General features: G+C 65.9%; 94 protein-coding genes, 3 tRNA genes and 3 pseudogenes (1 of these 100 running past the window's edge). 67 read left to right on the top strand and 33 right to left on the bottom strand.

The features are described 5' to 3' along the window. The 4 genes in view from OEX18_02790 to OEX18_02775 are tightly spaced (at most 12 nt apart) and all read right to left on the bottom strand, a layout consistent with a single transcriptional unit that may run on beyond the window. Positions 1 to 1,462 carry the 5' portion of a methylmalonyl-CoA mutase family protein gene (locus OEX18_02790; protein MDH4336184.1) on the bottom strand. It extends 197 nt beyond the left edge of the window, so only the first 1,462 of its 1,659 coding nucleotides appear in the window; the start codon lies at positions 1,460 to 1,462; the stop codon falls past the left edge of the window. Further along, positions 1,462 to 1,989 (bottom strand): biotin/lipoyl-binding protein, encoded by a 528-nt coding sequence (locus OEX18_02785; protein MDH4336183.1) that lies wholly within the window; start codon positions 1,987 to 1,989, stop codon positions 1,462 to 1,464. The genes OEX18_02790 and OEX18_02785 overlap by 1 nt, the downstream gene beginning before the upstream one ends. Further along, positions 1,977 to 3,482, bottom strand: a complete 1,506-nt coding sequence (gene accC, locus OEX18_02780; protein ID MDH4336182.1) for an acetyl-CoA carboxylase biotin carboxylase subunit — start codon at positions 3,480 to 3,482, stop codon at positions 1,977 to 1,979. Before accC ends, OEX18_02785 begins: the two co-directional genes overlap by 13 nt. Before the next feature lie 12 nt (positions 3,483 to 3,494). Then, on the bottom strand, positions 3,495 to 5,048 hold the full coding sequence (locus OEX18_02775) for an acyl-CoA carboxylase subunit beta (GenBank protein ID MDH4336181.1): 1,554 nt from the start codon (positions 5,046 to 5,048) through the stop codon (positions 3,495 to 3,497). A 340-nt stretch (positions 5,049 to 5,388) separates the two neighbouring features. Here OEX18_02775 and OEX18_02770 point away from each other — a divergent pair, with 340 nt between their 5' ends. Beyond that, on the top strand, positions 5,389 to 5,898 hold the full coding sequence (locus tag OEX18_02770; protein ID MDH4336180.1) for a hypothetical protein: 510 nt from the start codon (positions 5,389 to 5,391) through the stop codon (positions 5,896 to 5,898). Positions 5,899 to 5,941: 43 nt separating this feature from the next. Further along, on the top strand, positions 5,942 to 8,872 hold the full coding sequence (locus OEX18_02765) for a M6 family metalloprotease domain-containing protein (protein ID MDH4336179.1): 2,931 nt from the start codon (positions 5,942 to 5,944) through the stop codon (positions 8,870 to 8,872). Positions 8,873 to 8,911: 39 nt separating this feature from the next. Here the strand turns inward: OEX18_02765 and OEX18_02760 are convergent, their stop codons facing one another. Next, the gene (locus tag OEX18_02760; protein ID MDH4336178.1) at positions 8,912 to 11,569 is read right to left on the bottom strand and encodes an isoamylase early set domain-containing protein; all 2,658 of its coding nucleotides are present in this window, start codon (positions 11,567 to 11,569) and stop codon (positions 8,912 to 8,914) included. Between the two features lie 259 nt (positions 11,570 to 11,828). Between OEX18_02760 and OEX18_02755 the strand changes: the two genes are divergently transcribed. The 11 genes from OEX18_02755 (at position 11,829) to lon (ending at position 24,270) form a co-directional block, all read left to right on the top strand. Continuing rightward, positions 11,829 to 13,010 carry a thiolase family protein gene (locus OEX18_02755; GenBank protein ID MDH4336177.1) on the top strand — a complete coding sequence of 394 codons (1,182 nt, stop codon included), beginning with the start codon at positions 11,829 to 11,831 and terminating at the stop codon, positions 13,008 to 13,010. 132 nt (positions 13,011 to 13,142) lie between these two features. Next, a complete protein-coding gene (locus OEX18_02750; GenBank protein MDH4336176.1) occupies positions 13,143 to 13,994 on the top strand; it encodes a 3-hydroxyacyl-CoA dehydrogenase family protein in 852 nt (283 codons plus the stop codon). Positions 13,995 to 14,003: 9 nt separating this feature from the next. Continuing rightward, entirely contained in the window at positions 14,004 to 14,786 is a 783-nt protein-coding gene (locus tag OEX18_02745) for an enoyl-CoA hydratase-related protein (protein ID MDH4336175.1), read from the top strand. A gap of 24 nt (positions 14,787 to 14,810) precedes the next feature. After that, on the top strand, positions 14,811 to 15,980 hold the full coding sequence (locus tag OEX18_02740) for an acyl-CoA dehydrogenase family protein (protein MDH4336174.1): 1,170 nt from the start codon (positions 14,811 to 14,813) through the stop codon (positions 15,978 to 15,980). A 23-nt stretch (positions 15,981 to 16,003) separates the two neighbouring features. Beyond that, positions 16,004 to 17,212 carry an acetyl-CoA C-acyltransferase gene (locus tag OEX18_02735; protein ID MDH4336173.1) on the top strand — a complete coding sequence of 403 codons (1,209 nt, stop codon included), beginning with the start codon at positions 16,004 to 16,006 and terminating at the stop codon, positions 17,210 to 17,212. A 25-nt stretch (positions 17,213 to 17,237) separates the two neighbouring features. Then, positions 17,238 to 18,287 carry a 3-isopropylmalate dehydrogenase gene (locus OEX18_02730; GenBank protein MDH4336172.1) on the top strand — a complete coding sequence of 350 codons (1,050 nt, stop codon included), beginning with the start codon at positions 17,238 to 17,240 and terminating at the stop codon, positions 18,285 to 18,287. Positions 18,288 to 18,332: 45 nt separating this feature from the next. Further along, positions 18,333 to 18,417 (top strand) — tRNA-Leu (locus OEX18_02725). A 20-nt stretch (positions 18,418 to 18,437) separates the two neighbouring features. Beyond that, complete coding sequence (tig, locus tag OEX18_02720) at positions 18,438 to 19,793, top strand: trigger factor (GenBank protein ID MDH4336171.1); 1,356 nt, start codon at positions 18,438 to 18,440, stop codon at positions 19,791 to 19,793. A gap of 84 nt (positions 19,794 to 19,877) precedes the next feature. Then, complete coding sequence (gene clpP / locus OEX18_02715; protein MDH4336170.1) at positions 19,878 to 20,498, top strand: ATP-dependent Clp endopeptidase proteolytic subunit ClpP; 621 nt, start codon at positions 19,878 to 19,880, stop codon at positions 20,496 to 20,498. Beyond that, positions 20,495 to 21,748 (top strand): ATP-dependent Clp protease ATP-binding subunit ClpX, encoded by a 1,254-nt coding sequence (gene clpX / locus OEX18_02710; protein ID MDH4336169.1) that lies wholly within the window; start codon positions 20,495 to 20,497, stop codon positions 21,746 to 21,748. Before clpP ends, clpX begins: the two co-directional genes overlap by 4 nt. Before the next feature lie 86 nt (positions 21,749 to 21,834). Then, entirely contained in the window at positions 21,835 to 24,270 is a 2,436-nt protein-coding gene (gene lon / locus OEX18_02705) for an endopeptidase La (protein MDH4336168.1), read from the top strand. Between the two features lie 22 nt (positions 24,271 to 24,292). On the opposite strand, the gene OEX18_02700 is transcribed toward lon, so the two are convergent. Beyond that, positions 24,293 to 26,320: an AMP-binding protein gene (locus OEX18_02700; protein MDH4336167.1), complete on the bottom strand. Its 2,028-nt coding sequence runs from the start codon at positions 26,318 to 26,320 to the stop codon at positions 24,293 to 24,295. Between the two features lie 93 nt (positions 26,321 to 26,413). Between OEX18_02700 and yihA the strand changes: the two genes are divergently transcribed. The 5 genes from yihA (at position 26,414) to OEX18_02675 (ending at position 30,750) form a co-directional block, all read left to right on the top strand. Further along, positions 26,414 to 26,998, top strand: coding sequence for a ribosome biogenesis GTP-binding protein YihA/YsxC (gene yihA / locus OEX18_02695; GenBank protein MDH4336166.1), 585 nt, complete (start codon positions 26,414 to 26,416; stop codon positions 26,996 to 26,998). A 63-nt stretch (positions 26,999 to 27,061) separates the two neighbouring features. Then, the gene (locus OEX18_02690) at positions 27,062 to 28,207 is read left to right on the top strand and encodes an alanine--glyoxylate aminotransferase family protein (GenBank protein MDH4336165.1); all 1,146 of its coding nucleotides are present in this window, start codon (positions 27,062 to 27,064) and stop codon (positions 28,205 to 28,207) included. Next, positions 28,204 to 29,148, top strand: a complete 945-nt coding sequence (locus OEX18_02685; protein MDH4336164.1) for a hypothetical protein — start codon at positions 28,204 to 28,206, stop codon at positions 29,146 to 29,148. The genes OEX18_02690 and OEX18_02685 overlap by 4 nt, the downstream gene beginning before the upstream one ends. A 206-nt stretch (positions 29,149 to 29,354) precedes the next feature. Beyond that, the gene (locus OEX18_02680) at positions 29,355 to 30,656 is read left to right on the top strand and encodes an adenylosuccinate synthase (GenBank protein MDH4336163.1); all 1,302 of its coding nucleotides are present in this window, start codon (positions 29,355 to 29,357) and stop codon (positions 30,654 to 30,656) included. An 18-nt stretch (positions 30,657 to 30,674) separates the two neighbouring features. After that, a tRNA-Lys gene (locus OEX18_02675) sits at positions 30,675 to 30,750 on the top strand. A gap of 66 nt (positions 30,751 to 30,816) precedes the next feature. Here OEX18_02675 and OEX18_02670 read toward each other — a convergent pair. Together OEX18_02670 and OEX18_02665 are read right to left on the bottom strand one after the other, a co-directional pair. Continuing rightward, positions 30,817 to 30,939 carry a hypothetical protein gene (locus OEX18_02670; protein MDH4336162.1) on the bottom strand — a complete coding sequence of 41 codons (123 nt, stop codon included), beginning with the start codon at positions 30,937 to 30,939 and terminating at the stop codon, positions 30,817 to 30,819. Continuing rightward, the gene (locus tag OEX18_02665) at positions 30,926 to 31,540 is read right to left on the bottom strand and encodes a TetR/AcrR family transcriptional regulator (protein MDH4336161.1); all 615 of its coding nucleotides are present in this window, start codon (positions 31,538 to 31,540) and stop codon (positions 30,926 to 30,928) included. Before OEX18_02665 ends, OEX18_02670 begins: the two co-directional genes overlap by 14 nt. Positions 31,541 to 31,733: 193 nt before the next feature. On the opposite strand from OEX18_02665, the gene OEX18_02660 reads away from it, so the two are divergent. The 8 genes from OEX18_02660 to OEX18_02625 all read left to right on the top strand — a co-directional run bounded on the left by OEX18_02660 (position 31,734) and on the right by OEX18_02625 (position 42,878). Beyond that, positions 31,734 to 34,832, top strand: coding sequence for a PHP domain-containing protein (locus OEX18_02660; GenBank protein MDH4336160.1), 3,099 nt, complete (start codon positions 31,734 to 31,736; stop codon positions 34,830 to 34,832). After that, positions 34,789 to 35,421, top strand: a complete 633-nt coding sequence (gene lexA, locus OEX18_02655; GenBank protein MDH4336159.1) for a transcriptional repressor LexA — start codon at positions 34,789 to 34,791, stop codon at positions 35,419 to 35,421. The genes OEX18_02660 and lexA (OEX18_02655) overlap by 44 nt, the downstream gene beginning before the upstream one ends. A 209-nt stretch (positions 35,422 to 35,630) precedes the next feature. After that, on the top strand, positions 35,631 to 36,998 hold the full coding sequence (locus OEX18_02650; protein ID MDH4336158.1) for a multiheme c-type cytochrome: 1,368 nt from the start codon (positions 35,631 to 35,633) through the stop codon (positions 36,996 to 36,998). A gap of 36 nt (positions 36,999 to 37,034) precedes the next feature. Beyond that, positions 37,035 to 38,222, top strand: a complete 1,188-nt coding sequence (locus tag OEX18_02645) for a hypothetical protein (protein ID MDH4336157.1) — start codon at positions 37,035 to 37,037, stop codon at positions 38,220 to 38,222. A 151-nt stretch (positions 38,223 to 38,373) separates the two neighbouring features. Continuing rightward, on the top strand, positions 38,374 to 39,648 hold the full coding sequence (locus OEX18_02640) for an efflux RND transporter periplasmic adaptor subunit (protein MDH4336156.1): 1,275 nt from the start codon (positions 38,374 to 38,376) through the stop codon (positions 39,646 to 39,648). 25 nt (positions 39,649 to 39,673) lie between these two features. Then, positions 39,674 to 40,369, top strand: coding sequence for an ABC transporter ATP-binding protein (locus tag OEX18_02635; GenBank protein MDH4336155.1), 696 nt, complete (start codon positions 39,674 to 39,676; stop codon positions 40,367 to 40,369). A gap of 15 nt (positions 40,370 to 40,384) precedes the next feature. Then, entirely contained in the window at positions 40,385 to 41,620 is a 1,236-nt protein-coding gene (locus tag OEX18_02630) for an ABC transporter permease (protein ID MDH4336154.1), read from the top strand. 10 nt (positions 41,621 to 41,630) lie between these two features. Further along, positions 41,631 to 42,878, top strand: a complete 1,248-nt coding sequence (locus OEX18_02625) for an ABC transporter permease (GenBank protein MDH4336153.1) — start codon at positions 41,631 to 41,633, stop codon at positions 42,876 to 42,878. 1 nt (position 42,879) lies between these two features. Here the strand turns inward: OEX18_02625 and OEX18_02620 are convergent, their stop codons facing one another. Beyond that, positions 42,880 to 43,971, bottom strand: coding sequence for a ketoacyl-ACP synthase III (locus OEX18_02620; GenBank protein ID MDH4336152.1), 1,092 nt, complete (start codon positions 43,969 to 43,971; stop codon positions 42,880 to 42,882). A 238-nt stretch (positions 43,972 to 44,209) separates the two neighbouring features. Between OEX18_02620 and OEX18_02615 the strand changes: the two genes are divergently transcribed. The 7 genes from OEX18_02615 (at position 44,210) to OEX18_02585 (ending at position 50,101) form a co-directional block, all read left to right on the top strand. Then, a complete protein-coding gene (locus OEX18_02615; protein MDH4336151.1) occupies positions 44,210 to 44,392 on the top strand; it encodes a hypothetical protein in 183 nt (60 codons plus the stop codon). A gap of 131 nt (positions 44,393 to 44,523) precedes the next feature. Further along, positions 44,524 to 44,599, top strand: a tRNA-Glu gene (locus OEX18_02610). 204 nt (positions 44,600 to 44,803) lie between these two features. Continuing rightward, a complete protein-coding gene (locus OEX18_02605; protein MDH4336150.1) occupies positions 44,804 to 45,445 on the top strand; it encodes a corrinoid protein in 642 nt (213 codons plus the stop codon). Further along, positions 45,446 to 46,375 (top strand): homocysteine S-methyltransferase family protein, encoded by a 930-nt coding sequence (locus tag OEX18_02600; GenBank protein ID MDH4336149.1) that lies wholly within the window; start codon positions 45,446 to 45,448, stop codon positions 46,373 to 46,375. Further along, entirely contained in the window at positions 46,368 to 47,087 is a 720-nt protein-coding gene (locus OEX18_02595) for a hypothetical protein (GenBank protein ID MDH4336148.1), read from the top strand. The genes OEX18_02600 and OEX18_02595 overlap by 8 nt, the downstream gene beginning before the upstream one ends. Beyond that, complete coding sequence (locus OEX18_02590) at positions 47,030 to 48,505, top strand: trimethylamine methyltransferase family protein (protein MDH4336147.1); 1,476 nt, start codon at positions 47,030 to 47,032, stop codon at positions 48,503 to 48,505. Before OEX18_02595 ends, OEX18_02590 begins: the two co-directional genes overlap by 58 nt. Positions 48,506 to 48,754: 249 nt before the next feature. Next, a complete protein-coding gene (locus OEX18_02585; GenBank protein ID MDH4336146.1) occupies positions 48,755 to 50,101 on the top strand; it encodes a multiheme c-type cytochrome in 1,347 nt (448 codons plus the stop codon). 27 nt (positions 50,102 to 50,128) lie between these two features. Here OEX18_02585 and OEX18_02580 read toward each other — a convergent pair whose 3' ends face one another. Next, entirely contained in the window at positions 50,129 to 50,275 is a 147-nt protein-coding gene (locus tag OEX18_02580; GenBank protein ID MDH4336145.1) for a hypothetical protein, read from the bottom strand. A gap of 279 nt (positions 50,276 to 50,554) precedes the next feature. Between OEX18_02580 and OEX18_02575 the strand changes: the two genes are divergently transcribed. Further along, positions 50,555 to 51,283, top strand: a complete 729-nt coding sequence (locus OEX18_02575) for a phosphatase PAP2 family protein (GenBank protein MDH4336144.1) — start codon at positions 50,555 to 50,557, stop codon at positions 51,281 to 51,283. On the opposite strand, the gene OEX18_02570 is transcribed toward OEX18_02575, so the two are convergent. The 4 genes from OEX18_02570 to OEX18_02555 are packed head-to-tail and all read right to left on the bottom strand — an operon-like array spanning position 51,241 to position 54,290. Further along, complete coding sequence (locus OEX18_02570) at positions 51,241 to 51,771, bottom strand: hypothetical protein (GenBank protein ID MDH4336143.1); 531 nt, start codon at positions 51,769 to 51,771, stop codon at positions 51,241 to 51,243. The two genes, OEX18_02575 and OEX18_02570, sit on opposite strands and share 43 nt — an antisense overlap. Before the next feature lie 22 nt (positions 51,772 to 51,793). After that, positions 51,794 to 52,369 (bottom strand): FMN-binding protein, encoded by a 576-nt coding sequence (locus OEX18_02565; protein ID MDH4336142.1) that lies wholly within the window; start codon positions 52,367 to 52,369, stop codon positions 51,794 to 51,796. 7 nt (positions 52,370 to 52,376) lie between these two features. Further along, positions 52,377 to 53,741 carry a hypothetical protein gene (locus OEX18_02560; GenBank protein ID MDH4336141.1) on the bottom strand — a complete coding sequence of 455 codons (1,365 nt, stop codon included), beginning with the start codon at positions 53,739 to 53,741 and terminating at the stop codon, positions 52,377 to 52,379. A 42-nt stretch (positions 53,742 to 53,783) separates the two neighbouring features. Continuing rightward, the gene (locus OEX18_02555; protein ID MDH4336140.1) at positions 53,784 to 54,290 is read right to left on the bottom strand and encodes a metal-dependent transcriptional regulator; all 507 of its coding nucleotides are present in this window, start codon (positions 54,288 to 54,290) and stop codon (positions 53,784 to 53,786) included. 175 nt (positions 54,291 to 54,465) lie between these two features. On the opposite strand from OEX18_02555, the gene OEX18_02550 reads away from it, so the two are divergent. Then, positions 54,466 to 55,230, top strand: a complete 765-nt coding sequence (locus OEX18_02550; protein MDH4336139.1) for an RNA methyltransferase — start codon at positions 54,466 to 54,468, stop codon at positions 55,228 to 55,230. On the opposite strand, the gene asnB is transcribed toward OEX18_02550, so the two are convergent. Then, positions 55,227 to 57,092, bottom strand: a complete 1,866-nt coding sequence (gene asnB, locus OEX18_02545) for an asparagine synthase (glutamine-hydrolyzing) (GenBank protein ID MDH4336138.1) — start codon at positions 57,090 to 57,092, stop codon at positions 55,227 to 55,229. The two genes, OEX18_02550 and asnB, sit on opposite strands and share 4 nt — an antisense overlap. An 80-nt stretch (positions 57,093 to 57,172) precedes the next feature. Here asnB and OEX18_02540 point away from each other — a divergent pair, with 80 nt between their 5' ends. Continuing rightward, entirely contained in the window at positions 57,173 to 58,201 is a 1,029-nt protein-coding gene (locus OEX18_02540; GenBank protein ID MDH4336137.1) for a glycosyltransferase family 4 protein, read from the top strand. Positions 58,202 to 58,205: 4 nt separating this feature from the next. Here the strand turns inward: OEX18_02540 and OEX18_02535 are convergent, their stop codons facing one another. The 3 genes from OEX18_02535 to OEX18_02525 form a co-directional block, all read right to left on the bottom strand. Beyond that, positions 58,206 to 59,006 (bottom strand): glycosyltransferase, encoded by an 801-nt coding sequence (locus OEX18_02535; GenBank protein ID MDH4336136.1) that lies wholly within the window; start codon positions 59,004 to 59,006, stop codon positions 58,206 to 58,208. After that, complete coding sequence (locus OEX18_02530) at positions 59,003 to 59,785, bottom strand: glycosyltransferase family 2 protein (protein ID MDH4336135.1); 783 nt, start codon at positions 59,783 to 59,785, stop codon at positions 59,003 to 59,005. The genes OEX18_02535 and OEX18_02530 overlap by 4 nt, the downstream gene beginning before the upstream one ends. Before the next feature lie 115 nt (positions 59,786 to 59,900). Next, entirely contained in the window at positions 59,901 to 60,728 is an 828-nt protein-coding gene (locus tag OEX18_02525) for a hypothetical protein (protein ID MDH4336134.1), read from the bottom strand. Between the two features lie 347 nt (positions 60,729 to 61,075). Here OEX18_02525 and OEX18_02520 point away from each other — a divergent pair, with 347 nt between their 5' ends. After that, on the top strand, positions 61,076 to 63,466 hold the full coding sequence (locus OEX18_02520; GenBank protein MDH4336133.1) for a DUF87 domain-containing protein: 2,391 nt from the start codon (positions 61,076 to 61,078) through the stop codon (positions 63,464 to 63,466). Positions 63,467 to 63,527: 61 nt separating this feature from the next. Here OEX18_02520 and OEX18_02515 read toward each other — a convergent pair whose 3' ends face one another. The 6 genes from OEX18_02515 to OEX18_02490 form a co-directional block, all read right to left on the bottom strand. Further along, positions 63,528 to 64,472 (bottom strand): OmpA family protein, encoded by a 945-nt coding sequence (locus tag OEX18_02515; protein ID MDH4336132.1) that lies wholly within the window; start codon positions 64,470 to 64,472, stop codon positions 63,528 to 63,530. 64 nt (positions 64,473 to 64,536) lie between these two features. Next, positions 64,537 to 64,716: a hypothetical protein gene (locus tag OEX18_02510; protein MDH4336131.1), complete on the bottom strand. Its 180-nt coding sequence runs from the start codon at positions 64,714 to 64,716 to the stop codon at positions 64,537 to 64,539. 127 nt (positions 64,717 to 64,843) lie between these two features. Then, positions 64,844 to 66,067 carry an alcohol dehydrogenase catalytic domain-containing protein gene (locus OEX18_02505; GenBank protein ID MDH4336130.1) on the bottom strand — a complete coding sequence of 408 codons (1,224 nt, stop codon included), beginning with the start codon at positions 66,065 to 66,067 and terminating at the stop codon, positions 64,844 to 64,846. Next, a complete protein-coding gene (locus tag OEX18_02500) occupies positions 66,064 to 66,984 on the bottom strand; it encodes a diacylglycerol kinase family lipid kinase (GenBank protein MDH4336129.1) in 921 nt (306 codons plus the stop codon). The genes OEX18_02505 and OEX18_02500 overlap by 4 nt, the downstream gene beginning before the upstream one ends. A gap of 23 nt (positions 66,985 to 67,007) precedes the next feature. Then, a complete protein-coding gene (locus OEX18_02495) occupies positions 67,008 to 67,670 on the bottom strand; it encodes an acetoacetate decarboxylase family protein (GenBank protein MDH4336128.1) in 663 nt (220 codons plus the stop codon). After that, positions 67,661 to 69,031, bottom strand: a complete 1,371-nt coding sequence (locus OEX18_02490) for a pyridoxal phosphate-dependent aminotransferase family protein (protein ID MDH4336127.1) — start codon at positions 69,029 to 69,031, stop codon at positions 67,661 to 67,663. Before OEX18_02490 ends, OEX18_02495 begins: the two co-directional genes overlap by 10 nt. A 173-nt stretch (positions 69,032 to 69,204) precedes the next feature. On the opposite strand from OEX18_02490, the gene OEX18_02485 reads away from it, so the two are divergent. From OEX18_02485 to OEX18_02455, 7 genes and pseudogenes are all read left to right on the top strand, one after another. Beyond that, a complete protein-coding gene (locus OEX18_02485) occupies positions 69,205 to 69,969 on the top strand; it encodes a 1-acyl-sn-glycerol-3-phosphate acyltransferase (GenBank protein ID MDH4336126.1) in 765 nt (254 codons plus the stop codon). Then, the gene (locus OEX18_02480; protein MDH4336125.1) at positions 69,966 to 71,015 is read left to right on the top strand and encodes a hypothetical protein; all 1,050 of its coding nucleotides are present in this window, start codon (positions 69,966 to 69,968) and stop codon (positions 71,013 to 71,015) included. Before OEX18_02485 ends, OEX18_02480 begins: the two co-directional genes overlap by 4 nt. Continuing rightward, on the top strand, positions 71,012 to 71,746 hold the full coding sequence (locus OEX18_02475) for a CDP-alcohol phosphatidyltransferase family protein (GenBank protein MDH4336124.1): 735 nt from the start codon (positions 71,012 to 71,014) through the stop codon (positions 71,744 to 71,746). Before OEX18_02480 ends, OEX18_02475 begins: the two co-directional genes overlap by 4 nt. A 91-nt stretch (positions 71,747 to 71,837) precedes the next feature. Further along, positions 71,838 to 74,453, top strand: a complete 2,616-nt coding sequence (locus OEX18_02470; protein ID MDH4336123.1) for a M1 family aminopeptidase — start codon at positions 71,838 to 71,840, stop codon at positions 74,451 to 74,453. A gap of 15 nt (positions 74,454 to 74,468) precedes the next feature. Continuing rightward, positions 74,469 to 74,750: pseudogene (locus OEX18_02465) on the top strand (DUF1330 domain-containing protein). Positions 74,751 to 74,836: 86 nt separating this feature from the next. Continuing rightward, positions 74,837 to 76,207 carry an FAD-dependent oxidoreductase gene (locus OEX18_02460; protein ID MDH4336122.1) on the top strand — a complete coding sequence of 457 codons (1,371 nt, stop codon included), beginning with the start codon at positions 74,837 to 74,839 and terminating at the stop codon, positions 76,205 to 76,207. Continuing rightward, the gene (locus tag OEX18_02455) at positions 76,207 to 77,853 is read left to right on the top strand and encodes an amidase (protein ID MDH4336121.1); all 1,647 of its coding nucleotides are present in this window, start codon (positions 76,207 to 76,209) and stop codon (positions 77,851 to 77,853) included. Before OEX18_02460 ends, OEX18_02455 begins: the two co-directional genes overlap by 1 nt. Positions 77,854 to 77,859: 6 nt before the next feature. On the opposite strand, the gene OEX18_02450 is transcribed toward OEX18_02455, so the two are convergent. Next, positions 77,860 to 78,195: a DinB family protein gene (locus tag OEX18_02450; GenBank protein MDH4336120.1), complete on the bottom strand. Its 336-nt coding sequence runs from the start codon at positions 78,193 to 78,195 to the stop codon at positions 77,860 to 77,862. Between the two features lie 83 nt (positions 78,196 to 78,278). Between OEX18_02450 and OEX18_02445 the strand changes: the two genes are divergently transcribed. After that, positions 78,279 to 79,712: an SDR family oxidoreductase gene (locus OEX18_02445; GenBank protein MDH4336119.1), complete on the top strand. Its 1,434-nt coding sequence runs from the start codon at positions 78,279 to 78,281 to the stop codon at positions 79,710 to 79,712. Between the two features lie 67 nt (positions 79,713 to 79,779). Here the strand turns inward: OEX18_02445 and OEX18_02440 are convergent, their stop codons facing one another. Continuing rightward, complete coding sequence (locus OEX18_02440) at positions 79,780 to 83,661, bottom strand: T9SS type A sorting domain-containing protein (protein ID MDH4336118.1); 3,882 nt, start codon at positions 83,659 to 83,661, stop codon at positions 79,780 to 79,782. A 236-nt stretch (positions 83,662 to 83,897) separates the two neighbouring features. Here OEX18_02440 and OEX18_02435 point away from each other — a divergent pair, with 236 nt between their 5' ends. Further along, positions 83,898 to 84,518 carry a hypothetical protein gene (locus OEX18_02435; GenBank protein ID MDH4336117.1) on the top strand — a complete coding sequence of 207 codons (621 nt, stop codon included), beginning with the start codon at positions 83,898 to 83,900 and terminating at the stop codon, positions 84,516 to 84,518. Positions 84,519 to 84,520: 2 nt separating this feature from the next. On the opposite strand, the gene OEX18_02430 is transcribed toward OEX18_02435, so the two are convergent. Next, entirely contained in the window at positions 84,521 to 87,682 is a 3,162-nt protein-coding gene (locus OEX18_02430; GenBank protein MDH4336116.1) for an error-prone DNA polymerase, read from the bottom strand. A gap of 48 nt (positions 87,683 to 87,730) precedes the next feature. Here OEX18_02430 and OEX18_02425 point away from each other — a divergent pair, with 48 nt between their 5' ends. The 6 genes and pseudogenes from OEX18_02425 (at position 87,731) to OEX18_02400 (ending at position 91,051) form a co-directional block, all read left to right on the top strand. Then, the gene (locus OEX18_02425) at positions 87,731 to 88,489 is read left to right on the top strand and encodes an SDR family oxidoreductase (GenBank protein MDH4336115.1); all 759 of its coding nucleotides are present in this window, start codon (positions 87,731 to 87,733) and stop codon (positions 88,487 to 88,489) included. 15 nt (positions 88,490 to 88,504) lie between these two features. Continuing rightward, entirely contained in the window at positions 88,505 to 88,723 is a 219-nt protein-coding gene (locus OEX18_02420) for a carboxymuconolactone decarboxylase family protein (GenBank protein MDH4336114.1), read from the top strand. 114 nt (positions 88,724 to 88,837) lie between these two features. Further along, entirely contained in the window at positions 88,838 to 89,071 is a 234-nt protein-coding gene (locus tag OEX18_02415; protein MDH4336113.1) for a hypothetical protein, read from the top strand. Positions 89,072 to 89,120: 49 nt separating this feature from the next. Continuing rightward, positions 89,121 to 89,639 (top strand): MarR family transcriptional regulator, encoded by a 519-nt coding sequence (locus OEX18_02410; GenBank protein MDH4336112.1) that lies wholly within the window; start codon positions 89,121 to 89,123, stop codon positions 89,637 to 89,639. Between the two features lie 50 nt (positions 89,640 to 89,689). Continuing rightward, positions 89,690 to 90,145 (top strand): annotated as a pseudogene (arsN2, locus tag OEX18_02405) (arsenic resistance N-acetyltransferase ArsN2). A 108-nt stretch (positions 90,146 to 90,253) separates the two neighbouring features. After that, positions 90,254 to 91,051 (top strand): arsenite methyltransferase, encoded by a 798-nt coding sequence (locus OEX18_02400; GenBank protein ID MDH4336111.1) that lies wholly within the window; start codon positions 90,254 to 90,256, stop codon positions 91,049 to 91,051. 187 nt (positions 91,052 to 91,238) lie between these two features. On the opposite strand, the gene OEX18_02395 is transcribed toward OEX18_02400, so the two are convergent. Further along, entirely contained in the window at positions 91,239 to 92,744 is a 1,506-nt protein-coding gene (locus OEX18_02395) for a DNA polymerase Y family protein (protein ID MDH4336110.1), read from the bottom strand. A gap of 45 nt (positions 92,745 to 92,789) precedes the next feature. Here OEX18_02395 and OEX18_02390 point away from each other — a divergent pair, with 45 nt between their 5' ends. After that, positions 92,790 to 94,967, top strand: coding sequence for a T9SS type A sorting domain-containing protein (locus OEX18_02390; protein MDH4336109.1), 2,178 nt, complete (start codon positions 92,790 to 92,792; stop codon positions 94,965 to 94,967). A 4-nt stretch (positions 94,968 to 94,971) separates the two neighbouring features. Here OEX18_02390 and OEX18_02385 read toward each other — a convergent pair whose 3' ends face one another. After that, positions 94,972 to 95,301 carry a TfoX/Sxy family protein gene (locus tag OEX18_02385; GenBank protein MDH4336108.1) on the bottom strand — a complete coding sequence of 110 codons (330 nt, stop codon included), beginning with the start codon at positions 95,299 to 95,301 and terminating at the stop codon, positions 94,972 to 94,974. Positions 95,302 to 95,359: 58 nt separating this feature from the next. Then, positions 95,360 to 95,998 (bottom strand): DNA recombination/repair protein RecA, encoded by a 639-nt coding sequence (locus tag OEX18_02380; protein ID MDH4336107.1) that lies wholly within the window; start codon positions 95,996 to 95,998, stop codon positions 95,360 to 95,362. 334 nt (positions 95,999 to 96,332) lie between these two features. Here OEX18_02380 and OEX18_02375 point away from each other — a divergent pair, with 334 nt between their 5' ends. The 3 genes from OEX18_02375 (at position 96,333) to OEX18_02365 (ending at position 100,175) form a co-directional block, all read left to right on the top strand. Then, a complete protein-coding gene (locus tag OEX18_02375; protein MDH4336106.1) occupies positions 96,333 to 98,681 on the top strand; it encodes a glycosyltransferase family 4 protein in 2,349 nt (782 codons plus the stop codon). Further along, positions 98,653 to 99,603: a glycosidase gene (locus OEX18_02370; GenBank protein MDH4336105.1), complete on the top strand. Its 951-nt coding sequence runs from the start codon at positions 98,653 to 98,655 to the stop codon at positions 99,601 to 99,603. The genes OEX18_02375 and OEX18_02370 overlap by 29 nt, the downstream gene beginning before the upstream one ends. A gap of 227 nt (positions 99,604 to 99,830) precedes the next feature. Then, positions 99,831 to 100,175 (top strand): hypothetical protein, encoded by a 345-nt coding sequence (locus OEX18_02365; GenBank protein MDH4336104.1) that lies wholly within the window; start codon positions 99,831 to 99,833, stop codon positions 100,173 to 100,175. 189 nt (positions 100,176 to 100,364) lie between these two features. On the opposite strand, the gene lexA (OEX18_02360) is transcribed toward OEX18_02365, so the two are convergent. Continuing rightward, a complete protein-coding gene (gene lexA, locus OEX18_02360) occupies positions 100,365 to 101,003 on the bottom strand; it encodes a transcriptional repressor LexA (GenBank protein MDH4336103.1) in 639 nt (212 codons plus the stop codon). A gap of 191 nt (positions 101,004 to 101,194) precedes the next feature. On the opposite strand from lexA (OEX18_02360), the gene OEX18_02355 reads away from it, so the two are divergent. Then, the gene (locus tag OEX18_02355) at positions 101,195 to 101,713 is read left to right on the top strand and encodes a hypothetical protein (GenBank protein ID MDH4336102.1); all 519 of its coding nucleotides are present in this window, start codon (positions 101,195 to 101,197) and stop codon (positions 101,711 to 101,713) included. A gap of 37 nt (positions 101,714 to 101,750) precedes the next feature. On the opposite strand, the gene OEX18_02350 is transcribed toward OEX18_02355, so the two are convergent. Next, positions 101,751 to 102,368: a DUF3575 domain-containing protein gene (locus OEX18_02350; protein ID MDH4336101.1), complete on the bottom strand. Its 618-nt coding sequence runs from the start codon at positions 102,366 to 102,368 to the stop codon at positions 101,751 to 101,753. Positions 102,369 to 102,670: 302 nt separating this feature from the next. Here OEX18_02350 and OEX18_02345 point away from each other — a divergent pair, with 302 nt between their 5' ends. The 9 genes and pseudogenes from OEX18_02345 to OEX18_02305 all read left to right on the top strand — a co-directional run bounded on the left by OEX18_02345 (position 102,671) and on the right by OEX18_02305 (position 111,324). Next, a complete protein-coding gene (locus tag OEX18_02345; protein ID MDH4336100.1) occupies positions 102,671 to 105,097 on the top strand; it encodes a T9SS type A sorting domain-containing protein in 2,427 nt (808 codons plus the stop codon). A 20-nt stretch (positions 105,098 to 105,117) separates the two neighbouring features. Then, positions 105,118 to 105,306, top strand: a complete 189-nt coding sequence (locus OEX18_02340) for a CPXCG motif-containing cysteine-rich protein (protein MDH4336099.1) — start codon at positions 105,118 to 105,120, stop codon at positions 105,304 to 105,306. Further along, positions 105,303 to 105,845: a histidine phosphatase family protein gene (locus OEX18_02335; GenBank protein ID MDH4336098.1), complete on the top strand. Its 543-nt coding sequence runs from the start codon at positions 105,303 to 105,305 to the stop codon at positions 105,843 to 105,845. The genes OEX18_02340 and OEX18_02335 overlap by 4 nt, the downstream gene beginning before the upstream one ends. Positions 105,846 to 105,953: 108 nt before the next feature. After that, a pseudogene (locus tag OEX18_02330) lies at positions 105,954 to 106,088 on the top strand (aquaporin). 173 nt (positions 106,089 to 106,261) lie between these two features. Then, positions 106,262 to 108,382: a M3 family metallopeptidase gene (locus OEX18_02325; GenBank protein ID MDH4336097.1), complete on the top strand. Its 2,121-nt coding sequence runs from the start codon at positions 106,262 to 106,264 to the stop codon at positions 108,380 to 108,382. Between the two features lie 53 nt (positions 108,383 to 108,435). After that, on the top strand, positions 108,436 to 108,984 hold the full coding sequence (locus tag OEX18_02320) for a DUF1697 domain-containing protein (GenBank protein ID MDH4336096.1): 549 nt from the start codon (positions 108,436 to 108,438) through the stop codon (positions 108,982 to 108,984). A 30-nt stretch (positions 108,985 to 109,014) separates the two neighbouring features. Continuing rightward, positions 109,015 to 110,163 (top strand): hypothetical protein, encoded by a 1,149-nt coding sequence (locus OEX18_02315; GenBank protein MDH4336095.1) that lies wholly within the window; start codon positions 109,015 to 109,017, stop codon positions 110,161 to 110,163. A 21-nt stretch (positions 110,164 to 110,184) separates the two neighbouring features. Beyond that, positions 110,185 to 110,913 (top strand): hypothetical protein, encoded by a 729-nt coding sequence (locus tag OEX18_02310; protein ID MDH4336094.1) that lies wholly within the window; start codon positions 110,185 to 110,187, stop codon positions 110,911 to 110,913. Positions 110,914 to 110,976: 63 nt separating this feature from the next. Beyond that, positions 110,977 to 111,324 (top strand): cupin domain-containing protein, encoded by a 348-nt coding sequence (locus OEX18_02305; protein ID MDH4336093.1) that lies wholly within the window; start codon positions 110,977 to 110,979, stop codon positions 111,322 to 111,324. An 8-nt stretch (positions 111,325 to 111,332) separates the two neighbouring features. On the opposite strand, the gene OEX18_02300 is transcribed toward OEX18_02305, so the two are convergent. Continuing rightward, the gene (locus OEX18_02300) at positions 111,333 to 113,066 is read right to left on the bottom strand and encodes a S8 family peptidase (GenBank protein MDH4336092.1); all 1,734 of its coding nucleotides are present in this window, start codon (positions 113,064 to 113,066) and stop codon (positions 111,333 to 111,335) included. Between the two features lie 167 nt (positions 113,067 to 113,233). Here OEX18_02300 and OEX18_02295 point away from each other — a divergent pair. Further along, positions 113,234 to 115,343: amidohydrolase (locus tag OEX18_02295; protein MDH4336091.1), on the top strand; the 2,110-nt coding region annotated here is incomplete at its 3' end.

The following is a 115,343-nucleotide window of genomic DNA, read 5'->3' as shown; positions in this document are numbered from 1 at the left end:
GCCGCGCCACCTGTTCGCGCTCCAGCGCGGGGTCGACGCGAAACACGGGCGTGTCTTCCACCCCGCCCTCGTTCGCGGTGTTCACCCCCACCACGCGTTCGTCGCCCCGCTCCAGCGCCTTCTGGTACTCGTAGCTGGCGCGTTCGATTTCGCGCTGCGGGAAGCCCTGTTCGATGGCGGTGATCATGCCGCCGAGCTTCCCGATTTCGGCCATGAGGGCCAGCGCGCGCTCTTCGAGCGCGTCGGTGAGTGCCTCCAGGTAGTGGCTGCCGCCGACGGGGTCGATGGAATCCGCCACGCCGGACTCCTCCAGGATCACCTGCTGGGTGCGCAGCGCGATGCGCGCGGCGCGATCCGAGGGAAGTCCCAGTGCTTCGTCCAGGCTGTTGGTGTGCAGCGACTGGGTGCCGCCCAGCACCGCCGCCAGCGCCTGCAGGGCGGTGCGCACGATGTTGTTCTCGGGCTGCTGGGCGGTGAGCGTGCTGCCTGCGGTCTGCGAGTGGAAACGCAAGAGCAGGCTGTCCGCCATCTTCGCGCCGAAACGGTCGCGCATGAGTGTGGCCCACATGCGCCGCGCGGCGCGGAACTTGGCCACTTCCTCGAAGAAGTTATTGTGCACGTTGAAGAAGAACGACAGGCGCGGCGCAAAGTCGTCCACTTCGAGCCCCGCGTCCACACCCGCCTGGACGTAGGCGACGCCGTTGGCGAGGGTGAATGCGATCTCCTGCGCCGCGGTCGCGCCCGCCTCACGGATGTGGTAACCGCTGATGCTGATGGGGTTCCAGTTCGGCATCTCCCGGGCGCACCACGCAAACATGTCGGTGATGATGCGCATGGATGGCGCGGGCGGGAAGACATAGGTGCCGCGTGCGATATACTCCTTGAGAATGTCGTTCTGCACGGTGCCGGCCAGCTGCGATCGTTCCGCGCCGCGCTCCTCGGAGACGACGCAGTACATTGCGAGCAGGATGGAAGCGGTGGCGTTGATGGTCATGGAAGTGCTGACCGCGTCGAGCGCAATGCCATCGAAGAGTGTTGCCATGTCGTCGACGGTGTCGATGGCGACGCCCACGCGGCCCACCTCCCCCGCGGCCAGCGGGTGGTCCGAGTCCAGCCCCATCTGGGTGGGGAGGTCGAACGCGACCGAGAGTCCCGTTTGCCCGCGCTGCAACAGAGAGAGGAAGCGCTCGTTGGTATCCCTGGCGGTGCCGAAGCCGGCGTACTGGCGGATGGTCCAGGGGCGCCCGCGGTACATGGTGGGGTATACGCCGCGCGTGTAGGGAAACTCGCCCGGAAATCCCACGCGCTTCCCGGTGGCGTCGTCCGGCGGGGCGTCGGGGGCGTAGACCGGTTCGATCTCGATGCCGGACGAGGTGCGGAAGTGCGGCTTGCGCTCGGGGCGCCTGGCCACGAACGGATCGTAGGTGTTCTTTCGCCAGTCCTTGCGGGTGCGCGACGCCATCAGTCCCTCTCGATGGTTACCAGCGCGGCCTGCGAATCGACCTTGTCGCCCGCCGCCACGCTGACGCTCTTGACCGTTCCTGCGACGACACTGGAAAGTTCGTTGCGCATTTTCATCGCCTCCATCACCACCACGGAATCGCCCGCGGCCACGTGGTCGCCCACGGCGATCCGCACCTCCACCACCAGTCCCGGCATGGGTGCCTTGACGGTAAAGTCGCCGGTATGCTCGTGCTCCTTCTCGGCGTCGCGCACCGCCACCAGCAGCTCGTCGAGCACCTCGACGTCGTAGTGGCGGCCCATCACGCGGGCGAAGTACTCGCCGGTATCGGGGCGCACCGGCGCACTCTCCACCAGGAAGGAGCGGCGGTCGATGAGCAGGGAGAAGGTGTTCGGGTCGCCGAAGGTCTGACAGTCCACGGAGAGGGCGCGCCCGTCGATCTGGATCTGGTAGCGGCCGTCTTCCCGCGTGACGTGGAGAATGCGCTCCTGCCCGTCAACCCGTACCACGAATTTCATCGCGACCACCGCCGGACCGCGTCGGCGCGCGCCGCGCGGCGCCAGCCATCGCCACCGTCGTCGCTCATTGCATAGCGGACGGTGGAGCGGTAAGCGTGTGCGGCGATACAGGCGGCGATGCAGGCCATTTCTATCTCTTCGTCATGCCGGTGCAACAGGGTGGCATCGAAGTGCATCTCGATGTGTTTGGTGTCGTAGCTCCCGTCGAGGAACGCCGGCTCCGCCAGCGCCCACAACAGGAAGTCGACGTTGGTACGAACCGGTTCGCAGCGGTACTCGCGCAAGGCCCGGTGGGCGCGGCGAATGGCCTCCTCGCGCGTCTGTGCCCACACCACCAGCTTGCCGATCATGGGGTCGTAGTAGATGGGTATCTCGTAGCCTTCGTACACGCCGTTCTCGTTGCGCACCCCGGGACCCTGCGGGAGCACCAGGCGCTTGATGGTGCCCACCGACGGCATGAAATTGTGCGACGGATCCTCGGCATACAGGCGCATCTCGATGGCGTGGCCGTTGATGGCAACGGCATCCTGTTGAACGGGTATCTCGAGGCCGGCCGCAACCTCGATCTGCTGCTTGACCAGGTCCACCCCGTAGATCATCTCGGTAACCGGGTGTTCCACCTGGAGACGCGTGTTCATCTCCAGGAAGTAGAAGTTTCGCTGCGCATCGACGATGAACTCCACCGTGCCCGCGCCGCGGTAACCGACGGCGGCAGCGGCCTTGCGTGCCGCTTCGGAGAGGGCGGCGCGCATCGTCGGGTCGACGACGGGGGAAGGCGCCTCCTCGATGACCTTCTGGTAGCGGCGCTGCATGGAGCACTCGCGCTCTCCGTAGCTGATCACGTTGCCGTGGTCGTCCGCCATCACCTGGATCTCGATGTGCTTGGGGCGCTCGATGAACTTCTCTATGTACACGGACGCATCCCCGAAGGCGCTGCGCGCCTCTCCCACCGTGAGGGCCAGCGCGTTGGCGAATTCCTTCTCGGCGGCCACGATGCGCATGCCCTTGCCGCCGCCCCCGGCCGCCGCCTTGAGCAGGACCGGGTAACCGATGCGCGCCGCCACGCGTGCGGCCTCCTTCGCGTCGGCCACGGGGCCGTCACTGCCGGGCACGGTGGGGACGTTGGCCTTCTTCATGGCCGCGCGGGCGAGGAGCTTGTTGCCCATGGCCTGCATCGCGTGCGGTGGGGGGCCGATGAAGGTGATGCCCGCGTCGGCGCACGCCTGCGCAAAGTCGCGATTCTCGGCCAGGAAGCCGTAACCGGGGTGGATGGCCCCGGCGCCGCTCTTGCGCGCGGCGGCGATTATCGCTGGGATGTTGAGGTAGCTGTCACGGCTCTCGGGCCCGCCCACCCGGTGTGCCTCGTAGGCGTGTGCCACGTGCAGTGCCACGCGATCCACGTCGGAGTAGATCGCGACCGGCGTGATACCCATCTCCTTACAGGCACGCGCGATGCGGACGGCGATCTCGCCCCGGTTGGCGATTAGAATTTTGTTGAACATGACAGGCGCCAACTACAGCGGGATGTTGCCGTGCTTCTTGGCCGGCAGGCTCTGCCGCTTGTTGACCAGACTCTCCAGCGCCGCGATGATCCTGGGCCGGGTCTCGGCCGGTTCGATCACGTCGTCGATGTACCCCAGCGAAGCGGCGATGTACGGGTTGGCAAACTTCTCGTTGTACTCGGCCACACGCCGCGCGCGCTCGGCCGCGGGGTTGGCGGCGGACTCTATTTCCTTCTTGTTGAGGATGTTCACCGCGCCCTCGGCGCCCATCACCGCCAGCTCCGCGGTGGGCCACGCAACATTATAGTCCGCGCGGATGTGCTTGGAGCTCATGACGTCGTAGGCGCCGCCGTAGGCCTTGCGCGTGATCACGGTGATCTTGGGAACGGTGGCCTCGCAGAACGCGTACAGCAGCTTGGCGCCGTGCTTGATGATGCCGCCCCACTCCTGTTCGGTGCCGGGCAGGAAACCGGGCACGTCCTCGAAGGTGAGCAGCGGGATGTTGAACGAGTCGCAGAAACGCACGAAGCGCGCACCCTTGAGCGAGGATTTTATGTCGAGCACGCCGGCAAGCGATTTGGGCTGATTGGCCACGATGCCCACGCTGCGCCCGTTGAGCCGCGCGAAACCCACTACGATGTTTGTGGCGTAAAGCGGCTGGATCTCGAAGAAGTCACCCTCGTCCACGATACGGTGGATGACGTCGATCATGTCGTATGGAACCCTGGTGTCCTCGGGGATGATGGTGTTGAGCGAAACGTCGCGCCGGTCGGCCGGATCTTCCGCGGTCTTGCGCGGCGCCTCGGTGAGGTTGTTCTGCGGGACGAAGGACAGCAGCCGGCGGATCATGAGGATGCAATCCTGGTCATTGCGCGCCATCAGGTGAGCGACACCGCTCTTGGTGGAGTGCGCCTGCGCGCCTCCCAGGTCCTCGAATGACACCTCTTCGTTGGTCACCATCTTGATGACGTTAGGCCCGGTGACGAACATGTGGCTGGTCTGGTCGACCATGATGATGAAGTCGGTGATGGCGGGGGAGTACACCGCGCCGCCCGCGCAGGGTCCCATGATGGCGGAAATCTGGGGGACCACGCCCGAGGCGAGCGTGTTGCGCAGGAATATCTCCGCGTAGCCGCCCAGGCTTGCCACACCCTCCTGAATGCGCGCACCGCCGCTGTCGTTCAACCCCACCACTGGCGCGCCGTTTTCCACCGCCAGGTCCATCAGCCGGCAGATCTTGGCGGCGTTGGACTCCGAGAGCGTGCCGCCGAAGACGGTGAAGTCCTGCGCGAACGCGTACGTCAAGCGGCCTTCGACCGACCCGTACCCGCACACCACGCCGTCGCCCGGCACCTGGCGCTCGGCCATGCCGAAGTCCGTGCAGCGGTGCGCGACGAACACGCCCAGTTCCTGGAACGTGGCCGGGTCGAAGAGAAGGTTGATTCGTTCGCGCGCGGTGAGGCGGCCCGACGCGTGGATCCTGGCCACGCGCTCCTCGCCGCCGCCGCCGTGGGCCTGCGCGCGCATCTGATTGAGTTTTTCCAGCTTATCGTTGGTCCTGGACATTCAGACCGACCGTGGTTGGGTGTTGGGGACGCGGCGCGGCGCCGCCCGCACGGCCCCGCGGGTGAGCAAGTAACCCACGCCCTGACAAGAGATTAGTAGGCGTGATTCTAGGGGCAGGGGGTGCGCGGCGTCAACGTTTTCGGTTGCCCGGATGCCGTAATTGCTGGTATTATAGTGTCGTTACGCGGCCCATGGCGGGCCGTTTTCGCATGCGCGGGAGGAGATTTTGCGCCGTCCGATTTTGTTTCTTTTGAGTGCCTTGCTGATCGGGGCCGTGGGGTGCGGGGAGAAGGAGTCAACGGGGGACCAGGCCGCCGTGGCCCAGGATGCGGCCCCGTCCGTGTCCAGCCAGTTGCCCCCGTCGGATGTGACGGACAAGCCTGGCGAATCCATGATCGAGGAGTCCGGCCAGCAGTTCCCGGTTGAGGGACTCTACCTCAATCCGTACTTCGACGACGCGGGAACGCAGACCGAGCTCGCGGTGAAACCCGACGAGCCGTTCCGGGTGCACATATTCGCCGAGACGGTGGAGCCGTACTCGACCAATGCCATCCAGTACCGGATTTCGTTTCCCGCCGGCATCGAAGTGATGGGGAACAGCGAGTTCGAGCACAAGAGCGTCTCGACCGGCGACCCGGCGGTCAACTATATGCTGGCGTACGACTGCCAGCCCGCGGGCCGTTTCCGGACGGTCACCTATATCCTGCGCGCCACGCAGGAGTTCACCGGCGGAGAGATCCAGGTGCTGGAAGGGCTGCCGGCCAATGGCATCAATTTTATCGGCTTTGTTTCGTGTGAGTTCGTCGAGATGCGCGCCACCGGTGGCAGTGCCACGTTGACGCGCAGGTAGTTCGCATCGTCCAGCGCCTTCCGCCCCACGCGGCACTGGCATCATGAGGTTGGCATTTATGGGTTGCCGTGTGCTTGTCCGCGCCGCGTCTTGCGGCGTTCTGTTGTTTCTCGCCACCACTGCCTCCGCGGTAGCACCCCCGCGCGACGGCGGAGCGCTTCCCGAGTCGATGCGGCGCGCGTCCAAACTGGACGCGAGCGCCTACACCGTCAAGCACGCCTGGGCGCAGAAGGCGCGCCGCATGCGCGAACAGCGCCGCGACTTCGTGGTTCACAATGGTCCCGGCGCGCTTGCCGCCGCGGCGGCGGGCGATTTTGCGCTCACCGGGACCATGCGGGTTCCGGTCCTGCCGGGCTACTTCAGTGACCAGGCGGTGGTGCCCATCACCGCTGCGAATCTGCAACTGCAGCTCTTCGACAGCAATCCCACCGGCACCATCGGCCAGTATTACAGCGAAGTCTCCTACGGCCAGTTCACCATAGACGGCGACGTCTTCACGTGGACGAAACTGGCCAACGTGAATTCCTACTACGCCGGTTCTTCCAACGGAACCGTTCCCGGGTTCGCGCGAACCGGCGAGTTCATCAAGGAGCTACTCGACGCGCGCGACGGATCGGTCGACTTTGGCCAGTATGACAACGACGGCCCCGACGGCGTGCCGAATTCGGGCGACGACGACGGCTTCGTCGACCTGCTGTGTGTCATGCACAGCCTGCCCGGCGCGGAGTGCGGCACGTATCCAAACAACATCTCGTCGCACACCTGGAGCTACTCGGCGTGGCCGGCGTCCGGTGATGCTGCGTTCGTGACCAACGATCCCGCCGCGGGCGGTGGCTTTATCCTGGTCGACGACTACACCATCGGCCCCGCCCTCAATTGCAGTCCGGGCCCGCCGGACGGGACCGGCAAGTACCCGCAGCCGGCATGGATCGACATCGGCGTGTACTGCCACGAGTTCGGCCACGGCCTGGGGCTGCCCGATCTCTACGACCGCAACGGCGGCAGCAACGGCATCGGCCACTGGGGCATCATGGGCGCAGGCAGCTGGAACACGCCGGAGAGGCCCGCGCACCCCGAGGCCTGGACGCGGGTGGAGCTGGGCTGGACCGTCCCGGTTGATATCGGCTGGCAGCCGGTCACGGCGTCGATCGGCAACGCGGAGCAGAACCCGGTTGCGTACAGGCTCCCGTTCACCGACGACCTCTTCCGTCGCTCCAGCGAGTGCGTGATCGCGGGCAACTACTCGCTCTACTGCGGGCGCACCGCGGCCGAGGCCGCGGCGCGCAACTATGCGGATCCCGGCGCGGGCTACGGCCCCAACTGGGTCGAGACCATCGAACGCGACTTCACGTACGGCGGCACCGGAACGGTGACGTTCTCGTACAAGTACCGCTACGACGTGGAACCGGGATACGACTTTGGCTACGCGCTCATCGAGGTCAACGGGGTGGAAGACACGCTGGCCACCTACACCGGTCCGGGCAACGGCACCGCCACCATTGCCCTGGCGCCCCATCTTGCGCCGCTGGCGGGCGCGGGCGGCACCTACACGCTGAAGTTTCGTGCCACCTCGGATTACTCCTTCGACGATGCCGACGGCAACGATCCGTCCACCTGCGGCCTGCTGGCGATCGACGATGTTTCGGTGCAGGGCGGCGGCGAGAATTACACGAGCGGATTCGAGACCTACGCCGACGGCTGGTTCCAGGACCCGGCTGAGAACCCAGTCCGCGAGTACTGGCTGGTGGAAAACCGCCAGCGCATCGGCGGCGACCTGAACCTCGAGGGCGAGGGCATGCTGGTATGGCACGTGGACGAAGGCATCCTTCATTCGCCGACCATGCAGAACGACGGCACCGGTGGCGCGGTGCGCGGCCTGGTCCTGGAGGAGGCCGACGGGCTCGTCAACATGGTGGGCAGCAACTTTGGTGATGAGGGAGATCCGTTCCCCGGTACGGCCAGCAACACGCTCTTCGGAAGTCTCACCAACCCGTCGAGCATCGACAATACCCAGCGCGCAACGCGCATCGAGGTGAGCGCCATCGGCGCCTCGGCACCCACCATGTCGGCCACGCTGCGCGCGGGCAACCGTGGTCCGCTGGCCACGGCGGTCGCCCCGCCCGCCATCGACAACGACCAGGTGGCGGCGCAGATCGAAATTGCCGGCGCGCGCATCCAGGCCGGGGCGACGTTTGTGTTCGTGCTGCCCGGCGCTGTGATGGAACCATCGGGTGCCTACGATTCCGGCGACATTCTACCCGTCTCGCTGGAGTGGGTGGATGCCACCCTCATCCGCGCGACGGTGAATGTGTATTCCAAGACCGCCGGTCTGTGGGATCTGGTGGTGACCAACCCGGACGGCCAGTCCTACACGCTCGCCAGTGCGGTTACCATCAATCACATCGTGGCCACCATGCTGCGCGATGCGTCAATTTCCGTGACCGACACGGGTGTGCGCCTGCGCTATGAGCTGCTGGGCCGCGAGGCCAACGAGGTGGTGCGCCTGTACCGCTCGCAGGATCCCGACGGCGGATGGCGCGTGATTGCCGATGGGCTGGAGCCGCAAAGCGGCGGAAGCTACGAATTCGTGGATACGAACGTAGAGCCGGGGCGCACCTACTACTACCTGCTCGAGTCGCAGATCGACGGCGACACGCCGCGCGAACTTCACCGTGGCTCGGCCACGGTGCCGGCACGCGACATGGTGCTGGAACAGAACCATCCCAATCCGTTCAACCCGAGCACGTCCATCCGCTTCTTCCTGCCGGCCCGGGGAACCGTGGCGTTGAATGTGTATGACATCCGCGGCGCGCTGGTGCGCAGGCTCGCGCAGGGAACCTTCGACGCCGGCGCGCACACCATGGCCTGGGACGGTACCGACGATGCCGGCCGCCCGGTGGCGTCGGGTGTCTACGTGTACCGCCTTACAGCGGATCGCCGTTCGCAGACACGCAAGATGCTGCTGGTGAAGTAGAGTCGGGGAAATCGTCGACAGGGCCCGCGAGCCGGTTGTCTAGCGGCTGACGATGACCACGGAGTTCTGCCCGCCGAAACCGTCCGGTTCCGTGAGCTTGGTGGACGGATCCAGGATTTGCTTCTTCTGATCGACAAGGAAACGGTATGCGTAGCGCCCCGGTGCGAGCGAAAGCGTGATCTCCCACGTCTTGCCGTCCCGCTTCTGCAGCTTGTGATTCTGCGGGGACCAGCCGTTGAAACTGCCCACCAGCGATACCGATGACGCGGCCGGTTCTTCGATACGGAATGTCACCAGGCGGTGGGTCTCCGACTGGGCACCCTCGCCGGCGTTTTCACGCGCCACCAGCTCCCTGTAACCCTCGGCCAGTACCATGAGGTCGTTGTTGAATTCGTCGGCGGCAAGGTTGTCGTTGCTGCCGAGTGTGAATTCCACCACCGATGTCGCATCGCCCACGAACTTCAGCAAGATGTGATTGCGATCCGCGTCCAGGTGAACCACCGCCGAAGACGTATCGCTGGAAGTGCCCACGGTGAGCGAACGCCGCCCGTTGATGATCAGCGTCGCCGGACAGTTGGCAACCAGGCGTGCCTCGATGTCGGTCTCGTATTCGCATGCGACCACCGTGTAGAGGAATGACACGCCGGATCCCTTGATGATGCTGTTGACGCTGACTTCGCCGCCGGGGCCGCATGCGGAAGCGGGCACTGGTTTCCATTTGAGCATCCCGTCGGTGCCCGCGTAGCTCTGCAGCAGCCCGATGCCGGACTCGGGCGGCAGCTTGCCATTCAGGCCGCCCTTGGCGGGAAACGGACCCAGCGCCGTCCACTGGTACGGCTTGAAGAGGCTGGCCGAGATGGTTCCCGCGTCGCGTTCGCTGGAGAAGAACTTGAGCGTGAACGGAAAGACGCCGGGGCGACATGGTGTCGGCACCTCGACGTTCAAGGTGGTGCGCATGGTGTCCGACGCCGAGAACGGAATATAGCCCTGGTTGCCCTGGGCGAGACGCAACCCGCTGGGGCTGAACCAGAAGTACTGGGTGTTCTCCGAGGCGCGGCTGTTGCGGGCGAGCGACACCTCGATCGGCACCGACTTGCCGGTGATGATGCGCCCGCGGGGAAAGCGCGCGACGACGCTCACCGGGGGCTGCACGAACACGGACCGCTCCGAATAATACCGTGCGCGTCCACCGTCGGTGTTCTCCAGCGTGATCATGAAGGTTACCGTGCGCAGGTTTCGCGGGCCGGGTCGGACGCGGTGCCGTGCGGAAAAGCGCAGCGGTTCACCGCCCGGGCGGACGGTGAGGTCGGCGTTTGCCAGCGGCGCCAGTCCCTCGCCCAGCACCCCGGCCTGTATCGCCTTGAACTCGATGGGGCGCCCGGTGGAGGAGATCTGCCAGCGCATGAGAATGTCGTTGCCCTCCACCGTTGTGTTGCTGGAGAGCGCGGTGGTCACTTCCGCGCCGATTCTTCCGAAGCGCAGTTCGAACAGTTGGTTCTCGGCGCGCCGGGCGAGGAGGAGAACGTCTTCAGTGAGGCGGGCCGCCGCCGCGTTGGCGTCGCTGCCGGGGAACGCGGCGCGATCCTCGGGCTTCCAGAAGCGGCTCTCACCGAGGTGATCGCGCAGTTGCGAGACCGCCGTGTAGACGTCTCGCACCGCACGGTCGCCCGTTTCGAGCGAGTGGGAAGCGTGCGGGTCACGCGCGAGCGACTTCACCTCAGCCACGCTGGACTCCAGTCGGACCACATCTGCATCGCGGAACCTGCCGCACGCGCGCACCAGCGTGTAGAGGATATCCAGCGCCACGGTCCGGTCAACGAGGGGCTCGTCGATCATGGCTCGCTCGGTGGCAAATACGGCGAGAATACCGGCGTTCGACGGTGACAGCATGGGGACGGCGCGTAGCGCGGCAATTTCCCTTTCAAGCCCGGCGGTGCGCAGGACATCCACCGCCACCATGCGTTCCACGGTGCGCGAGGTGGCGTTGTCTGCATTTCCAGGGGTGTGTGTGAAGTCGGCCGTCCAGGGCACCACATGCCGGCGGACCACCAGATCGGTGATGTTTCCGCCCACGATGCCGTCGAAGGAGACCGGCAACGCCGCGATGGCACTAACGTGCCGCGACAGCTGGCCGTTGATGGCGTCGATGGGGAAGAAGAATGCCGCGTCCGGGTCGAAGCTGCGCGCCACCACCGCGCGCTCCACCGCCCGCGCACTGTCATACCAGTACAGCGCGGGCATGGTGCGGCGCAGTTCCAGGTTGATGCGCGCGAGCCGCTGCTGGTCCACCGCGAGCAACGCGTTCAGGCCCGGATCCTCGACGCGTGCGTCTTCGTCTCCCCATGGCGCCCGCGACTCGATGAGGCGATCGCCATCACGGTCCTCGGCGGAGTAGAGATAGGTATAGTACCGCGCGATGGAATAGGCGGCCTGGCTGACGCGGGCCTTGTTGCCCGTGGTCTGGTAGGCGTCCCACGACATGGTGGCGAGCATCGGGTAGGAACTCAACTCGCGCGCCATGGCGGGAAGCGCGTAGGCGCCGGACTGGGCCTGCGACCGGAATACCTCGGCCAGCTGCACCTCCAGCGCGGAGGCCACCGCGGGCGACATGCGCGGCTCGGCCGCCGGCTGGGCGGCGAGGGCGCTCGGGTAGGCGAGGACGGCCATCATGACGCGGAACGCAATGAGCGGCCGCATCAGGATCGCAATCCGGCTCCCGTGGGACCCCGGGAGGCCCCGGACGAATTCTACAACCTGCTTGGATTTCATAGGATACGCAGCGTCCGGGAGCGTGAATGCAAAGAGCGAACCAGCGCCGTCGGCCGCCCCGGTTTTTCTTGACCTTGGGGCGGGGGTCGGATAGGCTTCGGGCCGAGCAACCTGTTGAGATTTCAGCCGTTAATCATTCGATCCAGCGGATGGTTCCCACCACCCGCGACGGATTCGTGAGGGGATTGTGTCCTCGCGTGTAGCCATTCTCGAGGCCAAGCGGACTCCCATCGGCAAGTTCCTCGGCGCTTTCAAGGACATTCCTGCGGTGACGCTCGGCGCGGACGTAGCGCGCCAGGTGCTTTTCTCCTCCGGAATCTCGCCGAGCGACGTCGATGAAGTCCTCATTGGTCACGCCCGTCAGGCGGGTTGTGGCCCCAATCCCGCGCGCCAGGTGTCGGTGGGTGCCGGCATTCCGGAGACGGTGCCCGCGTTCACCATCAATGCCGCGTGCGGTTCCGGTATCAAGTCGATCGCGCTCGCGGCGGATGCGATCCGCCTGGGCCGTGCGACCACGGTGCTCGCCGGCGGCATGGAGAGCATGTCGCGCGTGCCGTTCATGCTCGACCGCGCGCGCGAGGGATACCGCCTCGGCAACGGTGCCGTGGTGGACGGGATGTATCGCGACGGATTCCTGTGTCCGCTGGCCGACATGCTGATGGGCGCGACGGCGGAGATTCTCGCGGAGGAATTCGATATCAGCCGCGAGGAGCAGGACGACTGGGCGGCGATGAGTCAGCATCGTGTCGAGCGCGCCATGTCGGCGCAGGTATTCGCCGACGAAATTGCTCCCGTGACGGTAGCGCGGCGTGGAGAGTCCATTGTCGTTGACAGCGACGAACATCCGCGCGCGGGCGTCACTGTGGCCGACCTCGCCCGCCTGCCGGCGGTGTTCCGCAAGGATGGTTCGGTCACGGCCGGGAACGCCTCCGGGATCACCGACGGTGCCGCCGCGCTGGTGCTTGCCTCCGAGCAGGCGGCGCGCGCGTCCGGCAAACGCCCGCTGGGATGGATCCGGGACTTCGTGGCCACGGGTGTGGAGCCGCGGCGCATGGGCATCGGGCCGGTGCCGGCGGTGCGGCAGATCCTGGAGCGAAACGATCTCAAGCTCGACGACGTGGGCGTCATCGAGTTGAACGAGGCTTTCGCGGCGCAGGTAATCGCGTGCGAACGCGAGTTGAAATTCGACCGGGCGCGCGTCAATCCCAACGGTGGCGCGATCAGCCTGGGGCACCCCATTGGATGCACGGGTGCGCGCATCGTGGTGACGCTCCTGCACGAGATGCGGCGCCGTTCGGCGTCGCTGGGGATCGCCACGCTGTGTGTCAGCGGCGGCATGGGCATGGCGCTGCTCGTGGAACGCGATTGAGGCCGCGGGCCGCACCCGTATCAGCCGATTTTTCAGCAAGGGAATACCAGGGAAGGCCCGTTGGCCTTCCCCGTGGAGCGACCGCCACGCGCGGGACCAGCAGGGCCCGGATCGGGGCCGAAAGGAGTTGTCATGAAGAAGGTTGGAGTTGTCGGGTGCGGGTTGATGGGTTCGGGCATCGCGCAGATCAGCGCGCTGGCCGGCTACACCACCCACGTGGTCGAGATCAACGATGACATTCTCAAGAAGGGAATGGCCAAGATCGAGGAGTCGATGGAGAAGGGGAAGAAGCGGGGCAAAATCACCGAGGAGCAGTTTGCTGCGGCGCGCAAGAACCTCTCGTCTTCCACCGGGCTGGCGTCGCTCAAGGACTGCGACCTGGTCATCGAGGCGGTCACCGAGAACACGGAACTCAAGAAGAAACTGTTCAAGGACCTCTCCGGCATCGTGCGCGGTGACACCATTCTCGCCACCAACACCTCGTCGATCTCCGTCACCGAGATCGCCGCTGTGGTGGACAAGCCCGAGCGCATGGTCGGCATGCACTTCTTCAATCCCGTTCCGGTCATGAAGCTGGTGGAGATCATCAAGGGCCACACGACCTCCGACACGGTCATGGCGGCGTGCCGCGAGTTCGCGGTCGCGGTGGGGAAGGAACCCATCACCTGCCCGGACACGCCGGCGTTCGTGGTGAACAAGCTGCTCATTCCGTATCTGCTGGACGCGGTCCGCATGGTGCAGGACGGTGTGGCGACGCCGGAAGACGTGGACAAGGCCATGGTGTACGGCTGCGGCTATCCCATGGGCCCCATCACGCTCCTCGACTACGTGGGGCTCGATACCACGCTGCATGCCGCCGACGTGATGTACGCCGAGTTCCGCGAGTCCAAATACGCGGCGCCGGTTCTGCTGCGCCGCATGGTGCAGGCCGGGCACTGGGGTCGCAAGACGGGGCGGGGCTTCTACGCGTACGAGGGGAAGTAGGTGATGGCGGTGGAGTTCGAACATCTTCTGTATGAGGTTACGGACGGTATTGCCAGCATTACCATCAATCGCGCCAGCATGCTCAACGCCCTGTCCAGGCACACGGTGGGCGAGCTCGACAGGGCGTTTGCCGCCGCGGAGGCCGACGACAGTGTGCGCGTGCTGATCATCACCGGTGCCGGCGAGAAGGCGTTCGTCTCCGGCGCCGACATTTCCGAACTCGCCAAGATGGATCCGGTGAGCGGGAGAAAGACATGTGAGATCGGGCAGCGCACGTTCCGGCGTCTCGAGACCATGGGCAAGCCGTCCATCGCCGCGATCAACGGCTACGCGCTGGGCGGTGGCTGCGAGCTGGCCATGGCGTGCACCATCCGCATCGCTGCCGAGAACGCCAAGATCGGGCTGCCGGAGGTTACGCTGGGCGTCATTCCCGGCTACGCGGGAACCCAGCGCCTGCCGCGCATCGTGGGGCGCGGCGTGGCCATGGATCTCATTCTCACCGGCCGCGCGGTGGACGCCGCGGAGGCGCACCGGCTGGGGCTGGTGAGCCAGGTGGTCCCGCTGGCCGGGCTGGCGGAGGCGGCGCGAAAGACGGCGCTGCGCATCCAGCGCAACGGGCCGCTCGCGGTGCGCGCCGCCATGCAGGCGGTCGACTACGGGCTCGACGTCGGGCTGGACCACGGGTGCCGCATGGAGGCAACCCTGTTCGGGCTGCTGTGCGCCACCGACGACATGCGCGAGGGGTTGCAGGCATTCCTGGAGAAGCGCAAGGCCGACTTCAAGGCCCGCTAGAGGGCAACGCAAAGGAAACAAACCATGAAACGGTTCGACGGGTTCGATTTCGTGATGGCGGATTCGCTTCTCACCGATGACGAGAAGATGGTGCGCGATGCCGTGCGCGTATTCATCGAGGAGGAGGCGCTGCCCAAGTTCACGGACAGTTATGAGAACGGTACCTTCCCGGCGGAGCTCGTCAAGCCGCTGGGAGAGTTGGGCGTCTTTGGATCCACCATCCAGGGCTACGGCTGCGCGGGTCTCAACAACGTGGCCTACGGGCTGATGATGCAGGAACTGGAGCGCTGTGATTCCGGTCTGCGCAGTTTTGCCTCGGTCCAGTCGGCGCTGGTCATGTATCCGATCTACGCGTTCGGTTCGGAGGAGCATAAGCAGAAGTGGCTGCCGCAGCTTGCCAAGGGCGAGATCATCGGTTGCTTCGGTCTCACCGAGGCGGACTTTGGCAGCAACCCGGGAGGCATGCTCACCACCGCGGTGGAGGACGGCGACGACTACGTACTCAACGGCTCCAAGATGTGGATCACCAACGGCGTGGGCGCGGGGGTGGCGTTGGTGTGGGCCAAGCTCGACGGCGAGGTCACCGGGTTCATCGTGGAAAAAGAGCGCAAGGGGTTCCAGGCCAACCCCATCAAGTACAAGCTCTCGATGCGCGCCAGCGACACCGCGGAGCTCGTGCTCGACGGTGTGCGCATTCCCAGGAGCAACCGGCTGCCCGAGGCGAAGGGACTCAAGGCCGCGCTCATGTGCCTCAACCAGGCGCGCTACGGCATCGCCTGGGGTGTCATCGGCGCCGCCATGGCGTGCTTCCACGAGGCGCTCGAGTACAGCAAGGAGCGCATCATGTTTTCGCGTCCCATCGCGGGCTTCCAGCTCACGCAGAAGAAGCTCGCGGACATGGCCACCGAAATATCGCTCATGCAGCTCATGATGATTCAGCTGGGCCGGCTCAAGGACGCGGGCAACCTCAAGTTCCCGCACGTTTCCATGGCCAAGCGCAACAACGTGCGCAAGTCACTTGAAATTGCACGCATCGCGCGCAGCATCCTGGGCGCCAATGGCATCTCGGGCGAGTACCAGTCCATGCGCCACATGTGCAACCTCGAGACGGTTGATACCTACGAGGGAACGTACGAGATCCATACGCTCATCGTGGGTGACGCGCTCACCGGCATCGCGGCCTACGATTCTTGAACGCAGAGAAGGATGACGGAGCCATGCGCAAGAGAGTGGTGATTCTGGGCGGTGCACGCACCCCCATGGCCGAGTGGGCCGGTGGCAAGCGCGGTGACGGCAAGCCGGGCGGCGCGCTCAAGGACGTCTCTGCGCTGGAGCTGGGCGCGGTTGCGGCCCGGGGCGCAATGGAGAAGGCGGGCGTGGCGCCGGAGAAGATCGAGCACGTGGTGATGGGCAACGCGCTTCAGACCAGCGGTGACGCGCTGTACGGTGCGCGCCACGTCGGCCTCAAAGCCGGCATTCCTTTGCCGGTGCCCGCGCTCACCGTCAACCGCCTGTGCGGTTCGGGTATCCAGTCCATCGTCTCCGGCGCGTACCTCATCGGAGACGGCGCCGGCTACATACTGGCCGGGGGAATGGAGAACCTGAGCCAGGCGCCGCACGTCATCCGCGGGGCGCGCACCGGGATCAAACTGGGACAGGGGCAGTTGGAGGATTCGTTGTACGTGTCGCTGATGGATCCCATGTGTGGCCTGTTCATGGCCCAGACCGCCGAGAGGCTGGCCGCGCGCATGGGCATCTCGCGTGAGGCCCAGGACGAATACGCGCTGCGCAGCACGCACCTGGGCGAGAAGGCTGCCAACGGCGGGGCATTCGTCGACGAGGTGGTGCCGGTGGAGGTGCGCCGCGGCACGCGCGTGCTGGGCAGCGTCGAGCGCGACGATCACTTCTACGTCAATGCCACCCTGGAGGGGATGGCCAAGCTGCCGCCGGCGTTCGGCAAGGACGGCACCGTCACCGCGGGCAACGCGAGCGGCATGGTGGACGGGGCGGCGTGTGTGGTCATCGCTGACGCCGACGTGGCCGCCCGCGAGGGACGCGTGCCCATCGCGGAAGTGGTGGACTGGCACGTGGTGGGCGTGGAGCCGTCGGAGATGGGCATCGGACCCTCCCCGGCCATCCGCGGCCTGCTGAAAAAGACCGGACTCCGCCTGGACGACATCGACCTGTTCGAAATCAACGAGGCGTTCTCCGCGCAGTACCTGGCGGTGGAGAAGGACCTCGGGCTGGACCGGGACAAGGTCAACGTGAACGGCGGTGCCATTGCGCTGGGGCATCCCCTCGGCGCCACCGGCACCCGGCTGGTGTTGACCCTCGCTCTGGAACTGGGCCGCAGAAAGAAGACCTATGGCATCGCCAGCGCATGCATCGGCGGTGGCCAGGGAATTGCGATTCTCATCAAACGATAAGACGCTTCAATTAAGGAAGGACGATATGGCAACCATTGCGGTAATCCCCGGCGACGGGGTCGGCCCGGAAGTGACCGACGAGGCGCTGCGCGCACTCAAGCGCGTCAGTGAGATCGAAGGGTTCAAGTACAAGACGGTGACATATCCGTTTGGCGCGGAACACTTCCTGAAGACGGGGGAATTGATGCCGCAGGGCGCCCTCGAGGAGTTCAAGCAGATGGACGCCATCCTGCTGGGCGCCATTGGCGATCCACGCGTGGAGACGGGCGTTCTGGAGCGCGCCATCATCGGCGGGTGCCGGTGGACGCTGGACATGTACATCAACCTGCGCCCCATCAAGTTGTACGCGGAGTACCTGTGCCCGCTCAAGGACAAGAAGCCCGAGCATATCGATATGGTGTTCGTGCGCGAGAACACGGAGGATCTCTACATCGGGATCGGCGGGCACTTCAAGAAGGGCACGCCCGACGAAGTCGCGATCCAGCAGATGATCATGACCCGCAAGGGGATCGAGCGGGCGGTGCGCTACGCATTCGAAATCACGCGCAAGCGCAACAAGCGCAAGAAGCTCACCCTGATCGACAAGGCCAACGCCATCGGCGCCATGGAGATCTGGACGCGCACCTTCGAGGAGGTGGGGCAGGAGTATCCCGATATCGAGCGAGACCACGCCTATATCGACGCGGCCTGCATGTGGATGGTGAAGAATCCAGAGTGGTTCGACGTTGCGGTGACCGGCAACATGATGGGCGACATCATCACCGACCTCGGTGCCGCCATCTCGGGCGGGCTGGGCATCGCTGCTTCGGGCAACATTCACCCGGGCAAGGTGAGCATGTTCGAGCCCATTCACGGTTCGGCGCCCAAGCACGCCGGCAAGGGCTTGATCTGCCCGCTGGCGGCAATCGCCGCGCTGCAGATGATGCTCGATTTCCTCGGGCAGCAGGGGGCGGCCGAGCGGCTGGACAGCGCCATCACCCGGGCGCTCACGTCGGGTGAGATCCGGTCGCTGTCGACAGACAGTGGCATCAAGACGAGCGAGTACACGAATATCGTCCTGAAGCACCTGCAGTAGGGTGGGAACGATATAACTGTTTGTTTGTAAAAGAATTACCGTTTTGCGAGAGTGGCGGAACTGGCAGACGCGCTGGACTTAGGATCCAGTGAGGAAACTCGTGGGGGTTCGACTCCCCCCTCTCGCACCAGGACGGAGAGGATGACGCACGTGCACGAACACGATCACGAACATGGTCCCGGCGAGGGACACAGCCACGACCACGGCCATGACCACGATCACGGGGAGGCCCGGTCCTTCTCGGTTGCGGTGGCGAGCCCCAGCGGCACCCGGCGGGTACTTTCCATCCAGGTGCCGGCCGAGGAGATGGAAAAAGAACGGTCACGGGTACTCGCGGAGTACCGGCGCGAACTGCGCATTCCGGGGTTCCGCAAGGGCAAAGTCCCGCTGGCGTATATCCAGAAGAACTACGGGGACACCATTCACACCGATGCGGTCCGAAACCTGCTTCCGGCCGTATTCGAACAGGCGCTGCACCAGGAGCGGCTGTTCCCCCTGGGGGATCCCAGGTTCGAGAAGGTCGAGTTCCCGGAGGGCGGCCTGTCCTTCGACGCCCATATCGAAGTGCGCCCGGACATCGAACTGAAAGGTTACGACCGGCTCACCGTCGAAGCCACGCGCCGCGAGATCGCCGATGGCGACGTGGACGAGATGGTATCGCACCTGCGGGAGCGGATGGCGGTGTACAGCACCGTCGATCGTGCCGCCACCACGGCTGACTACACGGTCCTGGACTATGTCCCGCTCTCCGAAGCGGGTGAGCCCGAGGAAGCGCACCGGGTGAAGGATTACCCGGTGGCGCTCTCCAGCGAGAATCTGCTGGAGGAGTTCAAGACGGGGCTGGTGGGCGCCCGTGCCGGGGACGAGAAGACCATCACGGTGGTCTACCCGGCGGACTTCGGCGATGCGGAACTGGCCGGAAAGACGCGGTCGTTCCAGGTGCGGGTGACCGAGGTCAAGGAGAAGCTGCTGCCGGACGCGGACGACAGCTTCGCCAAGCGGGTCGACCCGCAGGTGGCCTCGTTGCTCGAGCTGCGGCTGCGGATTCGGGAGCAGCTCAACGCCGAGGAGGAGTCGCGCTTCCGCCGCGAGGTGGAAGAGAAGATCATCGACGCGGTGATCGCCGGGAACGCGTTCGAAGTTCCCGAGGTGATGGTACAGAATTACCTCGCCTCCCTCATCGAGGAGGACCGCCGGCAGCGCGAGGGCTCCGTCGACGACGAGGCACGTGACAACGCCATCCGCGAGAGCTACCGGGAGACGGCGCAGCGCGCCATCCGGCGCTACTTCATCCTGGACGCGATCCGGCGCCAGGAGAACGTGGCGGTGACGCGCGAGGAGATCGACGAGCGCATCCGCGTCATCGCCGCCCAGGTGGGCAAACCCGAGGCGGAAATCCGGGGCCTGCTGAATCAGGGCCGCCGGCGGGCGAATCTGGAAAGCGATTTGCTTGACGAGAAGTCCATGGCGTTCCTGCGGGGGCGCACCACGGTCAAGACGGGGTAGGTTTGGCTTGGGCGGGGTGGCGGATGTACATTATATTCGGATCATCGGAGACCCGAAGCTGAGAGGTATTTGATGTCGGAACGTATGAATATTCCGGTTCCATTCGTCATCGAGCAGACGGGGCGCTACGAGCGCTCCTACGACATCTATTCGCGGCTGCTCAAGGACCGCATCGTGTTCCTGGGCACACCCATTGACGATACGGTGGCCAACCTGATCGTGGCGCAGATGCTGTTCCTCGAGGCCGAGGACGCCACGCGGGATATCTACCTGTATATCAACAGCCCCGGCGGCCACGTGTCCGCGGGCCTGGCGATTTACGACACCATGCAGTACATCAAGCCGGACGTCGCCACCATCTGCATGGGCCAGGCGGCCAGCATGGCGGCGGTGCTGCTGGCGGCGGGCGCCAAGGGCAAGCGATCGGGCCTGTCCAACGCCCGCGTCATGATCCACCAGCCCTCCGGGGGCTCGGAGGGCCAGGCGTCCAGCATCGAGATCTATACCAGGGAGATCCTGCGCCTGCGGGACCGCCTCAACGTGATCCTGGCAGACCACACCGGGCAGCCGGTAAAAAAGATCGCCAAGGACACGGATCGTGATTACTTTATGTCGGCCGAGGAGGCCAAGGAGTACGGCGTCATCGACGGCGTATTTGCATCCCGCCCCACCGTGGGCAGCCCCGGAGAGGCTAACGCAGCATGAAGAAGAAGATCGGCAACCCACACATCCTGCGTTGTTCGTTTTGCGGACGCGGACAGGACGAGGTCACCAAGTTGATCTCGGGTCCGTCGGTCTATATCTGCAACGAATGCATCAAGCTGTGCAAGGACATCCTGGACGACGAGATCTCCGGGCAGGTGCTGTTCGACTCGGACGAATTCCCCAAGCCGCGCGAGATCAAGGAATTCCTCGACCTGTACGTGGTTGGGCAGGAAGACGCCAAGGTGATGCTCTCGGTGGCGGTGTACAACCACTACAAGCGCATCATGCACGAGCGCACCACCAACGAGGTCGAGATCGAGAAGAGCAACATTCTCCTGCTGGGGCCCACCGGCACCGGCAAGACCCTGCTGGCGCAGACGCTGGCGCGCTTCCTGCGCGTGCCGTTTGCCATCGTGGATGCCACCGCGTTCACCGAGGCCGGCTACGTGGGCGAGGACGTCGAGAACATCCTCCTCAAGCTCTATCAGAACGCCGGCTCGTCGGTGGCGGCGGCGGAGAAGGGTATCGTCTACATAGACGAGATCGACAAGATCGCACGCAAGTCGGACAGCCCGTCCATCACGCGAGACGTGTCCGGCGAGGGCGTGCAGCAGGCGCTGCTCAAGATGCTGGAGGGTGCCATTGCCAACGTGCCTCCGCAGGGCGGGCGCAAAATTCCGCAGCAGAACTACATTGAGATCAACACCAAGAACATCCTGTTCATCTGCGGCGGCGCCTTCGAGGGCCTGGACAAGGTCATCGAGCAGCGCACCGGCCGCAAGGTGCTGGGTTTCGGGCGCGAGCAGTCGTCGGGCACCCGCGAGGAGCGCGCCAAGATGCTGCGCCACGTCGCGCCCGAGGACATGATCAAGTTCGGCCTCATTCCGGAACTGGTGGGCCGCCTGCCCATCGTGGGCGTGCTGGACGCGCTGGACGACGCCGCGCTGGTCGAAATCCTGACGCGGCCCAAGAACGCGCTCACCAAGCAGTACAAGAAGCTCTTCCAGATGGAGGACGTGGAGCTGGTGTTCGACGATTCCGCCATCCGCGCCATCGCCCGCATCGCCTGCCTGCGCGAGACCGGGGCCCGTGGCCTGCGCGCCGTCATGGAGGAGACCATGCTCCACCTCATGTACGATATCCCGTCCCGGACCGACGTGCGCAAGGTGGTCATCAGCGAGGACACCATTCTGAAGCACATGGAGCCCGAAATCGTCATTCAGCGCGACCGCCGCGTCAAGGAAGCGTAAAGAGTTGCGCGCCTGCGGCAGCCCGGTACGATTCCGCTTCGACATTTTCATCGTCCGTCTTATCCTGACCCCTGGAGGGGTTCAACATGTCCGTTTCTGATCGTCAGGACGAGGTCGTCAGCATTCCCGACAGCATGCCGGTGTTGCCGCTGCGGGACGTCGTCATCTACCCGGGCATGATCACGCCGCTGCTGGTGGGTCGTCCCCGGTCGCTCGCCGCGCTCGACGAGGCCATGAAGGGCGAACGCCTGCTGCTGGTGGTCACCCAGCGCCAGATGAACGTCGACGATCCCGAGCCGGGCGACCTGTACTCGCTGGGCACCGTGGTCAAGATTCTCCAGCTGATGCGGCTGGTGGAAGGAACCATGCGCATCCTGGTGGAAGGCGTCTCGCGGGGCGAAATCGCGCGCTTCCACCGCAGCCGCAAGTACCTGCGCGCCCAGGTGCGCGCGGTAAGCGGTGCTTCGCTCGCCTCCAACCAGATGGAGGCCATGGTTCGCAGCGTGTCGTCGCAGTTCACCGAGTACGTGCAGCTCAACAAGCGCATCCCCGACGAAGTGCTGCGTTCGGTACTGCCCATCGAGGACCCCGACCGTCTGGCCGATTCGATCGCCTCGCACATCATCGCCAAGATCGAATCCAAGCAGCCGCTGCTGGAGGCCGTCGACCTGCCCGAGCGCTACCGCATGCTGGGCACCATCCTGGCCGAAGAACTGGAGATCCTGCGCCTCGAGAAGAAGATAGAGGGCGAGGTGCGCAGCCAGGTCCAGAAGAATCAGAAGGAGTTCTACCTCAACGAGCAGTTGAAGGCGATCCGCAAGGAGTTGGGCCACGCCGGCGACGAGTCCAGCGAGGTGGACGAGTTGCGCGAGAAGGTGGAAGCGGCCGGCATGCCGGAACGCGCCCGCGAAGTGGCGATGAAGGAAGTCGACCGGCTCGGGCGCATGCCCGCGCTGTCGCCGGAGGCCACGGTGGTGCGCAACTATCTCGACACCATGCTGGCGCTGCCCTGGAACATTCGCTCGGACGGCAAGCTGGACCTGGCCGCCGTGCGCCGCCAGCTCGACGAGGATCACTACGGCCTGCGCAAGGTCAAGGAACGCATCATCGAGTTCCTGGCCGTGATGAAGCTCTCCAGCACCCTCAAGGGGCCCATCCTGTGCTTCGTAGGCCCGCCGGGCGTGGGCAAGACCTCGCTGGGCCAGTCCATCGCCGACGCGACCGAGCGCAAGTTCGTACGCTTCTCATTGGGCGGGGTGCGCGACGAGGCGGAGATCCGCGGGCACCGGCGCACGTACATCGGTTCGATGCCGGGGCGCATCATTCAGTCTCTCATCAAGGCGGGAACCAAGAATCCGGTGATCCTGCTCGACGAAATCGACAAGATGTCGAGCGATTTTCGCGGTGACCCCGCGTCGGCGCTGCTGGAGGTGCTGGACCCGGAGCAGAACCACTCGTTCAGCGATCACTACCTGGAGGTGGAGTTCGACCTGAGCGAAGTGATGTTCATCACCACCGCCAACGTGACCCACACCATTCCCGCGGCACTGCAGGACCGCATGGAGATCATCCGGCTGCCGGGTTACCTGGAAACGGAGAAGGTGCGCATCGCCCGCAAGCACCTGCTGCCCAAGATGCTCACGCGTCACGGGCTCAAGGGCAGCGACGTGATGCTGAGCGATGCAGCGATGCGGCGCGTGATCCAGGCCTACACGCGCGAGTCCGGTGTGCGCAGTCTCGAGCGCGAACTCGCCAAGATCCTGCGCAAGGTGGCCAAGAACGTGGCCAGCTCGGGCAAGACGCCCACGGTCAAGATTTCCGCCCGCAAACTCGACAGCTACCTGGGTGTACCGCCCTTCTCGGAGAAGGAGATCCTGCAGAAGAACATGGTGGGCGTGGCCACGGGGCTCGCCTGGACCAGCTTCGGCGGGGACATCCTGCACATCGAGGCGGCCTTCATGCCCGGGACGGGAAAGATCACGCTCACCGGCCAGCTGGGTGCGGTGATGCAGGAGTCGGCGCAGATCGCGGTTTCCTACGCGCGCAGCATGGCGCGCGTGCTTCCGCTCAAGAAGAACTTCTTCCACGAGATCGACGTGCATATCCACGTGCCCGAGGGCGCGATTCCCAAGGACGGGCCCAGCGCGGGGGTGTCGATTGCCACCGCCCTGGTGTCAAACTTCTTCGGGATCCCGGTTCGGCGCGACGTTGCCATGACCGGAGAACTGACCCTGAAAGGCGAGGTGCTGCCGGTGGGGGGCCTCAACGAGAAGACGGTGGCCGCGCTGCGCTCGGGCATCAAGGAAGTCATCATTCCCAAGGGCTCATCGCAGCTGATCAAGGAGCTGCCGCGTGAAGTGCGCAACGGCCTGAAGATCCACACGGCCGAGACACTGCGCGATGTGCTGCGGGTTGCGCTGGAGCGGCCGCTGCCGCGCACACGCAGCCGGGCCGTCAAGCCGCAGACCGATCGCGAGCGCCCCGGGTACTTCGAGTACATCGAGTCGAACGTCGCGCACTAGCGACGGTCGCGATCCCGCTCCGCTACGCGCGGTACTGATCGCGCAGAACCCGCCGCATGACCTTGTTGGATGCGGTGCGGGGGAGGGTGTCCACAACGCACACGTCGTGGACCCGGAAGAGGGGATTGAGTCTCGCGGCGATGGCCTTCTGGGCCGAAGACTTGACTGCGGCCGCATCCAGTTTCTCGCCCACCACGTACAGCACCAGCCGGCTGGGGCCGCCGCCGGCAGGATCCACCGCGATTGCGGCCACGTCGCTGAGCCCTTCGACGCCCAGTACCGCCCGTTCAATTTCCGCTGAACTCACCTTGATGCCGCCCAGGTTCATGGTGTCGTCCGCGCGCCCGTGGGCCCGGTAGTACCCGCCCGGCAGCATCTCCATCTGGTCACCATGGCGGCGCAGGGTCTCGCCCACCGGACCGCGCGGCGTGCCCGCATGGTAGACCTCCGCATGGTCGCGGTTGAGGAGCGTGTGCGAGAGGCCGATGGAAGGGGGCACGATGAACAGCTCGCCGTTATGGGCGGGGTTGCCGTCCTCGTCGACGATGCGCACGTCGAGACCCAGCGAGGGTGTGGAGAAGGTGGCGGGTGACGCCGCCTGGGTGAGCGCCTGCGTGAGGTAGCCGCCGCCGATCTCGGTGCCACCGCAGTACTCCACCACCGGACGGTAGCCGGCCCGCGCCATCAGCCACAGGTAATCGTCCGCGTTGGAGGCCTCGCCGGTGGAGCTGAAGGCGCGAATCGACGACCAGTCCACGCCGTCGGTGGCATCGCCCGCGCGCCACGCCTTCACGATGCTGGGCACGATCCCCAGCATGGTTACGCGTGCATCCTGGACGAAGCGGCAGAACGCCGCGGTGTTGGGCGCGTCGCCGCACAGCGCCATGGTGGCGCAGTTGACGAAGCTCGCGTAGATCAGCCACGGCCCCATCATCCAGCCCAGATTGGTGGGCCACGCCACCACGTCACCGGGGTGGATGTCGTGGTGGTAGTGGGCGTCCATGGCGCACTTGATGGGTGTCGCGTGCGACCACGGGATCGCCTTGGGGTCGCCGGTGGTGCCGGAGGAAAAGAGCACGTTGGTGGGGTCGTCGGCGGCGCCGGCGTGGGCCTCGAAGCGGTCGTCGTCGGAGAGAAACGCGTCCCACGCGCAGTCCCCCTCCCGCAGCGCCACGGTGGGCTTGCCGGCGTGCGGCACCACCACGCAGATGCGCGCGCCCGCGTCGAAGACTTTCCGGGCCATCGGCAGCGTCTTGCCCGCGCGCACCACGATGTCCTGCGTCACCGCAATCTCCGCGCCCGCGATGCGCAGCCGCGTGCGGATTTCATCCGCCGCAAAACTGTCCGCCACCGAAACAACGACGCATCCGGCCTTGACGATCCCCAGGTAGGCAACCACGGACTCCAGGGTCATGGGCATGGCGACCGCGACCGCCGTGCCGGGCTTCGCGCCCAGCGCGCGCAGACCATTGGCGAAGCGGTTGCTGAGTGCCTGCAGGTCCGCATAGCTGATCCGCGCCGGCGGCTCACCCGGACGCTGGTGGATGATGGCGGTGGTGTCGCCGGAGGCGAGAAAACAGCTGTCGGCGATGTTGAGGTGTGCCCCGGTGAGCCAGCGCGCGTTGGCCACGCCGCGCGAGACGTCGAGTATCCCGCCCGGTTCCGTCCGGAAGCGGATCGAGAGCGTGTTCAACGTGTCGCGCCAGAACTCGGTGCGGTGACGAACCGACCAGCGGTGCAGCCCGGCGTAGTCATCCAGCCCCAGGCGGCGGCAGGCGGCGGCGATGTGGGTGGCCGCGGCCTCGTCCGAGGTGGGGGTCCAGGCGGGACGGGGACCGCGCGAGCCGTCCCAGGCGGCGAAGATCGTGTCGTAGAGAAAGCGATGGGCCGCGTGGGGGAGCGACGGATCGAGCGCCTCGCGGGAAACCAGGCTCCAGCCGGCCGCCGGGTCCATGGCGCCCGCGCGCGCAAGGTATCCGGACAGGCGCTCTGCGGCCGACTCGCTGAGTCCCGCCGCGCGCAGGCTCTGGATGGGGGAGGAATTCGTCATTCAGAGGACGTTTCTGTGGCCTGGAAACGCCGCGGGTCATTATAATCGCCCTGCGGCCCGGCGACCAAGCCAAAGCGGCCGCGTTTTTTTCATATGAAGATCAAGACTGTCGAGTATACGGGGTCCTTCGGGTTCCCCGGCGGCTTTCCCGCGGACCCGCGGCCCGAAGTGGCGCTGTTCGGGCGCTCCAACGTGGGCAAGTCGTCGCTGATCAACACCCTGCTCGGGCGCGAGGGGGTGGCGCGCATTTCCAAGACCCCGGGCAAGACGCGCGCGGCCAACTTCTTCCGAATCAACGACCGCTTCTTCCTGGTGGACATGCCCGGCTATGGCTACGCCAAGATCCCCAGGTCCGAGTCGCGCCGCTTCACCCGGATGTTCGAGTTGTACCTCGCCGAGCCGCGCAAGAACGCGCTGGTGCAGCTGATCGATGCCCGCCACGAGCCCACCGACCTCGATGTCGAGTCCGTGCGGCGCCTGGACGCGACCGGGCGGCCCATGTGCCTCGTGTTCACCAAGGCGGACAAGGTGAGCAAGTCGTCCATGAGCGGGCGCATCTCGGCGGCCATCCGCGAACTGGACGTGCGGCCGGACACGGGCGTGGTTGCGTTCTCGAGTGTCACCGGTAACGGGCGCAAGGAGTTGTGGGCCTGGATCGAGGCCTCCTTTGCGCTGTGACCGGCGCCTTGCCAGCGTCCGCGGGCCGCGTATAATCGGGAGCATCGCAAGGAGATCAGACGCATGAAGACCCCACGGTTGTTTACGCCCGGTCCCACGGCCATTCCAGCCGAAGTTCTGGAGACCGCGGCGCGGCCCCTCATCCACCACCGCACCGAGGCGTTCCGCCAGGCCCATCGGGATGCCATGTCGGGTCTGCAGTACATCCTGCGCACGACCAACCCGGTCGCCATCCTTACCGCGTCGGGCTCGGGCGCGATGGAAGCGGCGGTGGTAAACATGACGCGTCCCGGTGACACGGTCATCACCACCGAGCTTGGAAAGTTCAGCGAGCGCTGGCGCGAAATCGCCGAGGCGTACGGCATGAAGGTGGTGACGCTGAAGGCCGAGTACGGACAGGTGGTGCAACCCGCCGCGGTCGAGCGCGCATTCATGAGCAACCCCGGCGCGGCGGTCCTGTTTGCCACCCACTCGGAGACCGCCACCGGGGTTCTGCAGGACGTCGAGGCGTTCGCGAAGATCGCGCGCGCGCACGGCGCATTGATCGGCGTCGACGCCATCACCAGCGCCGGCGCACACGACGTGCGTACCGACGACTGGGGGCTCGACGCGGTGGTGGGTGGATCTCAGAAGGGTGTCATGATCCCGCCCGGACTCGGCTACGTGGCGGTCTCCGAGCGCGCACGGGCACGCATGCGCGAGGGGCGGCACCCGGTCTACTACTTCGATCTCCTCAAGGCCCTTGCCTCCGCGGAGAAGGGGGACACCCCCTACACTCCGGCCATCACGCTGGTGCTGGCACTGCGCACGGCACTGGAAATGATGCGCGCGGAGGGAATCGAGAACATCATCGCCCGCCACGACGCCAACGCGCGCGCCACGCGCGCGGCGGTGACCGCGATGGGGCTGGAGCTTCTCGCCGCGGTTCCTTCCAACGCGACCACCGCGGTGCGCACGCCGGGTGATTCGGCGGGTGCGATCCAGAAACACCTGGAGAAGCACTACGGGGTGAAGATAGCGGGCGGGCAGGGCGCGCTGAAGGGGAAGATTGTGCGCATCGGTCACCTGGGTCACTACGATGCCACCGACATGTACGCGGTGGTTTCGGCGCTAGAGGCGACGCTCAACGACCTGGGTCTGCTGAACACCTTCGGAAGGGGTGTCGCGGCGCTGCGCGAGTCGTACGCGGGTGGTGCGGGCAAGCGATGAGCCGCGTTCTCCTCACCGACGGGATTTCCGCCGAGGCGGTCAGGAAGCTGGAGTCGTTCGAGGGCGTCGAGACGGTCTCCATGGGAACACCGGCGCCGGATGAACTGCGCGCGATGATCCCCGACTTCGAGGCCGTCATCGTGCGCAGCCCCACCAGAGTCACCGCGGCGGTGATCGAGGCCGGGAAGCGTCTCAAGTTCATCGGCCGCGCGGGGGTTGGTGTGGACAACATCGACGTCGCCGCGGCCACGCGTCGTGGCATCGTGGTGATCAACTCGCCCCGCAGCAACACCGTCTCCACCGCGGAGCACACCATGGCGCTCATGCTGTCGGTGGCGCGCGAGATACCCCGCGCGCACACGTCGCTGACGGCGGGAAAGTGGGAACGCAATTCGTTTCTCGGGGTCGAGCTGGCCGGCAAGACGCTGGGTGTGGTGGGTCTGGGACGTGTGGGGCGGGAGGTGGCGCTGCGCGCGCGCGCCTTTCAGATGCGGGTGCTCGCGTGCGACCCCTTCGTGGTGGCCGACCAGGCGCTTGAGATCGGTGTCGAACTCATGAAACTGCCGGAGGTGATTCGCCGGAGCGACTGGATCACGATGCACGTCCCGTTGGGCATGGACACACAGGGGCTCATCGGCCCCCGTGAGATTGCCGCCATGAAGGACGGGGTGGTGATCGTGAACTGCTCGCGCGGGGGCGTGGTGGACGAGGCCGCGCTGCTCCAGGCCCTGGACGCGGGCAAGGTGCGCGCGGTGGCGATGGACGTCTTCGAGAAGGAGCCGCCGGGAGACAGCCCGCTCTTGCGCCATCCGCGGTCGGTGTTCACCCCGCATCTCGGGGCGGCCACGGTGGATGCGCAGCGCCGCGTGGCCACGGACGTGGCCGAATCCATCGGACTGGCGCTCACCGGAGGCGAGATTCGCGACGCGGTGAACCGCTGAGCCCGCTGGGCCCCGGGGCGAGGCACGGGCGTTGACCCGTCGGGCGCCCGTCCCTATAATGACCCGGCCCGTGGTGACACGGGCGCCTTCTGCATCATCGACGGTGCGCGCCCGCGCGCTGCGAAACAATGCGAAGAGAATTCCGTCACCACCCGCGTTGCGGGTGGCCTTGACGCGCGCGCCGGGAGTGGCGCAGGGAAGGAATCATGCCGGTTACTCTGGTTGTGGGTGGACAGTGGGGCGACGAGGGCAAGGCCAAGATCATCGATTACCTCGCACGCGAGGTGGACTTCGTGGTGCGCTTCCAGGGTGGGGCCAACGCGGGCCACACCGTGGTGGTGGGTGAGAAGCGTTTCGCCTTTCACCAGGTGCCGTCGGGTATCCTGTATCCGCAGACGGCCTGCGTACTCGGGGGTGGTATGGTGATCGACCCTTCCGCGCTGGTACGCGAGATCGATGGGCTCGCCGAACAGGGTGTGGATTTTGCCGGGCGCATCCACATCAGCGACCAGGCGCACCTGGTGCTTCCGTACCACATCGCGCTGGATTGTGACTCCGAGGACCGCCGCGTCGATGGCGGCATCGGGACCACCCGCAAGGGGATCTCGCCGGCCTACGCGGACAAGGCGCGGCGCGACGGCGTGCGCATGGCGGACCTGCGCCGCAGCCCTGCGCAGCTGCGCGAGCTGGTGACGGCACGCGTGCGCGAGAACAACCGCCTGCTGAAGCTTCGCGGCGCAAAGACGCTCTCGCCGGCACGCGTGGTCGACGACCTTCTGAGCGCGCGGCGCCGGTTGCTGCCCATGATCACCGACACGCGGCCCATCCTGTGGGCGGCGGAGGCGGCCGGCAAGAGCGTGCTGTGCGAGGGTGCGCAGGGCTCACTGCTGGATATCGACCACGGGACCTATCCCTTTGTGACGTCCAGTTCGTGCAGCGCGGGCGGTGCCGCCATCGGCACCGGATTGCCGCCGTCGGCCTTCGGCCGCATCGTGGGCATCTTCAAGGCATACTGCACGCGCGTGGGCAACGGGCCGTTTCCCACCGAGGACAAGGGCGCGCCGGGACGCAGGCTGCGCGAGATCGGGCGCGAGTACGGCACCACCACCGGGCGGCCCCGCCGCTGCGGGTGGTTCGACGCGGTGGCCGCGCGCACCGTGGTCCAGATCAACGGCATCACCGACATTGCGCTCACCAAGCTCGACGTGCTCGATTCGTTCGCCGAGGTCAAGGTGTGCACGTCGTACCGGGCGGGCAAGCGTTCCGTCGATGTTTTTCCGGCGGACGCACGCGACGTTGCGGCGGTGCGGCCCCACTACGAGGTGATCCGGGGCTGGGAGGCGCGTACCGAGGGCAAGCAACTCGAAGACCTGCCCCCGCGCGCCATCGCCTACATCCGGCGGCTCGAGCAGCTGGTCGGGTGCCGCATCCATCTGGTGTCGCTTGGCCCCGAGCGCTCCGCCATGGTGGAGATGCCGCTTGCGCGCGGGGCGGCCGCGGGACTGTAGGAAGAAGACCAGAATCGGGAGCCGCTAGCTCATCAGGTAGAGCACCTGCCTTTTAAGCAGGTGGTACCGGGTTCGAGTCCCGGGCGGCTCACCAAATGCAAACGGGCTACGCGAGCGATTCGCGTAGCCCGTTTTGCGTTGTGTCGCCGCGCCCCGGAGGTTACGGCGTGGCGACGAGCGGGAAGTCGTGCTGTGCGCCCGGCCCCCACTTGCTCGCGGTCATATCGCTGTAGAAGAGGTTGTTGCTGCCGAACATCAGGCTGTACGCGTCATGCCGAAGCATGGTTCTGGAGGCCGCGGGCGAAGATCGGGACGTTGTTGGTGACAACGGCGGCACTGTCGAAATCGAGGCCGGCGGCACGGTTCCAGACGCCGGCGGAGAGCGCGCAGTCCATCACCATGCCCACGAAACAGCGCGCGGTGATGAAAGGGTCCACCGTGCGCAGCTCTCCGCGAGCGGTGCGGGATTCGATTTCCGTCTTTAGAAAGTCGATGTAGGGGAGACGGACCTCGCGGAACAGGATCGGGGCGGCGGCGTCGGACTCGATGCAGGCGCCAAACTTCAGGGCCAGGAGCTCGGGATCGCTCTCGAGGAAGCCGAGGATGTGCTCTGCCACCCCCCGAAGCACGCTCTCGATGTCCGCGGCGTCGCGCAGCCCCGCGAGGTGCCCGGCGATGTCGTGCTGGCCCGCCTTCCAGGCGATGACCGCCTCGTAGATATGCTCCTTGCCGGGGAAGTGGCGGTACAGTGCCGCTTCGCTCACCCCGCAGGCCTCCGCAATCCGGCGCACGGACGTGCCCCGGTATCCACGCGAAGCGAAGAGCCGGGCGGCCTCGCGCAGGATCTGTTCGGGGCGGTTCTTCATGCGGGCTGAGGTCGGCAATCGGTCTCCTTGGTTAGCGAACGCTCACTATTCAGTGTAGTCACATGTGAAATAATTAACAAGAGGCTCCTGTCTGTTTCTCTCCGCTTGACGATGGGTTCCTGTACTGCTATGCTACAAAAGAAGTTAGCGGCTTGGTTTGCTCCGGGGAGCGACCTTTGTCTCCGGGGTGGTGGCGCGGAACGGAGGGGTGGTGGCCACCCGTAACACTCGACCATTCGTCCACTTGCGGGTGCTGTCCTCGTACAGCCTGGGGCTGGGGCTGTCGACGCCCGGGGATGTCTGCCGGCATGCCCGGCGCGTTGGATTCGATGCCGTTGCCCTCACCGATGTCAGCGGGACCTTCGGATTCGCAGAGTTCCACCGCGCGGCCCGCGAGGTCGGCGTCAAGCCCATCTACGGCGCGCTCCTGCTCATCGACTGGAGCAACCCGCCATCCGGCGACGATCCCGTCCAGACACTGATCCTGCTTGCCCTGGACCGCACCGGTCTGCGCAACGTGTGCGCGGCCGCCACCCTCTCGGCAACCCGGCGCGAGGCGCGGCAGGGCGTGTACCTGGAGGACATCGAGGGGATGGGGGACGGGGTGGTTGCGATCGCGGGGCTCGATCTCGCGCGCGCCGATATCGACATTCGCCACCTGCTCCACCCGCTGCGCGAGGTCTTTGGCGACCGCGTGTTCGTGGAATCCCGGGACGGGCTCCCGGACGGGGAGGCATCGGTGCAGGAGGCGTTCGTCGCCGATGCGCGTGGCGCCGGCGTTCCCCCCGTGCTGGTACAGGACGTCCGTTTCGTGGGTCCCGCGCGGCCGCAACTCGCCGAACTGGTGGTCACCGGCGACGACGCGTCGTTTGAGCACCAGGTCTTTGGCGATGCGCGTGTGGGCGATGCGCGCCCCGGGCACGGAATGCGCACGGCCGCGGAGATGAGCGATGCGTTCGACGGGCTGCCCGAGGCCCACGCCAACGCGGCGCTGATCGCGGCACTGGTGCAGCCGGATCTGTTCGATGCCGCGGAACGATCGGTGGAGCCGTCGGGAAGTATTCCCCTGTTCGATGGCGCGGGAGCGGAGCGCGGAGTGCTGCGCGCGCGCCTGGATGCGGCGCTGCGGGCGCGTGAAGCGGGCCCCGTCGCGCCGCCCGCCGGCCTGAGACAGGTGGTCGCAGCGGAACTCGCACGTATCGAGCGCCTCGGAACCGGGGATCGCTTTCTGCAATACGAGGAGATCGTGCGCAGGCTTCGTGCCGCGGGCGTGAACATCGGCCCGGCCACGGGTCTGACCCTGCAATCGCGCTGCGCCTGGCTGCTGGGGATCACCGTCTTTGATCCCTATGCGCTCGACGCGCACTTCGACCCGGAGTTTGAAGGCCGCGTGGAGGAAACACGTATCCTCGACCTTCAGATTGCCCCCGAGCAGCGCCCCCGGGTGCTGGCCACGCTCAACCATGTCTACGACGACGCGAGTATCGGCTACGTGCCCTCGGTGGAGCACATCACGGCCGCGCGTGCGTTGCGCATCGGTGCGCGCCGGGTCGACGTGCCGGCCGCCGAACTCGAGGAGGCGCTGCGAATCGCAACGCGTCATCCCGGAACGTCACTGCGCGAGCTGTCGGAAGACAATCGCTCGCTGGGAAGGCTCTACCGCCAGAGTCCCGTGTTTCGGGACCTGGTGGCGCACGCGGCGTCCATAGAGGGGCTGCCGTTCGGCTTCTCGCGAACCAAACGGACCATCGCGGTCGCGTCACGCTCCCTGCGCGCCATGTTCGGATACACGGTAAACCCCGAGACGGGGGATCACTTCATCCAGTCCACACGCGACTCGTTTCCGCTGGGCGGAATCCGGCGCATCGATATTGACGCACTGCACGTGCTGGCGTGGGTCGGGCGCGATGAGGACTGGGATGCGGGTGAGATGGAACCCTACGCCCTGGTGTCGTACGGAGACCTCGACGGGATCCATCTGCTCGAGGGACGTCCCGGCGCCCTGGCCCCGGGTTTCGGCATCTCCTGTTTCGCGGACCTGGTCCAGTTTGTTGCGTTGCTGAGACACCGCGGGGGTGGCCTGGGACTATCGGCGCGCATGCAGGCGTTCCGCGGTGAAGCGCCCGCGGTGCCGGCGGCCCCGCTGGTGGGCGAAATCCTGGCGCCGACCAACGGCTGGGTGCTGTTCCGGGATCAGGCCCGCGACGTGATGGCCCGCCTCACCGGTCTCAGTGCACCGGACGCATCGGCGCTGCTGGGCCGGTTCCGCGAGCACACGCCCGGCAACCTGGCCACCTTACGCCGGGAGTTCCTTGCACTCACCGTCGAGGTTTCGGTGCCCCTCGATGATGCCACCGCCTGGTTTGGACGTTTTCTGCGCCTGGCCGAGCGCGCGCAGGATCGCCAGCGCATACTGGCCGAGTGTCTGCTCATTCATCGCGCGCTGGTATTCAAGCACGCGGACCGGATACGCTTCTTCGCCAACCTGCTCGACCACACCGCCGGTGGAGAGAAGCGGCGCCGTTACCGGGAACTGTTGGAAGCGGAGGGGAAGTGGCTGGGGTGCGATGTGAATCTGAGCGGGCGCCGGCACCGGGTCGAAGTCGGGAAGATCCGACCGCCGTTGTGGGACGTGAACGGCGTCACACGCGAGGTCGCGGATACAATCATTCGTATGCGTGGGCGTGGCCGGTATACGAGCGTGGATGAATTCAGTTGTGCGGCGGCAGAAGCGGGTATTAGCTTTGAGGTTGTCGATGCTCTGGTCCGGGTGGGGGCGTTCGACTCGGTCGCGAATGGCGGGCAGGAAGGCGCGGAACAGCCACGCCAGCCGTCGGTCCCGCGTGAACCCTCCGAGCAGATGGGAATGTTGTTCGGCACCATCCAGACGTCTGGTACCCCGCATTCGTATCCCACATCCGACCGGTCACCGATAAGAAAAGATGGTAACTCGCGGGCTGGTTTCCGCGTAGTTACCTCGATGATGGAGTTCTATCCCCACCCGAGCGCCACCCCAGTTGAACTGGCCGGGCGCATCCGGAATCTCCATGACTACAAGACCAGTTCTGGTAAAACGGTAGGTTTCTTCGAACTGTTCGACTCCAGTGGATCTGTGCGCGTCTTCGTACCCTGGGAGCGCGTCGTTCATAAGGGCGAGCCAGTGAACGACGGGAGTCACGCAATCGTATTGGGCAAGGTCAGAATGCGTGACGGAAGAAAGGTGTGCGATGCCATGGAGATCGTTGTCGCTGAAGGAGGGAATGGTCATGGAGAAACTCCCCCTGACGAGCCGTCAAAAGGAGATTCTTGAGTATCTGGGATCGCACACCCGTGATTTCGGGTATCCCCCGACGGTGCGGGAGATTTGCAGGGCGACGGGCTTGAAGTCGCCGCGTTCCGTGAGCCAGCATCTGCAGGCGCTGGAACGCAAAGGATACATCCATCGCGGACGGGACAAGTCGCGGGCGATTCGTTTTCTGCATCGCCCGGATTCGCTGGGACCGGCCGCCCAGGAGGGTGTGTTGTCGTTGTCGCTGAGGGGCCGTGTTGCCGCCGGAAGCGCTCCCGCGGTTGCCGGCGAGGACACGGCGGGCACCTATCTGCTCGATCGCGCGTTGTTCGACAAGCCGGACAACTTCCTCATGCGGGTGGAAGGCGGATGCATGGCAGACGCCCACATTCTGGAGGGAGATCTGATCGTCGTGGCCCCGGACCCGGGTGTACAGAGCGGCGATGTGGTTGTTGCGCGTGTGGACGGCGAGGTATCCGTCAAGCGCTACGAGACCCGGGCGGGCGGTGATTACCTCGTCTCGCAACTGGGGCCGGTGCGCATCGACGCACACGGCCCCCAGGTGCAGATCCTGGGCAAGGTGGTCGGACTGATCCGGCCCTGCTGCTGATCGTGACACGTGCCGGGCACTGATCCCGCCCCAACCGCCACGTGGAACGCGGCGTGCCGCCCTGTCATCGCGCGCCGCATTCCACGGGCGGGCTCTCGCCTGTTACCCCCGATTGAGAATAGGTCTTGGGTGTTCACCAAGAAACAGATATTATAATCTGCAAGTAGAATAATCGGCCGCATCATTCAACCGCGCGAAGGAGGGTTTTCATGACAGCCCGCGCGCAGATTGCACTGCTTCTTGGTGCGGCCATCCTCATAGTACCCGCCGCCGCATTTGCCCAGGGCTCCCAGCCCAGCGGCGACGCGCTTCTTGGCACCGGCAGCTACGAGAGTTTCGAATCCCCGCGCGCCTGCGGAACATGCCACATCGATATCTACATGCAGTGGCAGCAGGCCATGATGTCGCAGTCGTACACGCACCACTGGGACGAAATCGAATATTTCAAGCTCGCGGTGCCCCACGCGGAGAAGGATCCGAAGGTCGCGGGCGTCAAGGCCGGCTGCAACGGGTGTCACGCGCCCGGCGCCTTCATTGCCGGAGACGTTCCCCCGCCGCCGCCCTCGGAAGGGTCGCGGGCCAACGAAGGCGTGTCGTGCGACATATGCCACACGATCACGGGGAAGAACGGTGACCCCTACAACTTCAGCTTCACCATCTCTCCCGGCCGGACCAAGTACGGCAATCGCGATGGTGTCAAGTCGCCCCACCACACGACTCAGTTTCACGAGTTCACCCAGACGGCCGAAATGTGCGGGACGTGCCACAACGAGATGAGTCCCTATGGCGTGTGGGTCAAGTCCACCCAGCGCGAATGGGCCGCGGGCCCCTACGCGCGCGAGGGTGTGCGCTGCCAGGACTGCCACATGCCGGCGGGCGAGGGCCGCAACGCCATGCAGGCGGAGATGCGCGACGACATGCGCCATCACCTGTTTCACGGCGCGCACTCACAGAGCAAGCTGCGGGGCTCAGTGGAGGTGCGCATCCATCCCAACACGCGCGATGCCGTGCCCGGCGAACCGATCACGCTGCAGGCACAGGCCTTCAACCACAAGGCGGGACACAAGATCCCCTCCGGGTCCGCGGAGGAGCGCCAGCTGTGGCTCACGGTGCGGGCGTGGGATGCGGAGGGGAACGAATACCACCTGCCCGTGGATCGCAAGGGATTCGAGGGAGAGGAATTCACCATCTCCTCGAAGGACGCACTCGCCTACCAGGACATCGGAGACATCCTGGGGCTCGAGGGGTTCGCGGGCCTGCCGCGCGACGCCCTGCCCTACGAGGGGGACCGCATCTTCCGGTTGCCATACTTCGATCCGAAGGGGCGCATGACCATCGCGCAGTGGAACACCGCGTCGCTTGGTGTCGACTACCGCATCGGTCCCCGCGAGACGAAGGTCGAGACCTACACGTGGACCGTCCCCGACGACATGCCCGAGGGGCGCGTGCGCGTGGTGGCGGAGATCTACTACCGGCGCCTCGTGCACTCGGTTGGCGAGTATCTGGAGGTTCCGGAGGAGGAAATGGAGGCGTTTCTCGTGAACCGGAGCGAGACGTGGTTCGACGTGAGCTGGTGAACGAAACGAACCTTTCATCCCAGAGGAGAGGACATCATGACCACCCGACAATCACTGGCCGCAGCCCTGATCAGCGTTACCATCGCGGTGCCGGCGTTACCGCTCCTTCCCGGGGGGACGGCGGGGGCGATTCCCGCGTTTGCGCGCAAGTACCGCGTCTCCTGCACCATGTGCCACGTTGCGGCGCCCAAACTCAAGCCGTACGGAGAGGAGTTCGCGGGAAATGGCTTCGTTCTGCCGGACGGCGAAGAGCCCAAGCGTGCGACCATCGACACGGGGGATACCCAGCTCCTGCTGCAGACGGATCTCCCGCTGGCCGTGCGCATTGATGCCTATCTGCGCGGGCAGGAATCCAGCGCGGTCGACGCGGACCTGCAGGTTCCCTACGGGCTGAAACTCCTGAGCGGCGGCCGCGTGACGCGAAACATCTCGTACTACTTCTACTTCTACGTGTTCGAACGCGGTGAAGTGGCCGGCCTGGAGGATGCCTACCTGCACTTCAACAACATCCGGGGCAGCGAATTCGACGTGATGGCCGGGCAGTTCCAGGTGTCGGATCCTCTCTTCAAGCGCGAACTGCGCCTGGAGTTCGAGGATTACCTCATCTACCGTTTCCGTCCCGGGGAATCGCAGGCCAACCTCACCTATGACCGCGGGCTCATGTTCACCTACGGCTTCGACTTCGGCCTCGATCTGGTGGCGCAGTTACTCAACGGCAACGGCATCCCGGCGGCGGAGGATCGCGTGTTCGATGTGGACACGCAGAAAGCGTCGGCACTGCGCGCCAGCCAGGCGCTGGGACCGGTGAGGGTGGGTGCGTTTGGCTACTACAACGAGGAGAAGAACGAGTTCGGCACGCGCAACGACGTGTACTACGCGGGAGGTGATGCCACGATTGATGCGGGGGAGAAGTGGCAGCTGAACCTGCAGTACCTGCGCCGCAATGACAGCAACGCGTTCTTCGTGGTCCCGGATTCGACCGATACGGAGACGGATGGCGGCTTTGCGGAACTCATCTTCATGCCCCGTGGGTCGGAATCGAGGTGGTTGTTCTCGGGCCTGTACAACGTGATCGAGAGCGGCGGCGACCTGTACGACACCAGACGCCTGACGGCGACGGTGAACTACATGGTGGCGCGCAACATGCGCTTCCTCGTGGAGTACACGTTCGATGCGGATGCCGAGAAGTCGGAGGGCACCCTGGGCTTCATGGGCGCTTTTTAGCCCCCCTGGGACGGGACCGGTGCGGCCACGGGCCGGGCCGGTCCCGCGGGCCCCCCGAAGCAACCTTCCGCCCGGTTTCGCCGTAGTCCTACCAGATTTCCAGACACCCTGATAACGCCCTCAATCGCAAGGATATGGAGGATTTCCCCCGATGAGACGCAAACCCCTCTGGATCGGCGCTGCCGCCGTGGTGGTATTGGGCGGCGTTGCCGGCATCATGGCCTTCCGGGACGGAGGCGACAAGGCGCTGACGGTCCAGACCGCCCGTGTGGAACGCCAGAAGATCGTCCAGAAGGTCAACGGCACCGGGACCATCCAGCCCCGGACCCAGGTGAAAATCAGCGCCGACGTGAGCGGCAAGATCACCAGGCTCGTGGTGGTTGAGGGGCAGTGGGTGGAGAAGGGCACGCTGCTGCTGGAACTCGACCGCACCCGCTTCCTGGCCGCGGTGGAGAGCGCCGAGGCCAACGTGAGCTCGGCCGAGGCCAGCGCCGTGCTGGTGCGCGAGAACATGCTGCGCGCCGAGAAGGAGTACAACCGTTCCCGGGAGCTGCTGGAGAAGGGCATGGAATCCCAGGCCAACTTCGACGTGCTCGACGCCGCCTACAAGGTGGAAACCGCGCGCTACAAGTCCACCCAGGACCAGGCCGAGCAGGCGCGGGCGGCGCTCAAACAGGCGCGCGACGACCTCTCCAAGACCACCATCTACGCGCCCATGGCGGGGACCATCAGTGACCTGAACAAGGAACAGGGTGAGATTGCCATCGGTTCGCAGTTCCAGCCCGACGTGATCCTGGTGATCGCCGACCTCTCGGAGATGGAAGCCCAGGTCAACGTGGACGAGAACGACATCGTCTCGATCCAGATCGGCCAGGAGGCGGAGATCGAGGTGGACGCGCTCCTTGACCAGACGCTCACCGGGACGGTGACCGAAATCGCCAACAGCGCCAATGTTGGGGGCGCGGGGTCCGCGGACCAGAAGACCGAGTTCGAAATCAAGATAACCATCAAGAACCCGCCCGAGACGCTGCGCCCGGGGATGACGGCCAGCGCCGATATCTTCACGAAGACAAACGAGAATGCCGTGAGTGTGCCCATTCAGAGTGTCGCCGTGCGCACGGTGGACCAACTGGCCGCGGCTGGTGAGGAACGCAAGGATGCCGAGGCGCGCTTCACCGCGGACCGTGACGGTTTCGTGGAGATCGTGTTCTGCATCGAGGACAGCAAGGCGGTGGCCAGACAGGTGAAAACAGGCATCCAGAGCGACGAACTGATCGAGATCCTCGACGGGCTCGAAGAGGGCGAGGAAGTTGTCACCGGGAGCTACCGCGCCATTTCCAAGGACCTGGTGAACGGGGCCGTGGTCACCGTCGAGAACGAGGAGAAGGACGCCGGAGGGGAGCACGCGCGTGGATCCGGTGAGTAGCGCACCCCAAGGCTCCAGCGCAAGCCTGTGTCTGCGCGACGTGGTAAAGACATACGGCGCCGACGCCGACGAGGTCAAGGCGCTGCGCGGCGTGTCTCTGGACATCGTCCGCAACGAGTATGTCGCCATCATGGGTCCGTCGGGCTCTGGCAAGTCGACGCTCATGAACGTGATCGGCTGTCTGGACGTGCCCACCTCGGGGACCTATTTCCTGGAGGGGCAGCCGGTGGCCGAGATGTCGGAGTACCAGCTTGCCGAGATCCGCAATCGCCGCATCGGGTTCGTGTTTCAGACCTTCAATCTCATTCCGCGCGCCAACATCTTTCACAATGTGGAACTCCCGCTGATCTACGCCGGAGTGGCGAAGTCGGAGCGCCGGCAGCGGGCCGAGGAGGCGCTCGCCCGCGTGGGCCTGGGCGCGCGCATGAAACACAAGCCCAACGAGCTATCGGGCGGACAGCGGCAGCGGGTGGCCATTGCGCGGGCACTGGTGGGCCGTCCCTCCATCATTCTCGCCGACGAACCCACCGGCAATCTTGACAGCAAGACCGGCGATGAAATCATGGCGGTGCTGGATGAACTGCATGCCTCCGGCCAGACCATCATCCTGGTTACCCACGAAGACTACATTGCCGAACACGCGCTGCGCGTCATCCGTCTCAAGGACGGGATGATCGAGAGTGATGAGACATCGCAGTCCCGGTCGATGGGCGCGCATTGAGGAGGTGAGCCGGCGGTGAGGTTCTGGATCGAACTGCAGGAAGCACTGCAGATAGCGCTGGGCGCGCTGCGTGCCAACAAAGCCCGTGGCACACTCACCACGCTCGGCATCATCATTGGCATCGTGGCGGTCATCCTCACCATGACCGCGGCCAACGGGCTCAAGAGCACGTTCCGCCAGAGTTTCTCCGCCGTGGGCACCGACGTCATCTATGTGTCGCGCATGCCTTGGGTGATCATGAACGACTTCTTCCTGTACCGGAACCGCCCCCCTATGGAATTGCGCCAGGTCGAGCAACTCGAGCAGAAGCTCCGAGGCAAGGCCATCGTCAACCCCAGCATGGGCGACCAGCGTGATCTCAAGTATCGCGCCGAAACCATGGAGGGGGTACGCGTGGTGGGTACCACCGACCGGCAAACGATGGTCTCCACGGCGCAACCCGAGACGGGCCGTTTCATCACCGACTTCGACGTGACCTACAAGAAGAACGTGTGTGTCATCGGCACCGACGTTCGCGACGGCCTGTTCGGTGGTGCCAATCCCATCAACCAGGAGATGAAGATCGGCCGCAGCACGTTTCGGGTGATCGGTGTGATGGAGAAGCAGGGTGGTAGCTTCCTGGGTGGACCGAACTTCGACCGCCAGGTATTCGTTCCCATCAGCGCGTACGTGAAGGCCTTCGGCGGCGAGCGCCACCAGAACGTCAACGTGGCCGTCAAGGCGCCTTCGCAGGAAGCGGTGGCGGATCTCGAGTTCGAGGTCATCGGTGAGATGCGCAAGATTCGCCAACTGCGGCCCTCGGAGCCGGATAATTTCTCCATCAACAAGCTGGATACGCTGGTGGGAGCGTTCAACAACGTCATGGGTGTGGTGCTGCTGGTGGGGCTGCTGATCACCAGCATTTCGCTCTTCGTGGGTGGGGTGGGAGTGATGAACATCATGTTCGTGTCGGTCACCGAGCGCACCCGCGAAATCGGAATCCGCAAGGCCATCGGCGCGAAGCCCCACAGCATTCTGTTTCAGTTCCTCTTCGAGGCGGCTGCGATCTGCCTGCTGGGCGGGCTGGTTGGGATCGCCATCGCGTCGGCGCTGACCGCGGTGATCAACAAGATGCTCATGCCCGCCAGTGTTTCGATACCCATTCTGCTCACAGCGGTGGCGGTCTCAATTGCGGTTGGGGTGGTGGCGGGATTCGTGCCGGCATTCAGAGGTGCGAGACTGCGGCCCGTCGAGGCGCTGCGCTACGAGTAGGTACACGGCCATGCGTATTCCAGACCTGTTCTCCATGTCCGTCGCGGCCATTCTGGCCAGCAAGCTGCGCTCCTCGCTTACGCTGGTGGGAATCGTGGCCGGGGTGGCGTCGATCATCGCGGTCATGACCGCCATCTCCGTGGTGCAGGCCACCATGGAGAAGGAGATGAGCGTGCTCGGCAGCCAGGTCTTCCAGGTGCAGAAGTGGCCGGCGGGCGGGTTCAGTTCCGCGGAACAGCGGCGCAAGGCCATGCGGCGCCCGCCCCTCACCGTGGAGAATGCCGCCGCCATCCGCGACCAGGTGGAGACGGTCGACATCGTCGGTTCCGAGCTGTGGGACTTCGGCTACGTGGTGGAGTACCGGGGCGAGGAGACCAATCCGAACATTTCCATCTGCGGTGGGACGCCAGAGTACCCGGACAACAATACGCACTGGGTGGGGCTGGGGCGCAACCTCTCCCAGATGGACGTCAAGAGCGGGCGTAACGTGGCGGTGATCGGCTACGCCATCGGCCAGAAGCTGTTTCCCTTCACCGATCCCATCGGCAGGGAGATCCGCCTGGACGGCCGCAAGTACCAGGTGATCGGTGTATTCGACGAGAAGAAGTCCGCGTTCGGGTCGAACTACGACAACTACGTGCTCATTCCCATCACCACCTTCCTGGACATCTACGGCATGGTCAACCGCGACGGCTTCTCGCGTTCGGTGAACATCACCGTGCGTGCCAAGTCACCGGAGCTGGTGCACGACGCCATCGAGGAGACGCGCCAGGTGTTGCGTCGCGAGCGCGGTGTGCGGCCCAACGAAGAGGACAACTTCGAGTTCTTCAACAGCGAGAGCCTGATCACCCAGTTCAACCAGACCACGGCCAAGGTGAAAATCGCCGCGTTTGTGATCGGGATCATTGCGCTGGTGGTGGCCGGGATCGGCATCATGAATATCATGCTGGTGTCGGTGACCGAGCGCACCAAGGAGATCGGCATCCGCAAGTCCCTCGGGGCCAAGCCGGGCAATATCCTCTACCAGTTCCTGCTGGAAGCGGTCATCCTGTGCAATATCGGCGGTGTGATCGGCATCGTGGTGGGGTTTGCACTTGGCAACGTGATCACCGCGTTTACCTCGTTCGCGGTCAACGTGCCTCTGGAGTGGGCGATCATCGGCCTCGTGTTCTGCTCGACGGTGGGAATCGTGTTCGGGCTGGTGCCGGCCATTCGCGCCTCGCGTCTCAACCCGATCGACGCGCTGCGTTACGAGTAGGTCAGCGGGCGGTGGGGAAGGCGTATACCATGGCGTTGATGTTCATGCCCGCGCCCACCGACGCCAGCACAATGTTCTCCAGCGGGTGCAGCGACTGATCCTCGATTTTCCCCTTCAAGACCAGATCCAGCAGTGTCGGCAGCGTGGCCACGGAACTGTTGCCCAGCCAGGCGATGGTCATGGGCATCACCAGCGGTGGGGGCGAGGCCTTGAACAGGCTGTAGACGCGCTCGAGGATGGCCTCGTCCATCTTGGCGTTGGCCTGGTGCAGCAGAATCTTGGAGATATCGGAGAGCGAGAGTCCGGCGCGGGCGACACAGTCCTTGACCACGCGCGGCACGTGGCGCAACGCGTATTCGTAGAGCTTGTGACCGTGCATCTTGAGGAACAGATCGTTTCCCTCGAATTCAGGATTGTAGGACGGTCCCATGTGGAGCAGCGTGGCGTGTTCGATGGTGTCGGAACGGGTGCAGTGTGCAATGATGCCCACCGGCACCTCGCTGGTCACCGCCTCCAGCACGCAGGCGCCGGCGCCATCCGCATAGATCATGCTGTCACGATCGTGGGGGTCGGAGACTCGCGAGAGCGTCTCCGCGCCGATGACCAGCGCGCGCTTCGCGTCGCCGGAACGGATGAAGTAGTCCGCCTGGATCACCGCCTGCAGCCAGCCGGGACACCCGAAGGGGAGGTCGTAAGCGACGGTGTTGGGGTTCTTGATCCCCAGGCGCTGCTTGACGCGGGCGGCCAGGGTCGGAACCATGTCGCTACGGCGGTTGTTCGCGGCCACGTCGCCAAAGTTGTGCGCCACGACGATGTAATCCAGCTGTTCGCGGTCCACGCCGGAGTTCTCCATGGCGTCCCGGGCGGCGAGAAAAGCGATGTCGGAGGTGACCAGATCGTCACTGACGTAGCGGCGTGCACCGATGTCGGTGATCGACGCGAACTTCTCAATGGTCTCGGCGGGGGCCCGGTCGAGCGGCTGCCCGTCCTGGGAGTAGAAACGGTTGCTGAGGAAGTCCCGGTTCGGAACCAGCCGCTCGGGAACGTAGCTACCCGTCCCGACGATTTGTGTCCACGTCGTCCGCCTGCTCATTCTTTCCCCATATTAGTGGGTGAGGGGACCCGGTGTCGAGGGTTTTGGAGGGCAGACCCGGGCCGTCCCCGGCCGGATGTCCGGAATGCCCCCCGGCCGCCGGGCGGGAACCCGCGGGGGGACGTCTCCAGGCTGCTCCTCCGACATCTGGCTGAGGCAGAGGCCCGCGGCGACCCGGGTTTTCGGGCCGGTCCGACCGGGAGACCTTGACGATGGCAGGCATGCCCTCGCCGGAGGTGTGCTCACGCACCGCGACGGCGAACTGTCCGTCCGCGACGTGAACATGAACAACGTGCGCCCCATCGAGGCGAGCACCGTTCCGCCGGGCGAACAGTCCGCGGCCACCGCAACCGACGGCGCAAGACGCAGGGCGGTGAGCGCCGGCAAACCACGCAAGACCTCCCCACGCTCGATCGTGTGAATTCATTCATGCAACAGCCTCCTGCTTTGTCCCGGCGGATCTTCGGCCGGCAACGTGTCGCGCGGGTAGAGGGGGTTATCAATTGACAGAAACCGGCCGGCCCTCGTACGCTAGCGGTCCGATTCTCAGGGGTCCCCATCGTCTAGAGGCCTAGGACACCGCCCTTTCACGGCGGCGACACGGGTTCGACTCCCGTTGGGGACGCCATTCTTCACGCCATCATCGCCCCACAAAATTCCGGTACCATTCCCGCCCTTAAAGCCGATCGCCAATGGAACCGCAGGTTTGCGTGGCCGCTGACAAGTCGCTGCGATACGCTAACGTAGTGGCAAGACCGGATCCCACTGTGGAATCATCTCCAGGCGCGGCCGGGGCGGAGCTGGCGTCGCCAGCAAGAAGGAAGGTCTTCACGTGAAAGAGTTCCTGTCTCAGTGCGAGCGAGCCGTACGCGAAGGTGACAGCGAACGTGCGTCGCACCTTGCCCACGAAACCCTCAAGCGTGAATACGACCTTCTGGCAGTGATCGAGGGGGGCTTCGCGGCGGGGGTAAGGGCCGCAGGGGCGCTATGGGAAGAAGGCGAGTATTTCCTGCCGGAGCTGGCCTTCAGTGCGGAGGCAATGAAGGTGGCCATGTGCATTCTGCAACCCGAGCTGCTCAGACAGGGTGGCTCTCGAACAAAAGGACGCGTGCTGATAGGGACGGTTCAGGGAGACATCCACGATATTGGGAAGTCGCTCGTTGCGACGATGCTGCTGGCCAACAACTATGAAGTGGTCGACCTGGGTGCCAACGTTTCGCATGACAAGTTCGTCGCCGAAGTGGCTGCGCAAAAGCCGCGGTTCCTGGCGCTATCCGCCCTGCTGACAACAACCATGCCGGGGCAACGAGAAGTGGTCAGGCTGCTCGAAGAGAAGGGGCTGCGCGAAGACGTCAAGGTAATCATTGGCGGGGCGCCGACGAGTGAGCAATGGAGCAAGGAGATCGGTGCGGACGGCCACGGAGAGAATGCCGTGGCGGCCGTGCAGCTTGCCGACTCCCTGCTGGAGAAATAGATGGAGTCGTTCGGGATAATGAGGCGCCTTGCCGAAGGCCGCCTGCTGTTCGACGGGGGAATGGGGAGCATGCTGATCGGGCTCGGACTGCCGGCCGGCTGGCCTCCCGAAGAATGGAACGTGTCGCGCCCGGAAGCAGTAACGCGTGTTCATCGCGCCTATCTGGACGCCGGTGCCGAGGTTGTCGGGACCAACACGTTCGGGGCAACACCCGCTCGCCTGGCCACGCACGGTCTTGCCGATCGCACGGCCGAGTTCAGCACCGCAGGACTGCAGCTCGCACGGAAAGCGGTTGCCGAGACTTCTCGAGGCGCCGACAACCGCCGTCGGTTCGTGGCGTTCTCGCTGGGACCGGGCGGTGAGATGCTGCCGCCGGTGGGCTCCGCGGATCCGGATCGTGTTCGAAGGGAGTTCCTGGGGCCTCTGCGTAGCGCCGGTGGTGGTGATGCGCCAGATCTCATTCTCATAGAGACCATGATCGATCTGAGGGAGGCCCTGATCGCGCTGGAAGTGGCGAAGAACACGGTCGATGTCCCGGTGGCGGTCTCGCTTACCTACAACCGCAACCCGCGCGGGTTCTTTACCATCATGGGTGATGAGGCGTCGAAGGCGGCAAAACAGCTCGAGGCGGCCGGCGCTGACGTGATCGGGGCAAACTGTTCGATCACCAGTGGAGACATGTTGAATCTGGCCGCCGTTCTGAGAAGCAGCACGACAGTGCCCTTGCTGTGCCAGCCGAACGCCGGCAATCCGGCGATTCGCGCTGGTGGGCCGGTGTATGAACAGGCACCGGAGGAATTCGCCGAGCACGTACAAGGGCTGTTTGATGCTGGCGTCAACGCAGTTGGCGGGTGTTGCGGAACGACGCCCGACTTCATCCGCCGTGCATCCGATGCTATCCGACACCGGCCGGGAGACAGCCATGGGTGACATCCGGCGCGAGGCGAGCCTGCCGATCCTGTTCGAGGACGATGTGGTGCTGGGCATGTTGGGCTACGCGGAGCGCCCGGTCCCGCAACGGGTCAGGGACATCGTGGCGGAGATGAGAGCGGAAGCCGCGCCGTTGCTCAAGCCAGCATGCGCAATTCTGCGCGCCGGACCGGAACTGCTGGCGCGGTCACTGTTTCTCAAAGAGCTCGACGGGGCAGTGTTGTGCCTGGTAACGATCGGCGTCGGCGTGGAGCAGGCAATGGAGAGGTACGATGCCGCCGGAGAAATCGCGAAGGCGCTGATCATGAACGTATTCGGTTCCGCGGCGGTTGAGGCGGCGGCGGACGCAGCAAACGACCTGATTCGCGGAGACATTGCCCGCGAAGGACTGCGTTGCACAAGGCGCTTCAGTCCAGGTTACGGCGGTTGGGCCCTCTCGGAGCAAAGATGGATCCTGCCCGCCCTGGGCGGCGAAAGCCTCGGAGTTGCGCTGACGGAGGGGTGCATGATGGTGCCCCGCAAGTCCATCACCTTCGCCGTCAGTGTTGGTGAACACCCGATGGAGATGCGGAGCGATAATGCGTGTGATGGTTGTGAGCTGATCAATTGCGAATACCGACGCAAAACGGTTACCAGGGAGGTGAATGGGAAGCAATGGGTGACATTCATCGGCCCCGAGTCGAACTACTGTCCTCGGAACAGGTGGCATTGATTGTTGAGGAGGCCTTTCGCGTTCTGGAAGACATCGGCATTCTGGTGGAGAACGAGGAGGCGCTCGACTTGTTGTCGCAGGCGGGCGGGCGGATAGCCAATGATCGCCGGCGGGTCTTCATCGCGCGGGAAACGTGTGAGCGTTGTATGGCAACGGTGCCGCACTCGTTCTTTCTGTATGACAGGGATGGCGAGGAGGCGGTCCGTGTGGGTGACGATGATGTGTGCTTTGTCCCCGGATCGGCGGCGACGTGGGTCCATGACTTTGCCACGCGATCCATTCGAAAAGCAACCACGCGCGATGTGGGTGAGTTTGTCGTGCTGGTGGACAGTCTTCCGGCGATGGATTTGCAGAGTACGTGCGTGGTTCCGGATGACGTGCCCGGGGCGCTTGCCGATCGTTATCGGTTGTTTCTGGCGCTGGCCTACGGGCGCAAGCCCGTGGTTACGGGGACCTTCACGAAGGATGCGTTCGCGACGATGCACGCGTTCCTGACCGTGGTTCGCGGTACCGCGAAGGCAGTAAGAGAAAAGCCGCTGGCCGTTTTTGACTGCTGCCCGTCGTCACCCCTGATGTGGAGCGACCTCACGTGCCAGGCGTTGATCGATTGTGGGCGAAGCGGCGTGCCCGCCACCATCGTGCCGGCCCCGTTGATGGGCGCTACTGCTCCGGTCACGCTGATGGGTACCCTCGTTCAGCACACGGCCGAGAACCTGAGTGGAGTTGTTATTCACCAAACGGCCGGGCCGGGATCGCCATTGGTTTACGGAGGCGCCGCGGCCGTGTTCGACATGAGAAAGGGAACCGCGCCGATGAGCGGCATTGAGGCCGTGATGGCCGATGCGGCGTATGCTCAGATCGGCAAGCACTTCGGTCTGCCCACCCACTCCTACCTGGGACTGAGTGACGCAAAGACGCCCGACTTCCAGGCAGGGTTCGAAACAACACTCGGGGCGGTGCTGGCCGCGCTTGCCGGTGTCAACATCGTCGCGGGTGCCGGGTTGTTGAACTACGTGAACTGCCAGAGCCTCGAGAAACTTATTATCGACAATGAGGTGTGCGCCCATGCGCAGCGGCTTGTCCAGGGAATCCGGCTGCGTGGGGAAGACGCGGGGTTCGACGTGATCCGTGAATGCGCGTTGTCGGGTTCGTTCCTGACTTCGCAGCACACGCGCCGGCACTTTCGTGAAGAGGTCTACTATCCGGGCCCGGTTATCGACCGGTTGTCACAGGGCGACTGGGAAGCGGCGGGTGGGAGGAGTGCGGCGGACAGGGCACATGACAGGGTGCGGCAAATGCGCGAGTCTGCGGCGGTTTCACCACTCGACCCCACAAGGATGGGCGAGCTGGAAGCCCGGATGGCGTCCGATGCGGCCGCGGCCGGCATGGAGAAGCTTCCGGAATGGCGACTGTTCTGACGCCGCCGAGCTTTCCTGGTCCGGGGGGAGAGGGGCGCCCGCGAGTAGGCGAGTTGCACATGTGATTGGAGGGGAATCGGGGAAGCGCTGCGGCCCACGCGGTTCGGCGTAATGCGCTTGCTGCGCGTTGCCGCACGATCAGTTCTGCGCGACAAAAGATACGTCGATCCGGTATTCTGTAGTCGATGGAACATCGCCAGCACTGTGAGCCGGCGGTGATGCCGGACTCGGAAGCACAAGGAGGACGCCATGAGGAAGAGTGTGGGAACGCTCACGATGGCCGCGTTGCTCCTCGCCGCAGCGGTCGCTTACGGCGCCGAGGGACCGACTGAGGGGAGCCTTCCCTACGATCGATTCGAGACCACCGAAACCTGCGCCGACTGCCATTCGGAAATCGCGAGGCAGCACGCGCGTTCGCTGATGGCGCAGTCGTTCACCCATGAATGGGATGAAATCGAATACTTCGAACTGGCGCTGCCGCATGCGCTGAAGAACGAGAAGGTCGCGGGCGTGAAGTCCGGGTGCAATGGCTGCCACGCTCCGCTCGCCTACCTGGCCGGAGACATTCCGCCGAAACATCCCTCCGAAGGCACACGTGCCAACGAGGGTGTCAGCTGTGACGTGTGCCACTCGATCACGGGCTTCAGCGGTGACGTGCCGTTCAACTTCAACTACACCATGGCGCCGGGCACCGCAAAGCAGGGTACGCGCCCCGGCATGGAGAGCGAGTATCACGAGATCGCGGTGAACGAGTTCCTCGCATCCGGAGAATTCTGCGGTATCTGTCACAACGAAAAGGATCCCTTTGGCGTCTGGGTCAAGGCGACGCATCTCGAATGGAAGGAAGGCCCCTACGCCAGAGCGGGGATCACTTGTCAGAAGTGCCACATGCCCCCGGCCGACGGCACCCTGAGTGACGGTGGCCCGGAGGTCAAGGGAGTGCGCAGACACACCTTCCACGGTGTGCACTTTCCCGAGAAGCTCAATGGCGCCGTCGAGGTGCTGCTGTATCCGCGCGAGTCGTCCGTGGCGACTGGTGGTGCGATCGTCGTCGATGCCACTGTAATGAATGCCAAGGCCGGCCACATGATACCCAGCGGTTCGGCGGAAGAGCGTGTGGTGTGGATGCACGTCGAGGCGACCGACAGCGGGGGCAGGAAGTGGCACCTGCCGGTCGATCGCAAGGGTTTCGAGGGCGAGGATTGGACCATTGCGGATCCCGCGGTGCTGTCCTACCAGGACCTCGGCGAAATCCGCGGAATCGCGAAGTTCCCCGGCCTTGCCCGCGACGGCGACGTACCCGCCGGGGACCGCATCTTCCGCATGCCCTACCTGGACCCCGCGGGGAGAATGACGATTGCCCAGTGGAACACCGCGTCCCTGGGGCCCGATTACCGCCTGCCCCCGCTGCAGGCGATCGGCGAGACATTCACGTGGCAGCTGCCGCCGGGTGTGGCAAAGGGAGAGACGACGATCCGGGCCACCGTGTACATGACGCGGGTGGTGTCTTCGGTCGTGGACTACATGAAGATCCCGGCCACGGAGAAGGAGCCGACCGTGATGGGGCAGACCGAGGTAACGCTGCTGGTGCGCTAGGCAGGCCCGTGGTGGTCCCGGCTGTCGTCAGAAACGGTACGACGCAGACTGGACCGCGTAGTGCAGCCAGGCGAAGTTGTGGACTTCGTCCACGTCGGCGCCGCCCTCGACGGTGCGGTAGCCTGCCGACACGCTCCAGCTATCGGTGATGTCGGCGTACAGTTTCAGGGACACGTCTTCCGCCCGCGGCTGTGCCCTGCGCGCGACCCGGCCTGACCCCGGACGCGCGGGGCCGCAATGCCGTGGGCTGGCCGCTCTCAATCTTCGTTTGCGGAAGAGTACGGATTGCGCATGATCCTCGCCGGTGGCAGGGAGGCGTGGAAGCTCAAAGATACGCTGGCGGAAGAGGATATCCCCAAACAGCCTGAAGCGGCGGTGCCCCGGTGACCGCACGATCAAGTTGACAGGGTGAATCACGTCGTGCAGGGTTTGCTGCCGGGAGGACTCCAACCGATGACTGCCCGTACAACTGTCCTGCTGGACTGGTTGCTGCCCGTCGTCCTGCTCGTTGGCCTGACCATTCCTTTTTGGACCACGAGCCTGGACATGGGCATCGAGGCGAGATTTTACTCGTCCGCCGCGGGCTGGGAGCAGGGCGGCGCGGAGCCCTGGCACGCGCTCAAGCACTACGGGGTGATCCCGGCCTGGATCGTGGGGATCGCCGCGCTGGTCGTTTTCGTTTCCTCCTTCTGGAACTCGCGGGCGCGCACCTGGCGGCGGCCTGCACTGTTTCTGGTGCTCGCGCTGGCCATCGGGCCCGGTGTGATCGTGAACGACGTCTTCAAGGAGAACTGGGGAAGGCCGCGCCCGCTCGATGTCACGGAACTCGGCGGCGACCGAGCCTACGTGGAGCCGTGGGTGAAGAGCCCGAAGGAGATGGGCGGCTCGTTCGTCTCCGGGCACGCCGCGATGGGGTTCTACCTGCTCGTCCCGTACTTCCTGATGCGCCGACGCTCAAGGACAAAGGCAGTCGCGGTCTTGATGCTGGGACTCGGCTACGGATTCCTGGTGGGTGTGGCGCGCATGGTCCAGGGGGCGCACTTTGCGAGCGACGTCCTGTGGGCGTTCGGGTTCACCTACCTCACCGCGCTCGCGCTCTTCTACGCAATGGGGCTGCACCGCGCTTCTTCGGCGGCGGATCAGGCTCGCGCGCCCGCCGCGGGCCGTGCTCCTTCTCCATGACCGTTCCGTGCGGGCCGCAGCACGCCGATCATCGTAATCACCAGCAGACCGAACAGGGAAACCTGCAACAGCAGGAAGCACGCCACCTTGAGCACCGCAAAGCCGGGGTGAACGAAGCGGACCAGCCAGTTGCTTCCTTCATTCAGCAGTGCGCTCAGGAACGTGACCAGCGTGAGCGTACCCTTGATCCGGGCGCTCACCGGCACGAACAGGACCAGATGGGTGAGCGTCATCACCAGGACCCCCATGGCGAAGAGATGGAAGTGGCTCGTCTCCGCGAGCGCGCCCAGGGGGCGTGGAGGCAGGCCGAACTCGGCAGCGGGGTCGCCACGGAGGTACCCGACCACCGACGCCGGGGCCAGGGTCATCTTCTGGAAGTAGAGAATCCAGTTGGTGATCCAGAAAAAGAGGATAAAGACGAGAAAGAAGAACAGAATCAGACGCAGCAGGCTGTTCTTGTTCCACTCACCGGTGACGACGTAACGCAAGGGCTTCTCCTTCGCGGGCGCTTCAGCGGTGCGCGCCGGTTGTGGCCGACACTGAATCCGGGCGGGGCAGCGCCGGGGCAACGCCAACCGCATAGACGGCCAGCGTGCGGCGTATGGCGGCCGTAACCGAGTTAGCCGTGAGCGTGGCGCCGGTGATGCCGGCAACGTCGCCCCGCAGGCTCAGCGCGTCGTCCAGCGCGCGCCCGTCGAACTGGTGCAGCCACGCCGCCGGCGAGCCGTACTCCGGCGGTTCGTGGAAGGCGAGGACGTGTACGCCCGCAACGCGCCCACCCGGGCCGATCACGATCAGCAGGGTCTCGGGGAGCGTGCGCACGCGGTGGGTCTCAATGAACGCGCAGCCGGTCACGGTGCCGTCCTTCATTCCGGTGTAGACGGTGATCAGCCGGGAGGCGAGCGGCGCACGGGCCAGTTCGCCCGCCCGCTGCGCCTGCTCGGCACTCAGGAACATCTCGTGCTTCACGACACTGTCCGCGCCGGCGAATGCGAGGCGCAGCGCGGATTCACGGCTGTGGAAAACCTCCGCCCGGATACCCGCGGGGCCGAGAAGGACCATGAAGACGGCGGCGAGGAAGCGCATGTCCGTCCTAGTAGATGAATCCGGCGCCCAGCCGGACCTCGTCGCTCACTGGTGCACTGGATTCGTTGGCGGGGAAGACGAAGTCCAGCTTGAGAACGACGTTGGGGTGCGGTTTGCTCTCTACGCCGACGGTCAGCAGGGTGCCGTCGAGTGCGGGGTCCGCGGCGAGGCCGGTGCCAGCGGTGACCGCCTGCTGTAGATTCACGCGTTCATAGCGCAGCCACGGTTTCAGCGTGAACGACGCGTGGTTGGCCAGCAGCGGGGCGATGTCGAAGCCCGCCTCCACGTACCAGCCGAGCTGCTCCCCGGGGACCTGGCTGGTGAGCGTGCCGCCTGGGTCCGTGTACAGGGCGCGGCTCAGCGCTTCGGTGTTGTCGATGCGGCTGGTGGCGACCAGCGCCCGCGCGCTCAATCCACCGCGGCGGAATTCCGCGTGGGCCTCGTACACCTGGTTGGTGACGTCGATTGCGGCCCCGGTGGAATCCGACACCAGGCCCTGATCCGCGCCGCCATAATAGGCGGAGCCGCCAACGCTCGCCGTCCAGCCGGTCGCGCGGTGGGCGTAGTCCACGCCCGACACGGCGCCGACATCCTCCCAGATGGCCTGGTTGCCCTTTTGACGGCCACTGCGCACGCCCCTGGCGTCGAACTCGGTGGCGTTGAGGCCGTTGAGTGCGTAGGCCGAGTAGCTGAACCCGCCACCGGCACCGTGCGCGCCGGCTCCCATCTCGCGCCAGGTGGTCGGGATGATGGTCCTCTCGGTGAGCGGGCGGAAGGTCCCTGGATACGTGGTGGGTTCGTGCATGTTGTTCAGGAAGCCCATCGGCACAAGCAGGTTGCCGGTGCGGATGTTGAATGCCGGGTCGATAAGGAAGTCGAGGTAGGCAAACTCCACCGAGACCTCGCCGGACTCGTCGTCGTAGTTCGCGCCGGTGGTGGCATGCTCGTACTCGATCTCGGCGTTCATAACGATCCGGTCGCTGAACTTGTATCCGACGTACGCAATCAGACGCAGGAAGTCGGCGGTGTTTACCGCACCGGTTTGTTCGGCGTTGGAGACCGGGGCCGCAAAATAAAACTCGCCGTAACCGCCAAAGGAAATGCCGTGTGAAACGCCGTACACCTTGCTGGCCGCCGGGCCCATGCCGTACGCCCCCGTCAACTCCCTGTCGGTTTCGGGAATGTTCATCTGTTCGCGCAGCCGCGACACCTCTTCGGTCAGCACCTCGACCTTCTGTTCCAGGGTGATGTCGTCGTCCTCGCTGCCGGCGGCGGACTGAGCCCATGCTGCGGGTGCCGCCGCGATGAGAAGCAGGAGCGCCGTTGCGAAGTTGGCGGCGCGGTGAGCGCGCAGGTTGCCGTGACCCGTCATCAAGAGGTTCCTTTCCTGTCTGGTGTTTCTTGCCCGGACCCGTTACTGGGCCCGCTCCGCCGGGGGAGTGGGGAGCTTTCCCAACTCGCACTGGCTGCAAACGTCTCCCTGCGCACGCAGGGTGTAGTAGTCCTTGAAGTGTGAGATGACCTCGGACACGTTGAGGCGGCAGTGGTCCACGTAGGCCAGAAACGCCTCCAGGCGGTCCATGGTCTCCGCGCTGGCAACGTGCTCTATCTCACAGGCATCCCGCCGGCCGATGGCCGGTTCGACGCCCAGCACGTCGGTCAGGAAGTGCTGCAACACCTCAAAGCGATTCACGATCTTCTCGGCCACCCGCCGCCCCTCGGCGGAGAGGCGCACGCCCTGGTAGGCCTTGTGCAGGATGAGGCCGCGCTCCTGCAGGGTGCCGATGGCCTCGGTAACGCTGGCGGCACTGACGCCGCGTTCGTCGGCAATCTGCTTCACCCGCACGGGACTGTACGAGCGTTCCAGAATGAGAATCGTCTTCAGGTACATCTCGAGTGTTTCGGATAGAATTCGGGACATCATTGTCTCCTGAGATTAGGGCGCCCTGAACTTTATTCGGGCGCCCGATAGACTGTCAAGGGGGTATCTGAAGAAATTCTGTGCGCCCGTCTCCCGCCCGCAGTTGGCTGTTGGTGGCCCGCTGCGGGGCCCCTATAATGCAGCGCACGGGCGGCCGCCGGCCGTCACGCACCCCATGACGCAACCCTCCGCCAGACGAATCGAGAGCGCCCGGAACGCGATCTTCAAGGACCTGCGCCGTGCCCTCTCCGGCCGCGAGATCCGCAAGAGCGGGTTGGTGCTCGTGTCGGGTCCCAAGACCATCCGGGACGTTCTGCAGGCGTTTCCGGACCGCTGCGAGGCGTGGGTCAACCGCGAGGGGCAGCCGGATCCGCCGCTCGCATTGCCGCCGGGCGCCGCCTGGTTTCAGCTCGCGGCGGGGCTCTTTCGGGAGCTCGACATTTTCGGCACCGACGCGCCCCTGCTGCTGGTGCGCACACCACCGATGTCCGCGTGGGATGCAGCTGCCCCGCTGCCGATGGGGTGCACGTTGCTGGTGCCGTTTCAGGACCCGGAGAACGTGGGGGCTGTGATTCGTTCGGCGGCCGCGATGGGTGTGACGAACATCGTTCTGCTGGCGGGCAGCGGGAATCCCTACCATCCGCGGGCCATCCGGGCCTCGGCGGGTGCGGTGTTTCACGCTTCCCTGATGAGCGGGCCCGAAATTGGCGCGCTGCCGGCCGGACTCGCCGTAATTCCGCTATCGGGGGAGGGCGGGGACGTTGCGGATTTCCAGTTTCCGGAACGGTTTGCGCTCCTGCCCGGGCTGGAGGGCCCGGGGCTTCCGGCTGCCATGCGGTCGCGCGCGCTTTCCATCCCCATCAGTGACCGGGTGGAGTCCCTCAATGCCGCCACCGCGGTGGCGGTGTTTCTCTACCTCTGGTCGCGCGCGCGACGTTAGCGCACGCCGTGCGCCTCGCACCAAATTCCCAGTGACAGCAGCGCCCACAGGGTTCCCTCGCGGGAGGCGCGAAAGTATTCCGGTGGGTGTTCGAGCCATTGCCCGACGCCGGGGAACGCTGTGCGAACGGCGGATGCACCGGTGACACGGGCGCGTACGGCGTCCCCGTGCGCAAGCAGCAGACCGGGCAGGTTCCCGAACGGGAAGCCGCGCTTGCGGCGCGCAAGCACATCCGGTGCGACGCGCCCATCTGCCCACCAGCGCAGGATGAGCTTGGTGTTGGTGCGGCCCGGCGTCGCCCCCACCCGCATCGACGCCGGCAGCGACAGCACGAAGTCGACCAGGTCGCGGTCGAGAAAGGGCATGCGCAGTTCGGCAGACGAGTCCATCGCCATGGCGTCGGCAAAGGAGAGGATGTTCTCCGAGAGGAAGGTCTGCAGCATGACCTCCTGCATGCGGTCGAGGTCGGCGGCGCCGGTGGCGCACGCACCGTACAGTCGGTCGATGCCGTCGAGGTAACCGTCGTTGCTGGCGATCGGGCGGGCGAGGAGGGCCTCGGCGTCCACCACCGGCAGGGGCCGGTGGATGAGGTAGCGCGCGGCCTGCGGTGCGCGCGCCGCGCTCGCCCGCCGCATGCGCTCGAGGCGCACCGGGAACGGCTCCGCGCCGTTGAGCACCCGGTCGAGCGCCGGGCGCGACAGGTCTCCGGGCAGCCGGGCCAGTTGGTGCGCCACCGCAAGCCGGAAGCGGTCCTGGCTGAGACGGTATCCTCCCAGCACCTCGTCTCCTCCGTGACCGCACAAAAACACGCTGGCCTGCTCCCGTGCCCGGCGGATGAGGAGCCAGGTGGCGAGTGCCGCCCCGTCGCCGACCGGTTCGCCGAAGGAGGCGAAGGCGGGGAGCATGGTCTCGAGGCGGTCCGCCGGGGTGACGCGCAGGTCGAATGTTTCCGTGTCGCCGGTACCGCTCGCGGGCGCCAGACCGGACGCGGCATCCGCCAGTGCATAGGTGAAGGAGCGGATCCCCCCGTCCGGCCGCAGCGCGGCGCGAATGGCGTTGCTGTCGATGCCGTCGCTGAGCAGCAGCGCTACCGGCACGTCGCTCACCATGCAGCGGCGCGCGGCGCGGGTGAGCAGGTGGCCGAATTCGGCCACGGCTTCGCTGCGCGAAGGAGACGGCGTGCGGGTGAAGCGGGGCTCGTACCAGCGTTGCGCCACCGACCCGGAAGCGTCCACCTGCAACACGTGGCCGGGCGGCACTTTCTGGATGCCGGCAATCACGGTGCGCGGGCTCAGCACGTAGCGCAGCGTGATGTACTCGAGCATGGCGTCACGGTCCAGTTCACGGGGAACCCAGGGTGCCTGCAGCAGGGCCGGAATCCCGGACGCGAATGTGAGCGCCGCCGGACCCTGATGATAGAAGAGTGGTTTCTCCCCGAAGCGGTCGCGTGCCAGCCACAGCCGCCGCTCCCGCCGGTCGTACATGGCGAAGGCCCACTGTCCCACCAGGTGGTCGAGGGAGGACACGCCCCAACGTTCCCACGCCAGCAACAGGATTTCGGTGTCGGACGTGGAGCGCAACGCGCCGCGCTCGACACCGAGTTCGGCACGCACGTCGTCGTGGTTGTAGATTTCCCCGTTGAAGCTCACCACGAAGCGGCCGTTCGGGCTGCTCATGGGCTGGTGACCGGTGGGGCTGAGGTCGAGGATGGCGAGGCGGCGGTGCGCGAGGGTGAGCGGACCGTCCACCTCGAGGCCGTCGTCGTCGGGGCCACGGCGCGCGAGGGTTCCGCTCATGGCACGCACGGCCGCGCGATCATCCTCGCCCGGAACAAACCTGAAAACACCCGCAACGCCGCACATCGGCGGCCAGTATAGCAGGACTTGCCAATTCCGAAACCCTCCCGTACCGTGGGCCTCCCGGCGTCGCGCCGGTTCGAGACATGCAGACCTCGCAGAAACTGGACTACGGCGTACTCCTGCCCGGGGTGGGGGTGTTTGGTGGCGTGCGCCGTTTCATCGAGATCGGCAACGAACTGGTTCGGCGCGGCCACCGCTACGTCATCTACCACCCCGGGGGCGAGCCGCCCGGGTGGCTTGCCTATGCGGGGGAGACGCGGCCGGCGTCGGCGCTGGAAGGGGCGCGGCACGATGTCCTCCTGTGCAACGACCCGCCGCTGGTGCCCGCGTTCGAGCGTGCCAGCGCGCGTCTCAAGATCTTCTATTTCGCGCTGGAGGGTATTCCGGGTGAACGGCGCATCGCACGACATCCGGGTTGGGTGGCGGTGGCGAACTCCTCGGGCATGGCCGAGCACCTGCGCCGGCGTTGCGGTGTGCGCGCGGAGAAGGCCATCGGGGGAATCGACCCGGCCACGTTTCGGCCCGCCGGGAAGGCGCGCTCCGATGACGGCACGGTGCGGGTACTCGCGTTCGGACGCGCGTCGCGGCGTCGCAAGGGCGTTCCCACGGCGTTGCAGGCCATCGAGCGCTTTGCCGGCGATCTCGCGCGCCGGGGCGGGCCGGCGGTGACGGTGGTACTGTTCGACCACGTTGGCGCGGGCAACGAGCGTGACCCGCGTCGCGAGGTCGATTCGCGGCTGCCGGTCGAGTTCCACGTCAATCCCACCCAGCAGGAACTTGCCGCGATCTACGCGGGCTGCGATGTGTTCGTGAGCGCGGAGAAGCGCGCGGGCTGGTCGAACACGGTGGCGGAAGCAATGGCGTGCGGAACGCCGGTGGTGTGCACGCCGTCGGGAACCCGGGACCTCGCCATTCACATGCAAACGGCGTGGGTGGCGCGCTGGCGGCACCCGTTCTTCATTGCGCGCGGGCTCGCCGGTCTCCGACGCGACCCCGCGCTCTCGCAGCGCCTCGCGGCGGCAGCGCTCGGGCGCGTGCGCGGCTATGCGTGGCCCAACGTGGTGGATCAGCTGGAGGACATCGTCCGCCGGCGCATGAATCCGCCGGCCTGACGGCTCACTCCTTCTCGATGCCGTGTGGGGTGCGTGCTTCCCCGATCCAGCGGTACTTGTCGATGAACTCGCGGCTGTGGGGCATGGGGTCCGCGGTGTGGAACATGTGGTACTGGAGCGCTTCGCGCGTGATGGTGCCCACCGCGACACCGCTGTTGAGCAGGCGCGCGCGGAGGTTGTTGTCCTCGAGCCCCCGCCCGACGATGCGCTCGTCGTAGCCATTCACGCGGAAGAAGTCTTCGCGGTTCAGCGAGAAATTGGATCCCACCAGTTCGTAGTCGGCGCGGCGGATGTTGCGCAGGCGGTGCATGAACGGCAGGTAGAAGCCGTTCCAGCGGTCGATGCGGCCCGCGTGTTTCCACCAGAAGGGAATGTGCTGGATGCGGCGCGAGCGTACGTCGTCGGTGGTGAGGCGTTCGGTGAGTTCACGGTCGAACATCACCCGCCGGCCGGAAAGGGCGAGCCGCCGGCGGCGCCGCCGGTAGTGGCGCTCCAGGAAACGGCGGTGCAGGATGCAGTCGCCGTCGATGAAGACGAGAAAATCCGCCCGCGCGCGCGTCACCGCACGGTTCACGATGATGGTCTTGCGAAACCCGTCGTCGTCGTGGCGGACGTGGAGAATGGGATGCGCGAGCGCGCCCTGGAAACTCTCGATGACCTCCGCGACCGGCGGGCCGGAGCCGTCGTCGGCTATGATCGCTTCGAAGTTGCGCAATGTCTGGTCGAGAAGACTGGTGAGCACCAGGGTGAGAAAATCGTCGCGCTGGTAGACGGCGATGACCAGTGAGACGTCCGGTACGCTCATGCCCGCTCCGGGTGCATGCACAGTTCGCGCAGCTTGGCGTATTTGAGAAACACGTAGTAGGCGTGAAAGAGAGCGATCACCAGGCCGGGGTAACCGTCGAGGATTCCACCGCGGGCGACGTACGAGCGCAGGAACTCGAGCCCTGGCTGCAGCGCGAGACGGAACATGCTGGCGCGCCGTCCTTCCGCGAACATCTTCTGCGCAGAGAGGCTGGTGAATTCATTCATCTTCTCCAGGTGGTGGTCCACGTCGCGGTAGGAGTAGTGCAGCAGATCGTTGCGCAGACGCCCGACCGGGCCGTCGACGCGAACGCTCTCGTGGATGGCGTCACCGGTGAATGCACCACGATCGCGCCGAAAGAGGCGCGTCACGTAGCCCGGATACCAGATGCCGTGGCGGATCCATCGCCCCAGGTAGTGGACGGTGCGGGGCACCTGGTAGGCGTTTTTGGAGAAGTCGAGCGCCGCAATCTCCGCGGCCAGCGCGGGGGAGACCTCCTCGTCGGCATCGATCGAGAACACCCAGTCGTGCGAGGCGTGCTCCACCGCGAAGCGCTTCTGGGGTCCGAAGCCTGGCCATGGATTGTGTAGCACGCGGGCGCCGAGCCCGGCGGCGATCTCCACCGTGGCGTCCGTGCTGCCGGAATCGACCACGAGGGTCTCGGCCGCGAACGGGGCAACGCTGCGCAGGCAGCGCGCGATGTTGCGTTCCTCGTCGCGGGTGATAAGGACGGCCGAGATCAGCGGCCGGCCGGCATGCAGTGGATCAGGACTCCGCACGGCCGGGAGAATAGCAGCCTGCCCGGGCCCGGGCATAGCGTGTTCTCCCGGCCGCTTGCGGGGCCGGGATGTCGGGGTGGCGGCCGAGATCTGTGCGCGGGCGCCGCTGGCCCCGCTATTCGCCCGCCTGCGCTGTCGCCACGGCCGTGTCGGGGAAGTACGTGATGGCGTGCGCTTCCCAAACGCCCTGCACGTGAACCCGCTTGCAGGCACCAAACGCGTAGTTTGGATCGGAGAACGGCTTTCCGTTCTTGTCCGTTATCGTGTAACGGTCCACGAGCACCCACACCTGGTAGACGGCCTGCTTGCCCGCGGGTACGGGTTCCGGCGTGTACCGGGTCTCGACGGATGTCTGCTGGAAGACGCTCTTGGTAACCGTCTTGGTGTAGCTGGCTTCAATCGTGGTCTTCAGGCTGTTGAACCCGTCGCTCACTTCGCCTTCCACCGTCATCGAAACCGAGAATTCGTCACACTCGGTCTTCTCGACACCCTGCGTGATGGATGTGGTGATCTCCTGGCTGAAGCCCTGCGGGAGGATCTGGCTCTTGCCCGCGACCACCCAGAAGCGATCCCGGCAGAGATAGGGCTGCTTTGCGAGGGCCGGAAGGGTGGTGATCCACTCCGCGTCGTTCCAGCAGATGTAGATGTCCAGGGGGCCGCAGCGGTGGTTGTTGAGTTTTCCCTTGTAGTACTTGAGCTCTCCTGGCTCCATCGCCTTGCCCTCGATATCGCGAAACTGGGGCTTGGCGAGGGGACTTGTCGGCGGTACGTGGTTCCACTTGGCGGGCAGATCGGTCACCCAGGATGCGGGGAACTCTTCGTACGCGGACCATGCTCCGCAGGTGGCGACCCAGAATTCCTCCGTGCAGGCGCGGGTGTGGATGCGCCAGTCCGAGAGCGCGTTGTAGATTTTCGGCGCGAAGACCACGCGCAGGGGCTTCACAACGGTGACAGTGTCCGATTTGGCTTCGCTCGTCAGGCTGGTTGGCTTGGGGACCGGGGGCATCGCCCCGAGGTCGCTTACCGGCGCGACTTCTGGTTGGGTGGGGTCGTCGCTCCCGCAACTGCCCAGAGCCAGGACAAGGCAACAGAAAACTGCCGCGAATGGACCCAAATGCCTCATCGACCGCGGCAGGAGAATTCTCAGCATGGTGGCTCTCCTTTGGAATGTGTGGCGCAACACACGATTGTCCCCTCTGTGCGCCCCGCGGAGCAATGATTCATATGCATCATTCGGCCGCGCGACGCATGCCGTTGCACTCCGGGGGTCTTTGCGCTAATCTCGCCACCATGGACACATCCTACGAGAAGCTCGGAGCTTTCTATCTCGGGCGCGAAGTCGATGCAGGCGGCAGTGTGACCGACACCACGCTGCTGTACGACTCACGCGACCTCACCACGCACGCCGTCTGCGTCGGGATGACCGGCAGCGGAAAGACGGGGTTGTGCATTGCGCTCCTGGAAGAGGCCGCCATCGACGGCGTCCCGGCGATCGTCATCGATCCCAAGGGCGACCTTGCGGACCTCATGCTGACGTTCCCCGACCTTGCGCCGGAGTCGTTCCGGCCCTGGATCAACGAGGACACCGCCCGCCAGCAGGGGATCACGCCCGACGAACTCGCGGGTCGCGAGGCGGCAAAGTGGGTAAAGGGCCTGGCCGAATGGGGGCAGGGCGCAGACCGGATTCGCCGGCTGCGCGAGTCCGCCGAGTTCACGCTCTACACCCCGGGCAGCGACGCCGCCCGCGCGGTGTCGGTCCTGGCGTCACTGGAGCCGCCACGCGCCGCCGGCGAGGGTGCCGAGGTCATTGCCGAGCGGGCAAGCGGGGTCGTGTCCAGCCTGCTCTCGCTGCTCGGCGTCGAAGCCGATCCGCTCCGCAGCCGCGAGCACATTCTCCTGACCATGATTCTCCAGCACACGTGGGAGCAGAACCGGAAACTGGATCTGGCGGCGCTGGTGCAGACCGTCCAGCAGCCGCCGTTTACGCGCGTCGGCGTCATGGAACTGGAGTCGTTCTTTCCTTCCAGGGACCGGTTCGGGCTGGCGATGCTGCTCAACAACCTGCTGGCTTCGCCTGGATTCCAACCTTGGCTGACTGGCGATGCGCTCGATATCGATCGCATGCTCTACACCGAGTCTGGAAAGCCCCGCGTGGCGATCTTTTCGATTGCACACCTCGACGACGCGCAGCGCATGTTCTTCGTCTCGCTGCTGCTCAATGAAGTGGTGGCGTGGATGCGGACGCGATCGGGGACGTCGTCGCTGCGGGCGCTGGTGTACATGGACGAAATCTTCGGCTTCATGCCACCGGTGGAGGAGCCCCCTTCCAAGCGGCCGTTGCTCACCCTGATGAAGCAGGCGCGTGCCTTCGGCGTGGGTGTGGTGCTTGCCACTCAGAACCCGGTGGATCTCGACTACAAGGCGCTCTCCAACGCGGGCACGTGGTTCATCGGGCGGCTGCAGACGGAGAGGGACAAGAAGCGGCTCGCCGATGGGCTCGCCAGTGCGACAGGTAGCGTCGACGCGAAGCGGTTGGAGACGGTCATCGGATCGCTCGAGCCGCGCACGTTCCTGATGCACAACATTCACGACGATGCGCCGGTGGTGTTCCGGACGCGCTGGGTGATGTCCTACCTCGCCGGCCCGCTCACGCGGGCGCAGCTGCGCCGCCTGCCCGGCGGTGGTGGGGATGCACTCGCGGATGCGCCGCAGAAGGCGCCTCCCGGCCGATCCGCGCCCGTGGCTGCCCCGATGTCCGTGGCGTCATTGGCGCGGCCGGTGCTTCCCGCCGAACTGCCGCAGATTTTCGGCGCCGCGCCCGCGGGTGCTTCCGTGACCTACGTGCCGTATGCGATTGCCGAGGCGCGGGTGCACGTGGCGTTGCCCGATGGCAGTCCCCACACCAGGACGGTCGTGCTGGAAGCGCCCCTGGCGGCGAACCTCGCGGGGCCCGACTGGAGCACGGCGCAAGAACTCGATCGCGCGCCCGAACCGGGGCCGGAGCCGGCCGCGGGTGCGTCGTTCGGCGATCTTCCCGCCGCGGCCGGCCGCAAGGGAAGTGCTGCGGCGTGGTCGAAGGCGGCGGCGGACGCGCTCTATCGGGGGGACGGCATTACCCTGCACGAAGTGAAGCGGCTCAGGTTGCTGTCGAAGCCCGGCGAGAGCGAGCGCGATTTTCGTGTACGCATTGCCGACGCGCTTCGAGTTGATCGCGACGAGCGGGTGGACAAGCTGCGCGCAAAATACAGTGCGAAGCTGGCAACGCTCGAAGACCGCATCCGCCGGGCTGAAACAACGGTCGCACGCGAGAAGGATCAGGCCAACAGCCAGCGCATGCAAACGGCGGTTTCGGTCGGCGCCACGCTGCTCACCGCATTCATGGGCCGCAAGCGGGTTTCGCAGGCCGCGCTGGGTCGCGCGACGACGGCGGCGAGGGGCGTGGATCGGACGGCCCGGCAGCAGCGGGACGTCGCCCACGCGCAGGACAATGCCCGCGCCCTGCGTGCGCAGTACGAGAGTCTGGCGGCGGAACTGCAGGAGGAGATCCGGGAGATCGAGACGGCCGGTGCCGAGGCGGCGGAACTGACCACGCGCACCATCCGACCGAAAAAGTCCGACATCGACGTGCTCCGGGTCGCGGTCCTGTGGCGTGCCAGCCAGATAGCGGCCGCGGGTGCCTGAGAGAATAAGGGGCGCGGTGCCGGACACCGCGCCCCAGTTTTCTTGATGAACCAAGCGGCGGCTATTCGTTTCGTTTCTTGTAACGCTTTGTCTCCACGTCCTTGCCCAGCTCGCTGGCATTGGTCAGCCTGAACTCGACGCGCCGGTTCCTCGCCCGGCCTTCCGGCGTGTCGTTCGTGGCCACCGGCTGGCTCTCGCCGTAGCCGACCGGCGTCAGGTTGCGCGGACGGATCCTCTTGTACTTGGACGTAAGGTAGTCCTTCACCGCCTGCGCGCGTTTCTCGGACAGCTGCTGGTTGAACGTCGCGGCGCCCTGCGAGTCGGTGTGTCCGCCGATCTCGACCTTCGCCTCCGGCCAGTCGTTCAGTACGACGCCCACGCTGTCCAGGAACGCGTACGAACTTGGCTGAATCTCGGCCTTGCCGGAAGAGAACGCAATGTTGAAGGCCACCGCGTCGCCGTCGAGGAACTGCTGACCAACTTCGCCGATCAGAACCGGGCATCCCTTCTTGTTCACGGCGAGTTCCGTCGACGTGCCCGGGCACTCGTCGATCCCGTCCGCGACGCCGTCGCCGTCGGAGTCCTGCGGGCAGCCGTGTGCGTCGACGATGGCGCCACGCGGCGTGCGTGCGCAGCGGTCCAGTCCGTCCGCGATGCCGTCCCCGTCGGAGTCCTGCGGGCAGCCGTGGCGGTCGACCATTGCCCCGCGGGGCGTTTCCGCGCAGCGGTCGATGCCGTCCGGGACACCATCGCCGTCCGTATCGAGGGGGCAACCGTTTGCATCGACGATGGCGCCCCGCGGCGTACCGGGGCACGCGTCGTTGCGGTCGAGCACCCGGTCGCCGTCTGAGTCGTCCTTGTTGACCTCGCGGAACGGCCAGGGAACGGTCATGTCATAGATGATTTCGTTGGATGTGGACTCGGTGGCCCGGCCGGGGTCGGTGGCCATTGCCGCCGACGCACTGCCGATGACCAGAGCGAGACCCAGCGCCCGGATCGGTTTCATTCGTTCACCTCTTCAGAAAAAGTGAGGGTGCGTGCCAGAGGATCAACCCGCCGCGATGCCGTCCTCATCCGACCCGAAGCTCCTGCTTGACTTTCTTTAGCAGGGATTCGGCTTCCTCGATGCCGCGGCGCAGCCGCGATGCCTCGTCCTTGCGCTTGCAGCCGGACATGACGTGGAGGATGGCCTCGTCGGCGCTCTTGAGCAGGCGCATGGCGGCTTGATACTGGCTGGGTTTGAGTTCCATGGTTCCTGACTTCCGCGGTGTTGCGAGGCATGCGGTTCTCTCCGTGCTCGTCTTTCGTACACGCGGAGTGTATCACCGCCCTCACCCGGCGCCTGAGCACATTCGCGCAGCTGTTCTACGGCGGGGGTCAATCCGCTGCCAGTGCCACCTTGACCGCGCCGCTCCCCCCGCGTCCCCAGGCCAGCGCCAGGGCGTGCCTGAAGTCGCTCCGGGGCACGACGTGCGTCACCAGGGGTTCCAGGCGGGATCCCAGGGAACCCTCGAGCAGGCTGGCGGCGGTCTGGAACGCGCCCCCGTGCGCGCCGGCGTGGCCCGGGGCGTTGTAGCACAGGCTGCCGTGGATGGTCAGTTCCTTGATCCACACGGGTGTCCAATCGACCCGCTTGAGCGACGCCACGTTGGCGAGGAGCAGAATGGTACCGCCCGCGCGCGTGAAGCGGAGCGCGTCCTGTACGGCGGCGTCGCTTCCCACACACAACACCGTCACGTCGAAGCCGCCCACGTGAATGGGCGGCCCCAGGATGGGCTGCAGCAGGCGGCCGCCGGAAAGCCGGGAGAGTTCCTGCAGGCGCTGGGCGGAGCGCCCGGAGACGATGCGGTCAGCGCCCACGTGCTCCGCGTGTTCCGCCTGGAACCGGTGCCGCGCCAGCACGGTGACGTCCGCGTCGGTCAGGGCCTCCAGCGCCGAGGTGGCCAGCAATCCCATGGAACCCGCGCCGATTACCAGCGCGCGGGCGCCGGTTGCGGGCGGGTGTTCGAGGAGTGGAGAGATGACACAGGCGAGTGGCTCGGTGAGCAACGCGGCGCGGTCACTTACGGCGGCGCCGGGTGTTGTCACCTGGCTCTCGTGGGCCAGGTACTGTTCTCCCCAGCTGCCACCCAGGCCGCGCGTGGTGCCGAGCAGCATGCCCGGCGCGAGTGCGCCGTCGGTGAAGTGCTCGCAGCGAGAGGGGTAGCCGCCCGCGCAGTGGCGGCACGGGGGATCGATGCCGCGCGTACCGCATGCGAGCAGGGGATTGACGACGACGCGGTCGCCCGGTTTCACCCGCGTTACGGCGGCGCCCACCTCGCTCACCACGCCCACGTTCTCGTGCCCGATGACGAACGGAAACGAGGAGAAGGGGGAGGTGGACGGTGAGACGTGCAGCGAGACCAGATTGAGGTCGCTGCCGCATATTCCGCCCAGCAGCGTCTTCACGCGCACCCAGCGATCGCCCGGCAGTGCGGGCTCGGGAACGTCGCGCAGCCGGGTGCACCGCAGCGGGCCGGTCATCGCCCTCTTCGACACCGCACCCAGAGCGAGGGTCAGCAGGTAGCGCGGAATGGCGCCGTCGAACACGACCGCCTTCACGATGCAGCCTCCTCCCGGGATGGCACGCAGATGTCGAGCGCGGCGGGAACCGACTCGACCGTCAGCGAATCGCGCGCCTCGTACACCTCGCCGTCCATCTCGTAGCGCAGCGTGCCATCGAAACGGAGGGTGAAGGAGGGAGACTGCAGGCACACGACCTCGGCCAGACCTTCGTGGGCGCCCCTGGAGACCTGCGAAAAGAGGCGCGCGCGGGTGAAGGGTCCCGCGTCGCGAATCGCCACCGCATCCAGACGGCCATCCGCCAGGCTGGCGCGTGGTGCAATGTGAAACGACCCGCCGAAGTAGTTTCCGTTGCTCACGGTGAGCATGAGGATGTCCAGCTTCTCCGGTGGTCGGCCGGGGGATTCGATGGTCACGTTGCGGCCGGGGAAGCGAAACAACTGGCGCAATGCGCAGAAACGGTAGAGCAGGTCGCCGCGCAGCAGTGGGGTTCGCTCCGCGTCGTCGATGACCGCGATGTCGAAGCCCAGCCCCACCACGTTCAGGAAATGACGGCCGCCGGCACGGCCCGCGTCCACGGTGGTGGTGCGCCGTTCCGCGATGGCCCGGACCACCGCGTCTGCGTGCTCGTGGCGTATTCCCAGCGACTTTCCGAAGTCGTTGCCGGTGCCGACGGGCAGGAGGCCCAGCGCGACGTCGCGCCGGCCGCTGGCGATGATGCGGTCGGCCGCCGCGCTCCAGGTGCCGTCGCCGCCGAGCGCGATGATGGTCGACGCGCCGTCGGCCAGCGCGCGATCGACGATGGCGACCTCGTCGCCGGCGCGTTCCGTCACCGCGGGCTGAAATTCTCCGAGCTGGTTTCTGAGGCGATCGAGGTAGTCGCGCAGGCGCGCACGGCGACGCCCGCGACCCGCGGCGGGGTTGACGACAACGACAAAGGATCCGCTCCGGGGCATGGGAACGGGCAACGGTGCCGGTGCTAGAGGGTCTGAAGTTCCTCGAACGTCTGGACGCCGTCTTTCATCCAGAGCTCACGGAACGGGTAGGAGGCGACGTCGGCCTTCAGGAGCGCTTCGCACATGGGGTGCGGGTGGATGACGATCTCGCCCGATTCCTCCTCGTGCTCGGTGAACGCACCCTCCATGTGGATGTCGGCCTTGAAGTTCCGGGGGGGATCGACGGTGAACGCCTGGTAGAGGTGGTTGACGCGCGTCCACTTGTGCGCACTCACCGACATGTCCAGGATGCCACGTCCGTTCTCGTGGGCGTGGACATTCATCCTGCCGTCCTTCTCTTCGAACTCCACGCGGATGTCCGCCATGTAGTGGGGAAGGTGCCAGCGTTCGATGGCGTGCAGACGCGACGCCTCGGTGCTGGTGCCGACCACAAAGGGGTAGAACGCGGAACGCGGGAACTCTCCGCCGACACCGAGTACCGGCGGGGTGATGACCGCCAGCACGAGTTCCTCGTAGCTGCCAACCTCGCTGCCGGTGAAGTCGAACGCGGTCACCGCGAACACGCCGAGGCTGTGTTTGACCTCCATGGCTTCGAGGTGCGCCGGCAGCGCCCGTTTGGCGGCGTCGCGCGACATCTCGAAGAACGCGCTTACGGCGTGCTTGAACTTGTACTGGGTCAGCGGCATAGGAATCCGTGCCTGTCCAGGACGCGGGCGATGATGTCCGCCGCCTCCCGCAATTCATCCGGGGTGTGCGACGACGTAACCGAAATGCGCAGGCGTGAGCGGTGCTTGCCAACCGCCGGGTAGCGCACCGGGTTGAGGTACACGCCGCTGTGGATCATGTCCTCGGCGACCTGGAACACGCGATCGTCGTCGCGGATCATGATGGGAATCACCTGCGATTCGGAATCGCCAATGTCGACGCCCTTCTCGCGCAGGTGTTCCTGCAGCACCGCCGTGTTCTCCCACAGGCGGTCGCGCAGTTCGGGCTCGTCGCGCGCAATGTCGCACGCCTTGATCAGCCCGCCCACCACGCCCGGCGCCAGCGCGCACGAGAACACGTGCGAGCGGCCGAAGCCCTTGAGATAGCGGATGAGCTTGCGCGAACCGGCCACGTAGCCGCCCTGGCCACCGAGGCTCTTGGAGAAAGTGCCCAGGTGAATGTCGATGTCGTCGTCCAGCCCGAAGTGCTCGGCGACGCCGCGCCCGTTCTTTCCGAACAGGAAGGCCGAATGCGCCTCGTCGATCATGATGCGGGCGCCGTTGCGCTGCGCCACTTCGACAATCTCGGGGAGATTGGCGAGGTCTCCGTCCATCGAGTAGACGCCTTCGACGATGACGAGCTTGCGCCCGTTGAAATCCTTGAGCTTCCGTTCCAGATCCGCCGCGTTGTTGTGACGGAAGTAGCGCACCTGCGCCTTGGAGAGGATGATGCCGTCAACGATGCTGGCGTGGGCGTACTGGTCGGTGACCACCAGGTCTCCGGAGCGCATGATGCCGGCGATGACGCCGAGGTTGGCGCTGTAGCCCGAGGGGAAGAGAAGGCACTGCTCCTTGTTCTTGAACTCCGCGATGCGCCGCCCGAGTTCCTCGTGCATCTCGGTGGTGCCGGACAGAATGGGCGAGCCGGAGGAACCGGTGCCATACTTGCGAACCGCTTCGATCGACGCCTCGATGACCTCCGGACGGTAGGACAGGCCGAGGTAGTTGTAGGACGCCAGATTGATGAGGCCGGAGAGACGCTCCTTGCGCAGCTGCTCCACCACGTCGACACGCGAACGCGGCGCGCTGCTCATGGGCTGGCCGAACAGGTAGTAACCGGCCGGGCGCGCCTCGTCGAACCAGTCGTCGAAGGGACCCAGGATATCAAAGGGATCCTTGCCGGAACCCCAGAAGAAGTTGCTGTAGTCGAGGTCGTTGGCCGACGACGGGGCGGGCGTCGCGGGCACGGGCGACGACTTCGCCGGCCGGGCGCTCGCCTCCGATTCCTGCTCGGGCGACCGGGCATCCCCCGGCGCGCCGTCTCGCAGCGGTCTTGATCTCATATCTGGTTGTCTCCTCCTCGAAGCGTGGTAAGATACTTTGCCGCATCGTTCTCGGTGCGTCAAGCCATTTAGGGGAAGCGCAGGGTGCCACCGGGACCCGTGCAATTACCTTACCAGACTACATGATATTGATTCGGCAACTGATTGGAATAATAGCACTTTTGTGTGTCGGCGTGACGTTCGTCGCGCTCGAGATTCTGCTGTGGGTGACGGTCACGCCGGTGTCCCTGCTGGCACCCGGCCGACTCGAGCCCCTGCTGCGATTCCACGTCCGCCTGGGGCGTGATTCGACCGCCGGGCTGCTTCGGTTGTTCGGCGCGCGGCTCGACGTCGGTCTGCGCGTCCCGACGAAGGGCGGCATCCTCATCGTCTCCAACCACCAGTCGCTGGTCGACATTGTGCTCGCATTCCTGTGCGTGCCCGACGGGTATCCGCAGATGGTGGCCCACTACCGCTACCTGCGCGGCGTCCCCCTCGTCTCGCACATGCTGCGTCTCTACGGACACATCCCCGTCTACCCGGGCCGCAAGGGACGCGCGGAGATCGAGCGCCTCGGGGAACTGGCGCGTGCCGCGCAGCACCCCATCGTCATATACCCGGAGGGGCATCGCACGCCCGACGGCGAGATACAAACCTGGAAGCGGGCCGGGCTGCACGCGTTCCTGTCCGCCCGGCCGTGGACGGTGCACGTGCTCGTCGTCGATGGCATGTGGAAGAGCGCGCGCCTGCCCGATTTCGTCCGTACCGTGTCGCGCATGCGTTGCAGGGCGGAAGCGGTGGGGCCGTTTGAGTACGATGGAACCGGACGCGACAACCACGATGAATTCATCGACCGGCTGGAGCGGACCATGTGTGATAAGCTGGCGCAGATGAGACGCGATGAGCCAGCATCACAACACCGCGACCGCGAGCCGGCCGAACCGGTGATGTCGTCGTGAGCGGGCCGTTGCGCCCCGGGGGCGCGGCGCGGGAGGTGGTGCGCCCGTTTCCCGGTGCAAGCGTGGCCGCACCCGACCAGGTTCCGCCGGAAGTCCGCGATATCGTCGACCTGCTGAGCGAGGCATGCGGGCGCAATCTGGTGGGGGTGGTGTTCTTTGGCTCGCGGTTGCTGGGGACATCGCCCGGCGAGGGAAGCGCCGCCGACCTGTTCGTCGTGGTCGAGAACTACCTGCGTTTCTACGAGTCCATCGGCTCGCGGCTGCCCACGTCGCGGCACAGCGGCATCATGGCGGCCCTCAACCGGGTGTTGCCGCCCAACATCATCTATCTCAACGACCCGGGTGGCCTGCGCGCCGGCGCCAAGTGCTTCATTGTCACCGAGGGGGATCTCGCCCACGAAATGTCGGCGGACGCGAAGGATCATTTCTTCCGGGGCCGGCTGTCGCAGCGCGTGCACATCGTCTACGCCCGCTCCACAAAGGATCGCATTGCGATGGAACGCCGCATCGAGGCGGCCCGTTACCTCACGCTGGACTGGGTGCCATTGTTCCTGGAGAAGACATTCAACGTGATGGAATACTGCCAGCGAATGCTGGAGGTGTCCTACGCCGGAGAGATCCGGCCCGAGGCGCGCTCGCGTGTGCTCGAGGTGTACAACGCGCAGTCGAGTTTCTTCCGCCTCGCCTACGAACGCGTCCTCCAGGGGGCTGTCGCCGAGGGCGACATGGCGGTTGAGGACGATCGCTACCGGCTCGTCAAGCGGCCCACGCGGCGGCATCGCTGGCGGGTGGGGCACTTCTTCCGGCGTTCGAAGTTTCGCGCCACCTTGCGCTGGTTCAAGTACATGCTCACCTTCGACGACTGGCTGGACTATATCGTGCGCAAGATCGAACGCCGCTCGGGGGTGCGCATCGAACTCACCAAATCGGAGCGGCGCTTCCCGATCATTTTTCTCTGGCCGAAGGCGCTGCGCGTGATTCGCGCCATGCGCGACAACGATCCAAACCGGGGAGCCGGCACGCCGGCGGACGGGAGCGATGCATGAGGCCGGAGATTGTTTCGCTGGTGTGTGTGGTGGGGTTCGCGCTGGTGACGATGCTCGCTTACCGGATGACTGCGGCGGGACGCGTGGTGGACGATCGCACCGGGCGCGGGGGCACGTTCGTCCTCGGGTTCTGGGTGCGCAACTGGTTCTACTGGCTGATCCGCCCGGTGACCCGCGGGTCGGTGGCCGCCGGCCTGAGCCCGCTCTTCTATAATATGTTCGCCATCGTTTGCGGTCTGGGCAGCATGGTGGCGTACGCAACCGGTCATCATCCCGTTGCCGGGGCGCTTATCTTCGTCAGCGGTCTGGCCGACGTCATGGACGGGGAGGTGGCCCGCGCCACGCATGTTGCGGACGCGCGCGGCGCGTTTCTCGACTCCACCCTGGATCGATTCACCGAGTTTTTCGCCTTCGCGGGCCTGGCCTACTATTTCGCCGGTGGCTGGAGGTCGCTGGCAGTGGTGGTGGCCCTGGGGGGCTCGCTGCTGGTGAGCTACACACGCGCCCGCGGCGAGAGCCTCGGCGTGCTGTGCAAGGTGGGAATGATGCAGCGCGCCGAGCGCATGATCATCCTGGGCCTGGGGTCCATCCTCGATCCCACCCTGTCGGCTGCCCTGGGACGGGGCGAGGGCACGGTGGTTGCGGCCAGCGTGGTCTTGATCGCGGTGGGAACCGTGATCACCTCGGTGCACCGGACCTTCTGGATCGCCAACGCCCTCAAGGGCCGCTGAAACCCTGCCGCCGCCGCCGCCGTAGTCCCGGCAATGTGTTAGAATTCCGCCTTTCCCGTCACGCGCACTTGCCACCTACTCGGAGGATCTCATGCGACTCAGGTCATGGCCGGTTCCGGCATGGATCAGTTTGTTCCTCGTCGTCCTGGCGGTGGTGCCGTCCCTCGCGGACGAGCCCCGGCTGGACCCGAACGTCGCCCCCACTTTCATGGCCATCGAACTGGACCTCGATGCCGACAAGGACGACTACACCGGATCGGTCCGTATCGACCTGCGCGTCGAGCGTCCCACCCGGGAGTTCCTCTTCCACGCCGAGGAGATGACACTCGACACAGTCGAGCTGCGTGGCGAGGGGGGGGGCGTTGGCGTCGAGATCGCGTCCGCGGGCGACCGCGGCACCCAGCGCGCGACCGCGGCATCCGAACTGGCGCCCGGCGCCTACACGCTGTCGATTTCGTTCTCCAAGCCGTACAACACCCGCGCGGTGGGCCTGTACCGTGTCGTGTACGAGGGGCGCGGCTACCTGTTCACGCAGATGGAGGCCATGGACGCGCGCAAGGCCTTCCCGTGCTGGGACGAACCGATCTACAAGATTCCCTTCCAGTTGACCGTGACGGTACCCATGCAGCAGGAAGCGGTCAGCAACGCACCAGTCGAAAAGGAAATCATGGGCGCGGCCGACAAGACGATCGTCTTCAAGAAGATGCCGCCAACCTCCACCTACCTCATCGCCATCGCTGCCGGGCCGCTCGAGAGCGTTCCCATTACGGGGATGAAGGTGCCGGGGCGCGTCTACATGACCAAGGGACAGAAGAAGCTGGGCAAGTACGCGGCAACAACCACGGCGAAGATCGTGGCGGCGCTGGAGGACTACTTCGGCATTCCGTATCCCTACGAAAAGCTCGACCTGATTGCTGTGCCCGAGTACTGGCCGGGCGCCATGGAGAACCCGGGTGCGATCACCTACCGTGACCGCCTGCTGCTGGTCGACCCGGAGACGTCGAGCGAAGCCCAGATGCGGCGGCTCGACTTCGTCACCGCACACGAAGTGGCGCACATGTGGTTCGGAGACTACGTCACCATGGCGTGGTGGGATGACCTGTGGCTCAACGAGTCGTTTGCGGACTGGCTCTCGGAGAAGATCGCCGTACAGCTGTATCCCGACGCGGACCTGGAGAGCGACTTCGCCCAGGAGGTCAACCAGACCATGATGGGCGACGCGCGCAAGTCCACCACCCCCGTGCGCAAGAAGGTGGACTCCGGCAACGACATCATGGAGGACATCGGTCTCGCCTATCAGAAGGGGCGCACCGTGCTGCGCATGACCGAGCAGTTCATTGGTGAAGAGGCATTCCGGCGCGGTGTGCGCCAGTACCTGCACGACCATGCGTGGGGCAATGCCGTGGGGTCGGACCTGTTTGCCGCGCTTTCCAACGCGGCGGACGCGAACCTCGAGCCCCTGCTCTCGAGCTTCCTCGACCAGCCCGGCTTTCCGCTGGTGCGTGTGGAAGTGGGCGACGGTGGCGTCCTGACGGTATCGCAGAAGCGATTCGTCAACCACGGCGGTGACGCCACGCCGGCGCTGTGGACGGTGCCGGTGCGCCTGAAGATCTCCGATGGGAAGAACGTGCAGACGCGGGTCGTGCTCCTGGACAAGGAGTCGAAGCGCGTCGAGGTTCCCGGCCACGTCGAATGGGTGATGCCCGACGAGGGCGGCGCCGGCTACTACCGCTGGATCGTTCCCGCGGAGATGATGGTAAAGATTGCATCCGCTCCGGACCAGACCATGGGCCAGCGCGAGCGGGCGCGCTTCCTGTCCAACGCGCGCGCGTTGCTGGCGGCCGGGGAGATCAGCGGTGACGAATACCTGGCGCTGGCCGCGTCGTTCGCTGGGACGCCGGAGCCGGATATCGTTTCCGCCGTGATCGAGGATCTGAACGGTCTGCGCGGGGCGTTCGTCAGCGACGACCTGACCACCGAGTATGCCGCCTACGTGCAACGGGCGCTGGGGCCGGCGCGTGAGCGCTACGGCATCGAGCCGCGCGACAACGACTCCGAGGTGGTCGCCGGGATTCGGCCCGGAATGATCCGCATGCTGGGTGACGACGGGCGCGACCCCGCCGTGCGCGCCTACTGCAAGGCGATGACCGCCCGTTACCTGGAGGATCCCAGTTCAGTCGACGCCTCGGTTGCGGGCGCGGTGCTCGGGGTGGCGGCGATTGATGGCGACGAGGCGCTGTACGGAGAGTTCCGCGCGCACTACGAGAATTCCAAGAATCCGACGGAGAAGAACCGATATCTGGCGGCGCTGGGACGTTTCCAGGATCCCGCCCTGCAGGATGCCACCCTCGGCTACGTGCTGAGCGACAATGTCCGCCCAACGGACATGTGGCAGGTGGTCGCCGGTCTCTTTGCCACCGAGCAGGGGCGCGACCGCGTGTACAAGTGGATGACCCACAACTACACGGCGCTGGCGGCGCGCGTGCCGCCCGAGTTCACGTCGTACTTCCCGTACTTCGTGAGCGGGTGTTCGGAGCAGCGCATGGAGGCCGCGCAGAAGTTCTTTGCGGATCCGGAGCACCAGGTGGAGGGTACCGGCGCCAGCATGGCCAAGGTGTCCGAGCAGATATCTGACTGCGTGAACCTGCGCGAGCGGGAAGGGGAGTCGGTTGCGGCCTACCTGCGCAGCCTCCCGGCCGCGCCCTGATAAGTGGAGAATGACATGTCGGCGTACGTTATTGTGGACATCGAGATCACCGACCCCGAGGGGTATGCGCGCTACAAGGCCATGGCGGGTGAGACCGTCGCGTTGTACGGCGGCCGCTACCTGGCCCGCGGCGGACGTACCAGGATTCTCGAGGGTGACTGGAACCCCGGACGTGTGGTAATCCTCGAATTCGAGAGCATCGATCGAGCCCGTCAGTGGCTCGAGTCTCCGGAGTACCGGGATGCGCGCCGCATGCGACACCAGACGGCGCGCACGAAGATGATCGTCGTCGAGGGAACCTGGGCCGAGGTCTGTCCCTCGCCCGTCCTGCCGCCGCCGACTGAAAGCGCGGTGTGCGGCATTTCCCGAGAAAGGGGTTCACGATGGTGCGCGGGGACCGTCCGCTCCGCATCGCAGTGGTGGGCAGCGGACCCAGCGGATTTTACGCCGCAGAGGCGCTTCTTGCGGGTGGAGCGTCCACCCAGGTTGACATGTTCGAGGCGCTGCCGGCGCCGTTTGGCCTCGTCCGGTACGGGGTTGCGCCCGATCATCCCAAGATAAAGAACATCATCGCCCGCTACGAAAAGACGGCGGGGCATCCGGGCTTCGCGTTGTTCGGCAATGTCGAGGTCGGACGCGATATCAGCGTCATGGAACTGAGGCGCTTCTACGACGCAGTCGTGTTTGCCTCCGGCGCGCAGACCGACCGCCGCCTCGGCATTCCCGGCGAGGATCTTCCCGGCAGCTACACCGCCACCGAGTTCGTGGCGTGGTACAACGGGCACCCCGCCTACCGCGATCACAACTTCGACCTTTCCCACGAGTGCGCTGTGGTCATCGGTCAGGGCAACGTTGCCATGGACGTGGCGCGCATCCTGGCCAAGACCGTGGACGAACTCAAGCACACCGACATCGCCGCCCACGCGCTGGATGTGCTGGCGGACTCGAAGGTGCGCGAGGTGCGCATGGTGGGCCGGCGCGGGCCGGTGCAGGCCGCGTTCACGCCTCCCGAACTGAAGGAACTCGGGGAACTTGCCGATTGCGACGTCCTGGTGGACCCCGTGGAACTCGAACTCAACGCGGCCAGCCGCGCGGAGCTCGAAGAACTCAAGTGGCGCGACGCCATCAAGAACTACGAGCTCCTGAAGAACCTCGCGGCCCGTGCACCCGCGGGGAAGAGTCGTCGCCTGATGATTCAGTTCTACCGGGGGCCGCAACAGCTGCAGGGCGCGTCACATCTGGAGTCGGTGCTCATGGAACGCAACGAACTGACGGGCGACGCCGGACGGCAGAAGGCGCGCGGAACCGGGGTCACCGAGACGGTCCGCTGCGGTGTCCTGTTCCGCAGCGTGGGCTACCGGGGCGTTCCCATCGACGGCATCCCCTTCGATGACCGCAGCGGTGTATTCGCCAACCTGGAGGGGCGCATCACGCGGGACGGCAAGGCGGTGCCGGGGCTGTACGTGGCGGGTTGGATCAAGCGCGGCCCGTCGGGGATCATCGGCACCAACAAGCCGGACAGCTTCGAGACGGTCAAACACGTGCTGGCGGATATTCCTGCGCTGCCCGCGTGCGAGGAGCCGTCGCGGGACGCGGTTAGCGCTTTGCTCGCGGAGCGGGGCGTGCGCGTGGTGTCCTACGAAGACTGGCGCTGCATCGATGCGGCGGAAGTGGCGCGGGGCGCCGCGGTGGGAAAACCGCGCGAGAAGTTCGTTCGTGTGGATGAGATGCTAGCGGTCCTGGAGGGAAGATAATGCGTATTCGTGCCGTGCTTGCGATTTCGACGACGGCCCTGGCCGTGGGATATATAGTGGGCGTGGCGCAGGGGGATCTGCCGTTCTCGAAGAGCGACATCGCCGGCGCCGAGAAGATCATCGGGCTCGAGTTTGACGACGCGGAGCGGGACTCCATGCAGTCCGACCTCGCCGACTATCTGGAAGGCTACGGGAGCATGAGGGCCACGCCGGTACCAAACGCGGTTCCGCCCGCGCTGGTACTGCGACTTGCGTCCGGTCCGCCTCCCGCCGCTTCGTCCGGTCCGCGCTGGAGCAAGCCCCGCAAGGTCAAGCGGCCCGCCAATCTGGAAGATGTCGCATTCTGGCCCGTCGCCGATCTGGCCGAGCTCATCCGGACGAAGCAGGTGACGTCGGTCGAACTCACCACCATGTACCTCGCTCGTCTCAAGCGATACGGACCGGCGCTCGAGTGTGTGGTGAGTCTCACCGAGGAGCGCGCGATGGATGCGGCCCGGCGCGCGGATGCGGAAATCGCCAGGGGCAAGTACCGCGGACCGCTGCACGGGATGCCCTACGGTGCGAAGGACCTTCTGGCCGTCGAGGGGACCAAGACCACCTGGGGCGCCATGCCGTACCGGGATCAGACCATCGACGATACCGCCACCGTGATCCGCAAGCTCGATGAAGCCGGGGCGGTGCTGGTGGCGAAGACCACGCTGGGCGCGCTGGCCTGGGGCGACGTCTGGTTCGGGGGCAGGACGCGCAACCCCTGGAACACCGAGAAGGGGTCCAGCGGTTCTTCGGCGGGATCGGCGTCGGCGACCGCGGCGGGGCTGGTGCCGTTTGCGATCGGAACCGAGACCTGGGGCTCCATCGTCTCGCCGTCCACCGTTTGCGGCACCACCGGCCTGCGGCCCACGTTCGGCCGCGTGAGCCGCGCCGGTGCCATGGCCCTGTCGTGGTCGATGGACAAGATCGGGCCCATCTGCCGGTCGGTCGAGGATTGTGCGATCGTCTTCCAGGCCATCCGTGGAGCCGATGGAATCGACCCTGCGGTGGTCGACGGGCCGTTCGCCTATCGTCCCGATGTCAAGCTCGCGGATCTCCGCATCGGCTTCGTCAAGTCCATGTTCGAGGAGGACTACCCCAACCGGGAGCGCGACAACGCAACACTCGAGAAGCTGCGCGCACTGGGAGCGACCCTGACCCCCATCGAACTGCCCGCGATGGACGCATCACCGCTGGGGTGCATTCTTTCCGCGGAGGCGGCGGCTGCGTTCGACGACCTCACGCGCAGCAATCGCGACGATCTTATGGTGCGGCAGATCAAGAACGCGTGGCCCAACACGTTCCGCGCCGCGCGGTTCATCCCCGCCGTCGAGTACATCCAGGCCAATCGCATCCGCACGGAGCTGATGCGGGAAATGGAGAAACTGCCGGTGGACGTGTACATCACCCCGAGCTTTGGCGGTGACAACCTGCTGATCACCAATCTCACCGGTCACCCGTGCGTGGTGCTGCCCAATGGCTTCGACGAGGACGGGGAACCGACCAGCATCACCTTCATGGGCAGGCTCTACGGGGACGCCACCGTGCTGGCGGTGGCCAGGGCATACCAGGAAGCCACCGACTTCCACACCCGGCATCCGCAGGCGTACCGCTAGGCGGCTTCAGTGGCCCTGGGCGCGCAGCGCGCGGGTAACAACCGCCAGGTGATGATCGTCGTGTTCGGCCACGAAGAAGCACAGGTCGACCAGGCGCATGGGCCGCTTGAGGCGCGGGTGCACGGCGGCGCGGGTGACGTCGTCATCGGTGGCGGCGTCCAGGCGTGCGAGCAGATTCTCCCGCGCCACCGTGAACTCGGCGACGATGGCCGCCATGGCGCGCTGGTTGTGGCCCGCGGCACGGGTTCGTGCGTTGGTCATGTCGGCCGGGGCGAGTTCCTCGGCACCTCTCAGCAATTCCTCCGCGCGGGTCATCCACAGGCAGTTCAGCATGAGTTGCATGGGTCGTCCTTTCGTTCGTAACTTGTCGCGATGATAGCTGGAGTACTCGAATCCCGTCGAGACACACGTATGGTGGTGGGGCCATGACGATCCTGGTAACCGGTGCCACGGGCTACATCGGGGGGCGCCTGGTGCCCGCACTGCTGGCGGCGGGACACCGCGTGCGTTGCCTCGCGCGGGATCCCGCGCGGCTGGCTGGCCGGCGCTGGGTGGATCGCGTGGAGATCGTCGCCGGCGACGTTCTCCACCGGGAGTCACTGGACGCGTGCATGCGGGGTGTGGACGCGGCCTACTACCTGGTTCACAGCATGGGCAGCGGGGCGGGATTTCACGAGCGCGACGTGCTGGCGGCGCGCAACTTCGGAGCCGCCGCGGCCGCGGGTGGGGTGAGCCGGATCATCTACCTGGGCGGGCTCGGAGACAGCACCACGGCCCTGTCCGCGCACCTTCGCTCGCGTCAGGAAACGGGGGTTACGCTGGGTGAGGCCGGCGTGCCGGTGACGGAGTTTCGCGCCGCGGTCATTGTCGGCTCGGGAAGCCTGTCATTTGAGATGATCCGCTACCTGGCCGAGCGCGTGCCGGTGATGATCTGTCCGCGCTGGGTCTATACGCGTACGCAGCCGATCGCGATTGACGACGTGGTGGACTACCTGGTGGCGGCGTTGTCGAGCAGCGAGTCGGCCGGGCGCGTGGTCGAAATCGGCGGGGCCGACGTGGTTACCTACGGTGAGATGATGACCGGCTACGCGCGCGCGCGGGGTCTGCGGCGGGTACTGCTCCCGGTGCCGGTGCTTACGCCGCGCCTGTCGTCGTACTGGGTGCACATCGTGACGCCGGTCCCGTCGGTAATCGCGCGGCCACTGGTGGAGGGGCTGCGCAGTGAGGTCGTGGTGCGGGACACATCGGCCCGAAGCCTCTTCCCATCGATCGTGCCCATGGACTACGACCGCGCGGTGCGCCTGGCGCTTTCGCAACTGGATGCGAACCGCGTTGAGTCGTCGTGGAGCGACGCCCTGATGACCTCGCAGGGGGACCGGCCGCCGCTGGTCCTCAGCACGCGCGAGGGCATGATCATGGAGCGCCGGCAGGCGCGTGTGGCCGCCGCGCCGCGGGACGCATTCCTGAACTTCGCAAGTCTGGGCGGTCGACGCGGCTGGCTGTTCTGGAACTGGTCGTGGCGGTTGCGGGGCGTGGTGGATCGCCTGCTGGGTGGTGTCGGGATGCGTCGCGGCAGGCGCGATCCTGTGGACGTCCGCGTCGGGGATGCGCTCGATTTCTGGCGCGTGGAGGCCGTTGAGGCCGGCAGGTTGCTGCGGCTGCGCGCCGAGATGAAGCTGCCGGGACGCGCCTGGCTCGAGTTCGAGGCGAAACCGGACGACACCGGGACCACACTGGTACAGACCGCGTTCTTTGCGCCGCGGGGACTGGGCGGGCTCATCTACTGGTACGGTCTCTATCCCGTACACCGCATCATCTTCCGCGGTCTGCTGCGCGCACTGGTTGCCACCTCGCGCTGACGCCAACGGCAAGGGGCCGGCCACGGTGGCCGGCCCCTTGTGCGTTACTGCCTTGCTTCCGTCGCGGTCAGTGCACGACCACGAACTTGCGCGACAGCGATTTTGCGTTCGACTGCATCTTGAGGAAGTACACGCCGCTGGCGTACCCGCTCGAGTTGAGGTCGATGCTGTGCCATCCCCGCGGCGTATGCTGACCGTCGATCAGGGTCTGTACGCGGCGTCCCGCCACGTCGTAGACGGTGATCGTCACCGGACCGTCCTCCTCCAGCGAGAAGTTCAGCCGAGCCGAGGTGGCAATCGGGTTGGGTGCGGGCGCCGCCATGAAGAACGGTGTCTTCTGCGGCCCGTCCAGCACCGGTGTCGCGTTTTCATCGCACGCGTGCATGCGCATGTGGATGAGTGCGGTGTTGCCGGCGCCGCCATACACCTGGGACTCGCCGTCACGAACCGTGATGACGCCGTTGATGGTGTACGGCAACCCGGAGGTGTCGCTCCACCAGCGCAACTCGTTGATAGTTGCCCACTGGATGGCGATGTCGTAGTCCTGGCCCGCCACCAGCGGTGCCGCCAGCGGAATGTCGTGCCAGCGCATGCCGGGACCCGACGAGATCACGGTACCCGTGCTGAGGAGCGCGCCGCGCACGATGCCGGTTGCATCGTACACGTTGGCGATGATGGGCTGGCCGGCAGGAACGTCCGCCATCCAGCCGATGCTGTAGACCTGCTGGCTGATGTTGGACGTCACGAACGCGCCGTACTCTGAGTTGGGCTGGTTGGCGCTGTTGGGTGGGGGAAGCACGTCGGTGATCTTGCGCAGATCGAAGGGCGAACCTCCGGTCTTCTCCTCCCAGCTTGCCCGGTAGTGGGGCAACGCGTAGTTGATGGCCGAGCCAAACGCCTCCGCATCGACCACCCGGAACACGTCCACGTCGTAGGGCTCCGCGAACGTGTTCTCGTCCCACCACGGCCACGAGTTGGTGACGCCGAACTCAACGGCGAGGTCGTAGTCGCGGCCCTCCTCCAACTGGTAGTTGATGGGGATGTCGTGGAACTGGAGGCCGGAAGACGGAACCGTGTAGGTTCCTTCCGCGACCAGCGCGCCACGGACGGTGCCGGTGGCCCGGTAGACGCGTGCGGTCAGCTGGGAACCGGCGGGAAGGTCGGCTTCCCACCCGAATGCACACAGCTGGGCGGTGTCGAGCGCCTTGATGAAGATGCCGCGCTCGTTGTTGTCGTCGGGGGCGGAATTCGGAGGCGCCCCGGGGCCGCCGAGGTCGCTGAGCATCGCCGGGTTGGGTGCCGCGATGCCGGTGATCTCGATGTGGGGCAGCGCCGTGTTGCCGGCACCACCGTTAAGGGAACCGTCGCGGACACGAATGGCGCCACCCACGTCGAACGGTTCGGTAATCCCGCCCTCACTCCACCACTCCCACGCATCGCCACCGGCGATTTCGAACACCAGTTCGTAGTCCTGACAGGACTGGAGCGTGTAGCTGATGGGCACGTGGTGGAGCACGTTGCCCTGCTGGGTGATGGCGATGCTGCCGGTCGCCAGCAGCGCGCCGCGCGTGACCCCGTTGGCCGCGTAGATACGCGCCGTCAGCGTGCGCGGCAGGCTCGACAACTCCAGCTTGTAGGCCATCGCGCAGAGTCTGAAGTCCTTGATGGCGGTGATGTAGACCCCGCGCTCATAGGTGGCTCCGTCCGCGCCGTAGTTGGGCGGCGCGATACCCGGCGTGAGCGCCAGCTGGGAGCCGTCGCAGGAACCATCCGCACCCACGTGCAGCACGGTGCTGCGCCCGAGCGCCGCACCGCTGTAGCAATCGGCGAAGGTGTAGGCGTCCGTGTAGATGCCCGGCCCGAAGGCGTTCGCCGAGGCGTCGATGTTGATGCTCACAATCGTCGACCCGCCCGCTCCGAGCTGTCCGCCCGTCGACGACGCAGAATTCCACGTGTTGACGCCGGAGAGCGACCAGGTGAGCGGGGCGTTGCCCGTGTTACTGACCGTATAGTTGATGCCGGAAGGCGAGAACGGACCGCCGGCCAGGCCACCGGATACGAGTCCGGGCGATGGCGTCACCGACAGCACACCGGGGCCCTGCGGCGACACCACGCCGACGCGCGTGCCCCAGTTGAAGGCGTTCACCGTGTATTCGCCGTACATCCATATGGCGCGGTAGTTGATGGGGTCGAGGGCGGCCCCGTAGTAGTCACCCCAGCGATACGGGTCGGCGAGGGTGCCGGCGTCGCTGCTGCCGGTGTAGCTGGTGTTGCCGGAGATGAGCAGGGCACTGCTTCCCCAGGGACCGCCGTTGGCGAGGTCCGCGTAGCGCGAGCCCGGGTTCTCGGTCGGCCCCGCGCGGGAAAACGCGACGATGCCGTTGAGGGCCGTGTCGAAGTTGACCGCGGGGTAGGCGTAGTAGAGCCCGGCGGCCCCGAAGCCCACGTAGAAGTTGACCGCGAGCGTGTTGGGGTTGAACTGGCACACGGCAACCGCGGATCGATCCGTGGGCTCGCTCCAGTTGACGCGCCGCGCGTGCCCGGCCCACACGTTGCTGTTGTAGTACACCGAGTTCTGCAGGCGTGCGTCGCCGCAATCCACGTAGGTGCCGTTGGGCTGCAGCGCGGCCGGGGGATCGTCGTAGGCTGCTGTGGGCATGTTGTAGCTGGTCAGTGTGGGGCCCGTGCACACGGTGGCCCCGGTGACCTTCCATACCGTCATGAATGACGCACCGTAGCTGACGGAGTTGACCAGCCAGTAGGCACTCGGGTAGGAGATCATCTCACTGGTTCGCAGCGAGAAGGCCAGACTCCCGTCGCCGGGGTTGGTCAGACTCCAGTAGTCCCACCAGCACACGCCACCGCCGTCCAGGACGTCCGCCTTGTCGAGGCAGCGCAGCTTCGCGTACTGGAAGGCGGGCGGGCTCGACCAGTTGAACATGTTCGCGCTGATGTAAATTGAGTTCGGGTCCGTACCAACATCCTGATAGTCGGCCCAGAAGTTCGTGCTGGTACCCCCGTTGAGGCGGAAGTCGAGGTAATGCCAGTTCCATGCCCCGATCGGGTTGGAGTCATCCGAGTAGAGCAGGATGACCCACGAGGCCAGGGTCGAATTGTTGCGGACCAGACAGGTGATGTACCAGCGTCCGTCCCAGATGTCGTAGACAACCTTGGGGTCGAAGAAGAAATCCGTGCCGTTGCCAACGAAGGTGGCAATGTTGTTCTCGTAGAGGTTGTTTCCGCACTTGTCGTATATCGCAAAACGCGCGTTGACGACCGCCATCACGTGGCTGGGTCCCACCGAGAGGTCGCAATCCGGCGGGGTCAGGTTGGTCTGGCCGATGCCCTCGAACTGGTGCTGCAGCGCCGGCGCGAACGATGTGGTGATGGCCCGGTCCTGTTCGTTTTGATTCAGGGCCTTGCCGCTCTCCGGATCGACGCCCAGCATGAGCTGCGGATCGGCGACGAATTGATCGGGGAGCTTGAGATTCCAGGTCTTCTTGCCGTTGCGCACCTCGGCCGGGATGTACGGCTCGACGTGCGGGATGTTGTCATCGGTCGAGCGACCGCCCGAGAGCGAAACATCGCTGCCACCCTGGGCACCGGTGGTGTGTACAACACCCGGAGCGGAGGGGGTCGCAGCGGCATTCGCTGCCGCCTGCTGGAGCGCCTGGCGGCGGAGGTCAGGATCCGTGGGGAGCGGTGCGAGCAGCTCGCCGTTGATCCAGCGGGCCTCGTCGGGTGCCGCGGCCTCAAAAGCAGACGTTTCGAGAGCCGGAAAATCGGGCGGTGACGACGCCTCCGGAGCGGGCCGTGTCCACCCCCGGGGCGCGCCGGTAATCGGCGTGCTGTCATCGGTGAATGCGCCGGGCGCAAAGACCGCGAGCGCGGCGCAGGTGGTTATAAGGACAATCCATGAGACTGTGTAATGCCGGGGAGATGATCGCATGGCTGAAATCCTCCGTGCTGGTTGCGGGGGGCAACCGGTTGGTTCGGTAATGCACAGAAGTGCCGCAGGGTATGCGGTCCCGGTGCGGTGCGGATGAGATGGTCAGGGGCGGTGCACCGGGAGATGGCTATCGCAGTCCATAACTTTAGCGCAATTCGCGCGGCGTTTCGAAGGAAAAATCGCACTTTTTGAAGATCCCTTGCGCCTCGCCCGCGGGGGGGCTAGGCTCCCGCCGCATGACCGCGCTCGGCGTTACTTCGATCACCAACTTCCTGCTGGCCTGCGAGGCGTTCTTTCTGGCCGGCATGCTGGCGCAGCGGCGCGGCAGCCGCTTTTCGGCGGCCTGGTTCTGGAGCGGCATGATGCTGCTGCTGGGGTTGTCGGCCCTGCTGGGGGGCATCGACCACGGCTTCTTCGAGGGGCAGGGACTGCCGCGGTATGCCATTCAGCGCACCAACTGGCTGGTCATCGGCGCGGTGGCGTTCCTGATGCTCATGACGACGGCGTGCCAGTTCTTCACCGCGCGCGTGCGGCGCGTTCTGATGGCGGCGGGCCTGGTTCAGCTGGTGGTCTATGCCATCGTGATCCAGGTGAATGGATCCTACGCCGCCGTCATCATCAATTATGTGCCGGCGCTGCTCTTTCTGCTGCTGATGAGCGTGCTGGGCATCCGAAATGGCAGCGGGTCATGGCAGATGATCGGCGGTATCCTGATCATGCTGGCGGCGTCGGCGATCCAGGCGCTGGACGTGAATGTCTTCGATCCGGTGAACAGCAGCGGCCTGTATCACCTGGTGCTGATGCCGGCGGTGATCCTGCTGTACCGGGGTGGCGTGCGCCTGCGGAGCGAGGTCTGAACTCAGTGAAAGTCGCGGCTGCGCGCGCGCGCGGGTGCGCGCAGGGAGTCCGGTTCCCACAGCGATTCCGCCACCACGTGCACCACATTGGATTCGCGCTGGATCTTTCCCGTTACCCCCAGGAACGACGCGGTCCTGGCCAGCAGGGCATATCGGTCGAACACGTCCTTCCATAGCACCACGTTCACAAAGCCCGTCTCGTCCTCCAGCGTCATGAACACGACGCCCTTCGCCGTGGACGGGCGCTGGCGTACGATCACCAGCCCGGCATAGCGCGTGCGGCGGCCGTTGGGAAGGGTATTGACGCCGCGCGCGTCGGGCAGACTGAGTGCCGCCAGGCGCGCGCGCATCGCGCCCAGCGGGTGCCCGCGTGTGCTGTGGCCGGTGGTCTCGTAGTCCCACGCCACCGTCTCCAGTTCGGAGAGCTCAGCAAAGGCGACGTCGCGTTCGTCGCCGGACATCTCGATGGGCACGGTTTCCCGGGTGCCGCGTGCCTGCCACAGGGCTTCGCGCCGTCCCGGCTCGAGTACCGCGAACGCCCCCGCCTCGGCGAGTTTTGAGCGTGCGCGTTCGTCGAGCGCGGCCCGCGTGACCACGTCCTGCACCGACGCGAAGGCGTGCGCGCGCCGCGCGGCGAGGATACGCTCCCCGGTGGCCGACGCGAGTCCCTTCACGTAGCGCAGCCCCATGCGCACCGCAAAGGAACGCGCGCCGAAGTCGCCGGGGTGGCGGCGCCCCAGGTCGGCGAGGGAATCGTCCCTGCGCTCGAGGGTGCAGTCCCACGCGCTCTCGCGTATGCACACGGGCAGCACGACCAGCCCGTGGCGTCTGGCGTCTTCGATGAGTGTGGCGGGTGAGTAGAAACCCATGGGCTGTGCGTTGAGGAGCGCGCAGGTGAAGGCGTCGATGTAATGACGCTTGAGCCACGCGGACACGTAGGCGATGAGCGCAAAGCTGGCCGCGTGACTCTCGGGGAAGCCGTAGTCGCCGAAGCCGCGGATCTGCTCGAACACACGCTCGGCGAACTCCTCCTCGATTCCCCTGGCGCGCATGCGCGAGACCAGTTTCTCGCGGTGGCGTTCCAGCCGCCCGCTGCGCCGCCACGCCGCCATGTCGCGGCGCAACTGGTCCGCCTCGCCCGGCGTGTAGTCCGCCGCGACCACCGCGAGCTTCATCACCTGCTCCTGGAAGAGGGGAATGCCGAGCGTCTTTTTGAGCACCGGTTCGAGGCTCGGGTGGGGATAGACCACCGGCTCTTCGCCGTTTCGGCGCCGCAGGTAGGGATGCACCATGCCCCCGGTGATGGGGCCGGGCCTCACAATGCTAACTTCAATAACCAGATCGTAATAGTGGCGTGGCTTCAAGCGCGGCAGCATGGCCATCTGGGCGCGGCTCTCGATCTGAAAGGTGCCCACCGTGTCGGCGCGGCGGATCATGGCGTAGGTGGGTTCGTCATCGGCCGGCACCGTGGCCATGGTGAGGTGGCGCCCGTGGTGGGCACCGAGCAGATCGAAGGCGCGGTTGACCACCGTGAGCATCCCCAGCCCCAGCAGGTCCACCTTGAACAGGCCGAGGGACTCGAGGTCGTCCTTGTCCCACTGGATTACCGTGCGCCCTGCCATGGTGGCGTTCTCGATGGGGACCAGGTCCTTCACCGGCTCGTGGCCCAGCAAAAAACCGCCGGGGTGGATGGAGAGGTGGCGCGGGAAGTCCTGGATCTCGGCGGTGAGACGCGCGAGGTGGCGGTGCGCCGGTGTCTCGGCGTCGAAGCCAGCGCGGTCGAGTGACGCGGGGGTGACGTCGTCGTAGTGCGATAGCAGGCGCGCCACGCGGTCGACGGTGGTGTCGGGGATGTCGAGCACCTTGCCCACCTCGCGCACCGCCGAACGCGCGCGGTAGCGCACCACGTTGGCCACCATGGCCGCGTGGGTGCGCCCGTATTTCTCGTACACCCACTGGATCACCTCTTCGCGGCGGTTGTGCTCGATGTCGAGGTCGATGTCGGGCGGCTCCGCGCGTTCTTTGGAAATAAAACGCTCGAAGAGCAGTTCCATGCGCACCGGGTCGACGGCGGTGATGCCCAGGCAGTAGCAGACGGCGGAGTTGGCCGCCGAGCCGCGGCCCTGGCAGAGGATGTTCCGGGCGCGGCAGAAGCGCACGATCTCGTGCATGGTGAGAAAGTAACCCTCGTACTCGAGTTCGTGGATGATGCGCAGTTCCTTCTCCAGTTGCGCCGTGCTCTCCGGCGGAATGCCGGCGGGGAAGCGTTCGCGCGGGTAGCGTTCCTTCGCGCCCGCGAAGGTCAACTGGCGCAGGTGCTCGAAGGCGCCGCTGCCGTCGGGCAGCGCCTCCAGCGGATAGCGGTAGCGGATCTCCACCAGCGAGAACGTGCACCGTGCCGCCACTTCTTCCGTGCGTGACACGGACGCCAGGTCGTCTTCGTACAGCGACGCGAAGGCGTAGGGTGACTTGAGCGCGTGCTCGGCGTTGGGTTTGGTGATGCGCCCCGCGTTGGAGAGTGTTACCCCGTGGCGGATGCAGGTGAGCACGTCCTGCAAGTCGCGGCGTGCGCGGGTGTGGTAGAGCACCTCGGTTGCGGCCACGGTGGGGATGCGAAAGCGCGCGGCACGCTCGCGGAGGCGTTTCTCCACGGTGACGTCCTCCGCGCGGCGGTGGCGCGTGACCATGGCGTAGAGCCGGTCGCCGAACGCGTTCTTCAGGTCGCGCGCGACGAACACGGGGTCGGTGACGCCGGCAATGAGGCTGCCGTCGCCGCCCCACAGCGCAATCAGCCCCGGCGCGTGCTCGTAGACCTCGTTCCAGCGCACCACGCTCTCGCCCTTGGGTGAGCGCAGGCGTCCGGCGGAGATGAGGTTGCACAGACCGGCGTAGCCGCGCCGGTCTGTGGCGAGCAGGACGATGTGGGAACCGTCCTCGCAGGTGACCTGGGAGCCGGTGATCAACTGGACGCCGAGTTCGCGCGCCTTCACGAACGCGCGCACCAGCCCGTAGACACCGTCGCGGTCGGTGAGGGCGAGGGAACGGATGCCGACACGGGCCGCCTCCTCCACCAGTTCGTCGGGGTGGCTGGCGCCCTCGAGGAAGGAGAAGTTGGATTTGCACCACAGGGGGGCGTAAGCTGCGAGCGAGGCGAGGCGATTCATGGCCGCACAATGATAACAGACAAATGTCTGCAAGGCAAGGTGATGGCAATGAAGGGTGTTCTGGACGGCAAGGTGGCGCTGGTGACCGGCGCCGGTTCGGGTATCGGCCGGGCGTGCGCGGTGGCGATGGCGGCCGACGGGGCGAAGGTGGTTGTTTCCGACATCACCCCCGCGGAAGAAACGCTGGAAGATATCCGCAGGCTCGGGGGCGAGGCGATCTTCACCCGCTGCGACGTTTCGAAATCCGCCGAGGTCGGCGCCCTGGTTCAATCGGCGATAAAACACTACGGCCGCCTGGACTGCGCGTGCAACAACGCCGGCATCGGCGGGGTCAACGCGTTGACCGGTGATTACCCCGAGGACTCGTGGGAGCAGGTGATCGGTGTCAACCTGACCGGTGTGTGGCTGTGCACGAAACACGAGATCGCGGCCATGCTGGAACACGGCGGCGGTTCCATCGTGAACATGGCGTCGATCCTGGGGACGGTTGGTTTTGCCGGGGCGGCCGCGTACGTCTCCGCCAAGCACGGCGTCTTGGGGCTCACGAAGACCGCCGCCATCGAATACGCCCCGCGTGGCATCCGCGTCAACGCGGTGTGTCCCGGATTCATCGAGACGCCGCTGCTCGAACACGCCGGCATATCAAAGGGCACCGAAACGTACACCGCCATCGCCGGCCTGCACCCGATGAAACGCATGGGAACACCGGAGGAAGTGGCGGCGATGGTGGTCTGGTTGTGCTCCGACGCCGCATCGTTTGTAACCGGCACGTCCATGCTGGTGGACGGCGGCTACACCGCACCCTGAGGCTGGGAGGTTTTCATGGCGTACATCCCCTACATCCACGAAGACGAGATTCCTGGGGACGCGCGTGTCCCCGACACCGACCACATCATCCGCATCCACGGCGTCCACCCGGCGGTGATGCGGCACCACTACGACCTGTACCGCGAACTCATGTACGCGCCGGGACCGCTGACGCGGCGCCAGCGCGAGCTGATCGCGGTGCGGGTGTCGGGGATCAACGGGTGCCATTACTGACTGGAGCACCACGGGGCGGGGCTCCGTCGCATCCTGACCGCCGCGGGTGTTTCGGCGGACGCGCAGAACACGCTGCTGGCGGCGCTCCGCGACCAGCCCCCATCGGGCCTCCCCTTGGCCGCTGCCGACCGGGCGCTGGTTGCCTACGCCGACAAGCTCACGCGCACGCCGGCAGCAGTGGGGGCGGGGGACATCGCCGGTCTGCGGGCGGCGGGGTTCGACGACGACGCCATCCACGACGCCTGCGCCATCGCGGCCTACTACGCCTTCGTCAACCGCATCGCCGACGGCCTCGGCGTTGAACTCGAGCCGGGGGCGATTCGCGCTGAGGGCAAAAAAGACCCTTGACCGGGGCGGGTGCGGGATACATAGTTGCGAGTAACAACGAAAGGATCCCGTGACTCCGACCGCACCCACAAAATCCCGGCAGGACGCCGCCCTCGATCGCGACGCCCGCGCGCTGTACGAGGCGCTGGGCGACCTGGTGCGCCTGTACCAGTTCCGCGACCGCAACCTGATCTGCTGCAACGACGTCTCGGTGACACAGTGCTACGCGCTGCAGGCACTGTCGCGGGGCGGCACCATGACCCTGGGCAGCCTGGCGCGGGAGCTGTTCCTCGACAAGAGCACGGCGAGCCGCGTGGTGGAGACGCTGGAGCGCAAAGGCTACGTGGCCCGGTCCACGCACCCCGACGACGCGCGGGCGCTGGAAATTGCGCTGACCGCGCGTGGCCGCAACCTGCACAAGAGAATCGAAATCAGGTTGATCGAGGAGGAGAGGGATCTGCTCGCCGGGCTCACACCGGAGGTAAGGCGCGCGGCCACGGAGTTGATCCGCAACCTGGCGCGCGCGACGGCGAAGCGCATGGGTGTCAGCGCTTCCAACTGCTGCACAAGCACGGGCGTGTCGGAATAGTTTTCTTTTGCTGAAATAGTTGTCAATAACAACGAAAAAGGAGTGTTGCCATGAGTGAACGAGTTGTTTCGAGCGGGCCGCGCAAGCCCACCCACCAATGGACGTTGCGGTCCGCGCAGGGCGGCGACCTTGCGTCGGTGCGCGCGCTGCTTGCGTTGTCGAAGCTCCCGTGGGATGGGCTGATGGACCAGTTCGGCGAGGGATACGTGGTGGCGGAAGCCGACGGGCACGTGGTGGGCGTGGCGGGTCTGGAGACGCATGGCGAACACGGCCTGCTGCGTTCGGTGGCGGTGGCACCCGAGTGGCGCCTGTGTGGGGTGGCCGAGGCGCTGGTGAACAATCGAATCGAATGGGCGCGGGAGCGGCAACTGCATTCCGTGCATCTGCTTACCACCGACGCCTCGCGCTATTTCGAGCGTCTTGGCTTCCGGACGCTGGGCCGTGGCGAGGCCCCCGATCCCATACGCGCGTCGCGCGAGTACGCGTCCATCTGTCCACAGAACGCGCGCCTTATGCGCTACGTGGCGGCGGGGGCTCCGGATGCGGAGGAATGCTGTGGTGGAAACTGCGCCTGCAACGAGGACAAGTCGGAGAGCCTCGACAGCGCGGAGGGCATCCGGGCCGTGGTGCGCGACCGCTATGCGCAGGCCGCGCGCCAGGTATCGAGCCGGGGGAGCACGTCGTGCTGCGGTGGCGGGGGAGCGGACGCGGGGCCCATTACCGCCAACCTGTACTCGCTCGACGAGACCACCGGGCTCCCGGAGGCGGCGGTGCTCGCATCGCTGGGATGCGGCAATCCCACCCTGCTCGCCGAACTGCGCGAGGGAGAAACCGTGCTGGACCTGGGCTCTGGCGGCGGCATCGACGTGCTGCTCTCAGCCAGGCGCGTTGGCGCCACCGGCTTCGCGTACGGCATCGATATGACGGATGAAATGCTCGCCCTCGCGCGCGAGAACCAGCGCAAGGCCGGGGTGAGCAACGTGGAGTTCCGCAAGGGTGAGATCGAGGCGTTGCCGATGGCCGATGGCAGCGTGGACGTGGTCATCTCCAACTGTGTCATCAACCTGTCCGCGGACAAGCGCCGCGTGTTGCAGGAGGCGTTCCGGGTGCTGAAACCGGGCGGGCGCTTTGCGGTGAGCGATATCGTGGTGCGCCGGGAGATGCCGGCCCAGATCCGTCGCAACGCCGAACTGTGGAGCGGTTGCGTGGCAGGCGCGCTCGAGGAGTGGACGTACCGGGACCTTTTGAAGGAAGCCGGCTTCGTGGAGATCGAGGTGGTGCCGACGCGCATCTACTCCCGTGACGACGCAAGGGCCATCGCCATCGGCTCGGCAATCGGAGATGACGTGCTGGACGCGGTGGATGACGCCTTTATGAGCGCCTTCGTGCGCGCCACCAGACCGCTTACGTAACAAGGGGAGGAACCAGACGGTCCCCATGGCGGGAGCGCCATCGGGGAAGCAGGGAGGCTGTTTCTCATGCAGGAAGGAGGTGCCCCATGAAGACGATTCACGAGGATGGCTGCGGCTGCGGCTCGGGTTGCTGCGGCGGTGGCGACTGATCCGTGGCGCGGGCCCGGAGGCGCCCCGGGCTCGCGCGTCACTCCACCTCGCCCTGGATGAACCAGCCCATGCGCCGGCGGTCGTAGAACATCCACAACGATCGTCCACCGGCGGTACGAACAAAGTAATACTCGCGCTGCACCTCGCGCGTCCACCAGCCGCCGGAGATGACGTACGGCCCGAAGGTTTCGCGCACCGTGCCCTCATCGATGTGGCGGATCAACTCCGCACTCGCGTCGCGGCTGCGGCCGGGTGAAAACGGGACCGCGCGGGAAAAAATGCGCCGCACCAGCGGGGTCGCCGCGATGGACCGGGGTTGCGGCATGGGCACGGTGGTCACCGGCTCCCACACAAATCGTGCTTCGGGAAGATGTCCGTCGCGCAGCACCGCCTTGACCACCGCGTCATCGCCCAGTTCCGCGCGCACGCGCGCCAGGGCCCGCGCGGCCGCGGCCGTGTCGCGGGCGGGGCGGGCCGCGAAGAGATCCGTCTGCGCGTGTGTGGCGGTGGCACCCTCGAGCTCGATACGAATGGTGGTGACGCCGCGTGCATCCGCGTGCGCGGTGAGGGTTCCGGACAGGCGCAGTTGCAGCAGTTCCGTCACCTGCATGAGGTCGAGCGTGGGAGAAGCCGGGTGCAGGCGCTCGGCGGCGGTGGTTCCGTCGTCGAACTCCAGTTGCAGCGCCACACCGGTGAGCACCTCGGCGCGCTCGTCGAGGCGCCGCGCCAGTGTCTGCACCTCGCGCTCGATCACCGCCATGAGACGCGTGAGGTTGCCTTCGGGATCGTCCAGATTCACCACGGCGCGCGCGGGTTCGCGCGCAACCATCGGCTGCAGGGGCGCGGCCAGTCCTTCCTTTGCGGTCCGGTGCAGGCTCTGGGCCCGCTCGCCGAAGCGCTTGCGGATGCCGGTGCCGGGCAGCGCCAGAAAACCGCCGAGCGTGGTGATACCCAGCCGGGCCAGCGTATCGCGGGTGTCCGCGTCCAGATTCAGGCGTGAAAGGGGGACCGCGTCGGCGCGCGCGCGTTCCTCCGCGTCGCTCTCACTCACCTCGACACGCGGGCGCGACGACGCCCGGGCCAGCGCATAGGTGGCGAAGCGCGAGTATCCCAGCACGACGCCCGCCTCGAAGCCCGCGCGCATTGCCTCCTCGTACACCAGATACGCCCACCGGAGCAACGAAGGGTAGAGCAGCGAGAGGCCCGACGCCCCCATCCAGAACACGCCCGCCTCCTCCCGCGACGGCTCGATATCCGGGGTATAGAAACGCAGCGCTTCGATGAGCAGTCCCGTGGCGGCGTCGATGTCGTTTTGTGCAACCACGCCCGCGCGCAGGCCGGGTGCGAGGTAGAGGGCAGCGGCGTAGCGCATTCCGGGGAGGATGCGGCTCTCCCGCGCCCGCTCGTTTGACCACAGAATGGTGCCCTGGGCGGTGTCGCGATCGACCACCGCAACCGGCTGGTCGCGCCAGTCCGGGTGCGCGCGCAACAGGATCTGCAGCGGAAACTCGGGAAGGTTCAAACAGGCGATTCGTGATACCATGTATGCACGCATCCATCATTACCGCGTCCACCAGGAGACCGAACCATGAGAAACCATCCCCGGACGGCGGGTTTGATTGCGCTGCTGGGCGCACTCGCCGTTGCGCTTCCCGTCCTCGCCGCCAACCCGCAGGTCGCTCGCACACAGGTGCCCAGCGGTATTCTCTACGACCTCGCCCTGCCGCTCGCGCATGTCGATCGTTTCGATGGGACGGCCACCGCGCCGGCGGCCAATGCGGCCACGTTGCGCCAGGCGGTGTTCGAGCTCACGCGGGCCTCGCTGGAGGTTCCCGCGTGGCCGGGGATGCGCGCGTTCCGGGACGACGGAAGCCTCAGGCTGCGCATCGCGCTGGTGGATGTACGCTACGACCGCATCCGCGCGGCTGCGGCACAATCCGGCGCCGCGCGCGTGGAAAACGACCGACTCGTGCTGGATGCCGGCGCGCTGCAGACGGAGCGCGCGTTTCTGGCCGCACCGCTGCGCGGCTACACCTACCGCGGCGCGGAAACCGAGTTCGTCCTCGACCCGCGCCTGTTCGTGGGCAACGCCGCCGAACGCCCCGCGCGCGTGGAGGTGGACTTCGGTGACGGCGCCGGTTACCGGCGTCTGCAGTGGAACGAGCCCGTGGCCGTGCATTATCCCGCCACCGGAAACTACCGCGTGCGTGTCCGCGCAATCGGCTCGGGTGGGGAGACGCGCCACGCCGCGTTCGGATTCGAGGTGCGCGCACTGGTCACCCCCGCACCCAACGACACCATCCCCCTCACCGGGACGCAGGCCTACAACGGCGGCACCGCCACCGGACGCGCCTTTGTCTATCTCGCCGCCGGCCATGCCGTGCTCACCCGGCCCGCTGTCGTGGTCGAGGGGTTCGATATCGACAACACCATGAACTGGGATGAGCTCTATGCGTTGCTCAACCAGGAGGGGCTGGTGGAGGAGTTGCGCAACCGCGGCTACGATGCCGTGGTGCTCGACTTCACCGAGTCCACCGAATACATCCAGCGCAACGCCTTCGTGCTGGTGGACCTGTTGCACCAGGTGCAGGCGCTGATTGGCCCGGCGGACGAGTATCCGCTGGTGGGTGCCAGCATGGGCGGTCTCGTGTCCCGTTATGCGCTGGCGTGGATGGAGAGCAACGCCGACCCGCACCGCGTGCGCAACTTCGTCTCGTTCGACGTGCCGCACGCGGGCGCCAACATTCCGCTGGGCATCCAGTACTGGCTGGATTTCTTCTCCGGTAACTCCACGGAAGCCGCCGATCTGCTCACGCGTCTCGATACGCCGGCCGCGCGCCAGATGCTGCTGTACCATCACACCACGCCCGCCGGCGCCACCGGGGAGGCCGACCCGCTGCGCGCGGTTTTCGCGGGAGAACTGGCCGGGCTGGGTGACTATCCGTCGCAGCCGCGCGTCGTCGCCCTGTCCAACGGCAGCGGCATCGGCGCCGGCCAGGGCTTTGCCGCGGGGGAAAAGATCATCACCTACGAGTACAACGGCTTTTTGGCCATCGTGCGCGGCAATGTGTGGGCGGTTCCCGACGGGGGACCGACCCAGATACTGCAGGGGCTCCTGGACCCCATCATCGGTACCACAAAAACGCTGAATGTGACCGTCTCCGCAACGCTGCCCTGGGACAACGCGCCCGGCGGATCGCGCAACTCGATGGCGCAGATGGACTCGGTGACGGCGCCGTTCGGGGATATTCTCGCCGAGTATGACAACCATTGCTTCATCCCCTCGGTGAGTGCGCTGGATATCGCCACCACGGATCCGTTCTACGACATCGCGGGCGATCCCGACCTGGCGTCGCATATGCCCTTCGACAATTTCTTCATACCGGATGTCAACGAGCCCCACGTTACCGTGACGCTGGCCAACGCCGTCTGGCTCCTCGACGAGATCGACCCGCCGGCGACCGCGGTTGGCAACGCCACCACGCCACCGGCCTTCTCGTTGCTGCTGGCATCGCCAAATCCCTTTGGAGACCAGACCCTCGTGCGCTGGCAACTGGAACGCGGCGCGCGCGTGCGCGCGGACGTGTTCGACGTGCGCGGCCGCCGGGTGGTTCCTCTGCTCGATGCCGCCCGTCCCGCCGGGCCGGGAGGAGTCCGATGGGACGGCCGCGACGGGAACGGGCAGCGGGTTGCCGCCGGCGTGTACTTTGTGCGCGTCGAGGCGGCGGGGGAAACGCAGACACGCCGCCTGGTGCTGGTGCGCTGACGCGCTATTTGCGGGGAAGGGTTCGTACGAACGCCACCCCGCGCTCGATCCACCCCTGCAGCGCGCCGGGCGCCTCGTAGCCGGCCCGGTCCACGTAGACGAAGCCCCTGAGCGGCCGGCCGGTGAAGTCCATGGGGCGCGCGTGCGGTTCCTGCAGCGCCGCTTCGTAGGCACCGGGGCCCACGCGCACCACCAGGTTGTCCTCGATGACCCCGCAGCACATGTTTCCCTCGAGCATGAAGGAAACACCACCGAACATGTTTCGTTCGGAAACACCGGGGGTGCTTTTGATGGTCTCGCGGATCCTGCCCGCGGTGAGTTCGTTGAAAGTCATTTGCGGCTCCTTTTCATGGCTGCGGAAATCGCGTCGGAAATCTCGCGACCCGCTATTCCTAATGCAATCCGTCCGGGCCACGGCATGCGCCGGCATGACGCCAGCCGGGTCCGCGGCGCTTGTCCTTGATGACGTTTATCTCCCACGCGAACGAGTCGAATTCCGTGCGTGCGACACTGGTTTCGCCGCGGATGGAAACCAGCGATCCAATGGAGGGGGCGTCGGCACGCTTGCGCGTGAGACAGACGACCGCGCTCCTGTGCGTGTTGGCAAGCCCCGAGAGGCGGCTCTGCACCGACATGCGCAGCCGGGCGTCCTCGCACAGGTCCAGAATGAGCACCCCGAAGCCGCCGGAGCGCAGCAGGTGGTCGGCCGCGCGCGCGGTGCGCGCCGTGTCGCCGCTGCGGACGACGATCAGCGCGTCCAGGTCCACGCCGGAGGCGGCGACGTCCGGGGGATAGAAGCAGGAGCTGCCGGAGGCGATCCAGGCGGCGGGTTCGCCGCGTTCCTGTGCCTCGAGAATCAAGCGGGTGGCTGCCGTGAGGGAGGCACTGGTCTGTGCGCTCGATATCTCCACCATGCGGCCGGCGAGGGCGTCGAGCGTCCACTCGCGGGAGGTGGGAGTCCCGGCCGGGCCCTGGTGCAGGCCCAGCCGGGACAGAACGTGGGTCAGTGGTGCTGAGGAAAGAACACTCATGGCAGTTGCCGTCCGGGCTGGAGGTTAAGTGGTGCATCCCGCGCCGCGACGACACCAGTAGTAAACAGACAATTGTCTTGTTTGACAAGGGGCTTTATCTTGGGGGTTGGACAGGGGACAGGCACGAGGGGTTGGGGGGCGAGGGATTAAGGAGCTATGCCCCCCTGCCACCATCTGTTATGGTGGTTATACCACCGACTCACTTTCCAAACAGAGAGCACTCGGCCCATCTTTTCTGGGTATGGCAGAGGCGGTTACCAGGCAACCGCCTTCTTGCGTTCACGAGCCAGACACCTGAAAACAAGAAGCGGCTGCCAGAAACGAGACGATCGTCATGCAGCGCGACTCCAGCAACTCCGCCATCAAGCGCATCTGCTTTATTGGCAACTATTTGCCGCGACAATGTGGCATCGCCACCTTCACCACCGATTTGTGCGAGGCGATCGCCGGACAGTACAGCAAGACCTCCTGCATCGCCCTCCCGGTGAACGATGTCGAGACCGGTTACGCCTATCCGCCCCGGGTCCGTTTTGAACTGACGGAAAAGGACATCGAATCCTATCGTCGCGCGGCGGATTTTCTCAATATCAACAACGTCGATGTCGTGTGTCTGCAGCACGAGTACGGCATCTTTGGCGGACGGGCGGGGAGCCACATTCTTGCTCTCCTGCGCGAATTGCGCATGCCCATCGTCACCACGCTTCACACCATCCTGCGCAACCCCGACCCCGATCAGCTGCGGGTCCTGCGGGAAATAGCAGCCCTGTCCGATCGGGTGGTCGTGATGAGCCATCGCGGAGCCGAATTCCTGCGGGATATCTATGATGTGACACCCGACAAGATCGATGAGATCCCCCACGGCATCCCGGATGTTCCATTTGTGGATCCGAGTTTCCACAAGGATCTGTTCGGCGTCGAAGGCAAGACCGTTCTGCTGAGCTTTGGGCTGCTGTCTCCCAACAAGGGGATCGAGAACGTGATCGCGGCGCTGCCCGCCATCCTGGCCCGGCACCCCGACGTTGTGTACATGATTCTCGGTGCCACCCACCCGCACGTGCGGCGAAATGACGGCGAGCTGTACCGCTTGTCACTGCAGTGGATGGCCCAGGACAAGGGCGTTGAAGGCCAGGTGATCTTCCTCAATCGCTTTGTGAGCCTGGAGGAACTGCTCGAGTTCATAAGCGCCGCGGACATCTACGTCACGCCTTATCTCGATGAAGCGCAGATTACGTCGGGAACGCTGGCCTACACCGTGGGAGCGGGCAAGGCGGTGATTTCGACGCCGTACTGGTACGCGCAGGAGTTGCTGGCCGATGGTCGCGGAGCGCTGGTCCCGTTTCGTGATCCCGCCGCGCTGGCCGCGAAGGTGAGCGACCTGCTGGACGACGATGCGACGCGTCACGCCATGCGCAAGAAGGCGTATCTGTTCGGGAGGGCGATGATCTGGCCGGTGGTGGCGAGCCGCTACATGGAGAGTTTTGCCCGCGCCCGCACGGAGCGCCGCTACTTTGCCTCGACGGACTTTGCGGTGAAGCCGCTCGACAAGCGTCCCGGCGAACTTCCGCCACTGAAACTCGATCACCTGCACCACATGACGGACGAGACCGGCATGCTGCAGCACGCGATCTTCACCGTGCCCAACTATCGCGAGGGCTACACCACCGACGACAACGCCCGCGCGCTCATGGTGAGTGCCCTGCTGGAAGCGCTGGGCAACCGGGAAGCCGTCGAACTTGCCTCCCGCTATCTCGCGTTCATCCTGTTCGCGTTCCACGACGAGAACGGCCGCTTTCGCAACTTCATGGATTACCAGCGCAACTGGCTGGAAGACGTCGGCTCAGACGACAGTCACGGCCGCACCTTGTGGGCGCTGGGCACGGTGTTGGGCCATTCCAACTCGCCATCCCTGCACAGCATGGCCGGGAAGGTATTCGAGCGGGCCCTGCCCGCCATCCTCAAGACCACCAGCCCGCGCGCGTGGGCCTTCGCGCTCCTCGGCATCCAGGAGTATCTGCAACGCTTTGCGGGCGACCGCCGGGTCGGCCAGGTGCGCAAGGAACTGGCGGACCGGTTGCTGACGCTGTACAAGGACCACCGCACGGACGAATGGCGCTGGTTCGAAGACCGGCTGACGTACTGCAACGCTGCGCTCCCGCATGCCCTGCTTCTGTGTGGCCGGGCGATACCCGACGCCGAGATGACAGAGGCGGGCCTGGAATCGTTGAACTGGCTGGCCGACCTGCAACGCGCGGACACGGACAGCCATCACTTTGTTCCCGTCGGTTCGAACGGATTCTATCCGATGGGGGGAGAGCGGGCGCTGTTTGATCAGCAGCCGGTGGAGGCCCAGGCGATGGTATCCGCGTGCCTGGAAGCGCAGCGGTTGACAGGCGACAAACGGTGGCGCAAGGAGGCCCGCCGCGCCTTCGAGTGGTTCCTCGGGCGTAACGATCTCAATTTGCCCATCTACGATCCCACCACCGGCGGGTGCCGGGACGGCCTGCATCCCGACCGGGTAAACGAGAACCAGGGCGCCGAGTCAACGCTGGCGTTTCTGCAATCCTTGCTGGAGCTGCGACTGGCACAGAGTACGCCTGTCGAGGCAACGCCCGCACCTGCCGTTCAAGAAACCCCCAAACCCAAGGTACAACCGAGTGAAAAGACACCATCCGCAACTGTTTGAACGCCACGGGCACAATCCCATCCTGAGCGCCACCGACTGGCCCTACCCGGTGCACAGCGTGTTCAACCCCGGGGCCACCCTGCTGCGCGACGGAAGCACACTTCTGCTGTGTCGCGTTGAAGACTACCGCGGACATTCGCACCTGTGCGCGGCCCGCTCCGCGAATGGCGAGGATGGGTGGAAGGTCGATGTCACCCCGACACTTCCCGCGGATCCGGAACACTTCCCAGAGGAGTTGTGGGGCGTGGAAGACCCGCGCATCGTCTACGTTCCCGAGCTTGAGAGGTACGCGGTCACCTATACAGCCTTCTCGAGCAACGGTCCGGGGGTGGCGCTGGCTCTCACGGAGGACTTTCGAACCTTCGAGCGATACGGCATGGTCATGGCGCCGGATGACAAGGACGCGGCACTGCTGCCGCGTCGCATTAACGGCCGCTGGGCGCTGATTCATCGCCCGGCCAGCGGGAACAGCGGACACATGTGGATTTCCTACTCGACGGACCTGAAACACTGGGGAAGTCACGGGCTGATGCTGGCCGCCCGCAGCGGTGGTTGGTGGGACGCAAACAAGATTGGACTGTCGCCCCCCCCCATCGAAACGCCCCACGGCTGGCTGGTAATCTACCACGGCGTGCGCAGGACCGCATCCGGGTCGATCTACCGGGTTGGCGTGGCGTTGTTCGATCTGCGCAACCCGGAGCGCTGCATCAGGCGCGGCGATGAATGGGTGTTCGGCCCGCGGGAACCGTACGAGCGCGTCGGAGATGTCGGCAATGTGGTGTTTCCGTGCGGTGCCACACTCGCTCCCGACGGCGACACGATTCGGATCTACTATGGTGCTGCGGATACGAGCATCGGACTGGCCACCGGCAGCGTTCGCGCGATTCTGGAATGGCTGGAGCGGCATAAGCAGGGGGATTGACGGGCGCGCACCGTGCGCGCTGTGACGAACCGGTCGCCGGAACGGACCGCCCCGATGAACCGCAACGTTCAATTCCGGCATCACGTGTACGCACGCGTTCGCTCCCGATCTCCGGTGCACGAGCGACTTGATCTTCAACTTGTGCCACGGTAATCAGTTGCGCCAAGCCCCCAAGCGTGGCACAGGGATTGATGTTCCTCCGGACGGCCGCCAAGGAGGAGCAAGCAATGCATCGGAATTTCATTCTGCTGGCGATCGCACTGATCGTGCTCGTCGGCGTAGTACCGGCCGCGTCGGCGGCTTCCGCTTTCGGGCACGGGTTCGCCTGGGTCAACGACCACGACGGAGACGGCATTCCCAACGGCCAGGACGAGGATTGGATCCGTCCTCTCGACGGATCGGGTTTCAAGTTCCGCCACGGGTTTGGCGTCACCACCGCGCCCCGCAGTGGTCCCGCCGCGTCCGGCAACACCTACCAGCATCGTTTCCAGTATCGGCAGAAGAGCGGTGCCGGCACGTGCACCAATCCATTGCAGATCCGCCTGCGTTTGAAGGACGGATCCTGCCGCTAGGCAATCCGCTTCGCCTGACTTGAGGGCAAGGCAGCCAGCCCCCGCTCGCACCTTCGGGTGTGACGGGGGCTGCGCTCTTCACGGCGGAAAATGCGGAGGACATGACCGCGCGTCCGCGGCGTCTCTCGCCGTGTGGTGCAGAAGAGGTGGCGAGAGACGCGCGGTGCACGTCGCGCGGATCCGGTGGATTCAACCGAGGTAGCGTCGTACCTCGATGACCTTGCCCAGAATCTGACAGTCCTGCGGGTCGAGCACGATGGGCTCGAAGGCGTCGTTCTCCGGCTGGAGAACCACCTTGCCGCGTCTCGAGCGAAGTGTTTTCACGGTGGCTTCGTCGCCCACCAGGGCCACGACGATGTCACCGGCATCCGCGGATGGCTGCGACCGCACGATGACGATGTCGTCGGGGAGAATGCCCGCGCCGGTCATGCTCTCGCCGCGCACGCGCAGCGCGAAGAGCTTCTCGCTCCCGCTGCGCCGCCCGGCGCGCTGCACGGGAACCATGCCCTCGCGCTCCTCGATGGCGGCCTCGAGACCACCGGCCTGGATGTGACCGAGCAGCGGCGCGAACGCGGTGGGTCCGGCTGAGTCCACGCTGGAGCGGGGGAGTGCGTAGCCCCGCGCCCGCCCCTTGAACTCGCCCAGCTGCTTGACCAGGCGTCCCTCCGCGACCAGCTGCTCGAGGTGCGCCTGGGCCGATTGCACAGCCTTGAAGCCGAACCGCGCCTGCACTTCTCGGACCGTCGGCGGGTTACCATCGAGCAGCCGGTCGCGCATAAACTCGTAGATCTTCTCCCGGGTCTCACCGGGGGGTGTCTTTGGGGACATGTCGGTCCTCCTTCCAGATGGGTCTTTCGGAGCGTCCATCGCTCCGGCCGGACCCCGCGGCCGTCATGTCCATACCGGCAGTAAACAGACAAATGTCTTTTCTGTCAAGGAGGAATTTCTCAAAGCGGGGAAGTGTGGCGCGGCCCGCAACCGCGGCCCGGCTGGCACCCCGGTTGCATGGGTGGGGTAGCATGCCTCCGAAGGTGTCACTCCCGGGAATCTCTCTTGGCGTGTTGCTGCTCGCCGTCTGCGCGGGCTGCAACGACGACGCGACCGCCCCCTGCGACGGGGCGCCATCCAGCGGGTATCCAGGCCGCAACCCGGAATGTGTGACCATCGCCGAGGGGGTGTGGGGTGACGTGTGGTTCTGGGACGGCGACTTCCAGGCGGTGTGCCCGCAGGGCACGGTGACGCCCGCCATTCGCGAGATGCGCATCCACGAGCTGGCGATGCCGAGCGACGTCACGCCCGCTCCCGGCGCCTCCTTCTACACCGAAGTCACCACGCCGCTGGTTGCGACGGTTCGGTCCGACCGCTTCGGCTTCTTCGAGGCGGGGATCCCGCCGGGCACTTACAGCGTCTTCGGGGTCGAGGACACGCTGCTGTACGCGAACGGCACCGGCAGCGGGGGGGAGATCTGCCCGGTCACAGTGGTTCCCGGCAAGGTCACCGCCACCCGCTTCGACATCACCTACCGCGCGTCCTTCTGATCCCGGCGGATTCCGTCAGGACCAGCCGCTGTCTGAATCAGAACGCGATGCCCACGTTGATCAGGCGAATGACGGGAACCGTCGGGTTGGCGTCCTCGTCCACATCGCCCCCGAACAGGCGATTGGCGCCGATGCCCATGCTGACGGCGATGCGCTGGGCGTCCCCGAGCAGCCAGCCGTAGCCAATGAGGACGCCGGCGCTGTAGGCGTTGCCCGACGTCTCTTCTGTCTCGCCGGTGGGGATGCCAAAATTGTCCTCGACGTTCTCCTTCTGGTTCACCTCCGCGGTACCCATCTGCACACCGATGAAGAACCCCTTGAAGGATGCGTTCGGGTAGTAGCGGTAGAACAGATTGATGCTGTAGTACTCCGTCTCTTCGTAATCCGGGTCCCCGGGATCATCGGTCTTGAAGTCCAGGAACGAGCCGGAGATGCCGACAGTGTGGTTCTCCCGCAGACGAACCTCGCCCTCCACCATGTACCAGCCGAAGACCAGAAGAATGGGATTGGTCCAGGCCACGATTCGCCGCGAGGGCGGGTCCGCCGGAGTTGAGGCCTGCGGAGTCGTGTCCTGCGCCAGCGATGCGCCGGTCTGGAACAGGACGAGAACGAGAACGGTAAGGAACGCCACTCTCCCGGTTCGCCATGCGCTCATGGGTCCTCCTCGTTTGAGACTTCAAAGAAAGGGGCCGTTTCCCATCGGAATTGACTGTCCGAGACTAGTGGCAGGGGCCGTGCCGGGAAAGCACTAAATGACGTGTTTCGCGGGGATGACGATGGCCGCGTCGGGCCCGCGTTGGGTGTGGCCGCTCCCGGAGCCCCGAGCGGGGTGGGGCCAATATCTGCTAGACTATTACGGTGTCCTGCCGGTCCGGAGGACGTTCGACACCACCGTCGATGCCGCTCTGAGACAACCGGGTGCCCTGGAACGCTGGCCGCAGACTCCGGAGATTCCCAATGCCGAACCTCGTCCGTGCCTGCCTGAACGTGTGCTCTCTGGTCTTCGCCGTCCTCGTTGGTCTTGCAGCCGGACCCGCCCGCACGGCGGATCTCTGGGGTGGAGACGGGGATGTGGTCGCGCTCGCGGCCGAGAACGGTGTTCTGTATGTGGGCGGAAACTTCCGCACGCTCGCGCCGCCGACCGGCGCTCTCGTTGCGATCGACCCCGCCACCGGTGCTTCGTCGCTCGCACTCGGCCGGATCGCCGCCGTCAGCGCCGTCGCCGGCGGTGTCCGGGCGGCGGCCCCCGACGGTGCGGGGGGCTGGTACGTGGGTGGGCGTTTCAGCATCGCGGGCGGCGTCCTCCATCAGAATCTCGCCCACGTCCTCTCCGACGGCTCCGTGGATCCCGCGTGGAACCCGACCACCAACCAGACCGTGCGTGCGATCGTGGTAATCGGCTCGACGGTTTACGTGGCCGGAGAATTCACCCAGGTCAATAGCACGGGCCGGAACCGGCTGGCGGCACTCGACGCCACCACGGGTGCACTGACCGGCTGGAACCCGAACGCCAACGGGCTGGTGGAGTGCATGGTTGCGCAGGCCGACAGCCTGGTCGTGGGCGGATGGTTCACGTCCATCGGTGCCACGGGACGCAACCGCATCGCGCGGATCGGTGCGGTGACCGGCGCAGCGACAGCATGGAATCCCAACAGCACCGGCCCCGTGCACACGATGGCGATGAGTGGATCGATGCTGTACGTCGGCGGAAGTTTCTCGAACGTCGGCGCGCAGAATCGCAACCGCGCCGCCGTGCTGGACCTCGCGACGGGACTGGCCGACGCCACCTGGAATCCCAACGCCAACAGCGACGTGTGGGCCATCGTCCCCGACGGGTCGACCATCTATCTCGCCGGCGACTTCACCGCGGTCGGTGGATCCAATCGCAACTACATCGCAGCGGTCAGCAACACGTTCGGCGGGTCGACGGCGTGGAACCCAAATGCAAGTGCTCCGGTCTACGGACTCGCGAAGATCGGCTCCACGATCTACGCCGGCGGAAACTTTACAACCATGCAGTCGCAACCGCGCCAACGCCTGGCGGCGATCGATGCCGCCACCGGCTTTCCGACCGCGTGGACATCGCACGCAACGGGTGTCGTCTGGCTCTTGCAGACGGACGGCGTGTCGGTCATCGCCGGCGGCACCATTACCGGCGTGGGCGGTGTGCTCCGCAACAGCATTGCCGCGCTGGATATCGCGACCGGTATCCCCACGGCGTGGAATCCGGGCGGGAACTCCTGGGTGTACGCGCTCGCGCCCAACGGCGCCACCGTGTTGGTGGGCGGGACATTTTCCTCCTTTGGCGGCCAGGCGCGGAGCTACCTGGTGGAGGTCGACGCCACCACCGGCGCCCTCACCGCGTGGAATCCCGCGGCCAACAGCAGCGTCGAAGTGTTACGGCGCGACGGCAGCACGCTCTACGCCGGGGGGCTCTTTACCTCGATCGGTGGGCAATTGCGGGATCGCATCGCCACCATCGACCTCAATACGAAGACCACCACCGCCTGGAATCCGGGGTCCGACGGGAACGTGTTCGACATTCTGCCCACGGGCAACACAGTGTATGCGGCCGGTGCGTTCACGTTCATCGGTGGCGCGGCGCACAACCGCCTGGCCGCGCTGAACGCAACGACCGGCGCGGCGCTCCCGTTTGCCGCCGACGTCAACGACTACGCGACGAGCCTGGCTCTGGACGGCTCGACGCTGTATTGTGGCGGCAACTTCACGACGGCGCAGCCTGGCTCGCAGCCTCGCAACCGCACCGCAGCCTTCGACGCCACCACCGGCGGTTTACTCCCGTGGGCGCCGGTGTGCTCAAGTGCCGGCGTCGAAGACGTCGTGGTCTCGGGCGGGAGCATTTATCTCGGCGGGAACTACTTCTCGCTGAACGGCGTGTCGACGCGCCCGTATCTGGGCGCGGTGGATGCGGCCGGGGCGACGATCACGGCGTTCGATCCACGCGCCGGCGGACCGGTGAAGGAGGTGCTGGCCATCGGTAACAAGATCTGTGTCGCCGGGTCGTTCGGTTTTATGAACTGGCAGCCGTTCAGCAACCTGGCCCTGCTCGACGGCCCCGCGGCGGTGGGGGTCGGCAACCGCACGCCGCCGCTGACCGCGCCCCGCGTTTACCCCAATCCGATGTCGTCCTCCGCCGCGGTGAGTTTCTCACTGGCTTCGCCGGGCGATGCGGACATCGACATCTTCGATGTGGCGGGGCGGCGCGTGCGTACGCTTCGCTCCGGACCGCTCGCGCTCGGACCGCACTCGCTGGTCTGGGACGGGCGCGATAACGCGGGCCGTGCCGTTCCGACGGGAATCTACTTCGTTCGCGTGTCGGTGGCCGGGTACTCGGAGACGGCGAAGGCCGTGCTGGTGCGGTAGCGTAAGCAGCCGGTCGGCGCATGACAGAACCCCTCGAACTCTACTGTCCCTACTGCGGCGAATTCGTCGAACTCGACGTCGACGAGGGCGGCTCCAGCCGCCAGGCGTACGTGGAGGACTGTCCCATCTGTTGCCGGCCGTGGAGCGTGGAGGTCTTGCGGCATCAGGACGGGACCTGGACCGCCATGCTGCGCACGGAGGACGAATGATGATGCGAGCCCTGCTACCGCCGCTCCGCCTTGCACCCGCAGTATTTGCGCTTGTTTCGTTCCTTCTGCCGGCAAACGCCGACGTGGATGCGGGCCGTTGTGGGCTTCCCACCACGCTCATCGTCGTGCGCCACGCCGACCGGCAGGGAAGCGATGACGCGCTGTCGCCGGCCGGGGTGGAACGCGCGCGCGATCTCGCCCGCACGCTGGCGCAGGCGCACGTCACCGCCATCTATCATAGTGACACCGAGCGTACCCGCCTCACCGCCGAGCCACTCGCCGCAAAACTGGGCCTCGACCCCGTCGTGCTTCCGGGCAAGGATATCGAGGGGCTCCTGAAGAGCGTTTTCGAAAACCATTGCGGGGGCACGGTGCTGATTGTCGGACACAGCAACACGGTGCCGCTCATCGTGGCCGCCGCCGGCGGCCCGCAACTGGCCGATCTCGCCGAGGATGCCTTCGGGGACATGTTCGTGGTGACGGTGTGCGGCGACGGCACCACGTCCGTCCGGCTGCAGTACGGGGCGCCGTCGCCCTGAGCGCCTGCCGGAACCGCAGTTTTCACGCGTTGACCTTCTGCAATCACCCGCCATACAGTGGCCGGTGTGGTTGCTCGTTTCTCCCCCCCACGTACGGAGGTGGTACGGATGAGACAGTTCGGCGCTGAGTTCTTCGGAACCTTCTGGCTGGTCCTGGGCGGTTGCGGCAGCGCGGTCATCGCCGCGGCGTTCCCCGGGGTGGGAATCGGCCTGCTCGGTGAGTCGCGCAGCTGTGGATGTTCTGGGTCGCACCCGTCATCGGGGCCGTGCTCGGTGCCGCGGTGTACCGTTTCATCGGCAGGGAGGACTGAAGCCGAGCGGCATCCATGCGAATGCCCGGGCAAAGCCGGGGGTGGCGCCGAGCCGCGAACGGCGCTACCATCCTGCCTTGTGCCACAACAATCAAGGAGACTCACATGATTCTGGGTTTCAAGAAATCCATGCTGTTCCTGGTGGTCGCGGTGATGGCCGTTGCAATGGCTGACGCGAGGGCGGAGGACAATCCCTTCTACGCGCCCTACGGCACGCCGTTCGAAGTGCCGGCGTTCGACCGCATCAAGAACGAACACTACCTGCCCGCCTTCGAGAAGGGCATCGCCGAGCAGAAGAAGGAAATCGAGGCGATTCGCGACAACGCCGACGCCCCCACCTTCGAGAATACGGTGGTGGCCATGGAGGAGAGCGGCAAGCTGCTCAACCGGGTTGGGGACGTGTTCTTCAACCTGAATTCGGCCGAGACCAGCGACGAGATGCAGGCCATCGCGCGTGAGATTGCCCCCAGGCTCTCCGCGCTCAATGACGACATCTACCTCGACCCCAAGCTGTTCGCACGCGTGAAGTCGGTATACGACAAGCGCGACAAGCTCAAGCTCAGCACCGAGCAGCGCCGTCTGCTGGAGGAGTCCTACAAGGCGTTCGTGCGCGGCGGCGCCAACCTGGCGGATGCCGAGAAAGAGGAGTTTCGCGGCATCAATGAGCGCCTCTCGGTGCTCTCGCTCAAGTTCGGCGAGAACATCCTGGCGGAGGAGAATCGCTTCGAACTGGTGATCGACAACCCTGCCGACCTGTCCGGCCTCCCCGCCAAGGACGTGGAGGCGGCGGCCGAGGAGGCGAAGACGCGCGGCCATGAGGGCAAGTGGGTCTTCACGCTGCACAAGCCCAGCCTGATCCCGTTTCTGACTTACGCCGACAACCGCGCCCTGCGCGAGAAGATCTACGCGGGCTATTGCGAGCGCGGCAACCACGGCGACGAGTACGACAACAAGGCCATCCTCGAGGAAGAGTCGACGTTGCGCTTCCGCCGTGCCCAGCTGCTCGGCTACCAGAACTATGCGGCGTACGTGCTCGACGACAACATGGCCAAGACGCCCGGGCGGGTCTACGACCTCCTCAACAAGCTGTGGAACCCGGCGCTGGCGCGCGCGGTTTCCGAGCGCGAGGCCATGCAGGCCATGGTGGACGCGGAGGGCGGCAACTTCAAGATCGCGTCGTGGGACTGGTGGTACTACGCCGAACGCGTCAAGAAGCAACGCTACGACTTCGACGACTCGGTGCTGCGGCCATACTTCGTGCTCGACGACGTGCGCGCGGGCGCCTTCGAGGTGGCGACGCGGCTGTTCGGCATCACCTTCGAGGAGCGCTTCGATCTGCCCAGGTACAACGAGGAGGTGCGGACCTTCGAGGTGACCGACGCAGACGGGTCGCTGCTCGCCATCTACTATGTGGACTATCACCCGCGCCCCGGCAAGCGCAACGGCGCGTGGATGAACGAGTACCGGCGCCAGTCGCGCAAGGACGGCAAGCGCGTGGTGCCGATCATCGTGAACGTATCCAACGTATCCCGTGCCACTTCCGACGAACCCGCATTGCTGTCGCTGGACGAGGTGTCCACGCTGTTCCACGAGTTCGGCCATGCGCTGCACGGCATGCTCTCCAATGTGACCTACGGAAGCCTGTCGGGAACCAACGTGGCCCGCGACTTCGTGGAAATGCCGTCGCAGGTGATCGAGAACTGGGCCACGGAGCCGGAGGTGCTCAAGCTGTACGCCCGGCACTATCAGACCGGCGAGCAGATCCCGGACGAGTTGATCACGAAGATGAACAACGCCAAGCTCTTCAATCAGGGATTTGCGACGGTCGAGTATCTGGCCGCGTCGTTCCTGGACATGGACTGGCACACGCTGGAGAAGCCCGCGCCGAAGGATGCAATGGCCTTTGAGTCCCAGCGCATGAACCAGATCGGCCTCATCCCTGAGATCGTTCCGCGCTACCGCAGTCCGTATTTCCGCCACATCTTCTCGGGCGGTTACTCGGCGGGGTACTACAGCTACATCTGGGCGGAAGTGGTCGACGCCGACGCCTTCCAGGCGTTCAAGGAAAACGGGCTCTTCGACAAGAAGACCGCGGACAAGTTCCGCAAGTACGTCCTGTCCGCGGGAGGAACCGAGGAGCCCATGGTGCTCTACAAGAAGTTTCGCGGGCGGGAGCCGGAGATCGGGCCGCTGCTGGACCGCCGCGGGCTGAACACGGACTCCTAGGCAACGGCACCGGGCGCCCGCGATGACGCGGGCGCCCGGTCCTTCCCATCGCCATGGCAGCATCCCGGTACATCGCGTTTCTGCGCGCCATCAACGTGGGTGGCCGGACCGTGCCCATGGCGCGGCTCCGCGCCCTCTTCGAAGACCTCGGGCTGGATGCGGTGGAGACCTTCATCGCCAGTGGAAACGTCCTGTTCGAGACGCGCGCGATGAGCGCCGCCACCCTTGAGAAAAGAATTGAAACAGCGCTTCTAAAAGCGTTTGGCTATGAGGTTTCCACCTTTGTGCGAACCCGTGCCGAGGTGGCCGCCATTGCCGCCGCGCGCCCCTTCGCGGCAGGTGCCATGGCCGCGGCGCTCGCGCTGAACGTGGCCTTCCTGCGCGCGCCGCTGGACGCGCGGGGCGTGCGGACGCTGGGGGCGCTTCGCACTCCGATCGACGATTTTCGCGCGACCGGCAGCGAGGTCTACTGGATGTGCAAGAAGCGGCAGAGTGAGTCTGACTTCTCCAACGCGGTGTTCGAGAAAGCTCTTGGCGTGCGCGCGACATTTCGCGGTATGAATACCGTGCGCCGCCTGGCGGAGAAGTACCCGCCGCGGTAGCGGTGCGCCACCATCTCCAGGATGATACCGATGAACCGCCAGAGAGCTTCTTTCTTCCTGTTGTGTCTTGTGCTGCTGTCCGTCGGTGCGTGCACCGAGGAAACCATCATCGAAGGCGGCGCGCCGCCCACCCGCTCCTACGCGCTGGGGCTGGGCTACTTTCCGCACGATGGAACCCCGGCGGGTGTGTTGGCCGCGCTCGACGTGATCGGGAAGGACGCCGACATGCTGGTGGCGCATTTCGATGCGGGCATTCCGTGGGATGCGGCGCTCGCCGACGACTTCGACGCATACCCGAAGAACTTCCGCGATGAGGTCATCGGTATTGCGGGTGCCGTTCCCGCGGGCCATGAGGTGTACCTCGCCGTCACCCCCATCGCCTTCCAGCGCGATCGCCTCGCGCCCACACTCACCGATGCCGGTCCGGTGTTCCAGGCGCCCTGGGACGCGCGCAGATTCGATCACCCGGACGTGATCACGGCCTACACCAACCACTGTCACATCATGATCGATGCCTTCCGGCCCGACTATGTCGCTTTCGGCGTCGAGGTGAACCTGTTCGCGCTGCTGGCAGCCGATTCGCTCTACCAGTCCTACCGCGTCCTCGCGGACTCGGTGTATGCGGACCTCAAGGCGTCCTACCCCGCGTTGCCGGTGTTTCAGACCATCCAGGCCGACGCATACTACGTGGACGTCCTCGCCCAGCGCGCGCTCATCCAGCAGCTGCTCCCGGGAACGGACTACGTCGCGGTGAGTGCATATCCGTATGGCAACGCGTTCCGCTACCCGGACGGATCCAGGGCCGATCCCGCGCTGCTGCCCGCGTCGTTCTTCTCCGCCATCCGCGATCTCGCGCCATCGAAACCGTTTGCCATCGCCGAGACGGGCTGGCCGGCCGAGACCATCGCGGCCCCGTACCCGATCGAGATCCTCTCGGGCACGCTGTATCAACAGCAGTACCTCTCGTTCGTGCTCGACGAGTCGGACCGCCTGGAAGCCCAATTCGTGAGCCTGCTCATCTCCCGGGACTACGACGTGTTCTGGGAGTCCACCCTGAAGAACCACCCCGACGCGGCCACGCTGCGCCTGTGGCGCGACATCGGCCTGTACGACGGGGACGGCGTGGCGCGTCCGGCGCTGGCGCGCTGGAACGTCCGCCTCGACCGTGAGCGGCGCTGACCCGCCGCGCATGATTCCGCCATGACACCACGCAAGCTCATCGAGCGTCTCGAAGCGTCGGCCGCGCTGCCGTCCGGCGGCGGCGAACGCTTCAACGGCTACGGGCTCATGGGCCTGCCGTTTCGTTCCGGACACGTGCTCGCAATGCGGCGCTTCCAGGTGTCGTCGATGGGGCCCGGCTACACGTCGGTGTGGCACCGCGCGCCGTCCGGCGCGTGGACGTTCTACGCGGACGTCGGGGCGTCGATTTCCTGCGCGCGTTATTTCTGCGCCGCGGGTGCCCGGGCGGTCGAGACCGGCATCCACCTGTCGTGGCGGGATGAATATGCGTTCACCGTGGAGGTGCCGGCCGCCCGTCTCGACTGGGAGGTGCAGGTGGTGGCGACGCCGGCCACGCGGACACTCAACGCGATGGCGCGCTCACTGCCGCCCGGCGCGTGGCGCAACCGGGCGGTTCTCAGCACGATGGGGCGGGTGGCGGGCGTGATGCTGCGTGCCGGGCGCGTGCGGCTCACCGGTCGCGTGCCCAGCCGCCAGCGCTTCATAGCCGGTCCGCGTACCGTGTGGGCGGTGGGCGGGAGCCGCGCGGCCCTGGCGGGGGAGGAGTTCGGGCCGCCCGGAGCCGTGAATCCGCAGGCACGTCTGGGCGACTTCTGGATCCCGCAGCGGGGTGTGCTCGCCGTGGGCGGCGCCATCTTCGATCCGTTCAATCCACTGGAGCATTCGGCGCTGATGACCACGCCGTCCTGACCGCGGGTGCCGGCGCGGGTTTTCCGGCTTCGCAGCGCACGCCCCGCGCGCTATCATCGACGCATGGAAACGAACGATGACATTCACGGCCACGCGCGTCCGCTCGCCGGACTGGTCGCGTACCAGGCCGGCGCGGTGGTGAGCCGGACGCTGATCAAGCAGCCCGCCGGATCGGTCACCCTCTTCGCATTCGACGCGGGGCAGGAACTGAGCGAGCACACGGTTCCGCACGATGCACTCGTCCATGTGCTCGACGGCGAGGTGGAGATCTCCATCGCGGGGACGCCGCACCGTCTGCGGGCGGGGGACGCCATCGTCATGCCGGGCGGGCGGCCGCACGCGGTGAAGGCGGTGGAGCAGTTCAAGATGATGCTGGCCATGATTCGCCCCGAGAAGAAATCGACCCCCTGACAGGCGCGCTACTTGAGCAGTACGACCTTGCGCGTGGCCGTTTCGCCGCCGGCAGTGAGCCTCACGAAGTAGACCCCGCTTGCGCGCGAGGACTGGTAGCGCTCCGAGTGGACCCCGGCGCTGCGATAGGCATCGTCGAGCAGCGTGTCGACGAGGCGCCCGGTAACGTCGTAGACCGACAGCGAGACCCTTCCCGGCGCGGACAGTTGGAAGTCGATCACCGTGGCCGGATTGAACGGGTTGGGGCGCGCGGCGCGGATGGCCACGCGCGCGGCGAGCGCGGGCGCATCCCCCACGCCGGTGGGGATGATGTCGGCGGCCGCGGGCGCGTCGATGATTCCCCATCCCATCAGGCGACCGGGCGCTCCCGACTGGCTCGCGGTGCTGCGCAGGGCGTCCATGATGGCCTGGTTGCTCGCCGCGGGCCGTGCCTGCAGGATCAGCGCGGCTGCTCCCGCCACCAGCGGGCACGAAAACGATGTCCCGCTGTTTCCGAAGTAGCTCGTCGGGTCGAACGGGCTCGCCACGGTGACGCTCAACCCCATGGCCATCACGTCCGGCTTGATGCGTCCGTCGAAGGTGGGCCCCACCGAACTGAAACTCGCCCGCGATCCGAACGCGTCCACCGCGCCCACGCACAGCACACTGTCGCCGTCGGAAGGGCCGATGAGCGTGTTGGCGGGGAGCGCAACGAAGCCGTCGTTGCCCGCGGAGTTTACCACCAGGATGCCGCGGCTGGCAGCGATGTCGGCGCCCAGGGTGACGATGGTGGTGTTGCCGTTCATGTCCTGCCACGAGTAGCTGGGCTCGCCGTTGGTGAACCCGGTGGAGTAGCCCAGCGAACTCGATATGATGTCGGCGCCGATGCTGTCGGCCCACTCCGCCGCCGCCACCCACGCGTCCTCTTCCATGTGCCGCTCCCACTCCGTGTTCTCGGTCTTGGCGAGGATGTAGGTGGCGCCGTAGGCGGGCCCGATGAGATTGCCCGGGGCGTAGGCGCCGATGGTGCTCAGGGTCATGCACCCGTGGTTGCCGCTGCCGGCCTGTCCCGGCTGGTCGCTGACCAGACTGTCGCCGTTGACGAAGTCGCGCGTCACCATGACGTCGAGATTCTGGAATGCGTCGTGGCCCAGGTTGTTGAAACCGGTGTCGAACATCGCTATCCAGATGCCGCTGCCGTCGAGCCCCTGGTCGTGCAACGCGTCCACCCCCATCATCTGTATTTGGGTCCCCGATGCGCCGTAGTCGAGCGCGGTGGACACCCGGGAGCGCGGCGGGGGTGACTCGATGGTGGGCTGGGGGAGCGGTGCGCGTCCCGCGCGGACCACGTCGAGCCGCCGCGCGTAGGGGAGCGCCTGGATGCGCTCGAGTGTCGCCGGGGTGGCGTCAATGGAAACGGCGTTGAGCCAGCGCGACACGTGGCGGATGCGGGCTCCCTGGGCGCGCAGCCCGTCGATGAACGCGTCGCTCACGGGGACGTCGCGTGCGTCGACGAGATTCGCGGTGCCACGGTTGCGCGCGCGGCGGGCGCGGGCGTGTGGTGTCAGCGCCCGGCGGGCTTCGTCGAGGCGGCCGCTTTCCTTCTCGGAGAGGAACACCCACACCGCAATACGATCGGCGGGCGCGGCGTGTTCGATGGTCGCGCGCAGCTCGGGGCTCACGGGTGCGCGGGACTGCCCGTGGCTCCCGGCGGCGGGTAGCGCCACGAGCAGGAGGAGAAACGCGCAGACGCGGTATGGCATGGTTGGTTTCCCTCGCCGGAGCCGGCCAGGGCCGGATGCGACCCTTCTATTATAGGTTCGGCGGGCCGGGGCCGCAATCGCGGCTTCGATGGCGTTTGAAACCGGCGTCCGCCTGCACTACACTCCCGGGATTCCCCGAACCCCGGATCAAACCCAAGGAGCCATCGATGTTCGCCAGGATCATTTGCGCGATCTGCGCGCTCGCCCTGCTCAGCGCTGGCGTTGCCCACGCGGCCGACTCAAAGTCCGACGACAAGAAGAAGTGGGACGTGGAAGCGCCCCTCGGACCGACGAAGACGGTCGAGTTCGACACCGACGAAGGCACCTGGATGAACCTCGACGTGAGCCCGGACGGGAAGCAGATCGCCTTCGACCTGCTGGGCGACATCTACATCATGCCGCTCTCCGGGGGCAAGGCCACGCTGCTGCGCGGCGGGCCCGCCTATGAAGTGCAGCCGCGCTTCTCGCCCGACGGCACGCGCATCTGTTACACCTCCGACAAGGATGGCGCCGACAACGTGTGGATCATGAACCGGGACGGCTCGGAGCCGCGCCAGGTGACGAAGGAAGACTTCCGCCTGGTAAACAACGGCGTGTGGACGCCGGACGGCAACTACATCGTGGCCAAGAAGCACTTCACCAGCACGCGTTCGCTGGGTGCGGGCGAGATGTGGCTGTACCACGAGAGTGGCGGCGAGGGGTTGCAGATCACCAAGCGCCGCAACGACCAGCAGGACGTGGGCGAACCGTGGGTGTCGCCGGACGGGCGCTACGTCTACTTCAGCGAGGACACGAGCCCCGGTCCGTACTTCCAGTACAACAAGGACCCCAACGGCGACATCTACGTGATCCGCCGGGTCGACCGCGAGAGCGGCGAGATCAAGAACATCGTCGCCGGCCCCGGCGGCGCCGTGCGCCCGCAGGTCTCTCCGGACGGAAAGACCATTGCCTACGTGCACCGCGTGCGCACGAAGACCGTGCTCTACACCCACGACCTCGCCTCCGGCGCCCAGTACCCGGTGTGGGACGGCCTGAGCCACGATCAGATGGAAACCTGGGCCACCTTCGGGGTGTATCCCAACTTCCAGTGGATGCCGGACGGCACGTCCATCGTCATCTGGGCCAAGGGCAGGATCCACCGCGTGGACATCGCAACGCGCAAGGCGGTCAACATCCCCTTTCAGGTGCACGCGACGCAGATGGTGAACGACGCGCTCCGTTTCAAACAGGACGTGAGCCCGGCGACCTTCGAGGCGAAGATGCTGCGCCACGGCGACACCTCGCCCGACGGCAGATGGTTCGTGTTCAGCGCGGTGGGGCACATCTGGAAGAAGAGGCTCCCGGATGGGAAGCCGGTGCGGATTACGAAGGACGAACGCTGGGAGTATTACCCGTCGTTCAGCGCCGACGCGAAGTGGATCGTCTATACGACCTGGAGCAACGACCGCGCCGGTTCCATCAACCGCGTGAAGCTCGACGGCGGCGGCATGAAGACGCTCACCACGCGCCCGGGTTTCTACTACACGCCGCGCTACTCGCCCGACGGGACGAAGATCGTGTTCGACCGCGGGCGTGGCAACGCGATCCTCGGCTTCACCCACGGCACCGACCCGGGGTTGTACTGGATGCCCGCCGAGGGCGGCGAGGCCACCCTGATCCGCGAGAGCGGCGAGAGCCCGCGCTTCAGCCGTGACGGCAAGCGCGTGTACTTCATGGAAGGCATCGACGACAACAAGAGCGCGTACAAGAGCGTGCGCCTGGACGGCGGCGACGAGCGCACGTTGTTCTCGTCCAAGTACGCCAACCAGTACTTGCCCAGCCCGGACGAGGAGTGGCTGGCGTTCACCGAGCTCTTCCAGGCCTACGTCATCCCCTTCCCGAAGACGGGCAAGGAAGTCGACCTCTCCGGCAAGGAGAAGGCGATCCCCATCAAGCGGGTCACCCGCGACGCGGGGAGTTACCTGCACTGGTCGTCCGACAGCAGCAAACTGCACTGGACCATCGGGCCGCAGTACTTCACCCGCGCCATCGCCGAGAGCTTCGCGTTCGTGCCCGGGGCGCCGGATTCCATTGCGCCGCCCGACACCACCGGCATCGACGTGGGCCTGGTGCTCGACGCCGACGTGCCCACCGGGGTGGTTGCGCTGACCAATGCACGCATCATCACCATGAAGGGCGACGAGGTGATCGAGAAGGGAACCATCGTGGTGGACAGGAACCGCATCACGGCTGTGGGTGCGTCGGTGGAGGTGCCGAAGGGCGCGAAGGTCATCGACT

This window comes from Candidatus Krumholzibacteriia bacterium (assembly GCA_029865265.1).
Taxonomy (GTDB): domain Bacteria; phylum Krumholzibacteriota; class Krumholzibacteriia; order WVZY01; family JAKEHA01; genus JAKEHA01.
The sequence above is the reverse complement of the archived record's forward strand: the minus strand, read 5'-3'. Positions and strand labels throughout refer to the sequence as shown.

Excerpts from the sequence above, each read along its gene's own strand:
- accC (MDH4336182.1), bottom strand. The coding sequence starts at position 3,482 with ATGTTCAACAAAATTCTAATCGCCAACCGGGGCGAGATCGCCGTCCGC.
- OEX18_02775 (MDH4336181.1), bottom strand. The coding sequence starts at position 5,048 with ATGTCCAGGACCAACGATAAGCTGGAAAAACTCAATCAGATGCGCGCG.
- OEX18_02765 (MDH4336179.1), top strand. The coding sequence starts at position 5,942 with ATGAGGTTGGCATTTATGGGTTGCCGTGTGCTTGTCCGCGCCGCGTCT.
- OEX18_02760 (MDH4336178.1), bottom strand. The coding sequence starts at position 11,569 with ATGCGGCCGCTCATTGCGTTCCGCGTCATGATGGCCGTCCTCGCCTAC.
- OEX18_02750 (MDH4336176.1), top strand. The coding sequence starts at position 13,143 with ATGAAGAAGGTTGGAGTTGTCGGGTGCGGGTTGATGGGTTCGGGCATC.
- OEX18_02740 (MDH4336174.1), top strand. The coding sequence starts at position 14,811 with ATGAAACGGTTCGACGGGTTCGATTTCGTGATGGCGGATTCGCTTCTC.
- OEX18_02735 (MDH4336173.1), top strand. The coding sequence starts at position 16,004 with ATGCGCAAGAGAGTGGTGATTCTGGGCGGTGCACGCACCCCCATGGCC.
- OEX18_02730 (MDH4336172.1), top strand. The coding sequence starts at position 17,238 with ATGGCAACCATTGCGGTAATCCCCGGCGACGGGGTCGGCCCGGAAGTG.
- clpP (MDH4336170.1), top strand. The coding sequence starts at position 19,878 with ATGAATATTCCGGTTCCATTCGTCATCGAGCAGACGGGGCGCTACGAG.
- clpX (MDH4336169.1), top strand. The coding sequence starts at position 20,495 with ATGAAGAAGAAGATCGGCAACCCACACATCCTGCGTTGTTCGTTTTGC.
- lon (MDH4336168.1), top strand. The coding sequence starts at position 21,835 with ATGTCCGTTTCTGATCGTCAGGACGAGGTCGTCAGCATTCCCGACAGC.
- OEX18_02700 (MDH4336167.1), bottom strand. The coding sequence starts at position 26,320 with ATGACGAATTCCTCCCCCATCCAGAGCCTGCGCGCGGCGGGACTCAGC.
- yihA (MDH4336166.1), top strand. The coding sequence starts at position 26,414 with ATGAAGATCAAGACTGTCGAGTATACGGGGTCCTTCGGGTTCCCCGGC.
- OEX18_02690 (MDH4336165.1), top strand. The coding sequence starts at position 27,062 with ATGAAGACCCCACGGTTGTTTACGCCCGGTCCCACGGCCATTCCAGCC.
- OEX18_02685 (MDH4336164.1), top strand. The coding sequence starts at position 28,204 with ATGAGCCGCGTTCTCCTCACCGACGGGATTTCCGCCGAGGCGGTCAGG.
- OEX18_02680 (MDH4336163.1), top strand. The coding sequence starts at position 29,355 with ATGCCGGTTACTCTGGTTGTGGGTGGACAGTGGGGCGACGAGGGCAAG.
- OEX18_02670 (MDH4336162.1), bottom strand. The coding sequence starts at position 30,939 with ATGCTTCGGCATGACGCGTACAGCCTGATGTTCGGCAGCAACAACCTC.
- lexA (MDH4336159.1), top strand. The coding sequence starts at position 34,789 with ATGGAGAAACTCCCCCTGACGAGCCGTCAAAAGGAGATTCTTGAGTAT.
- OEX18_02650 (MDH4336158.1), top strand. The coding sequence starts at position 35,631 with ATGACAGCCCGCGCGCAGATTGCACTGCTTCTTGGTGCGGCCATCCTC.
- OEX18_02645 (MDH4336157.1), top strand. The coding sequence starts at position 37,035 with ATGACCACCCGACAATCACTGGCCGCAGCCCTGATCAGCGTTACCATC.
- OEX18_02640 (MDH4336156.1), top strand. The coding sequence starts at position 38,374 with ATGAGACGCAAACCCCTCTGGATCGGCGCTGCCGCCGTGGTGGTATTG.
- OEX18_02625 (MDH4336153.1), top strand. The coding sequence starts at position 41,631 with ATGCGTATTCCAGACCTGTTCTCCATGTCCGTCGCGGCCATTCTGGCC.
- OEX18_02620 (MDH4336152.1), bottom strand. The coding sequence starts at position 43,971 with ATGAGCAGGCGGACGACGTGGACACAAATCGTCGGGACGGGTAGCTAC.
- OEX18_02600 (MDH4336149.1), top strand. The coding sequence starts at position 45,446 with ATGGAGTCGTTCGGGATAATGAGGCGCCTTGCCGAAGGCCGCCTGCTG.
- OEX18_02595 (MDH4336148.1), top strand. The coding sequence starts at position 46,368 with ATGGGTGACATCCGGCGCGAGGCGAGCCTGCCGATCCTGTTCGAGGAC.
- OEX18_02590 (MDH4336147.1), top strand. The coding sequence starts at position 47,030 with ATGGGTGACATTCATCGGCCCCGAGTCGAACTACTGTCCTCGGAACAG.
- OEX18_02585 (MDH4336146.1), top strand. The coding sequence starts at position 48,755 with ATGAGGAAGAGTGTGGGAACGCTCACGATGGCCGCGTTGCTCCTCGCC.
- OEX18_02575 (MDH4336144.1), top strand. The coding sequence starts at position 50,555 with ATGACTGCCCGTACAACTGTCCTGCTGGACTGGTTGCTGCCCGTCGTC.
- OEX18_02565 (MDH4336142.1), bottom strand. The coding sequence starts at position 52,369 with ATGCGCTTCCTCGCCGCCGTCTTCATGGTCCTTCTCGGCCCCGCGGGT.
- OEX18_02560 (MDH4336141.1), bottom strand. The coding sequence starts at position 53,741 with ATGACGGGTCACGGCAACCTGCGCGCTCACCGCGCCGCCAACTTCGCA.
- OEX18_02555 (MDH4336140.1), bottom strand. The coding sequence starts at position 54,290 with ATGTCCCGAATTCTATCCGAAACACTCGAGATGTACCTGAAGACGATT.
- OEX18_02550 (MDH4336139.1), top strand. The coding sequence starts at position 54,466 with ATGACGCAACCCTCCGCCAGACGAATCGAGAGCGCCCGGAACGCGATC.
- asnB (MDH4336138.1), bottom strand. The coding sequence starts at position 57,092 with ATGTGCGGCGTTGCGGGTGTTTTCAGGTTTGTTCCGGGCGAGGATGAT.
- OEX18_02540 (MDH4336137.1), top strand. The coding sequence starts at position 57,173 with ATGCAGACCTCGCAGAAACTGGACTACGGCGTACTCCTGCCCGGGGTG.
- OEX18_02535 (MDH4336136.1), bottom strand. The coding sequence starts at position 59,006 with ATGAGCGTACCGGACGTCTCACTGGTCATCGCCGTCTACCAGCGCGAC.
- OEX18_02520 (MDH4336133.1), top strand. The coding sequence starts at position 61,076 with ATGGACACATCCTACGAGAAGCTCGGAGCTTTCTATCTCGGGCGCGAA.
- OEX18_02515 (MDH4336132.1), bottom strand. The coding sequence starts at position 64,472 with ATGAAACCGATCCGGGCGCTGGGTCTCGCTCTGGTCATCGGCAGTGCG.
- OEX18_02510 (MDH4336131.1), bottom strand. The coding sequence starts at position 64,716 with ATGGAACTCAAACCCAGCCAGTATCAAGCCGCCATGCGCCTGCTCAAG.
- OEX18_02500 (MDH4336129.1), bottom strand. The coding sequence starts at position 66,984 with ATGCCCCGGAGCGGATCCTTTGTCGTTGTCGTCAACCCCGCCGCGGGT.
- OEX18_02495 (MDH4336128.1), bottom strand. The coding sequence starts at position 67,670 with ATGCCGCTGACCCAGTACAAGTTCAAGCACGCCGTAAGCGCGTTCTTC.
- OEX18_02490 (MDH4336127.1), bottom strand. The coding sequence starts at position 69,031 with ATGAGATCAAGACCGCTGCGAGACGGCGCGCCGGGGGATGCCCGGTCG.
- OEX18_02475 (MDH4336124.1), top strand. The coding sequence starts at position 71,012 with ATGAGGCCGGAGATTGTTTCGCTGGTGTGTGTGGTGGGGTTCGCGCTG.
- OEX18_02470 (MDH4336123.1), top strand. The coding sequence starts at position 71,838 with ATGCGACTCAGGTCATGGCCGGTTCCGGCATGGATCAGTTTGTTCCTC.
- OEX18_02460 (MDH4336122.1), top strand. The coding sequence starts at position 74,837 with ATGGTGCGCGGGGACCGTCCGCTCCGCATCGCAGTGGTGGGCAGCGGA.
- OEX18_02455 (MDH4336121.1), top strand. The coding sequence starts at position 76,207 with ATGCGTATTCGTGCCGTGCTTGCGATTTCGACGACGGCCCTGGCCGTG.
- OEX18_02450 (MDH4336120.1), bottom strand. The coding sequence starts at position 78,195 with ATGCAACTCATGCTGAACTGCCTGTGGATGACCCGCGCGGAGGAATTG.
- OEX18_02445 (MDH4336119.1), top strand. The coding sequence starts at position 78,279 with ATGACGATCCTGGTAACCGGTGCCACGGGCTACATCGGGGGGCGCCTG.
- OEX18_02440 (MDH4336118.1), bottom strand. The coding sequence starts at position 83,661 with ATGCGATCATCTCCCCGGCATTACACAGTCTCATGGATTGTCCTTATA.
- OEX18_02435 (MDH4336117.1), top strand. The coding sequence starts at position 83,898 with ATGACCGCGCTCGGCGTTACTTCGATCACCAACTTCCTGCTGGCCTGC.
- OEX18_02430 (MDH4336116.1), bottom strand. The coding sequence starts at position 87,682 with ATGAATCGCCTCGCCTCGCTCGCAGCTTACGCCCCCCTGTGGTGCAAA.
- OEX18_02425 (MDH4336115.1), top strand. The coding sequence starts at position 87,731 with ATGAAGGGTGTTCTGGACGGCAAGGTGGCGCTGGTGACCGGCGCCGGT.
- OEX18_02420 (MDH4336114.1), top strand. The coding sequence starts at position 88,505 with ATGGCGTACATCCCCTACATCCACGAAGACGAGATTCCTGGGGACGCG.
- OEX18_02395 (MDH4336110.1), bottom strand. The coding sequence starts at position 92,744 with ATGGTATCACGAATCGCCTGTTTGAACCTTCCCGAGTTTCCGCTGCAG.
- OEX18_02390 (MDH4336109.1), top strand. The coding sequence starts at position 92,790 with ATGAGAAACCATCCCCGGACGGCGGGTTTGATTGCGCTGCTGGGCGCA.
- OEX18_02385 (MDH4336108.1), bottom strand. The coding sequence starts at position 95,301 with ATGACTTTCAACGAACTCACCGCGGGCAGGATCCGCGAGACCATCAAA.
- OEX18_02380 (MDH4336107.1), bottom strand. The coding sequence starts at position 95,998 with ATGAGTGTTCTTTCCTCAGCACCACTGACCCACGTTCTGTCCCGGCTG.
- OEX18_02375 (MDH4336106.1), top strand. The coding sequence starts at position 96,333 with ATGCAGCGCGACTCCAGCAACTCCGCCATCAAGCGCATCTGCTTTATT.
- OEX18_02365 (MDH4336104.1), top strand. The coding sequence starts at position 99,831 with ATGCATCGGAATTTCATTCTGCTGGCGATCGCACTGATCGTGCTCGTC.
- lexA (MDH4336103.1), bottom strand. The coding sequence starts at position 101,003 with ATGTCCCCAAAGACACCCCCCGGTGAGACCCGGGAGAAGATCTACGAG.
- OEX18_02355 (MDH4336102.1), top strand. The coding sequence starts at position 101,195 with ATGCCTCCGAAGGTGTCACTCCCGGGAATCTCTCTTGGCGTGTTGCTG.
- OEX18_02350 (MDH4336101.1), bottom strand. The coding sequence starts at position 102,368 with ATGAGCGCATGGCGAACCGGGAGAGTGGCGTTCCTTACCGTTCTCGTT.
- OEX18_02345 (MDH4336100.1), top strand. The coding sequence starts at position 102,671 with ATGCCGAACCTCGTCCGTGCCTGCCTGAACGTGTGCTCTCTGGTCTTC.
- OEX18_02340 (MDH4336099.1), top strand. The coding sequence starts at position 105,118 with ATGACAGAACCCCTCGAACTCTACTGTCCCTACTGCGGCGAATTCGTC.
- OEX18_02335 (MDH4336098.1), top strand. The coding sequence starts at position 105,303 with ATGATGATGCGAGCCCTGCTACCGCCGCTCCGCCTTGCACCCGCAGTA.
- OEX18_02325 (MDH4336097.1), top strand. The coding sequence starts at position 106,262 with ATGATTCTGGGTTTCAAGAAATCCATGCTGTTCCTGGTGGTCGCGGTG.
- OEX18_02320 (MDH4336096.1), top strand. The coding sequence starts at position 108,436 with ATGGCAGCATCCCGGTACATCGCGTTTCTGCGCGCCATCAACGTGGGT.
- OEX18_02315 (MDH4336095.1), top strand. The coding sequence starts at position 109,015 with ATGAACCGCCAGAGAGCTTCTTTCTTCCTGTTGTGTCTTGTGCTGCTG.
- OEX18_02310 (MDH4336094.1), top strand. The coding sequence starts at position 110,185 with ATGACACCACGCAAGCTCATCGAGCGTCTCGAAGCGTCGGCCGCGCTG.
- OEX18_02305 (MDH4336093.1), top strand. The coding sequence starts at position 110,977 with ATGGAAACGAACGATGACATTCACGGCCACGCGCGTCCGCTCGCCGGA.
- OEX18_02300 (MDH4336092.1), bottom strand. The coding sequence starts at position 113,066 with ATGCCATACCGCGTCTGCGCGTTTCTCCTCCTGCTCGTGGCGCTACCC.